Source organism: Mucilaginibacter rubeus (genome assembly GCF_003286415.2).
Lineage (GTDB): Bacteria > Bacteroidota > Bacteroidia > Sphingobacteriales > Sphingobacteriaceae > Mucilaginibacter > Mucilaginibacter rubeus_A.
The window spans coordinates 576716-692058 of the sequence record NZ_CP043450.1 but is presented as its reverse complement, the minus strand read 5'-3'; the positions used below and the strand labels follow the sequence as shown (position 1 = coordinate 692058).

The following is a 115343-nucleotide window of genomic DNA, read 5'->3' as shown; positions in this document are numbered from 1 at the left end:
AAATCCTGATCATCCTCGCCTAAACCATAATGGGCACGGCGATAGGTCATGTGATGCTGTGTAACCCTCCATTGCGGATGATTACCGGGGTTGATACGCACACTGTTGGCTATGGAGCAGTATTTGCCTATTTCGGAATAGATGATCTGTACGTTACCGGCGGTATAACTGTAATCGCCAAAGATTGATTCAACCAGCCAAGTACCTGCGCCAAGGGCAGTCCACGGACCAAGGCTGCTGTCTTTCACAATACAACTGGAATGGATATAGGGCTCCTCCCCCAACTGGTGTCCCTGCTTTTGTTCGGTAACCGGCGGGTAGTTTTCAAAATATTTCATCACCAAAAAATTTGATTAAAATTGATGAACAGGGTAATTATCCTTCTTCATAAAATCGGCCAGGTGATGGTACCTCCTGAGTCCGGTAATCGCGATATTGAAGTAATTATCCTCAACAGCCAGGCTTTCGTTGATCTCGCTGATCACTCCGGCCAAATGTTCTTTTTGATTTTTGTTGAGGTTTTGTTCGATGTAGGTTAACGTGATATGACCGATGAAAGGGCGGGTCATTTTAACATCCAACTTTGCCAGTTGTTCATCGGCATAAAAAGCCGACCGGAAGTTTACGATCTGGTTGTAGTCTTCTTCATCTTCAAAAACGCCCAAAATACCTATCGCGGTACCAAAAATGCTCAGTCCGGCCATTTTCATACGAATAAGCGCTTCACCTTCGGTAGATGGTATGGCATTTAAGGCTTTGCCTACTATCGACGGATAAGTTTGTTCCAAGCCGGCATACAAGATATGTTGTTTAAACCTGTCGGCAGATAAAGTATTGGCTACAGTTTGATGAAAGCTTTGAGGAGGGAGCTGATAAAAAGCAGCGCGTGGCGAAAGGTTTAAGCTAAGCTCTTTCTGAATGGCGGTTAGCCGGGCGGTAAGCGGTTCGTTGCCGGGGTTTTCATCCAGCATGGATACTATGGCGAACCCTTCGTACTCCAGCGGTTGCCAGCCATCGTTTTTATAAATAAAATTACCCGCGGGCCGGGCTTCCAACGCCCGTTCCTTGTTCCGCTCTGCCGAAATTTCGTAGACCTGCCTTTTGTTGTAATCATCAAATGCCAGGTCCATGGTGCTTGCTGTTGCCTGCTTATAGCTCATTGGTTAATGATAAATTATTATCCGGTTGATAGTCCTTATTATAATTTATTTTATTGCTGGCCTGCGCCACAATGTGCCCCCTTACAATGGTATGTGTAACCATAGGGATGCCGTCAAGTAGCTTCACGATGACCAGATCGGCATCTTTGCCGGTTTCGATACTGCCAGTATGATTGTTGATCCCTACCGCTTTAGCCGGGTTCAGGGTTGCCATTTTCACCGCTTCGGGCAACGGCATACCCTCTTCATTATATAACTTAAATATAGCATGAATAATAGCCGGCGGGTAGTAGTCGGAACATAACGAATCAACCGCACCTTGTAACACCGCGTCCTTCATGTTCAGGTTACCGGAAAGCGAACCGCCTCTCAATATGTTTGAAGCGCCGCCAACCACATGCATGCCTAATTGGGCAGCATGCTTTGCGGTCTCCATAGTGATAGGAAATTCGCAGATATCTATGCCTAAACCGCGCATATAATCAACTTTTTCTACGCTGTCGTCATCATGTGACGCTACAGGAATGTGTAACTGCTGTGCATGCTTGATCATGGCTTCCAGCTCTTTTCCGGCGATGACCGGCATCGCCAGTTTTTCAATAAAAGCCTGCTCAGCCTCTTCGGCCGATTTACCCATTTTCATGGCGAAGGCTATAAAATATTCCTTGCTAATCTGCCCCTGCCCCGGGGTATGGTCCATTACGGATAACAGCTGTACATAACCTTTATCCATCAGTTCAAAGCAGCTTTCGTAAGCCTTTACACCCGATAGTTCAAACCGTAAGTGGATCTTGTTATTTAAAAGCGTGCTGCCTTTTGAAGCACGATGCACGGTTTCAAAAACCTCATCGCGGGTATATTTACTGCGCGAATGCAATTCGGCCATATCATAGCCGAGGTGCATAGAATGGTAAACGGTAGTAAAGCCGCAACCACTCATTTTGCGTTCCAGCTCACGGAAAGCCACATTGATAGGAATATCGGCACCCGAACGAGGAACGATCTCGGCATCCATAGCATCGGTATGGATATCGATAATGCCCGGCATCAGGATAGCGCCATCAGCATCAATGCTGAAAACGGCAATTTGTTCATCAATTTCAGGAGCGATATGTGTAATAATGCCATGCTCAACCAATACCGAGGTATTTTGAAGCACTTCAGATGGCGTTACCACCGTGGCATTACTGATAATGAATGATCTCATTTTAACGTGTCTTTTTCTTTTTTTAATTCCCTCCCTTGGGAGGGGTGTGTTGGGTTGCGTGATGGCAGGGAGGGGTTTATACGCCTTGCTTCATTGATACGCATATCGATGAAACCCCTCCCTACACCCTCCCAGGGGAGGGAATCGCACATTCCCGCGCTTTTATTTCTTTCAATATACCACTCACTCTACAACCTCTACCTCATTGATCCTGCCAAACTGCAGATCAATCCGCCTGTCGCAAAGCCTTTCCAAAGTATATTCATCATGCGAGATGCACAGCACCGAGGTGCCGTTTTGCTTCAAACCTAATATCATATCAATTACCACATCTTTGGTACGGGCATCAAGCGAAGCCGTTGGTTCATCAATTAGCAAAAACCTTGGTGAAGCGATTATGGCGCGGGCCACATTGATACGCTGTTGCTCGCCACCGCTGAAGGTTACCGGGAAGGCATCAAACAATTCTCCCGGCAGGGCCAGTTCCTCCAGCATTTGCTTTGCCTTATCGCGGGCAACCTGCTTATCTTTTTCTATCCTGAACAGGTTTTCGCAGACCACGTCAACAGCGGTTACACGGGGTATCACGCTCAAAAACTGCGAGCAATAGTTGATCTCGGTTTTGCGCAACTCTATAACGCGATGGTCATCGGCCTTAACCAGGTCAAGACTGCCATCTTTTGAAGTATAAATGATCTGTCCTGATGATGCCAGGTAGGTGCGGTAAATGCACTTCATCAAACTTGATTTACCCGAACCCGATTTACCGGTAAGCCCGATGATCTCCCCCTCCTGCATCGTAAAATTGATATCGCTTAAGGCCTCAATTTTTTTGTTATTGAGGATGTGCAGGTTGAACACCTTGCTCAGGTCATTAACTTCTAATATATTCATCACTAATTAAACAGATGATCTAAAAATTTCATTTACAACAGCGAGCTAACCAGTAGCTGCGAATATTCATGTTGCGGGTCCTGCAAGATCTGGTCGGTTAAGCCGCTTTCTACAATCCGACCGTTTTTCATTACCATTACCCTATCGGTAAGCATCCGGATAACCGAAAGGTCATGCGATACCACGATCATGGCTATGCCCAGATCGGTTTGTAGCTCCCGGATCAGGTCGAGCACCTTAGCTTGTACCGATACATCTAAACCGGTAGTCACCTCATCCAAAAACAAGAGCGGCGGATTATTGGCTATAGCTTTAGAAATCTGCACCCTTTGCTGCATCCCTCCGCTAAAAGTACCCGGGCGGTTATCCATTCGCTGTACAGGAACCTCGGTTTTATTGAGCAGATCTGAAGCCCTTTCACGAATATTGGCTACGTTCATTTGCCCCGCCATGATCAGCTTTTCGGCAATATTACCTCCTGATGAAAAGCCAAAGTTTAACCCATCGCGCGGGTTCTGGTATACCATGCCCATCAGGGTATTGCGGATATAGCGTTTACGCTGGTTTGACTCTTCAAGAATATCCAGCAAACCGTCATTATATGGTTTAAGCCATGCTGAACCGTAAGTTTTTTCCAGATCAAAATACAGCATTTTAACAACCGTACTCTTGCCCGATCCGCTTTCGCCTACAATGCCCAACACTTCGCCGGGATAAAGGTCGAAGCTGATATCGGCACAGGCTACAATACTTTCTGTTTCGGGACAGATGTTTGAACCAAACTCCGGACCAGTTAAATCCAGCGTACGGTCGTTTGGTTCACCGTATATTTTGGTAATGTTGCGCACACGCAGCAACCAGTTATCCTCGTTAAAGGCCATATTCTTGCAGTTGGTCTATGTATTTATTGCTGTATTGATGGGTTTCCTGCTTTTCGCTCTTTTTATCCAGGAAGTTGCTGTCGCTGATCACAAATTTACGCTCGCCCTCGTCCGAGTAGATCTCATCAAGGAAAGCCTTTTTGTAACCTGTTTTATAGCACTCACTTTTGCTGAAATCTTCAATTTCAAAATTCACATCCTCAAACTCCAGCGGTTCAACATCAGTGAAGGGAGGCACAGCATAAAGGCGCTTCTCACGACCGGCACCAAATAAAAACAGCGTTTGAGCCTGATTCAGGTTTGGTGTATCCCAGCGTGGTATTGGTGATGGCGACATGATGTACCTGCCGTTAACCATAACCGGGTAGCCCGCACCCTGCATGATAGCCCCGTGGCGTACATATGATTCATAAAGCGATACATACATTTTGGCATAATCGGCCTCGGCATGCATTTGTAACGTCTTATACTCGTAACGCTCAACCATGCGCAAAGGTTCGGGCAAGGGTACCTGGAAAACGATGATCTGTTTATAGGTAAGCTCTTCTTCGGTGATGCGATGACGGGTTTGAATCAACGTTGCCTCAGCTGTATCAAAGGTTGTTTTGCAACCCGTCATCCCGTTTACAAACTCGCGCAGGTTACAGGCATTTACGCTGGCATCGCTACCCTGATCAATGATCTTGAACACATCCTCCTTGCCGATAACAGCCAGGGTAATGTGCAGGCCTCCCGTACCCCACCCGCGTGAAATAGGCATTTCGGGCGATGAATACGGCACCTGGTGACCGGGGATTGCCACAGCTTTCAAGAGCTTACGGCGGATCTCCTTTTTGGTAGCCTCGTCAATAAAGGCAAAATTGTATTTGTTGGTATACTTGGTATTTTCAATCATGACGTAACGCTTTTAAACCGATTGCATCTGGATCATCTGCTGTTCAACCTCTTTGTTAGTTTTGTTGTTGCGCTCCACCGCAGCGCGGGTATTGCTCAGGCTTGACTGGAAGGTAACATAATGCGGCAGTTTGAGGTGATTGGTAAAGCCCATGGCTTCAACACCTTCGGTATGGTATAAAACAAATTCCTGGTCATTAGCCGGGGCACCCATTTCGGGGCGGCGCATAGCGGTATCCAGCGTGCTCATGCAAATCACTTTGGTTTCGTTATGGCCGAAGCATAAGCCATAGCCAATGGTAAAATATGGCGGGGTGCCCTTTTTAGCGGGTTTGCTGCCCGTGATCATTTCGTTTTCGGTAACCTCAATTTTGCCGATGTAGCGGTTGCGGCCACCAGCGTCTTTTACACGTACAGGCACGGTGCCATAACGAAGCTCACCAACGGTTGGGTGTACCGCACCAAAACCGCGCTGGCTGCTGTAACCCAAAGCCATTAAACCACCGGTTTCGGCACGGGCCATCATTTGCAGCCTGGCCGACCGTGGGGCCGGAAATTTGATAGCTTCGCGGGTAATGTCAACAAGGCTGCGGTCTTCAGTTGGGTCAACCGGGGCCAGCAGGCCTTCCTGCTGTAACAGGTCAATCACTTTACCAAAAGTGCTGATGCCTTCCAGCTTTTCAGGGTCGATCTTAGCATCAAAGCCATCCAAAAATGTTTTTATATCGATAGCCGTTTCGGTAGCCTTGGCGGTATCAAGCGTACGTTGGGTATAGTCCCTCGTAGGCCCGAGGATCTGCCCGCCCGGAATTTCACGGAACGATGCCGAAATCTTGCGTTTAACAAACATCTCGCGGGTATTAATCACTTGCGAATAGTAGTTGCGCTGCAAAGTAGTACGAAAAGCCCTCAATATAAAAGCGGCTTCGTATACATCACCTTCAGCTTGTTTTAAAGCTATGGCTGCATATTCAGGAGCATAAATGCCGCCCTCGCCCATCACCTTATCAATAGCCAGGCGCATTTGCGCCCGGATCTGTTTTATATCAATAGGGGTTGTATCACCTTTTACACGGTAAAACTCGGCCAGTTCACTCGCGTTGTGGATGGCTTCGGTGCCTCCCTTTACTGCTACGTATCCCATGGTTTAGTTTGTTTTAATATAAGTGAAAGCATTGCTGCGGGGAATGCACAGCAGGTTATTTTGCCTGTCGGTAACAATCAGGTCGATGCCTAAAGGATATTCAACATTTTGCTCTTTCAAATAATCAAGCAAAGCCGGGTTGATACCGCTTACGAAAATCTGTGCCTCACCGTTAACACCGGGACCTTTCAGGGTAATGCCCAAACTATTTTCAATAGCATGTTCGCTGATCAACTCCGCTTCGGCTATCAATGTAGCGCTATCTTCAGGATACACCGGCGTGCCAACACGGGCTTTTTCCAAACCTCTGCCGTCATGGTTTTCGGGCAGAAAGATGTATTCGGCAATATCGATACCTGCCTGTTGCGAGGCTGTGTTTACCAGTAAATATTGTGCTATATCGGCACCATTATAACCGGCTATGTGATAGGAAGTATCGGCGTTAAGCAAAGCAAAACCAGTAAGCGCCGATGCCTGGTTTAAACCAACCGGCGGCATAATCTCCATGGCAGGAAAAGTATTGATCTTACCCGGACGGGCCATACTATCAAGCAACAGCCTGAAATGCTGCTGCGCGTCAAAAACGGTATCATAATGTAGTTCTGTTTGCATCTTATTCTTGTTCCATCAGTTTAAAATCAACCCTGGTACGCATGATCTGGTTATATTCCAGTTGTTCGGCTTGTTTGATCAGTTGATATTGCTGGGTTAAAAAAGCCTCAACATCTTTCAGGTCGGCACCCGGTAGTTGGGTTAAGGCATCAATAAATGCTATGCAATAACCGCGAACAGGCTCGTCGCCAAGGCAAATGCCATAACCGCGTTGGCCATTCACAACCAACTCGCATTCGGTAGTCAGGGCCTCGCCCAAATAAAAATCCTGGAACTCGACCGAATCTTCGGCCTGGATCATGGTCATGCAGGTTGAGGGGGCTTTGGCAATTATTACTTCAAAATTACCTTCAACGGAGGCTACGAAATCCCTGAGCGGTTCCAGTTCGCACTCGCATAATATAAAATCCTGTTCTTCCATCGGGCTTAATGATTTAAATCAAAATTAGGCCGCAATTATTTGCGAATAATTAGGGAAGGGATATTGTTTTGTTAGGGGATTGTTAGCCCCCGGCCTCCTAAAGGGCGAGTTTGAATGTCTGAACTCGAATTAAACGAATTATTTGAATTTGTCGAATTTGCCTGACATTCTGTTAATTCCTAAATTCGTTTAATTCGAGTTCAGACAAATGCGAGCATGCGGCCGTGAGGACACGGCCGCCGGGGGGAATAGTTCATGATAATCTTCAAATTCTAAAAATCAAGGTTCAGGCTCACACAAACCGCTCGTTAAACCTATACCCTACCGACCTTACCGTTTCCACAGCATCCTTATACTCTCCCAATTTCTTACGCAGGCCGGCTATCTGCACATCTATTGAGCGCTCGGTGGCAAAGTATTGCGAGCCGTTGATGCGTTCGATGATCTGGTTGCGGGAAAAAACCTTGCCGGGTTGCTTGGCCAGTAGCTCGAGCAGTTTAAATTCGCCTATGGTGAGTTCCAACAATTCATTGTTAATATAAACCTTGTAACTCACCAGGTTCATCCGCAGCACGCCGCATTCAATAGTTTCTTTTATTTCCTTACGGGAGCTTACGACATCATCGGTACTTTTGCGGCGAAGGATCTTTTTTATACGGCTCATCAGTTCGCGCATGCGGATAGGTTTCGTTACGTAATCTTCGGCACCTACTTCAAGGGCGGTAACAGCATCTATCTCATCGTTCTTACCGGTAAGCATCACCAATGGAATATCACGGGTGGCGGGGCTCATTTTAAGGTTACGGCAAAGCTCCAGGCCATCCATTTCGGGCAGCATCCAGTCGGTAACCAGCAGGTCGGTATTATCGGCGTTGATATATTTGAGGGCATCAACCGCGTTGAAAAACATTTTCACCTCGTACCCTTCCTGCACCATATTATATTTCAGGATTTCGAGGATATCATAATGATCGTCAATAATTACCAGCCTGTGTTTCTTCATACCGCCGTTTTACCATACGATATTACTCAACACAGGTGAAGAAAAGATTAGCGCATTGTTAAATCCTAATAACAAAACGTGAATTTACTGTTAAATTAACCCACACAAAACACAAAACAAACCATACACTAACCATTCACTAATATTTCAAAGATCAACTATCATTTTTTGCACGAACCTACTACTACAATTGAGGCCAAACAGCAACTTTAATTAAAAACTAATCATCAGCTAATAATTAACGAATGTTGATTGTACAATTTAGATTGCTGATATTGCTGATGTGGAAAATGTTAAAATTATCACCATAAATACTTGGAAATGTGATGGTGAATACCGGGTGCGCATGGGCATACTTGCCAAACAACTTAAACAATTAAAACCCCATGTTATAGCCTGCCAGGAATGCTTTTACAGCGAAGAAGCTAATGCCGATACCCTGAAGTTTTTGGCTAACGAATTAAATATGAACTACAGTTTTTTACCCGGAAGATCCAAAAAACGCCTGTTTGAGGGCAGGATGGTTAACAGCACATCCGGACTGGGTATATTATCTGTTTATCCGCTTACCGCAACCGAAGGCTTTGATTTGCCCGTAGTACCCGAGGATAACGACCGCAAGGCTTTCCAGGTAACTGCAAATCTGCCATCTGGAAAAAACGTTACCATTACCACAACCCATCTTACGCATTTAGGCAACAATAAAGGTTTAAGAAAAGCGCAGGCCGAAGCGCTTGCCGGTTTTGTCAATGCCAACGCAGCCCATCCGTATCATATTATTTGCGGTGATTTTAATGCTACACCCGATTCTGAGGCGGTTATGGCTTTCAGAGCATTATCAGCTGCCGCCGATTGTTTTACCGAAGGCAATGGCACCGAGCCGAGATACAGTCTTACCGAGGCCTACTATAAAGCCAACAAGCAGGTATGTGTAGATCTTATTTTTACCCTTCCACTACCCGGAAGCGATAAATATCCACAGTTTATCGATTCGGCAGTTGTATTAAATGTACCTGATGAAGAAACCGGCCTGTACCCGAGCGATCATTTTGGCATCACTACCACACTTGTAATACCCTGATTGTGAAAACACCGCATGTATTAGCTATCAGTAGTTTCGCGGTGCATGGCACAGCCAGCTTAAAAACGTTTACTACTATTTTAGGTGAACGGATTTTACCGGTGCCAAGTCTGATGTTAAACGGCCTTACAAATATGGCGCTTGTTAAAAAGCTTGATGTACCATTCACAGAATTGCTTCAAAGCTCATTTGAACTGGCCGCAAACCGCGAGCTCGAGTTGATCCTCTATATAGGCTACCTGGGCAAAGCCGAACAGGTGGATGTGATCATGGCGATGATAAACACCTACCGGCATATCATAAAAACAATTATTGTTGATCCGGTTTGCGGCGATCATGGGCGAGCCTACGTGCCTGCGGATGTAATAGCCCGCTGGCCTGTACTTATCAATCTTGCCCATCTGGTATTCCCTAACCTCACCGAAATCAAGATCCTGACCGGTCATGAGCCCGATGACAATCAACCCAATACATTTTATATCGAAGCATTCCGGAAACAATATCCTAATGCGCAACTGGTTATTACCAGCATTAAAACCGGTGATGATAAAACAGGCATACAATATTATAAGGGTGATGAATGTTATAATTATTGGCACAATGTATTGCCCAAAAACTATGGTGGCACGGGCGACGCATTTTTAGCAACATTTATATTGAACCATTTTTATAATGCCGTAAACTTAGATGAGGCGCTGAAAGCAGCTGCTGATCAAACGTACCAGCTGATCAAAAACTCCATCAACAGTAATTCAAACGACCTGGTACTTTCAACCATAAAACCATTATATCCCCAATCATGAGCAAGTTATTTTATGTTATTGGCGCATCCGGAGCAGGCAAAGACACCCTGATAAATTATGCCCGCAAACAGATCAACGGATCTGAAAATGTGGTGTTTGCACACCGATACATCACCCGTCCGCCGTTTTCGGGCAACGAGAACCATGTTAGTTTAACCAATGAGGAATTCGCGTTAAGGAGCAAAGCCGGCATGTTTGCCTTAAACTGGGGCAGCCATGACAAGTACTATGGTATTGGACAGGAAATAAACAGCTGGCTTAATAAAGGTTTTAACGTGGTTGTTAACGGTTCACGCGAATACCTGCCGGTTGCGCAGCGCCTTTATCCTGATTTAAAAGTAGTATTGATAACGGCCAGTCCTGAAATTATTGCAAGCCGTTTGGCTGTGCGCGGGCGTGAAGATGCAGAGGAAATTGCCAAACGAATAGCCCGCACTGCCGAGCTCAACACCAATCTTGAAAACTGCATCGAGATACAAAATAATGGGGCTGTTGAAATAGCAGGGACAGAGTTGGTAAACCTGATATCAGTAACAGAAAAGCAACTGGCTTAAACCTGCTTTACAAACCCCGAAGACCGGATAGCATAACCCATTTTTTGGTAAAAGGCATGGGCAACCTTCCGGTCATCACGGTTACCGCTATTGATGATTACGGTATTCAGGCCTTTTTCAACGGCATAATCTTCACAGGCTTTAATTAATATTTTACCGATACCGAGGTTACGTGCGGTTTGCTTCACTACAAAAGCCAGCACACGGAGGTATTTGCCATTCTTTTCGTAATAATTCCCTTTTACCAAACCAGCCATGCCAACTATCTCACCGTTATAAACTGCCAGGATTGTTTTATAATCTGGATGGACAAAGATAGATTCCATGCGCACCTGCATTTCAGCCGCCGTAGTCGGATAGCTCAGATCGGTCATCAGGTCGGCTATAATTTCTACGTCGCCCTCATGGGCATCTCTTAGTGTTACCTCGTTCAACATTATATAGTGGAAAAAGCTATATCACTAACAAAATTCTGTTTTAATTATTAGCCTATTATTAGCAAGCTGTAAGAAATAAACAGGATTACAACGACAAAATATACCTACAAAGGGGTATTTCAGGACGAGAATTTTAAATCTATTTTTATAACAGAATCACAAAGAAGTTTTTAAGGGTAAATATATAACCTAAACCCTATCACATAAATCAGCCATCTGTTTAAAAGCAAGTGGCTTTTTTATTTTCAAACATTGAAATTAAACGAATAACTCATTACCGTCGACTGTAGTCAACGGAATGATTGCGATGAGAAAAGGCTTTAGCCAAAATACAGCACATTTTGGGTTAAAGCCGGCCTCTCCCCTTTTTTAGCCGTTGACTAAAGTCAACAACAATAAAGGAAGAAACTCTTGATTATCTCAATGTAGCATAATTATAAAACTGCAACCTGCCTGTACCTTGTACTTTAATGGTTTTAGTTTCTGTAGCGCCCTGCGCGTTTTTGAGTGTAATGCGCACCTGGTTATCCCCTTTTTGTAAGGGAACACGGGTGTAGGAAATATAAGCAGGTAGGCTTTGCCAGTTGCGTGTATCTGCCTTTTCGGATAGTAAACTGTATAACTGTATACCGTAGCCAAGTCCTTCCAACAACCCATTGGTTTTGCCATCGCTTTTGGCCGCTGCACGTAATGAATATTCGGCTATTTTTTTCACCGCCAACCGCGACAGGATGCCGCTCATTTCTTTTAGTGCACGTTGCTGCAACGTTTTAAATGCCAGTTCATTGATATCCTCGGCTTTTACAAGCTGCGCATCCTGATTATTAACGGAGATACTCGCGCTTGAATAATAAGGTGTTTGGGCAACGTATTTTGGGAACGCGACACGAAGGCTTTCAACTGATTTGGTATTTACCCTGTTCCTGTCGCCGTCATAATTAAAGGGAACTACTATACCTCCGGCTGCGTCGGTAAAAAACAGATCACCATTGCTGTTGCGAATGAGGCTGAAAAATAAATCGACCTGTGTTTTTACCGGTGCAAGGCCGTTTTCCCAAAAAAAGATCAGCTCCCCGCCATCCGATGGCTTTACGGGTTCATATTTGATACCAAAGGTTGTTTCAAACTGGTCGGCCTCGGTTGTAAAACCATTCAGCTTTGCCGTGCGGATCACGTCCTCTTCCAACTCAACAGGCATTGTGGTACCGTAATAAGTTTTATCAGGACTTTTCAGATAAATTTCGGCCGCGTTCCTGTACGATATAAAGGCGTTGTTGACATCGTTATTGCTTTCGTACAACATGCCCTGCAGCGTTAGCGCGAAAGCATCATTTGAATAACGACTGTCTTTGTTGTTATACTTATCGCCTTGTTCCTGGGCCTGCAAAGTGATGCGGCGGGCCTCAACTATAGCGTCTTCTGTTTTATTGAGGTATAAATAATTAAGCGCTTTATAATAATGGATCATGAACTTCTCAAAATCCTCGCCTTTATATTTTTGCGATGCCGAGTTAAGCAAAACACCAACGGCAGCGTCTGAGGCGCTGGTTAAACCTTGGTCAAGCAATTGATCGGCCTGGTTAAAGTAGTTGTTGCTGTTTTCGTATTCGCCTTTTAAATGGCAAATCCTCCCCTTCTCCATCAGGTACAGGAGTTTATTGCGGGGTGTCTGGATCAGGCTGTTTTTATCAAGCTCTTTCTCGGCCTGGGGATAGTTACCGGCCGAAACATTTTTATAATAAGGCGCAACACTTTGATTATAGGTTGAACACGCCGATAAAAAAAGCATCAGCCCGATAAAAGAAAATACCCGGAGAATATGCGTACGTAAGTTGACCATTATTAAATGCAAACTGCCCCGAACACGGGCGTACCATGTTCAGGGCAATAATGTATACGGGCTTTAGTTTTTAACGTATTTGGCAATTTTCTTTTCGCCTATCCAAACTACTTCATTGGTCTGGATGTTGGTAAGCTCCAGGTTTACCTGGTAGTAAACAACTTTTTGGCGTTTGTGCGCATCAACGATAGAGTTGATTGAACCTTGTAGTATGTAATCGGCACCGTTTTCCAAACCAAATTTTTTCATGGTTGATACAGATGCGTTTGTTTGCTGATCTGCTTTTTCGGCGCGCAGCTCTTCACGTTTTTTACCGCCTTGTACCAAACGTACTTTTTGCGATTGAATAAATGAGCTTTCGATATCAGTTAAGAATGTTTCGGCATCGATATGTTCATGGCTTTTATTTTGCACAAAGCCAACTATAACTACCGGGCGTTTACCCTGGTGCTCGCTAACGTGCGTATCAATCCAGTTAGCACCTAAAATTTTGCCGGTGAGCTCATCGGCTGCCATGCGTGCATCACTGTTATTCCAGTTGCCGCTAACATCAATAGTTTGGTCGGTGCTAACGCGTGTAACCTGCCTTGAACATGAGGCTATAAAAATTCCTGAAACTGCTATTGCAGCAACTGTTAAGATCCTGTTGAATTTCATCTGTAGTATATATTATAAATTATGATATGTTAGATTGAATGCTTCCGTAATTGTTACCAGCCAAAGCCGATGCCAATGCTTGTACGGCCACCCCAGCGGCCACCCCAATTACCGCCCCAACGGTTGCCCCAACCATAGTTTAAATATGGCGAATAGGAGTAGCCACCATATAAACCCCAGGAAGGTGAATAATCATAGTATCCATTCATGCGTTCCTCATGCCTCCACTCGCGGTTTTGACGGCGGCGTTCCAGTTTGGCTTCGTACCAGTCGTACGCTTTATAAGTATTTTGGATAGTTGTACCGTGCAGGCTGTTCAGGGTATCGGCAACCCTGATATATTTTGCCTGGCTTTCCATATAACGCGGGTTTTGATCGGCTATTAACGATGCTGTTTGCTGGGCTTTTACCGTGCCGCTGAACAAACCTACTGTAAGCATCAAGGCTATAATGAAGATATTCTTTTTCATCGCGCTTTATTTAATAAGTAAAGTTACGTAAAATGGTGTCCAAATATTACACCAGTGCTAAGCATAAACCGTTAAAATATGTTAATCGGGAGCTTTTTGACTTAATTATGAATTGCGGCGGTGGTTCAAACCATTATCAGCTATAAAAACAGCTGATAATACTGTCACAATACGTCAATACGGCACGTCATAACAGTATATTTGATTACAATGAATATTATGAAAAAATCGACCTATATCCTATTTACTACAGGCATTGTTATGTTGCTATTGGCAGCTAATACCAATGCACAAACCACAGCTTTTAAACCAAAAGATCAGCAATTATTCAACACTATTGCACATATGGACAGCGTTATGTTCAACGCGTTTAATAACCGCAACCTGGATGTGATGAAAACGCTGTTTACCCCCGATGTTGAGTTTTATAATGATGGCAAGGGCGTAACAGGCTACGATGCAACCATGGCGGGCTTCAAAGGTATCTTTGAAAACAAACAGGCGGCAGACCTACGTCGTGATCTGCTTAAGGAAACGCTTGAAGTTTATCCTATGCCTGGTTTTGGTGCAATTGAAATGGGTACACATAAGTTTACCCATACCGAAAATGGAAAGCAAATTGTTGGTGTAATGAAGTTTGTACACGTTTGGCAATACCAGGATGGGCAATGGAAAGTGAAGCGGGTGGTGAGTGTGGGGCATTGAGTAGCTTCTGCTCAACTCAAAAAATGTTGTTGAGAAATAAGGAATACAAGGTAAAAAAATGTCATTGCGAGGAAGAACGACGAAGCAACCGCATGCTATACAGGCGGATTTGCTTCCATGCGGTTGCCACGCTGCGCTCGCAATGACATGGTTTATTGATTTTTACTCTTACTCCACACTTTCCTTCAACGCCGCTTCCCATCCAATAATGGCATTTTTACGGCTGCTGCCCCAGTGGTATTGGCCAATTTCGCCGGTTGATTTAATTACGCGGTGACATGGGATCAGAAAGGCTACCGGGTTGCTACCTACGGCTGTTCCAACAGCCCGGTAAGCATTTTCACTGCCTGCTTTTTTGGCGAGCGAGGCGTAGGTAGTTAACCCTCCTGCCGGGACCTTCAACAGTGTTTCCCAAACTTTGATCTGGAAATCGGTACCTTTTAAATGCAGTTTGATCTCGTCCAAACGGCTCCAATCCTGTGTAAAAATAAACAGGGCATTCTGCTGGATCCTATCAACTAACTGGTTATACACCGCATTCGGGAAATTTGTTTTTATTTGCTCCAGTGCTTTCTCTTCGCCCTCATCAACAAAAGCCATGTGGCAAATACCCTTAGATGTTGATGCTACGATCACCTTGCCAAAAGGTGTATCAGCGAAAGAATAATTAATCTGCAGCATAGCGCCTCCGTTGCGGTATTCGCCGGGTGTCATACCTTCTACCTTAATAAACAAGTCGTGCAAGCGGCCGCCTCCCGAAAGACCGGTTTCCAATGCGGTATTGAATACGTTGGCATCCTCCTGTTTTAATATTTCCTTGGCATGTTCCACACTTAAATATTGCAGAAACTGTTTTGGGGTTACCCCTGCCCAATCCTTAAACATACGCTGGAAATGGAAAGGACTTAAATTAACGTGTTCTGCCACTTCATCTAATTTTGGTTGAGCCTTAAAGTTTTCTTTAAAAAAGCCTATTGCATCCGCTATACGGGTATAATCTATTTCTTGCTGAGTTTTCATGATGTGTTATTATTAAATAAATTTAATCGAGCTCTTATTTTTATAACACAAAATTACCGGCCTCAACAGCCCTGAACAATCCGATTCTTGCTGAGTTTTCAAACGACACGATCATCAATTATATTTTTCAATACCACCGCATTATTCAAATTCAGCTCCTTTGACGAAAACACCAATGTCACTGTTTTATGCGCTTTGATATAATCCACTATTTCGTCCAATGCCATTGTTCCATCTATTTCTGCATGATACTTCTTATTGAAAGCCTCAAACTTTTCAGGATCATGATTATACCATTTCCTTAAATCGTTAGATGGTGCAATCTCCTTAAACCATTTATCGATATGTGCATCTTCCTTTTTTATTCCGCGCGGCCAGAGGCGGTCTACCAAAATCCTTACTCCATCGGTTTTATCGTAAGGCTCATAAACCCGTTTTACTTTAATATCCATGGTATAAACTCCTTATAATTTATAATTAATAAAATAAGCATTTGGAAGATTCTTTCATTCCCTCCCCCGGGAGGGGTGCGCCGGGATGTGCAATAGCAGGGAGGGGTTTCTACGTATTTAAAAATTTGGATACTGATGAAACCCCTCCCTCCCCCCTCCCAGGGGAGGGAATCGCACAATCCCGCACTTTTTTCATTTCTTCCGAACACTTATAATCGATTGATTGAAAGCAAAACACCGCAAGAATCGGATTGCCCGCGCAACGCCCTCACGATAGCTTTGACATTATTCAAAATAACAAAAATGAAATTGGAACAAACACTTAAAGATCGGATCAAAAATCTTGATTGGGATCAGATCAATCATACGTTACATGATAAAGGCTTTGTAATTGTTAAACAGGTATTGGATGAAAAAAGCTGCGATATATTAATTGGTGACTATGAGGCTGATGCTTACCGTAAAACTGTTAACATGGAACGTTATAGGTTTGGCTACGGCGAATACAAATATTATAAATACCCCTTGCCCGCTGTGATAACCGATTTGCGGGGAAGCGTTTACCCTCACATTGTTCCTGTTGCAAATGCATGGATGCGAGAACTTGGGATAGATAGGCAATTTCCGGAAACGCACGAAGAAATGAAGCAATTAAGCCATGAAGCAGGGCAAACTAAACCAACCGCCCTGATATTACAATATACCGAAGGCGGCTTCAATACCCTCCACCAGGACCTGTATGGCGAAGTTTACTTCCCGATCCAGATGGTGTTTATGCTCGATCAGCATAACAGCGATTATACCGGCGGCGAATTTGTACTCACAGAACAGATTCCGCGTGCGCAATCAAAAGCCAATGTGCTTACTCCCGATATGGGCGATATGGTTTTATTTACCACCAACTTCCGACCGGTAAAAGGAAGCAAGGGCTACTACCGGGTGAACATGAAGCATGGCGTAAGTCCGGTTCATAGCGGTAAGCGTCATAGCCTGGGCATTATATTTCACGATGCGCTTTCTTAAACATAATCATGTAGCTTTAAGCGTTATCATCAGAGATTAAAACAATGCTGCAAAACCGCGTAAACCCATTTGGACAACTCATTAAAACACCCGAACGCGGTGCATGGCTTGGCAACCGGGGGGTAATACATAATGAGCATAAAGAAATTGTGCGTGCCTTTAAAATTAAGGCCTGGATAACTTGTGTTCTGGAGTTTAGGGGCCGTCATCGTGAAATTATGCAGCCTGACCGATGGACAGAACTTTTCTTTTTGGATGAAGCTACTGCTTTTTCGGCCGGTCACCGCCCCTGTTTTCAATGCCGGTATCAGGATCATCAAAGGTTTAAAGAGTTTTGGCTGAAAGGAAACCCACAATATGGATTTGATATGAAAACGCCGGTATCTAAAATAGATGAAATCTTACAAACCGAGCGGATTGCCGCCGATAAATCAAAGGTCACCTACCAGGAAAATATAAAAGCACTTCCTAACGGTACTTTTGTGATTTATAACGATCAATCCTATTTGTTAAAAGACGATCACCTATACTTATGGAGCCCCGCCGGATATGAAAAAGGGATAGCACTGCCTGATGCAAACAAACTACAGGTATTAACTCCACGGTCGTTTGTTAATATGTTTAAAGCAGGGTTTATACCGCAAATGAGTGTATAGTTGCAGGTGGTATTAAAACCGATATCACGGGTTAAATAACTTCCAATGCCCTTCAGTAATTACCTCAATGCCCACGTCAGTAACTTTAATCGCTGTTTGATCATCAATTGCATACGAAGGAACCGGTATGGTAGCCGCCAGTTTTTCGATACTGGCCAGGGAATTATCCGGAAACCATTCATGATCTAAATGCGGATGGATTGCGAAATCAACAAATCCCAGCGACTTATTGCTGTCCGCCGGCAACGTATGGTGTCCGTAGCTTGTTCCAAAGCGGGTCATGATCATGCTGCCGGCACTTAGGCCCACATATACCATTCTGTGCAATAACGATGGTAACAACTCCGCCAGTCCGGACTGTTGCATCCAATAGGTTAGGTATTGGCAATCGCCGCCACCTACAAGTAAAGCATCGGTCTCCTGAAGCATATCAACCCATAACTTTCTCTTGATACTGGGCAAAGCGGTAAGTTCCAGTAAGCCCAGCGATTTCCAACCTAATTCGCAAAAAGGGTCACCTAATGTGCCATTGATCACCCTCCGTACAATATCGCCACCATTCGGGATGCCATATATGGCGGTTGGTACAAAAAGGGCGCTTGCTTCAGCAACTGGTTTGCCCAGCAACTCAATCAAAGCATTTCGGATACTTGCGTTACTGATTCCCGCGGATGTTAAGAGAAGCTTCATTATCTTTTGGTATTTTATTAATGTCCTGGCGGGGCTATTTTAGGCTTAATTAATAGCAAAGCTAAATTTAAAATTGTGAATTATATTTACCCAACGCATTAACCATGACCAATAACGAACTTGCCAATATCAAGGCATCAGGCAGATGGCCAGTAAAGTTTTCTGACTTTTACCGCCATTATTTTTTTGCAACTATTCCGTTAGGATGCATATTTGTGGCTATTACAATGCTTTATAACGCCTTTGAATTCCATAACAATGAGTTGAAAATGCCAGGAACCATCGGGTTATCTATTTTCATTCTGTTTTTTATTTTTGTTATAAAACGTTTGTATCAAAACCAGGTGTTTGAAAAATATCAGGTGACGGATGAGGTATTAAACAATCTTAAAAAAGTACTAAAATCACTTCATTTTCATAATGTGAGATATTATGAGCGCGGCTATTTCAAATGTACCTCTGGCGTGTCATGGTTTTCCTGGGGCGAAGAGATAACGATAATTATTGACGACAACTACCTTTTAATCAACAGTAGGCCCAATCAACCCATTGCCCTGTACGAAGACAGAAAAAACGTCAAGTCAATCATAAAATCCTTACAATCAATATATAACAACGCAAACATCTAAAATCGTAAAAACTCCATCCACCCCTTCTTGAATACGCCAGCACGCTATCTCCGGCTAATGCGGTTTTACATTTCATTATCTTTTGCTCTATACAAAAACACCCGCTAAACTTACTCCGTCCATTCAATCGCTTTATTCGTCGGTACAAAATTTCATGTTACGACATCGCGGCTAATTTTACAACATCAAATAATAATTTGATCAGTGATAAGGTTTAGGTTAGAGCTTCCAAGCAGCGAGTGCAAGGAAGCTTTTTTTATTTACACCCGTGTCTGTTATTCCTGGTAAAATAGCCCCTCGCCCGGTTCATCTATACAATTTCCCGGTTTACCGACACATGATTGTTAAAACAATGTCCCATCTGCACCTTTGATTTATAATTCAGGAGCAGGGACACTGAATTATAGGTTTTTTTCATAAAGATGAAGCACCTGTGCAGTAGTACAGGTGCTTTTTTATTTTAAATCCATGCTATTAATGCGAACCGGTCATGCTAAACCGGCGCAGACAAGTAAAAGAATCCAAAATCAAATGATCCGCTCAAAAGCAACTACTTTTTTTATTCATGCTGCAGGCTGGCTCGTATTTTTAGGGTTCCCGCTCTTGTTTATGAACCGTACGCAGCAAAGCAGCGCAGGTTCTTTTACGGTACTGTTTTCGCCATATTACTGGCTGTTTTGTCTCACCTATATCTTCATGTTTTACCTGAATGCCTGGTACCTGGTACCAAAGTTTGTATTCAGCAAAAAATATATCTGGTATGGCTTTATTGTATTGGTGCTTTCAGGCTGCGTTTACTTTTTACAGCCTTTTGATAACCTGCTGCTGCATAACCTTATTAAAGGCAACAAACCAGCAACGGCAGCCGTTCCTAACCCGCAACCTATAGGTCCGCAAATTACGCCTACAGGTATCGATACCTCGGCGCCCGATCAGCAAAATATGCCATTCGGCCCATTGCCGCATGAGGACCTGCGGATGCAGGACCCGAGCCTTAAACCCACTAACAAGGTTATTTTCATCCATCAGTCGGGCAACATTGATATGGTCGGGCTGTTTATTTTCATTATTGTAATGGGCTTGAGCGTGGCCATAGCCACAGTTCAGAAATGGCAGCTTACCGAGCAAATGGTTACGCGTGCCGAAGCCGAAAAAGCCCATGCCGAGCTTTCTTTTCTAAAAGCGCAGATCAATCCGCATTTCCTGTTCAATACTCTGAATAATATTTATGCCCTGTCGGTCACCAATAGCGAACATACATCCGAAAGCATCATGAAGCTCTCGAATATTATGCGTTATGTAACCGATGAGGTAACCGAAGATTTTGTGTTGCTGCAAAATGAAATTGATTGTATTAACGATTATATCGATCTGCAACGCCTGCGTCTCGGCAAAAAAACAACTTTAAATTTTGAGGTATCAGGCGAGATCACGTATCAAAAAATCCCGCCTCTTGTTTTGATGACCTTTATTGAAAATGTGTTCAAGTACGGGGTAAGCAAGCATCAGCCATCAGTTATCAATATTTGCCTGAGGGTGAGCGGCAATCAAATGCTGTTTATCTGCAAGAACACCATTTTTGAAAAACGTCCCGACACTGAGCGCAAGGGCATAGGCATTGCCAATAACCGCCAGCGCCTGCAGCATATTTATCCTAACAAACACCGGCTCGACATTAACTCGGTAGATGGCAATTTCATTGTCGAACTGGAGATTAACGCTTAAAACTATTTATTATGCAACTGAAATGTGTAGCTATTGATGATGAGCCATTGGCCCTTCAGATCATTGAAAAATATGTAGCCGAATACCCGGCGTTAACACTGGTTAATACTTTTGAAGATGCCATATCGGGCGGCGAATACCTGAAACGCAACAAAGTAGATGTGCTGTTCATAGACATCAACATGCCCGATATTACCGGTATCGACCTGGTAAAATCACTGGAAGATAAGCCTATGATCATTTTCACTACGGCTTATAAAAACTATGCGTACGAAGGTTACGAACTGGAAGCGGTTGATTACCTGCTGAAGCCAATCAACAACATGCGTTTTGGCGCGGCTGTTCAAAAAGCTATAGGCTATTACCAGTACAAGCATACCGATACTTCAGGCGAGGATGATTTCCTATATGTACATTCAGAATACAGGCTCATCAAAATCAATATTAAAGATATTGAATACATTGAAAGCATGCAGGATTACATCAAGATCCATACGCTGGGCGCATCCAAACCTATACTTACCCTTATGCCCTTGAAAAACGCTATTGAAAAGCTGCCCTCGGCAAAGTTTATCCGCATTCACCGCAGCTTTGTGGTAGCGCGCGACCAGATCAGATCTATCCATAACCGCAAGGTTAAACTAACTGAGGTTGAACTACCTGTGGGTACAAACTATACCGATTTTATTAAAGACTGGCACAAATAATCAATTCATCGGCACATTGAAGGCATTGAGCGACACATTATTTAAAAGCCTCATAAATAGCCTCAACTTTATATTAATTAATTGACACTAATCCTTATAGTCATGAAAACGGCAGGCAACAAAAAAACCATTTTAGTACTTGATAAAAACAGCAGGATGTTATCGGTAATTGATGACATTATGTATTATGGTGATTTTAATGTGCACTTAACTTATGATCCTAATGCTATATATGACAAGGCTAAGGTGATTAACCCCGACCTGATCATCCTGGATTATTTGCTGCTGGATACCGACTGTGAGCTGGTGTGCCAGGATTTTAAAGACGATGAAAAACTGTGCAATGTGCCTATCATCATTGTTACCGCCTTTAAAACAAAAAAAGCACAGGCCGATTCCTATAAATGCGATGCCTTGTTTGTAAAGCCGCTGGATATGGAAGTACTTGCCTCAAGGATAGAATACCTGATGGCATCATAAGGACCCTTTTGTAAAACTCATATAAACCTGCTAAGTTTAGCCTTTATTACTTAACCAACCTGCAACTGTAAATGAAACTCAAAAGCAATATTGCCACCAGCGAGAATGGGTTTATTTTTAACCCGGCCACCGGCGATTCGTTTTCCGGAAACGGAATGGCGGCTCAATTGCTTGCGGCCATGAAAAATGGCAAAACCAACGCTGAGATCAAACAGGATATCCTTAACAGGTACGATGTGAGCGAAAACCAGCTGGATAGGGATTGGGACGATTGGATGCTGCAGCTAAAAGAAGCAAACCTGCTGGAAATTTAAGGACGATGGCAAACAAGTACACTAATTTATGTATTGCCGTTACCGGGCTTAATGCCAATGATAATCCGGGTCCGGGGATGGCGGTTATTCGTTCTTTAAAAGAATGTTTCGGGGATGATTTGCGCATAATAGGCTTGTCATATGAATCGCTGGAACCGGGGATTTATTTGAAGGAACTGGTAAATAAAACCTACCAGATCCCCTATCCAACCGAAGGTACGGCTGCCCTCATTGAACGGCTAACCTATATCAACCAGCAGGAGAACCTTGATCTCGTGATCCCCAACTTTGATTCGGAGCTGTTCAATTTTATAAAGATAGCGCCACAGTTAAAGCAAATGGGCATAGCAAGCTATCTCCCTACACAGCAGCAGCTGGCATTGAGGGATAAGGTACACTTGAAAGACTTTGGTACAAGGCACAGCTTTTATGTACCTGCAGATCATAAGCTGTACACTGCCGACGATCTGCAAAAAGCCGCCGCTGAGTTTAGTTTCCCCATGGTGATAAAAGGGAAGTTTTACGAAGCCTATATAGTTTACACCATGGACCAGGCTTTAAAGGCCTTTCATCAGCTTAATGCCACCTGGGGCACACCGGTGATAGCGCAACAGCATATCAGGGGCAACGAGATCAATATCGCGGCGCTGGGCGATGGACAGGGGAACAACGTGAGCATTGTTGCCATGCGTAAGCTCTATATCACTGATAAAGGAAAGGCCTGGGCGGGCGTTACCATTAAAGATGATAACCTAACCCAACTGGCCAACAGTTTTGCCCTTGCCACCAACTGGAAAGGCGGTTACGAAATGGAGATCATGAGCACCGCCGAGGGGCATTTATATATACTGGAAATTAACCCGCGGTTTCCGGCATGGGTTTATTTAACGGCTGCTGCCGGGCAAAATCAGCCTGCTGCTCTTGCCAAAATGGCTTTGGGCGAGGCTATTGAGCCTTATACCGATTACCAGGCCGGCAAGCTATTTGTCCGGTACTCGTGGGACCATATTGCCGATATCGCCGATTTTCAACAGATTTCGGCATTTGGCGAATTATAATTTATAACAATGGAAAAGCTGCCATACCAAAAACCATATATAAAAAAACTACATGCCGGTGCCATGAACAAATTTGGTACCCGCACCGGTGTGCAGCCCGTTAAAAGCATCGACGGCGTTTCGGTTAAAAGTTTAATTGAAAACTATGGCTCGCCGGTGTTTGTACTATCCGAAAAACAGATCCGCAGAAATTACCGTGCAGCTTACCGCGCTTTCAGCACGCGCTACCCTAAGGTACAATTTGCATGGAGCTATAAAACCAATTACCTCAATGCTGTTTGCCAGATTTTTCACCAGGAAGGCAGCTGGGCCGAGGTAGTTTCGGGCTTTGAATATCGTAAGGCATTAGACAACGGCGTACCCGGTAACAAGATCATCTTTAACGGCCCCGGCAAATCGTCAGATGACCTGCAACTGGCTATCGAGCACGATTCCATGATCCACATTGATCATTTTGACGAGCTTACCCAGTTGCTAAACCTCAGCAAAAACCTCAGCAATAAACCACGTGTAGCCATCCGCGTAAATATGGATACCGGTGTTTACCCGCTTTGGGACCGCTTTGGCTTTAACTACGAAAACGGAGAGGCCTGGTCGGCAATTAACAAGATCATTACTTCCGGGAGTCTACAACTGGTAGGATTACATTGCCATATAGGCACCTATATGCTCTCCACTGATGCTTACGGAATTGCCGCCAATAAACTGGCCGAACTTGCAGTAAGCTGTCAAACCCAGTTAAATCAAAAAATAGAATATCTTGACCTGGGTGGCGGCTTTCCATCAACCAATACCCTGAAAGGTGCGTACCTGCCGGGAAATGATACCGTACCAACGGTTGATGATTTTGCGGAAGTAATCACCTCTGCCCTGCTCAATTTTGGTTTTGCCAATGATGATTTGCCCTTGCTGATACTGGAAAGCGGCCGCGTATTGATAGATGATGCCGGTTACCTGCTGGGCACAGTTATAGCCAATAAACGTTTGGCTAACGGTAAGGCCGCTACAATTGTTGATTTTGGGGTAAATATATTGTTTACATCCTTCTGGTATGAACACCAGGTAAGCCCTGCTCAGGATTTTGTGGCGCATAACGAAAACATGGTGATATACGGACCGCTTTGCATGAATATCGATGTGATCAGGGAAAGTATCAATCTCCCTGCGCTCAATCCCGGCGATCAGCTGGTGGTTCACAAAGTAGGTGCTTACAACATGACCCAATGGATGCAGTTTATCACTTTACGGCCCGCGGTTGTGTTGATAGATGAAAAATTGCGCACCCATCTCATCCGCAAAAACGAAACACTTGAATATACTGCCGAACCGGAATTAGTGCCCGCTCATTTAAACAACAACAAGTGAAGCAAATTTCAGCATTTATAAAACCGGTCCTCAATTCCTATTCGGTACTGTTTTTTTCGCAGAACCGGGTATTGGGGATCATTTTATTGCTGGTTTCTTTCTTTAACCCGGTATCCGGTTTCGCCGGGCTGGGCTGTGTTTTACTTTCCTTATTAATCACAAAACTATTAAAACTCACAGGCGAAGATCACCGCACGGGGATCTACAGCTTCAATAGTTTGCTGTTGGGCATAGCGTTCGGGGCATTTTTCCAGGTTAACCTGATGTTTGTGATCTGGACTGTTGTTGCCTGCTGCATGGTGGTTATTGCATCCATCATCATATCGCAACGCTTGAGTAAACAGAACTTGCCGATGCTTTCTTTACCTTTTATCCTGGTATTCTGGCTGGTTTTACTCACATCTAACAGTATTTTTAATACCGGCCTGTTGCAAAAGAGCAGTTCTTTACTCCAGGAAATTTATACTGGTCCGGGTAACCTTGCCGGGGCCGAAGGGTACCTTGCAGCAGCATTGCCCAGGTTGTTGAGCCTCTTCTTCCGCTCATTGAGCGCGGTGCTGTTTCAGCACCATATCATAGCCGGGATGCTTATCGCCATTGGGATACTGGTTCATTCGCGCATTGCTTTTAGTTTACTGGTAATTAGTTTCTTAGCAGCCTGTGGCTTTAACAGCATCACCCATACTTACCCTGAGGGCATCAGCTATTACCATTTGGGTGCCAATTTAATGATGGCGTCAATGGCTATCGGGAGTTTTTTTACTATCCCCTCGATACGCTCTTACCTGTTGGCTGTAGTTTGCATTCCTTTTGGATTTGTGGTCATCAACGCGCTTACCACACTCATGGCCGTTCATGTGCTGCCTATTTTCTCCTTGCCGTTTTGCGTAATCAATATAAGCCTGCTTTATTTCGTAACGCTGATTGGTCATCGTTCAACGTTACTATTAACCAAGGTGCAGCACTACTCACCGGAGAGAAATCTTTATCATGTTTTAAACCTGCAAAACAGGCTAAACGATCTGAAATATATTAAACTCAGCCTGCCATTTATGGGTTACTGGACGGTATCCCAAGGCTATAATGGTGCTATTACCCACAAAGGCGAATGGGGCCAGGCGCTTGATTTTGTGATCACCGATGATGAGCAGAAAACGTATCAATTCCCGGGTACACTTCCCGAACATTTTTATTGTTTTAACAAACCAGTATTAGCTTGTGCCGATGGCGTTGTAGAACAAGTGGTAAACCATGTTGAGGATAATGATATTGGCGAGGAAAACCTGAAAGAAAACTGGGGAAATACGGTAGTAATTAACCATGCTCCAGGCCTTTACTCCAAATTATCGCACCTAAAAAAAAACTCCATAAAAGTTAAACCCGGTGATAGCGTAAAACAAGGCGATCTGCTGGGTTTTTGTGGCAATTCGGGCCGGTCGCCGGAACCGCATTTACATTTCCAGTTGCAGGCGACCCCATATATCGGTTCCAAAACATTGTCCTACCCGTTTGCATACTATTTCAACAAAAAGGGTCATCAAAACAGTCTTGAAAGCTATGCTATCCCTAATGAAAATGACGTGCTCTGCAACTTTGAAGTCAATGCATCGCTCAAAAAAGCATTCGACCTGCAACCGGGTTTTGTAGCTAAACTAAGTACCGAAACCGGCACTACCGAAGATTGGGAAGTTTTTAAGGACGCGGCAAACCAGTCATATATCTACAGCAAAACCACGGGGGCAGCGGCCTATTTCATCAATAATGGTACTATGTTTTACTTCACCAGTTTTTATGGCGATAAAACATCATTGCTTTATTACTTTTATCTGGCGGCTTATAAAGTTATTTTTAATGATGCCGGGTATATCCAGGCCAGCGATGAGCTGCCGGTGCCACTTACCAATAATAAAATATTGCTTTGGTTACAGGATTTTGCGGCACCCTTTTACAGGTTCATCAGCATAAAATATAAAAGTGGCATCCAGGTGAAAAAAACAGGGTTAAACGTTGTATCCAGGCAATACCAGGAAATTGCAGGCAAAACCATCCCGCTTAGCGAGGCAACGGTTTTTGTTGAGCATGGCAACTTGCAAGCCTTCATTATAAACATAAACAACCGGCATATTGAAGCACAATGGAGTACAGAAAATTAACCATCATTTTTGTCCTGCTATTCGCTGTTCTTGTTGCTCATGCGCAAGACATTGGCGTAGTTGTGCCCGATAGCACCGTCGATCAGCTATACAACGCCGGTAACTGGAAACAACTCATCAACTTTGTAAATAAAACAGTTACAAACAGCACAGACTCGCCGGCTTTGCATTTTAAGGTTGGATATGCCTACATGCTTACCGGCAACTACAAAGCGGCCATCAGCCAGTTTAACCGGGTTTTAGTTAAGGAACCGCAAAACACAACTGCCCGCCTGTACAACTATTATTGCAATACTTATATCAACAATAACAGCGCGGCATTCTATAGCGCCTCGCGTTTAGATCAGGAAACCTTACGAGGCATTAAGCTATCTCCCTACGGCTTAACCGACGCTACGCTTGAAAGCGGCATAAAACTCCCCGCCAATAACGAGCGGGATAATGGTTTTTTTGAGCGTGCGGGTATTGGGGCGAGGCTGTTCTGGCGTTTACAGCTGGATCAGTCGTTCATATTTTTTAAACAGAATATTTTTCGTTCGCGGTTTATTGATTATAAGAACCAGGTTGGCCGAACCGACAAACAAACCGAATATTATGTTAGGGCGAAGTATTCACTGGCGAAGAACATCAGCCTGATTGGGGCATATCATTACCTGCATACCAGCTACCGCAGCAATATCAATCAAAGTAATCTCGGTTTATTCGGTATAAAATATGATACCCGCTATATTGATTTGCAGGGCGATATTAACTGGGGAAAGCTGATTGATAAAACCTTAAAGCAATATGATGCCAAAGTGGATTTTTATCCATTAGGGAACCTCAATTTATACACCATGAGCAGGGCGTCAATATTGAATTTAAGCGGGGTTCATACTTTTATTTATAGCCAGTCGGTTGGGTTTAAGATACTGGATAAAACCTGGCTGGAATCGGCTGCTACGTTTGGCAACCAGGATGATTACCTTGATGCCGATGGTTTGTATGTTTACAATTCTATCGACCCTACAAAATTTAAATGCGGGGAAAGCGTTTTTTACCAGATAGGTAACCATGCCTTACTGAATTTAAATTACTTTTACGAAAAGAAAACAGACATTTACCGCGCTGTTAAGTACAACCAAAACTCTGTCACGTTAGGCATAACATGGAAATTTTAAAGAAAACGTTTACAGCCATACTTTTACTTGCTTTTGCAGCACAACTGCAGGCGCAAACAAATGCGGTGCTGCAAAAGGCTTTCCACAACAGTTATGCTAACGAATTAAACAAGAACTACGTAGCCGCCATTGCCGATATCTATCCATACTATTCGGAAAATAACTATGAAATAACCATCAGGCTGGGCTGGCTCAACTACCTTAGTAAAAACTACACGGCTTCGCAAAACTATTACCAAAAGGCCATAACCCTGAAACCCAACTCGGTTGAGGCTAAATTTGGCTATGTAAAACCCCTTTCCTTTTTGCAAAGCTGGGATAAGGTACTGGAGCAATATCTTGCCATATTAAAAATAGACCCGCAAAATACCCAGGCCAATTATTGGGGCGGCGTAATTTATTACAACCGCAAACAATACGAACCGGCAATTAAACTTTTCAGAACTGTGGTAACGCTTTATCCCTTTGATTATGACGGCAACCACATGCTGGGCTGGTCTATGCTTATGGCCGGCAAAAAAGCCGAAGCAAAGCCTTTTTTTGAAAAAGCCCTGATCATTAAACCCGCCGATGCTTCAAGTACCGATGGTCTAGCCCGGTGTAATTAAAACCAAGCAAGACATTTTTTTAACGTAGAGATGCATCACATGCGTCTCCCGCAGGGATAGGCTACACTTCACCGTGGTTAATTTATGATCGTATTGCAACCTTTTGCCGGCGGTGTAAATGTATAAAGGTTAATATCAGTACAACTGCTACCAGCAATATTACCCAGGTATCAAGCGGACAATTGTTCGGATCATAGTCTTCATCATCAGGGTCACCGGCACAAGGTATTTCTTGTGCAAATGCAGTAGCAATACTAAAAAGAAAAATGGCGGTTAACACTATAACCTTATACGCTTTGTTTATCACACTTTTCATTGTTTGATGAATTTGGCCGAAGCGATAGTCTGTTTAGTATTATTATCGATAAGCAGAATGCTATAAAAACCTGTCATTAAAGATGATACATCCAGCTGCCCTGTATTGGAATTGAAAGTGGCACTTTTCAAAAGTGCCCCCATACTGCTGTAAACATCTACCCCAAAAGTTGTTTTAACAGGTTGGTTTGTGCTGAAATGCAAATAATTTGATGTGGGATTAGGATACACCGTAAAAACATCCAATCCATTACTATCCACAGAAATGATCACAACATTTGAATATTTTACAATCCCGTCCAGATCTGTTTGCTTCAAACGGTAGTACCCGGTTTTAGCAGTAGCATCAGCAAAACTGTAAGAACCGGAACCAGTCGATTGCACGGTGCTTATAGTCTTAAAATCTTTATCATCTACACTATATTGTATTTCAAAAGTGATATAGGTAAATTCATTTACTGTGTTCCATTTTATAATATTTGAATTGATGTTGCGCTGCCCTGTAAAAGCAGTCAAGGCATACGGTGGTAAAGGCTTCTTATTGATAACTATTTCAAAGCGGCTATTTCCATAAGTAGCCGGAACCTTTTTGTCGAGCCGGAACCCGTAGCCATCGTTATTTCGAAAGTTCAGCGAATCGTTTTGAAAATGATCAAGGAGCCATACGTCATAATAATCGGGAATGGCTGATATATCCGTTTTCTTTATTTGATAATCACCGCTTTTAATGTCGTTAACACTTAAAAAAACAGACGTGCGTTGTTTGTTAAGCGGCTGCGAAGCAATAGATACCTGATGGCCATCGGCAGTCATGGCTCCAAATAACACAGTTTGCCCGTTCCCGTTCAGATCATCGGCGTCTTCGGTTTCTTTGTAGTTCTTGTTATAAGTGTCAGAGAACCGGAGCTGCGTGATATCATAATTGGCAGAATCCTGTATCATTTTTAGCGTTATTGCAGGCCTTGGCACCTCGGCTTTAAATGCAATAGTTCCGGGGGCATTAGTTTTTAAGCTTTCTGTAAATGCGATGGAACTGGAACTGCTGTTAGATTTAAGGTAGAACCCCTGCCCGGTTTGTATCGTTACTCCTGCAGATACATCTTGTGCAATTATGCTGTTACCGCCAGGTGCAAAAGTGTAAACAAAGGGGGTAGTACCTGTTAAAGCTGAGGCCGGTATTGTAATATTAGATGGATAAGGATTGCCGATTAAATTATAGCCTGCACCTGTATTAGCTAATGTATAAGTAAACGCCTGCTGGTTAAGCGTACCTGATTGCAAACCAACCACATTTTTTTCGGGTATGGCAAAAGTATTGGTAGCGGGCGACCTGATTAGTTTTTGGGTAATGTTATGGATATTATCGCCCCTGAAATAAAAATAAAAACCAGAACCAACATTCACAGCTGGAGCAGGAATCAATGTTGTTAATGGAGTAAACAAACCAGTGGCTATATTGTAAAATAATATGGTTGGTCCATTGGCCCCATAACTTGCAGGCTGATCAAAGCCATTAGCGTTGCCGCCTGCTCCGGTAATAAACAAATTGGTTTTTAAACTCGAAAAGTTATATGTAGCGGCAGTGGATACCGGAAGCGTATTATTGTTATTGACCGGCGAGCTCATCAGGCGCCATCCCCTATTGGCAATACTGCCGCCTGTAAAATAGCGTTGCACTACAAAAGTGCCGGTTAATTTAGTATTGCCGGGGATACTTCCAATTGAACCTGTTCCGTTGGCGTCAGAAAGCAAGGTAAAGGTTCCGGCTGCATTATTAAAAACAACTGGATTAGACGACCCGAATTGAATTGATGCGGTACTGGCCAGGGTTGAGAGACCGCCGTTTACCTTAAGGGTGCCAACAGCAGGTGTAGCAACGCTGCTGTTTAAAGTAAACACTGCTGCAGAATCGACACTTAAACCATTGTTCACCGTCATGGTTTTACCGTTGAGATCCAACAATACGGCACTTGCGGCCGAACTGGTTGAACCTAACCTGCCTATCTCGAGGTTGCCAATTGTAATATTGGAACCTGAACTGTTATTTATAGGATTGTTATTGTTGGTGTAACTTATATAACCTATCCGTACATTATCTTTACTACTGGTAATGCCGGGTGCGGTCGAGGTAGACACGCCATTTTTCAACCAATTTGTAACAACGGTCCAGCTACTGTTAGTGGCCCCGGTCCAATCATATATCGGCACACCGAGCGAGAACTGCTGGCCATCGGTATTTGATGTACCTATTGTAGCACCGGAATTAAGAGTAATAGATTTGTAAGTAAATTGAAAAGTTGTGGGGCTGCTAACAGGTGTAAGCCAGTCGGCCATTATGAAATAATAGGAGGTTTGGTTAAACGGAAGCGTTTCCGGCGGAGTAGTGGACGGCGTGGTCAGGTCCAACTTAAACACATTGGAGCTTAAAACTATCGTGCCGCCAACCAGGTTTGCCGGAACGGCCGTAGCACTTGTAAAAGTACCGGACGTTGATCTGTAAACCCGGAAATTACTAAAAGCCGCCGGGTTAATAGCAGTCATATTCAGTTGGATATTACTGATCGCTGTCTGACTACCTGTATTGGTCAATGAAAAGCCGTATAAAACAATGTTTGTTTGATTTAAAGTTAAAGTGGTACGTGAAATATCATTGCCATTGGAGCCTACAGTATTTTGCCCCGTGAACATAATTGTTGGTGTGGCAAACGCGATAGGATAACCATTAATAACCGACTGGGGCGGATTTACCGTTTGAGCAGTGATCGCTGAACCTCCTGAGATCTCTGTGTAAGCTACAGCATGTGGATTAAGCGAGAATGTTACTGCATTAGGGTAGCTTTTAAAATTGCTGTTAAAGTTAATGTATACAAAAAAATTCCTTGTAATGCTGCCCGTTGCCGATGGTGGCGTAAAGTCAAGCGGAGTATTAAAATTGAGGTTGATAGTTGAAGAATTGCTGCCTACAGCATTGGTGGTAGGCACAGGAGTGTTTGTGCCCGAATTAAAATCGGTCCCGTTGTTTTCAACAACATAAACATCTGAAGTGCTAAAAAATGGCGCGGCGGTTCCGGATAGCGCTGCAGACAATGCCACCTGAGTTACCAAAGCCTTGTTATTTGCAACCGTTATAGAAAAACCAAAAACACAAATGCCTTGTTGCGTATAATAAATATCATTCACCTCAATGCCATTATCCTTGGGAACGTTATTTCCGGTAACTGTTACAATAGCGGGATTAGCCCACGTGTAAGTCGGCCCAACAATTGTTGTTATCGCAGTACCATTAACTTGTGATAAATTAAAATTGAAACTGGCAGGTGAAGGAGTTGGGGCATTGCCTCCAACATCAAAAGTGACTACCAGAAAAAAGCTTGCCGGGGTGGAATTTATAGGCTGGCTAAAATTACTTATCGTCAATGTATTTGAACCCGAACCACTAACAACGAAGCTGGTAGAGGTGCCGGTCACGACAGTACCTGTACCTGCAGCATACGTTGCATTTATGCCATTTATCCGCACCAGGGAGATACTGCTGCTGGTTTTAGTGAAATAGATTAAGATATTCTGATTACAAACAAACGTCAATGATGTCAATGATGAACCTGTGGGGTCGGTCAGCGTGACACCCAATACCGCTATACGCTGTCCACCATATATACTGGTTGGAGAAGTTAAGCCATTGGGGTTTGGTGTTGCAATTATTGCCGCTTGCACTTTGGCAACGCTTATTAATATTGCAACAATTAGTAAATATTTTTGTAAAGATGTTTTCAAAAGCTTAGGGTTTTCCCTAAGATTTGCAAAGATGGTGCTAACAGCCAGGCTGTTAGTTATGACGCGTGTAGCGGTAAATTGCGCGAAAGGAAAAAGCGAGAAATAAAGATTTTCGTAATGGTTTAATTCGATTTAACAGATGCTTAATTTGTCGTGCAGCTTATTAAATGTTGTCTTAAACGGATACATTTCAAATAGTACGTGTTCATAAAAATGCAAAAGTGTAGCTGAAATTGTATAACAAACGAGTCATTAATATGATGAAGAAATAGGGCCTGTAGCTATGAAAATTTGGCAAGCCAAAATTTCAATTTAAGATGTGTATTTTTTTTCCCGATACCGGAAAGTAAATACACATGTCAAAGTTTTTCAAACGCTCTATTGGCTACACTACATAGATAATTTTATGCAATTAACCGCTTTGCTGACCATATAATAACTAATTAATAATTAGCTATTTACACCATTATTAAAACCACCTAATGTTCACAAATATTCAGAAAATAGCGAAATTAGTTTTCGTTCCAATAACATGGCACAGCAGCTATGCCCGCAACTTTTTTAATTTCCCTCAATTGTCAAAAATGTTTTATAAGCTCACTAATAACCCCGCGCATTTGCCTGTGCTGAATACTCGCGCCATTTGAGGATCGAAATAATCCCCAAATGACAAAACATCCAAAATGATCTGTCAATTCATAATTAGCTCCATCTATAAAACCAGGATCATTTGCCAATTACAAAGAACTGCAATCAAGCCGTTAACGCCCTTAAGCAACATTTCAAACGTCGATTTAAATCCCGCATTCATCGATACATCTCCCGACGAGCCAATTTTCCAATTTAATTTTAATTAAACCTGTCCACAAAAAGGCAGCGCTAATTATCAATTTAAATTAAATCAAGAAAATGAAATCCTTTTACGCTACACTAATGGTGTTGGGTACAGTTATCTGCCTGGCATCATGCAAAAAGGAGAACGCCTCAAAATCAGGTTCAACCGGCGTTTCTTCATCAGCCATCGGCTCAACGGGTGCTATTGCTATCAGCCTTGCATCCGGAAGTACCGATAGTGTTTATATGGTTGGCTGCTATGGCAGGCATAATCAAATAGATACCGTTGCTTCAAGTGCCTTACCAACCGCTATAGGCACCTACCTTACAGCCAATTACAGCGGCTACACTTTTAAAAAGGCATATGCCATTGATAGCGCAAGCACCGTTGTTAACTACGTTGTAGTAATCAAATACAACAGTGCCCTTGTTGGCCTTAAATTTACAGCTGCCGGCACCTTTGTAAACATCCTTGAACAACGCGAAGGCATGGACCTTAAAGGACAAGGCTGGCATATGGGTGGCCCTTTTGACAACCGCGACGGCAGACACCGCGACACTGTTGCAATTTCGGCATTGCCTGCTGCTGTGAGCAGTTACTTTTCGGCAACCTATCCAACAGATACCTTGCTGCATGCTTCTGTAGCCCCCGACAATGTTTATATCTTGATCAGCAAAAACGGCGTACTTTATTCAACCGCTGTAACTGCCGCAGGCAAACTGGTTAAACGTGTTCAAATTGAAAAACACGATTTAAGACATGCCGCTGTTACCGAAGCAAACCTTCCGGCAGCTATTGCTACATACCTAACCACTACCTATCCCGGTTATGTATTTGACAAAGCATTTTCTGAAACATCCAACGGTACCTTACAAGGTTATGTTGTGTTCATTACATCAAACAGTACCAGGTACGCGATAATTTTTAACGCTTCGGGTACATTTGTTAAAGCCCTGCCTATCCACTAAACAAAAGATCATAGCGCTGTTGGTAAGCCATGTTTTTAACTAAACATGGCTTACTTGCTTATATTCAGGAGCTAAAAGCCGAACGCCAACCGATCATCTAACCTCCATAAATTCGCACACAACAATCACAAATTTAGTAGCACAGCGTTTGGCGATTCAACCTTTTGCCTTTGACCTTTAGCCTTTAACCTTAAAACTAATTAGCCGTCAAAGCCACCGGGGCCAGTTGCCTTGGCGCTCCATCCGGGCCAACTGCTATAATGTTATCAAAAATTACGTGCGAACCCGGTTTGATACTACTGAGCGAAGCCTGCATTTCATTACTCAGGGCATTTCCAGAGGTAACCTGTACCGAGGCACTTTCACGCGGATTGGCAATGATCAAACTGAAACGGGTGATCTTAAACCGCGCATCAAAATCAAAATTATCCAATGTGGCATAAATGGCGTCCTGCGCTTTTAGCGCTACCGTTGGAACGCCCCCACCCGACCTGCCCGAAAATTTAGCGATAGGGTCCGGGACCCTTTTAGCCCTGAATTGTGTGCGGCTCAGTACCTCCGTTTTGCCGGGAAAAATCTCTGCCGATACTGTTACGGTTACCATGCCGGGAGTGTTTACCCTGGCTACATATTTACCCGAAGTACCGCTTAATGTACCTGCCGAAATACCTATCCTGATATTTTTTGAGGGGATACCCGGTACAGATACCGACACGGGATTATCTACACCGATATAAAAAACGTTCATCTTATCGGGCGATACCACTGCCGAGGGCCGGGCAACCATATACTGCTGCTCGGGCGTGGTATAGGTTTTTATGCTACCATCGGTTTGTTTCACCTTGATGGTACCTTTCCAGCTAAAAACACCTTCCTTGCTGGTTGAAGCATTATATACACCCCGGCCATCGGTAACGCTGATCGGACTGCCGCCAACCTCCATTTGTGGGGTCGACCGGGAATCATAGGCTGTTAAAAAAACCTGGGCCTTGTACGGCTGCCCCTGGATGAGGTATGAAGTTGGCGCTACGGCCACTGCCTCAAACTTATCCAGGTTAACAATGGCCCTGTCCATCTTGCCCAGGATCTTTTTCACCACTTCCGACTCGGCGTTTTTATTATCGGCCTGTATTTTTGAAAGTATAGTAAAATCTGCTGTCAGGGGTACGCCCTCGCCAAAATTCAGCTCCTCCCAGGTTTTGGCATTTCCGTTGTGCTTAACAGGATCATTGGCGCTCAGTGTAAACGATACTGCGCTGCTATCTTCCTTGCCCAGCAGCAGCTTAAGTTTTTCGCGGGTATCGTTAATCTTTTCTTTGAGTGCTTTTGCCCTTTTTTTGTTAATCATCACATTATAACCTATATCCAGGTTATCCCGCTCCTTTAAATCGCCGGTAAGTTCATCGTAGCCCGAACTTTGATTAACCAGCTCGTTCTTTATCTGGGTAATGAGATCATTTAACCCGGCGCTTACCTTTTGGGCCGCTTTCGCCTTTTGGTAGATGGGCGCTGCCCTTTCGGGCGATTCTTTAAGCCGGGTTTGTTCAAAAGCCGTAAACAATTGCTGTACCGAATTACCAACGTTAGCCGCCGAGGCGGTTAAGCTATCGTTAATGGTTTTAAAGGCATCTAAAATAGAGGAAGACACATTTAGCGCCAGCATTGCCAACAGCACCAGGTACATGATATTGATCATCTTTTGCCTGGTGGTTTCCTTTCCTGCAATAGCCATTTCTTTATCTGATTAAAATTTACACTAAACCGTTATTGCCAGTCCGCAATTACACGCGGGGCTGGTTCATAGCCGAAAGCATATTGGCATAAAAAACATTTAATGCCGATATATTTTTGGCCAGCTTGTTAACCTCATCCTTAAACTGCCTGCTGTCATCTGCCGATTCATTAAGGTTTTGCAGGGTCTTGCTTAATCCGTGGTAAAAGTTATTTACCTGTTTCAGGTTTTCATCGGCACCTTTCAGTTCCGACTCATACAGGGCATTAAGTTGTACCAGGTTGCCTGTAAGCTTTGCCACCTGGTGCTGATAAGCATTGGTATCGGCACGGCTATCGGCAATGGCCGAAAGTCCAGATGTCGCCCGCTCAAAAGCAATCCCAAACAAATCAAATTTGGATGCGGCCTGCTTCAGCTTTACCGAAAACTCATCGGTACCTAAGGACACATCAGCAATGGTATTGATGCGGTCAACCTTTTCGGCAAACACTTTCAGGCCTTCGCCAAGCCTGCTGATGCTCAGCTCGTTCAAATCAGCATCGGTTAAAAGCTTATCAAGCGCTGCTGTTTGGCCGCCTGCCACAGGCATCATTCGTGACTTATTTACCGGCCCTCCATCGTAATCAACAGCCAGTTCGGGGTATACCCTTTCCCATTCGGGTTCCTGCGCCGGTGGGAAAAATCCGAGGGTAAAAAACAGCATGGCCTCTACGGTAAGTCCCAAGCCTATCATGTAAGTACCCGCCTGGCCACCCCAATGATTAATTTTAAACATAGCACCAAGAATTACGATACTGGCACCCCATGATATGGCTACGTGAAGCCAGTTAATTTTGCTCTTTTTCATTTTCTTAATATTTAAAGGTTAATCAATTAAAATCGGTAGTAGAGAGTAAGCCCGGCGTTCATCCCCGGTAATAACCCACGCAAACCGCTGCTTACTTTTTCGGCTCTATCATCATAGGTTGATGTAGGTGAGCTTATAGGAATAAAAAAACCGAAATCTGTACGGAGCCCTATACTGTGGCTTAACGGCATGTTGCCCAACCCTGTGCCTATGTACGGCCGCAGTTTCGACATGTAGATGTAGTAATTGGGTACTGTGCCTATCCCCTCCCGGTACAGCGTATTGTTAAAATAATAGCTGATACCGGCCGATACATACCATTTGCGCGAAAGCCAATCGGCATTACCGTACAGCGGTTGCCAGTCAACAATACCATAAACAGATGTGCGGTTAAGGCCAAGGTCGCGGCCATTATATTGTACCGTAATATCGGGCACGGTATTGAAACCTATGCGGGCGTTAAACACCCTGCCAAAGGCGGATGATCCCTGCAGGCCTACACCCTGTGTGCCCAATTGCAGGCCTATCGAGTTTTTTGGGAAGGCACTGTATTCGGGTAATACCTGCGCGCTCGCCCTGCCACAATAGCCCAGGAAGCCCACAAAAAGCATCCACCACATAAAGTCTTTCAATAATCTGATTTGCGTTGTCATGGCTTTTCCTCCTTATTATTTTGAGTTTGATTAACCAGGTTTTTATCATTAATTCCCCGTGGATTTTTCCAGATATTTTTCTTCAGATCGGCTATCTTTTGTTGCAGCTTAAGCGCCTCGGGGCTACCCGGATCCAGCTGCCCACTTTCGGCATTACCGGGCGAAAATTGCCTGATGAGGTAGGCCGAAAACTTTTGCTGCATGAAAACATCATCAAGCGTTACGTCGAAGATCCCCTTATCAGGCTCGCTCACATCCTCCTGTACCAACGCGAAACGCAACTGCGGGAAGTAGAGCCAGAATGCCGGGGCCGATGCCATATTTCCCGGCAGATCGGCCGTGCCGGTGATGTTCATCATGGGTGCGAGGCCGATAATGCGGGTATCCACCTTACCCCGCTGCCTGTCGAAATAAACATCTTCCTCAATCCTGAAGCGGGTTATCCTGTCGGGATTAAAATCATTGAGCACCATTTTTGATGAGATCTGGTTGCCATCCTTATCAAACTTTGGCACCAGCACCGAGTCGGTAAAGCGCATGGAACCCTGTTTGGCGGTCAGCTTCTTTTTAAAATCATCTTTTTCATAGGGCGTAAGCTTTCCGGTAGTTAAGCCCTTCATAATGGCTTCCATTAATGAATGACCAGGGATGGCCAGTATAGCGTTCGAACTATCGGCCAGATCAATAACCCGCCAGATCCTGGCATACATCCTGATATTTGCCGGATTGGTTTTAGGATAAGGAAATGGCCTGGCCTGGCTCAGATCGGCCTTTTGCAGGTAGCTATCGAATGATGGCAGCGTATCGGTTACCGTACTATCCGGCGCCGACTGCGCGAAATTTTTATGAATGCAGGTTCCCATAAGCAGTAGGATTACTGCAGTTACTTTTTTCAGCATGTTCATGATTGTTACTTTTTAGTGTATTTCCTGGTTTTAACCTGTTCGCCGGTGAGTTCAAAGGCGGCCATCACACAGCGGAAACCGATATAGGAATGTGCGGCTTCCTGGTCATCAAAACTGCGGGTATCGGTGTTCAGCATTTCGCCATTATCTTTCCATGAGCCCCCGCGCACAACCTTACGCCGCATCAGCATGGCATCCTTACTTGTAGCATCGTACAGCAAAGCCGGGTTCAGGTCATTCACCAGTTGAGATGAGGAAGGGCTGTAAGCGTCAAGCGTCCATTCAGATACGTTGCCGGCCATGTTATAAATTCCGAAGGCGTTGGGCGTATATGAGGTTACAGGAAGTGTAAAGGTAGATCCATCACTGGCATAGCTGCCCTCGCCCTGTTTAAAGTTAAGCGAAAGCTGTTCTTTACCGGTAGCCTTATCAACCGTGGTTTTTACCGTATGATCGGTAGTATCGTTGGGACTAAGCTTTGCTTCGGCAGCAAATTGCCATTGTGCCTCGGTTGGTAAACTAAAGCTAAGTTTAAAGTTGCGCAGGTTAGGATTGTTCCTGATCATAAGCCTGAGCTGTGTACCGCGCCAATCGGCATAAGCCCGGGCCTGTTTCCAGGTTACCCCAACAACCGGGTTGTACTCGTAAATTTTGTTGGTAAAGTAATTGGCATCCATCACGGTCATCTGCGCATTAGGAAAATCTGCCGACCATACCGATTCATGCGGATAAACACTTACGGTATCCATCATGTACTCATTATTTTTTACGCCATCCATCCTGATGTAGTAAAACCGGTAAACAACAAGTTCCGGATTGGGCACCCGCACGCCGTTAATCATAGTCATCATCGGTGCCAGTTTCTCTTTAACTTCGGGCGGAGCCTTTTTCCAGAGGGGGGAAATCTTGTTAACCTTGCTCCAGTCTATCAGCCTTTGTTCTTTGCCTGCGCTACCAACGGTTGCGCCGGTTGCGGGCATAAAAAAGGAGTCGTCGTGGAGATAGTCGGTAATAGCTACAGAATCAGCAACCCAGTTTACAAAAGCCTGGTACTGCTTGTTGGTTACTTCGGTTTTGTCGATAAAAAAGGCGCTAACGCTTACCTTTCGCTGTTCGGCTTTGTCATCGTTCAGCATTTTGTACATGAACGTTCCTGACGGAATGTAAACCATTCCCTGCGGCGGAATAAGCCGTTTTACAGAAACAGCGCGTGTTTTGGGCGTATTATAAATACTTGGCTGGCAGGCGCTGAGCATCAGCAGCAGCAATCCTGTTATTGGAACAGACGATCTCATTCGACAATTAATTAAAAATTAGTTAAGTCAGAATGATTTCATATGTGCTTATTGATTGTGTGGTTAAACAATAATCAAATATGAATGAAGGTGCTGTTAAGAAGTGTTATGTGTCGATAAAGTATTTAATGTTATCGATGAACAGTCATTTTGTATGCTTTATTTCCTGCTGATAAGTTTAAAATTAGAGAATTTAACATACGAGCGATGCGGGCCGTAGGTACTGTGGTAAAGTCCGATCTGTAAATCGCTGCTGTTGAGGTCAGGCCTTGATACCGGGCTTCCGGGCAGCTCTGTCCAGTGTGTACCATCAGCGCTGCTCCTGATATAAAACACGTCCCCTGATTTTTGAATCTGTAAATAGTGGTTATACTTCCATCCGGTTTGCGTGTTGGTTTGCATACGATCGCCGCCTCTAAAATTGGTAAACATATTGCCGCAGTTCCAGGCCGGGAAAATACTGTTCTGGATGAGGTTTTCTGTACCTTCCGAACCGATCTGTTTAGCTTTCCGAACCATTAAGCCCATATCGCTATTACCAGCTACCTTTTTCTCTTTGAAACCGCTTACATCGGTTACCTCTACTTCGGCCACAAAATCGCCCGATACGTTGAGATATAGAAAGGGACCATAAGACAGGTTGCCGTCCCAGTTTGAGCCTTTTGATTCCAGCATCAGCACGCTGTCACCGCTTATTACTTTGCGCTCCAGTTTATCTTCGGCACCAATTAAGCCATTCCATACAGTACCGGTTGCGCCATCGGCAATAAAATCCTTTTTAACTATAAAACCATCTGTAACTACATTAAACAATGCCGAAGATGTGCTCACCGGTAAAGCCGCTGTTTTTGAACTTACGTTGCCATAATTATCTTTTACTTTAAATGAATAGCTGTAGTTTTTATCGGAGGTAAGCCCGTAGCTGATGTAATACGGATTAGCCTGCCATCCGCTTGATTTGCTGCTATCTACCTCGTTAATAAAATCATATTGAAGATTTGACTTTACCGAAGCATAACCTGGTGCCTGCATTTCAACCATACCCGGTGTGATGGATTTGGGAGCGATTTTAAACGCCAACGGCCCGGTTACAGGAGAATGATAGTTTTGCTTCCAGGCACTACTTAACTGCTTGATTTCTGTTGATGACAAACAGTGTTTATAAACCACAAGACTATTGACAGCACCCTTAAAATCATCCCCCAATAATAGCTCATCTTTAAGATTATTGGCTTTTGAAATAATTGAAACCAACGTGCCATCCACATATAGCTTACTGGTATTTCCGCTAACGGTTTTAATGATACAATGCCAGTTACCTCCGCTTAAATATTTTCCGGCATTGATTAAAGGTTCTGCGGAAGACCTTGATTTCAGTATTGAGCCGCTTTGGGCAGATGTACTTTGATAAACACTTAAAGCTATGCTGTAACCTTTCCCCGAAACACCAACACCATTGTTGAAAACCAATGCGTTTTTGCCCGTAAAATTAACCGCTATCTTCCCTGCAACATCGGCCACTTCAGCCCTGCTTCCATCTCCCGGTTGAAATGTTCCACCTGCTTCGCCGTTGTTCACCCATTTTTGAAGCAATCCGTAATTTAATTTAGAAGCATCAAGATAAACTGCGATATCTGACTTTGCAGGATGTAAAGCCCATTGTTTAATGACGCTATCGGCCATGGGCTTGTTGTAAATTTTAAGCGATGATATTGCGCCCGAAAAATAGCCCGAGCGGTTTGTTTTAGCGCCGATGATGAACTTATCTGCAAGCTGCAAAAACAGCATCTTGTTTTCTGTATTGTTCAGCTCGCCATCGACAAATAGTTTTTCAAATGACCCATCAAAAGTAACCACCACCTGGTGCCATTTCCCGGCGGTGGGCATGGTTTTGTATTGAAAGTCGGAAACGCCAAAATGCTGTACCGCGCCGGCTGTTTTATTGCTTCCGAAGCCAAAAGCAGCACCCCGGTGATCCGATTCGCCGCTTGTCCAGCTCAGTATCGGATTCTCATCCTTGATCTGATCGGTGTAAACCTCATATGCTACTGTATAACTGTTATTACCTGCAAGCGACTGCGGTACCGCCACCGTTGATTCAAGCGCCTGTGTGCCATTAAACACCAAAGCTTTTTTTCCGGCAATGATATCAACAACAGGGGGTTTACCTGACGCCATAAAACTACCGCTCAATACACCATTATTAACCCACTGAGACACAGCTTCGCCTGCCTGATTAGCCACATCAAGGTTTACCAACAAACCTTCTTTTTCTTTTGCAGATACTGTTTTTGCTATGTCTTTTTTATCAGCAAAAGCATCACCGGTTACCACTCGCTCACCGTAGACTTTTACATTCCATATCGCTTTGTATAAACCCGGATATTCTGTCCCTGTAATGGTTAAGCGTATAAAGCGGGCCTTAGCGTTCCCTGAATCCACCATTGGCGAGCCATGTTGCTTATTCTCTCTTCTATCAGCAAACAGCTTCCAGTTTTTTCCATCTGCTGATGATTCTATCAGGTATTGATAGTACCAGGTTGCATATTCAAACTGGGTTAATACCTGTTGTACTGTTTTTTCCGACCCCAGGTTAATAGTGATCCAGGCCGGGGCACGACCGTTATCAGCCGGTTTCCATAAGCTGCCATTATTGTTATCAACCGCGAAAGAGGGCTTATAATTTTCGTTATAGTAAGATGAAGCGGTTACCTTTTTCTGATAAGCCTCATCGGGAGTATTAATGGTACTTTTTCCTAATAACCCAACGCCAAGGTGCGTGGGAACAATCTTTTCAATATTACCATCTGCATCAAAAACTATCTTATCCGCGCAAACCTGCCGGTGATAGCCCCCGTTGGAGTGCGGATTGTTATGCCGGTGATACACCATATAAAAATCATCTCCCACCTGCACTACCGACTCGTGGCCCGGCCCATGAATAGAGCCATCACTATTGGTACTTAACACCGGGTTATTTTTGCCGAACTCAAACGGCCCCATAGGCCCGGTTTTACTGATAGCGTATTGCACCCGGTAGGTAGAATCTTCACAAAAACCAGACGAGTAAGTAAAATAATAAATACCCTTCCGTTTAAACATAAAAGGGGCCTCAAAAAAATCTTTAGCTATAGTATTAGGAATCTTTGCCGTTTTGGCAAATGTGTGCATATCCGGGTTCAACAAACCTACACCACAACCATGATCGGGATAGATACCCCAGGTACCCCAGAACATATAAATCTTGCCGTCGTCATCTTTAAAAGTTTGCCCATCCAGCGTAATCACTCCGGGGATAAAGTAATTGGGTATCATTGATTTGCCATCGGACAGCAAGGGTGTCCACGGTCCGGTAGGACTTATTGATGATGCCCCATAGATATCAACGGGCTGGCAATAGTACATGTAATACTTGCCATCGTTTCCGTCAATTACGTCGGGAGCCCAATAGTAATTAGAAGTTGGCCAGTTCATATCGTGCATGGTCCAGTTCACAAGATCTTTGGATGTCCACACCTGTGACGGGCCATGCCCGCCACCATTACCATCAGTGGTAGCATAAACGTAGTAGGTATCGCCAAACTTGCGTACGGTTGGGTCGGCAAAGTAACCGGGAATAATGGGGTTACCATTACCCGGTACTGTTGCTGATTGTTGCTGTGCGGAACTGTTTAAAACAGCCAGACACAAGGAAAGGAAAACTATTAACTGAACTTTTCGCATTGTGTTACCTATCCAGCAAAATTAATTATGCGCTAACTCATCGGTGTTTCTTGCCGGCGGCTCTGCATTAAGCAGGTGCTTTACAAAAAAGTCGCGTTTCTTTTTACGACCATAAGGGCCGCCATCGCTATGGCCCATACCCGGCACCACCAGCAAGTCAAACATTTTATTGCTCTTGATCAGCGCATCCGCAAAACGGAAGGTTGATTCGGGCGGAACATTGTTGTCAGCCTCTCCTACTATCAGCATCAGATCGCCCTGTAATTTACCGGCATTGGTAATATTTGACTGTTGCTCATAATGCGACCCGACAGGATAGCCCATCCACTGCTCGTTCCACCATTGTTTATCAATACGGTTATCATGGCAGCCACAGGCAGAAACCGCGGCTTTATAAAACTCGGGATGAAACAATAAAGCGCCTGCCGAATTTTGCCCACCTGCCGACGTTCCGTAAACACCTACGCGGCTGATATCAACCTGCGGATACTTGGCTGCAAGCGCCTGCATCCACAGTATCCGGTCGGCAAAACCTGCATCGGCAAGGTTATGCCAGCATACATCATGAAAGGCTTTTGAACGGTTTGCAGTACCCATACCATCCATTTGTACCACAATAAAACCTAACTGCGCTATACTCTGCATTTCGTTGACAGCCGAAAAACTTTTAGGCACAAACGAGTCCTGCGGACCGGCATAAATATTTTCAATTACAGGATAGCTTTTATTAGGATCCATATTGGCCGGGCGATAGACTACACCCCAGATATCGGTTTTGCCGTCCCTTGCTTTAGCAACAAAAACTTCAGGGAGTTTAATACCGGTAGCTAAAAGCGCGCTCAGATCGGCATGCTCCAATTCCATCACTGTTTTTAGGTCGGCAGTATTTTTAATTACAATCCGCGGAGCGATATTAACTTCCGAATAAGTATCGATGTAGTATTTTCTATCAGCCGAAAATGTTACGCTGTGATTGCCTTTTTCGGGCGTAAGGTCAACCAGGTTTTTACCATCAAAGCCAATACGGTAGTAATGCATAAAGTAAGGGTCTTCGCCTGTATTTTTACCGCTTCCCTTAAACCAGATCTGCCTTTTCTTCACATCAACACTGTCGATATCGCGCACTACCCAATCGCCTTTGGTTACCAGTTTTTCTTTTCCGCTCAGCTCGTCAACCAGGTAAATATGGCGCCAGCCGTCTTTCTCGGTGATCCACACTATCTCATGTGTTTTGGCGGCGTAGTAAGTATAAATTCGTTGTTCATAAATAAACGTATTTGTTTTTTCATCAATAATATCACGGGTTTTACCATTGGTAACATCTACCTCAATAACCCTGAAACGCTGGTGACCACGATCAGCCTTTTCATAGGTAAAATAGCGACTGTTAGCATCGCGCCAGTGCAACCGCGGCGCGCCAAAAAAGTCTATCTTTTCGGCATCGGTTTTTATCGCGCTTTTATCGGTGATGTTGAATATATACTGCTGATAAGATGTAAATTCATCGCCCGGCTGATCATATTCATGCGATTTCAAAACCGCACGCGTAGTGCCCGGCACCGAGCTTAGGAGATAATAAACCTCTTTTGTTTTTTTAGGATCAATGCGATAACCTACTATATGCTTGCTATCCGGAGCCCAGCTCAGTTCGCCATAAGGCTTGTCTAAATTGCCATCGGTAGTTAATTTGATCTCACTCGCGTTTTTTAGTGATTTAACAATGATGTTTCCCCCCTTTACAAAAGCCGCCCATTGTTTATCGGGCGATACAGAATCGGTAGTAGCATTCTCCCAACGATAGTGGCGTTCCTGCAGTGGCTTATCGTTATCATAACTTTGGTGTACGGTATCGGTAGTTTTGCTGCATTGCAGTGTGCTCAGATCGTATTTGAGCCAGGTATTATTTGTTTTAAAAGTAGCCTGTTTTTTATCGGCGCTAAAAAACATATCGTCAATTTTAAAGCTGCCTTCTTTTATGGCTTTGCCTGTTATTTTGCTTACTTCTGGACTTAGCTGGTTGCTTTCAAAAATGGTTTTCTTAGATCCTTTTTCAGGATCAACCAAAACATAAGCTGTTTGGTTGCCGGCTATCCTTTTGCTATACCAGAACTGGTTGCCATCCACCTGCCAGTTGGGTCTAACATTAGTAACATAAGGGATCTTTTTTAAAGCAGAATCAAGCGCATCGGCTGCTTTATAGTTTTGCAGCATTTCTGCATGCGTGGGATAATATGGAATAGCTTTAGTTTGAGCTTTGGCTGATTGGCCTGCAGCGGCTAAAAAAACGGTTAACAGTAAATATTGGTGGTACCTTGCCATAAGTTATAGTGTTGCGTAAAGTTACCTAACACCACAAGCTTATATTTACATAAATTAACACATCATAGCAGGCATTTAGCAAATCGGCCCGCGATCTTTTAGATGCGGGCCGATTTGCTTTATTAATTCATTTTGCTTTTGATTCCCCTCTTGAGAGGGGGTGCGATGGGATAAGTGGTAGCAGGGGTGTGTTTCTCCAACAAGTTTATCAAAGCAGAAACACACCCCTCCGCCCCTCTCAAGAGGGGAATCGCACTTAACCCCCGCCTTTATTTATTTTATCCTCTCAAAGCCTCAATTTCCTGCCTTGTTTTAGGCAGATATTTACCTAATAACTGGCTCCCGGCATCGGTTATTAAAAAATTATCCTCGATACGGATACCGCCGAAATCACGATAGGTGTTCAGCACGTCGTAGTTAATAAACTCTGTGAATTTCTTTTCAGCTTGCCAGCGATCTATCAACTCCGGAATGATATAAATGCCCGGCTCAACAGTAAGCACATATCCTGCTTCCAGCTCGCGGCCTAATCTTAATGATTTTAAGCCGAATACGGTTTCCTTTTTCAAGGTATCGGTATAGCCAACATATTGCTCGCCCAGGTCTTCCATATCATGCGTATCCATGCCCAGCATGTGGCCTAAGCCGCATTGAAAAAACATGGCATGTGCACCGGCGGCAACAGCCTCGGCTGGGTCACCTTTCATCAGGTTTACCGCTTTGAGGCCTTCGGCCAGTTTCTGACAAGCCTGTATATGCACGTCTTTGTAACGTACGCCCGGTTTTAACATGCTAATGGCATGATCCATCGAATTTAAAACCACATCGTATAGCTCCCGCTGGCGGGTGTTGAACTGCTTGCCTACCGGGAAGGTACGGGTAAGGTCACCTCCATAGTGCATGGCGTTTTCTGCACCGATATCACTTAATACCATATCGCCTTCTTCCAGGATGTTACCGTAATAATGCGTGTGCAGGGTTTGACCGTGTTTGGTGATGATAGCTGGGTAACCTAAACGGGAATCATTGGCGATGGCGACTTCATGCGCTTTGGCTACCAATTCATATTCCCTGATACCGGGACGGGCATATTTCATCACTGCCAGTTCCATGTCGACGCTGATAGATACAGCTTTCTCAATTTCGGCAACCTCCAGCGGAGTTTTGATCACCCTTTGGGCTATTACCGCTTTTACCAATTGCAATGAAACGCGACTTGCCACATCTTCCAGACTGGTATTTAGCCAATCGGCCAGCTTAATTTTATTTTCGGGACGATAAGGCGGCAGGATATGAACCGGGCGACTGCCGGTAACCGCCTTATGGATATAATGCTTTACATCCGCATATGGCCTGGTTTGCGAAACACCAACCTGCGCGGCCATTTCGCTAACAGATGGCAAAGTACCAGTCCAGATAATATCATCAATAGTAAGATCATTACCGAAGATCACTTCCTCGCCGGTATCAGTATCAATAATAGCCGCCAAACCCGCTACATCAAGTCCGAAGTAATATAAAAAGCTGCTATCCTGCCTAAACAGGTAGGTATTGTCTTTATAGTTCATGCTGCTGTCATCGTTTCCTAACAAAACGATGATGCCATTAGCGCCCATGCTTTGTTTTAAAACATTACGGCGTTGCTCATAAACCTGCTTATCAAAAAGTTGAAGTTTCATAATACAAAATTAAACATGCCGGCTCTGTTGAGGAACCGGCATGTGCAAGTATAATTTAAATTTGATTATCTGATGATGTTTAACATCGCACTATTTCTTCCACTCGCCATCAAACAAACGCCAGATGTTGGTTGGATTGGCCTGTTGCAAAGCCAATGGCAACAGCGCGTCCGGGCAGTTTTGGTAGCAAACCGGGCGTACCCAGCGTTTAGCAGCATTGATACCTACCGCGGTAAAACGGCTATCGGTAGTGGCCGGGAACGGGCCGCCATGCACCATACTGGCACAAACCTCAACACCGGTGGGTACGCCATTAAACAATACCCTGCCTGCTATTGACGGCAATAATTGTAACAGGCTTGAATGACCTGCAAAATCATCATCGGTACCCATTACTGTAGTAGTGAGCTGACCTGATACTGATTTTAATACTTTGATCAGTTCCTGCTCGTCTTTACAAGCTACCATTAATGAATATGGTCCGAATACCTCTTCGTGCAATAAGTGATTTTCAAGAAAAGTTTCGGCACTTACGAGGGCGATGGTTGGCTGAGCTTCGATATCGATGGCTTCTGTAGCCGACTTAACAACGCTGGTTACACCGCTCTGCTCCAAAGCAGCATGGCTCTTTTTCTCATAAGCCGAATGGATGCCTGCGTGCAGCATTTTGGCCGGTTTGATTTCTTCAATACCGTTACCTAACAACTTGTAGAAATTATCCAAACCTTCACCTTCGACAGCCAGCATTAAACCGGGATTGGTACAAAACTGACCAACACCTAAAGTAATGGAGCCTGCATACTGCGCAGCCAGATCGGCGGCGTTTTTGTTTAAAGTATCCGGCAAAAATATAACGGGATTTATACTGCCCATTTCTGAAAATACAGGAATAGGCTTTTTGCGTTCTGAAGAATACTGAAGCAATGCTAAGCCACCAACTGTTGAGCCCGTAAAGCCAACAGCAGCGGTATCATCCGCTTTAACCAATGCTTTACCACTTTCAAACGAAGTACCATGTACATGCTGAAAAACATGCTCAGGCATATTGCTGCTTACTATCGCTTTTTTGATAGCCTGGTAAACCATTTCAGAAGTTTCGGCATGAGCAGGATGTGCTTTTACTACTACCGAACAGCCTGCACCCAGCGCGCTTGCAGTATCACCACCTGCTGTTGAATAGGCAAACGGGAAGTTACTCGCGCCAAAAACTACTACAGGGCCAAGCGGAACAAGCATTTTGCGTAGATCCGGGCGTGGCAAGGGTTTTCTATCGGGCAAGGCGGTATCTATACTGGCTTCAACCCAGCTGCCTTCGCGCAGCATTCCTGCAAACATGCGCAGCTGACCAGTGGTACGGGCGCGCTCGCCGGTTAAACGGGGTAACGGAAGATTAGTTTCTTCAGATGCTTTTTGCAGCAAGGCATCGCCTATTGCTTCTATTTCATCAGCAATAGCCTCCAAAAACAGGGCCTTTTGTTCGGCGCTTGTTTTTTGATAAGCCTCAAACGCGCTTTGCGATTGCTGCATGATGATATTTATTTCTTCGATGCTTTCTTCTTTAAAGTTGTTAGCCATGGCAGATATTTTAGTAAAAAACGAGGGCTTGCGCCATTAATATGCGCGAGCAAATATATTTAACCTTTTATGATGCGCACTGAAGATTCCTAACCAGTTATAGCAGGATTTTATCTTATTTCTACAGCACAACTTCAAAACAGATTAAAAAACGGTCAAGCGATATAGTACTCAACAGGTAGGCAAGCGTCTTGTTTACATCAATTTATAAAACCTTACCCCATGCGGCGGGATATTACAGGATACGCCGGCAACATTTTTAGCGATATCTTTTTGCTGCCAGATATCCCTTACAACTTTAACCCTGCCCATATGGATGCTGTTAAAATCAAGCGTATACTTCGAGTACTTTTCGCCGAGATTAAAGATGCCGATAGCCTTACTGCCATCTGCCAGTTGTTTAACCCAAACCTGAATCTGTTTATCGTTAATCACCCGCCCGGCTTGCTTGCCTGCTACGTCCTGATCAATGGCTATAACCTCCCGATTTTTTAACAGGTTAAGGGTAAATTCATCAAGCTTATCCATATCACAGCCAATAAGCAGCGGTGCCGATAAAAGGCTCCATAAGCTCATGTGTGTATACTGCTCATAAGGCGTTAAATTAGTTTGGTGCAGATTTTCGCCCCAACCTACCCTGCCTAAAATAAGCATATCTGGGTCGTTCCAACCTCCCGGCCCGGCGTAGGCCGCGTTATTGGTCTGACTAAAACCTATACCGTACAAACTTTCCCAGGTATCAGTAATATCCTCGGTAGTGCGCCACAGGTTACCGTTCATTTGCGTGCCCCATTTCCAAACATCTTTTATACCGTACTGGCAAATGCTGTAAATAATATCCCGGGGCTGTTTTGCCAGTTCATCGCGCATTACCATGTATGGTTTTTGCTGCGCGAATAGCGTGGTATCACCGGCCGTTTGGTCGGAGTAGCTGCATAGGTCGTATTTCAAATAATCAACGCCCCAGTTAAAATATGTGCCAGCATCCTGACCCTCATGGCCTAACGAACCCAGGTAACCGCCACAGGTTTTTGCTCCCGGCGACGAGTAAATGCCAAACTTTAATCCCTGTTGATGCAGGTGCACGCCAAGGGCTTTCATATCTGGAAATTTCTCATTCGCGGCTATAGCTCCATCCTGTTGCCTTGCAGGTGCTTGCCAGCCATCATCTACGTTAATAGAGTTCCAGCCGTAATCGGTGAGGCCTTTATCAACCATTGCTTTAGCTGATAGCCGAACTTTTTCATCGCTCACATTTAGTCCCCAGCAATTCCAGCTGTTCCAACCCATGGGCGGGGTAAGGGCTAATAAATGCCCCGATTTGATAGTAAGGATTCGTGCGCTTCTTCCTAAATTGTTACTTACCGAAACAGATACTTTGTAATCTCCTGCTTTAGGTGCGGTTCCGGTTATGATGCCCGTTTTATTATCGAGTGATAAACCTTCCGGCAGATTTTTTGCTAAATAGTTTAAAGGCTTTTGCCCGCTTGCCGCTATTTTGTAAAGTACCGGTGAGCCGGGATGTATGCCTAAAACCGCAGCGCCATTAATCATTGGTGTTAATGGAACCCTGGGCGTAAGCAAATAAGGCGCTATCTCGGCAAAGGTCTTGGTCTTGCCTGATGCAGTTTCGGTAAACTCATAAAACAATTTAATGCCTTCGCGATGGGGAAAATTGAGCGTGTAAGTTTCCTTACCCAGGGGCTGGAGATTAGCATTTACCGTTTTCTCGGCAATTGTTTTTTCAGTAACCTCGTCTATGATCCGATAGTGAAACTTGCCCGTGATAATGGTTTTAAAGCTATTACTGATGGTTAATTTGCGTACCGATTGCGCATTGGGTAAAAAGCTGATATCTGTTTGGGTAAAAACGATGCCATCAAATTTTTCCAGCATATCAATATAAGGGCTTCCCATAAAAATGCCACCCGAGCCGCCGCCGTCATAAACTTTTATGGCGATGACATTTTCCGCATCCCATTTAATGGCCGGATCGTTTGCCGCGATGCAGTAATTGCGTACAGCAGGCCACTTGCTCACGTAGCCGCCCTTATCTTCAGGGAATGCACCGGTTTTACCAATCAGTTTGCCGTTAAAATAGGTTTCATCAACATCATTAACATGGGCAAGGAACACTCTCAAACTATCGGCCCAAACCGCCTGCTTTTTTAACGACGACGGAATAACCACATGAATCCGGTACCAGGCAAAACCATGATAATCCGGGTAACCCTGCTCCTGCCATACATCGCCTACTTTGATGTTTTTCCACTGCGCGTCGTTAAAGTCGGCATTTTGCCAGGCTTCATCATTTCCGGTAGAGAACTTTGCAATGCTTAACTTAATAAAATTCCCATTTTGGGCCCGGGCTGCTATGCTCATAGTTATAACACATAGCAGCGATAAGATCTTTTTCATGAATGGGTAGTCTATAAACTTTCAACCGGGAGTTCGGCGGCTTTACGTTTTTTGCTGCCACCTATCAGGTAATAAACAGGGATGCCTGTCAGGGTAATGATCAAGCCCGGATAAGTATATGCCGGTTTGTATTTGATGAGTAACAGGCAAAAAGCAATACCCATGATGATATAAATTATTGGCAATACCGGGTAGCCAAAAGCCTTGTAAGGCCGCTCGGCATTGGGCATTTTTTTGCGTAGGATAAAAATCCCGATGATGGTAAGCACATAAAAAACTACCACCACAAACGAGATCATGTCCAGCAGATCGCCGTATTTACCGCTCAGGCTCCAAAGGCAGGCAAACACGCACTGCAACCATAAACCAAAACCAGGTACCGAGTTTTTATTCAGCGTTCCTACTTTTTTAAAGAAAAGCCCATCCTTAGCCATCGAGTAATAAACCCTCGCGCCCGACATTATAAGCCCGTTATTGCAGCCAAAGGTTGATACCATGATGAGCAAAGCGATGATCACCGTACCCGAACTGCCAAAAATATGCTGTGAAGCAACCACACCTACCCTATCTTTATCAGCAACGGCAATATCATGCAATGAAAGTACACCAGTATACATGATATTGGTTAAAATGTAGATCACCGTTACGATCAGCGTACCCAGCGCCAAACTTAAACCGATGTTCCTTTTCGGGTTTTTGATCTCCCCGGCTATAAAAGTCACGTTGTTCCATGAATCACTGCTGAATATAGAGCCCACCATAGCCGATGCGATAGCGCCTAAAGCAGCAATGGTAGTATAGGAGGCAATAGAACCATCACCGTTGAGATGGTGCATATCCCATGCATTTTTCCAGTTATCGCTCCACACCGAAGCTTTTAAGGAAAACAGGCCAAACACAATCAGCCCTAACAAGCTCAGCAGCTTGGCCATGGTGAAAATGGTTTGTACAATTTTACCGCTGTTTACCCCACGGGTATTGATATAGGTTAAAAATACGATCACCAGGATGGAGAGCAGTTGTGCTGGTGATATGGTGATAAAACCCAGATCAACAGCAACCAGGTCTTCGCTCAGCTGTGGGATCAGATAGGCCGTAAATTTGGCGAAAGCAACCCCTACCGCGGCAATAGTAGCCGTTTGTATCACGGTAAAAAAACTCCATCCGTATAAAAAACCAACCAAGGGGCGATATGCCTCTTTCAGGTAAACGTACTGGCCACCCGCCCTGGGGAACATGGCACTCAGCTCGCCGTAGCTCAGGGCCGCGGTGAGTGTCATAAAACCGGTGATGAGCCATACAAATAGCAGCCAGCCCGCGCTGCCCACATTGCGGGTAATATCCGCGCTCACAATAAAAATACCGGAGCCAATCATACTGCCTGCCACCAGCATGGTGGCATCCATCAACCGCAACGAAGGCTTAAAAGAAGTACTGTTCTCCATAAAATGTTTTTTGAAAGCTAAAAGCTGAATGCATAAAGCTTAAAGCTTTACCATCGATGCTATTTAATTAATTATTTACCTCCGAAATCGTAAAATTTCCAGCTTGTTGTAAAATCTTTGCTTAAAGCCTGGTTGGTTAACGTAGCACGAAGCATCTCAACCGGGATCAGGTTTTCTTTGATAGCTGCATCATGGAATTGTTTAAAAGTCATTTTGCCACTATCAACCAACTCTTTCCTCAACTCGGTCAATTGCAAACCGCCCAACAAATAAGCCACCTGGTAAAGCGGACTATAGCCCCCTTCAAATGAGCGCCTTACTTCCCCTTCGGCATTGGCACGTTCATGACCTACACGGTCAACCAAAAAGTCGATACATTGCTGCGGTGTCCAGTTGCCTAAATGGTAGTTGAGCGAAAAGATTATCCTTGCACAACGGTGCATGCGCCAGAACAGCATACCAACACGCTCTTCAGGCGTTTTGGCAAATCCTTTATCGTACAACAACAATTCCCAGTATAAGGCCCAGCCCTCAACTGCGAACGGTGTCCCAAAATCCTGCCGGTAAGCTTTGTAACGGCTGTTCATAAAATATTGCAGGTTATGACCGGGGATTAGTTCATGCTGTACCGTTCCCCTTGAAAAATAAGGGTTATTGCCGCGCATGCTCATCAGCCTGTCATCATACTGCATGGTATTGGTTGGATACGAGATGCTGATCTCCTTGCCACCGGTGAAAAATGGGTTAACCAATTGCCTCTGCGGCGACATCATCACCATGCCCCAGGTTTCTTCGGCCAGTGGCGGTATCGTGATCAGGTCACGCTCTTTTATAAAGCTGATGGCATCGTTGTAGAGTTTAACAATTAGTTCGGGCTGATGGCCTACCGGTACATAACTGTTCTTTACTTTTTCAAGCGCTTTTTTCCAATCGCTGCCAAAACCCATTTCCTGCGATGCTTTCAACATCTCCTTATCGCACCAGGCAAACTCCTTGTTGGCAAGTTTGATAAGCTCTTCAGGCGTATAAGGGATCATCTCGGCCTGTAACTGGCTAATCAACTCTTCCCTGCCAATCGGCACGCCTTTGATACCGCTGCTATCGCTTTTTTGGCTGGTGTTCAGCTTTCCTTTGCTAATAGCTAACTCGCTGTATCTTTCCAGCGCATTGTCAACAGCCTTATAAGGCTCAGGCACCCACCATGTAAACGATGGATCGTACTTATTATAAAAGCCAAAAAAATCTTTTAAACGCCCTTTCAAACCAAGCAAAGCGGCTTTAGTTACTTTAGCTACCGGCATATCCACAGATGGAAGTTTACGATATGCTGTAGTATCTGCTTTGAGTTCTTTCAAGATCTTGTTCAAATCACCTGCAACCCTTTCGCCATCCACAAATGTTCCTCGACGGCGTTTTTGTTCAAGCGCGTAGATCTCATCGGCAAATGAAATATATTTAGCGGCCTGGCTGTACAGGCCTTCTTCTTTCTTCAGGTCTTTCAGATCAAAGTTGATACGTTTTTTCAGCAGGATATAATCAACCTTGCCGTATATACTCAGGGTGTTAAAGTCGGTTTGCTCCAGTTGTTTCAGATAGTCGTTATCAACCTCAATTAGTCTTTTACGTTGTTCGGGAGAGTTAATAACATCCTGTTTATACTGATCTTCGCCGCGCTCATTAACGTTGTAGGGCGAGTAAAAATCGCGGATTGCATTCATATCCTGCCCATACCTGATAATGGTACCGGCAATTTCGCTGGTTTGCTCGTATAAATTACCGGTTGGCTTTGTTTGCGCCTTTACAGTAAGCACGCCAAGGGTAAGGGCATAAAGGGTTAAACCTTTTATGGCTGTTTTAGTATTTATTAGCACGATAAATTAATGGTTTGAGGTAAAAAGAAAAAGCCGTATTAGCTGGCAGCCCTGTTAAGGCTGATAAGATTGTTGTTGTATGAGTCGAGATAGCCGCGCGGTGAATTACCGATTACACATTTAAATACGCGGTTAAAGTTGGTAATGCTTTTGAAGCCACATTTATAAGCCACTGTATTGATGCTTTCAAATTTATGGGCGATGAGTTTCTTGCAGGCCTCATTGATCCTGATCTCGTTCAGGAATGAAATAAACGTATGACCTGTATGCTTTTTGAAATATCTGCAAAACGACTCGGGGGTCATGTAGGCTACCTTAGCAACATCCTCAAGCGTGATAGGCTCACTGTAATGCTGCATAATATAGTTGTAGATATTACCTATCCTGATCCCCTCGTTTTCGGTTATACCCGGCAGGTTGCCATAGGTTGATAAAGGATCGAGCTTGGTTTTGATATTAGTAAGCCCTTTCAACAAATGGAAAAACTGAATGAGCTGATCGGGGCCGGATGCCTTTTGCAGGGCGATCATGATCTGCGATACTTTATCAACCACAGAATGTGGCACTTTAAACCCTTGCTGATGTTGTTGCATAAATATCAGGCTGGGCTTAAGCTCAGGTAGTGAGAACAGCGGAGCCAGTGCACCTTCAGGGTTAAAAAATATAGTAAGCGCCTCAATTTGCTTGTTGGAGTTAGGCACAAAGTATTCAGGGTTGCTTTTAAATACATGCGGCAGATTGGCGCCAATTAAAAACAGGTCGCCGGCCGAGTAATCATGCATGTTATTTCCTGCAATCAAAGTCCCCTCACCCTGCTGGATCCAGGTGAGCTGAATTTCCTTATGACGGTGCAGGTATGGGTAATGGTAAGGCAAACAGACCTTTTCTGCTATCACACTTTTATCGTGCGGAACCGGGATAGTAAATTGTAAAACTTTCATCTGCTACTTTGATTATACTTGTTGAATTTACAATTACTTAACTTAATTTGCTAATAAATGAAGTTAAAAGGATAAAATACGGGCAATATCTGGTAATTTATGGTTGATAGCGCTATCAAAATTGGCCTAAAAACCCATTTTTATCCAACAGATAAAAAGTAAATTAAATGTTATATAAACAATTAAAATCGAAATTATAGCTACTACAGCCATTATTTAACCGAATAAAATATTTTTAATTGTATAGAATACAACTAATGTACATTTTACACTAACCACCTTTTTTAGGCAGAAAAACCATTTTTTAACCTGTTTTCTATGATTCAGGTAATAAAACGTACTCCTGTTAAAGCAAAAAACCGCTCATCAGGGGTGGATGAACGGTTCCGTTTTCCGGCAAGCCGGAAGGGTAATCAATTGTTTAAATTAAGATCTTTCAGGAGCAAATTCTTTAATATCGATAGAGGTTGGTTTGCCCGAAATAATTTCGCTGGCCAGTAAACCGGTTGCCGCTCCAAGGCTCAAGCCCATCATACCATGCCCGGTAGCCACAGTAAGATTATTATACTGCTTGCTCCTGCCGATATAAGGTAATCCATCGGCAGATGAAGGGCGGAAACCAAACCAAATATCTTTTTGATCAGGAACAGCAGGTTTTAAACCAGGGAAATACTTCGGCACCGATTCAACTATACCTTTTACACGGTTCATGTTAATGCGGTCGTTGATTTTATCAAGTTCCATAGTACCACCATAGCGTAAGCCGCCGTTCATTGGTGTTATGGCAACCCTTGCTTCGGCCAGTAACGCAGGGATGTGCATAGTTTCGCTGTCGTCCTTCACATTAAATGAATAGCCTTTACCCGGCATCAGTAAAATTTTCAAGCCCAATAACCTGCCGATAGCCGGCGACCATGAGCCGCCCGCAATGACATACTCATCGGCGATAAATTCCTCATTCCCTGATAATACCCTGCTTACCTTACCACCTTTGCTTTCTATTTTGGTAACCTCTTTATTAGCCACCAATTTTACACCAACGGCTTTCAGGTGTTTGATTAAAGCAGCCATCAGTTTATTGGGCGACAGGTGAGCATCACAACGGTAGTGTACCGCACCCAACACATCAAGCTCAAGCTTGGGTTGCAGCTTTTTACAATCATCAACACTAAGCACGGCCATGTCCAAACCTAATTCCCTGCCTTTTTCGGCCATGTGCGCTTCTTCTTCGCCGGCCTTTTCGGTTTTATAAAACATCAGGATGCCCTTTTCAACCAAATCAAAATCGAAGCCCGGCTCTTTGCTCAGATCTTCATAAAGCTTTTTGCTGAGCAATGACAGTTCGGTTAAAGGCGTAGCCGACCTTTCAACGTGCTCCGTATTGGCTTTCTTTAAAAATTTCAATCCCCATGAAATCAATTCGGGGTTTAAAGATGGCTTCACGTAGAACGGGCTTTTGCTGTTAAACATCCATTTAATACCCTGCGAAACCATTCCCGGAGTTGCCAAAGGAATAAAGTGGCTTGGCACTATCATACCCGCGTTTCCGTATGAGCAACTGTCGGTCATATCACCCTTATCCAGCACAGTAACCTCATGCCCGGCCTTTTGTAAATAATAAGCCGAACTAAGTCCTACTATCCCACCTCCTATTATCAGCACCTTTGCCATTTTTTATTTTAAGCTGAAAGCTTAAGGCTGAACGCCGAAAGCTTTTATTTAGAAAATTATTAATTAGAACGTTAATGCAAACGTCATTGCGAGGCACGAAGCAATCGCAAACTATACAGGGCGGCCCTGCCAATCGGGGATTGCTTCGTTCCTCGCAATGACGTTTGGTGATATTTTATATCACCTGGAAACCGTGAGCATAAGGATCGTCATCATCTATTTTGATGGTATTGTAGCCATAAACTTTGGCCCAACCTTCAACACTTGGAATAATGGCGTCGATATCATTGATCTTAACCACGTCCTCAACCTTGCCAATAAATTTACTGCCGATGATACTTTCGTGAACAAAAGACTCACCTACTTTCAATTTACCTTTGGCAAACCATTGCGCCATACGGGCCGAAGTACCGGTTCCACAAGGAGAACGGTCGATGGCTTTATCCCCATAAAATACCGCGTTACGTGCAGTTGAATCTGCCGATAATGTAGCACCTGCCCAAAGGATATGGGTGCAGGTATTTATGGTAGGATCCTGCGGATGCACAAACTGATATTTTTCGTTGATGCGCTTACGCAGCACCTGGCTCCAGGCTATCAGCTGTCCGGCTGTATAATTCTCAATGCCCTTAAAGTTAGGCTGAGGATCAACAATGGCATAATAGTTACCGCCATACGAAACATCGATAGTGAGCGTACCAAGATCAGGGCATTCGACTTCCAGGTCGGTGGCGGCAAGATAAGCAGCCACATTTCTGAGTTTTACCGAAGTTACCTTTTTACCCTCCTGCTTGTACTCAATTAATACAAGGCCGGCAGGTGCTTCCATACGTACAATACCTGGAGTTTTAGGTTGGATCAATCCTTCCTCAATGGCTATGGTGATGGTGCCGATAGTTCCGTGACCGCACATCGGTAAACAACCGCTGGTTTCGATGAACAAAACCGCAACATCGTTTTCCGGATCATGAGGCGGATACAGGATACTTCCCGACATCATATCATGACCACGGGGTTCAAACATCAGGCCTGTCCTGATCCAGTCGTACTCCTTTAAAAAGTGCTGACGTTTCTGGCTCATGTTGTCGCCTTTTAGTGTGGGACCACCGCCGGCCACCAACCTTACGGGATTACCGCAGGTATGGGCATCAACACAAAAGAAAGTTTTACTTGCCATATATTATTATAAAGCTACCTCAGTTAATTTACCCCAGCTTCCAACAGGCAATTCCGGCCTTGCAGCAAGCGCGTCGTTGATAATTTTCTGAACTTTTTCGCGCTCGGCACCAATTAACGGCAAACGTGGCGCACGTACATTTTCGGTACCTATGCCCGTTGCAACCTCGGCCAGTTTAATGTATTGTACCAGTTTAGGGTGGATATCCAGTTCAAGCACCGGTAAAAACCAACGGTAAATAGCCAGGGCCTCATCATACCTTTTAGCTTTTACCAAACGGTAAATGGCAACAGTTTCTTTAGGGAAAGCGTCAACCAAACCGGCAACCCAGCCATCAGCACCCATTACAAGGCTTTCCATAGCCAGCGGATCAACACCGGTGAAGATCTTGAACCTGTCGCCAAACTTGTTAATCATACGGGTAACGTTTGATACATCGCGGGTTGATTCTTTTACCGCCTGGATATTATCATAAGCTGCAAGTTCTGCAAACATATCTAAAGTAACCTCAATCTTATAATCAACAGGGTTATTGTAGATCATGATTGGCAGTTCGGTACTTTTAGCGATAGAGGTTAAATAAGCGACAGTTTCACGTGCTTCACTGTTGTAACGCATTGGCGGCAACAGCATCAAACCGTCTGCACCCTTATCAAATGCTTTTTGTGCATAAGCAACAGCCGCTTTGGTAGTTTGCTCAGCAATATTTAATATAACAGGTACTTTACCTTGAACAAACTCAACAGTGTGAGCAAGCAGCGCGAATTTTTCATCATCGCTTAAAACACTTGCTTCGCCCAATGAGCCGCCTAATATAAAACCATCAACACCAGCCTCAAGCTGCGCATTCAGGTTTATATCAAAAGCTTCAAAATCAAGTTCGTCGTTATCTGTAAATTTAGTAGTTACTGCAGGGAGTACGCCTTTCCAATCAAAAGTTATCATTGTATATTATTTTTCACAAAATTAAAATAGTACTTATTACGAATATTTAACAATTTAGCAGACATTGACCGTATTTTAACATACAATGCCATATACAGACAAGTTGCCTGCTAAATAATGCCTATTGCACATCCCACCAAAGCCTGTCAGTAAGCTTGGCGCTTTGCTGCGGCTGCGGGTTCGAGGTCATTTCCGACTGTGGATATAATACCCTCCGCGGAATATCCGACAAAGCATTTTTCACCTTGGTTAAGGCCGGATAGCCTGTACGTCTCCAATCAACATAATTCTCCATCGACAGGAAGTTGGCCACAACCTTTTCCTCAATAATCAGCTGCATGGCATTAGCACTGGTTAATGTACCTCTTGAAGCCAGGTAAGTATTTACATCAGCATCGGCAATGCCCAGTTTTGACATATGCGATTTAACCGCCAGCAAATAAACCGGTTGCGCCGCCGTGGCACCAGATAATACAAATGTAGCTTCGGCTTTTAAGAATAATGCTTCCGAGTAAGTAACAATGTAGTTATTTGAACTTGTACTTGCATAAAAAGAGCCGCCCAACGAGTATGATTCCAAACTACCGATATCTTCCAAACCTATCTGACGGCCGGTATATAAACCTGTTTCAATTGCCGGAGCAACCATTTTTGACAAACGTGGATCTTTCCTGGTTTTAAAACCATCAACAAAAGTTGAAGCCAACACCAATGTTGAACCCGGCAAAAAGTTCTGTTGCCAAGGGTTTTCAGCACCTGCGGCACCGCTGAAAGGCATTTTCATATCATCATCATTGCTTACCATGCCATTTTCAAGAGCGGTAAGCGCCAGCTGTGCCTGTGCAGCCGCGGTGTGTCCGGGAGCCTTGGTAAGGTGCATGTAATAACGCGCTTTCAGCGTGTAAGCAGCCTTTTTCCATTTGGTCATATCGCCGGTGTAGTAATAATCATCTCCAGACGGCGCCGTAGTGCTGTTTTTGGCAATATCGGCAATGGCATTATCAAGCAGGGTTTGTACCTGCGTATAAACGGCTTCCTGGCTATCATAAGTTGGGGTAAGGTTATCTGTACCGCCAAAACCTTTTGAGTATGGTACATCGCCCCAGGCATCAGTTGCCGAACCAAGGGTATAGGCAAGCAAAATCTTTGAAATGGCTGCATAATTGGCATTGCCATCGGCCTCTGCTTTTTTATCGAGCAATACAAGGTTGTTCATAACCTGTACATAAAAATTGTACCAGTCGCCATCCATATCCTGGTGATACATGAGGTAAGTGCCAAAGTTTGGCGGTACCTGGTTTAGGGCTATTACCTGCAGGTATTGTTGCAATACTATAGCAAGGTTACCTCCGCCGGCGGCAGTAATATTTTGTGATATGGCAGCTTCAACCGGGGCCAGGATCAATGACTCCTTAACATCGATAGGCCTGTTGGGGTCCTGGTTTACATCAATATATTTTTTACAGCCCGTAAAGCTTACCAACGCGCATGTTACTAACGTGATATATTTATTTTTCATGACAATTTCTCTGATTAATGATTTAAATTATAGGGTAACTTTCAAGCTAAAATCAACTGATTTTGAAGTTGGGGTTGAGAATGAATAAATACCCTGCGAACCGTTTGATGAGCCAAATGAACTAACTTCCGGGTCGCCGCCGGTAAAGTGCGGCGCATGGATCCAAAGGTTACGGCCGGTTACGCTAAATGTTGCCGATTTGAAAGGGCTTTTGCTTAACCACGATGGTTTTAAAGTATAGCCTAAACTAACATTACGCAGTTTAACGTAGCTGCCATCCTGAATTACAGACTCAAGCACACTGTTTGCACGTTGGTAGTAAGCCTGACCATTAACCGCTATGGTATTTGGTTGACCGGTAGTGGCATTTACACCATCAACTACCCGCGGACCACGGTTTTCGGTAACTTTTGGAGTACCATAAAAATAGCCGTAACCATCAACGTTGTTTTGGATGTCGCCGCCGCGTTTAATATCAAAGAAGAAACTGAAGTTGAATTGTTTATACCTGAAGTTGTTGTTGATACCGCCAAGCCAGTTAGGATTAATATTACCTACTATACCCTGGTTATCATCGGCATATGGAAGGCCCGAATCATCAATCAACAATTTACCTGCCGCGTTACGGGCATAACGGGTGCCATAAATAACACCGTAAGGCTGTCCAACAATGATATTGGTAAAGCCGTTACCCAATTGCTGCTGATCTTTATAAATAGATAATACCTTGTTACGGTTGCGGGTAAAGTTTAAAGTAAGGTCCCAGCTAAAGTCGCGGCTTTTTACAGGCGACGCGTTTAACAACACCTCGATACCCCTGTTGCGCATCACAGCAGAGTTTACGCTTGTTGCCGCATAACCTGTTGACGGAGCGATAGACACTGACGGGATAATACCATCAATTGTTTTTTTGCTGTAAAACGAGGCTTCCAGGCTGATTCGGTTGTTGAAGAAACCAGCTTCAAAGCCTGCTTCAAACTCGTTAATACGCTCGCTTTTCAGGTTGGCGTTACCCAATACATCGGATATTAAAAAGCCCGACTGGCCAGCGTAAGGGAATGTAAGGTTACGGATAGTTGCGCTGTTATAGGCTGTTAACAAGCTGTAAGGGCTTATGCTGCCATCGTTACCTACCGTACCATATGATACCCTCAACTTACCCAGGTTCATAACCTTTGAAAACTCGGGGCTAAAAAACTCTGAAAATATAAAGCTGGTTGCAGCCGATCCGTAAGGATAAAAATTATGATCGGTTGACAGCACCGAGTTGCCATCGTACCTGCCTGTTAATGATAACACCAGGAAGCGTTTATACTCGATATTTGATTGCAGGTAAAAACCAACCTTACGCTGTAGGTATGAAGCCTCTTTGTAAGTAACTGTTGACGCCGAAGCCATGTTATACAAGCCAGGTACTGTTAAGCCAACACCATTAGCGTATGTATTTTCTGAATAGCTGGAGAAAATGTTGTTACCTAATAAAACATCAAGGTTAAAGTCGCCAAACTGCTTGTTTGCACTCACCATGAAATCGTTATTGTACTGGCGGAAGGTAGTGTTGTTATCAACCAAACGACCATTAGGGTTTGAAACCGATTGGGTTGATTCATGATACCTGTCCATCTCAGTATAAACATCTGCACCAAAACGCTCGGTAACGGTCAACCATGACAAAGGCTTGTAATCGGCAGTAAAAGTTGGTAAAAACCTGTTAACACCCGAATGATTTTTGATATTATCTAACACCCAGTACGGGTTATTACGCGAGAAACGATACAAACGCTGGGTACCATCGGCATTTAAGTAAGGCTGCAGATTGTACGAAACCGGAGCTGTAAAAATTGTCCATACCGGGCTTTCCAAAGCATAACCTTCAGGCAACCTGTCGTTTTGCGAATTGGTATAGTTTAACTGAAACGTAGTATTCAGGTTTTTCAATACCTGTGCGCTGTATTTAGCAAAGAATGTATTACGTAAAAATTTAGTTGTCGGAACTGTACCCTGCTGATTGAGGTTTGAGTAAGAAACAAGGTAAGTAGAGGCTGTGCCACCACCACCTATGTTAATGGTGTTATTGTAAGTATGCCCGGTTTTAAAAAACAAGTCGGACTGGTTATAAACTTTGGCAGGCTGTCCGTTAATTTTAAGGGTATCCATGCGGGCACCCCATGATGTACTGGTTTTTTGCGTTACACCATCATAGTAATTACCATTGGTACCCAATGAATACTTATTTTGGATTTGTGGCAATAAAGGTTTTTCGGCAGAAAAATCTGATGAAAAGGTGATTAGTGGCTTTTTATTTAAAGCGCCATTTTTTGTGGTGATAATAATAACACCGTTTGCACCTTTTGAACCGTAAAGCGCGGTAGCCGCCGCACCTTTGAGCACGTTGATATTTGAAATGATAGATGGATCGATATCGGCAATACGGTTAGTACCCGGCCCAGAGTTAAGGTTACCTGTTTCAGAGTTATCAACCGGCACACCGTCAACTACCATTAACGCCTGGTTATCACCAAAAAATGATGAACCGCCACGGACTACGATACGCGATGAACTACCTGGCGTACCTGATGAGCTGGTTACCTGTACGCCTGCGGCTTTACCGGCAATGGCATTTACAAGGTTTGGCTCTTTTGATTGCGTAAGCGATTCGCCCTTAATTTCCTGGGTACTATAGGTCAGGATCTTCTTATCGCGTTTTATACCAAGGGCGGTAACAACCACTTCATTAAGGACTTTGTTGTCATCGGCCAAGGTCACGTTAACCTGCGCCTGCCCTGTTAACTTAACTTCGTGCGCGGCAAAACCAATGGCAGTTACAATTAATGTACCCTGCCCATTATAATTAAGGCTGAACAAACCGCCGGTGTTGGTAACAGAACCAGCGTTTGTACCTTTTATTTTAACGGAAGCGCCGGCTATGGGCTCGCCCTTCTCGTCGGTTACCTTTCCTTTTAGTGTTACTGTTTGCGCGTATGTGCTGTAACAAAACACAAACACACTTAGTAAAGGCAAAATGAACCTCTTTAGTAATTGTTTAAACTTCATAAATTAAATTTTGGGGTTAATGACTATGTATTACACGCTGTATTTCAGACACGTAAAACTATCGGCGCACCGCCCCTTATTTTATTATGAATTTTGCCAATACTGCCCATATATTAACATTCCTGTTACAATAGCATTAATTTGTTATTATTTTTATATAAAACTTTTAAATACGTTAATATTTTGCCATTAGGCTGTGAAAAGCACTAAGAAACTTACTATAAACAGCCAATGCGTTAAAAAAACGGGTAAAATCCTGCTATCAACTGCAAAATACCAATGAAAATAATTGTTAAAAGCACAATAATTTAGAGGATAATTATTATTACAATTACAAAAACGGATCATGCTTATAAAAAAGTGGTTTAAATTGAACTTATGCCTCGCTGCCTGCTTAGCGGGGGCACAAACAATACATGCGCAATCATATGTGCCTGAGTGGAACGATACCCGGGTAAAAGTAAAACCGGTGGTTCCGGTTAAGGCCTATTCATTTAACTTAAAGGATGTTCAATTATTAGAGAGCCCTTTTAAAAAAGCGATGGATGCTGATGTTAAATATTTGCTATCCATAGAGCCCGACAGGTTGCTCTCGGCCTTCCGCTCACATTCGGGCCTTAAACCTAAGGATAAAATGTATGAAGGCTGGGAATCATCAGGTTTGGCAGGGCATACACTTGGCCACTACCTATCGGCGATATCCATGCATTATGCATCAACCCGCGATCCTGAGTTTTTAAAACGTGTAAACTATATAGTTAAAGAGCTTGACGAATGCCAGGTAGCCCGTAAAACCGGTTACGTAGGCGCTATTCCTAAAGAAGATACTATTTGGGCCGAGGTTGCGAAAGGCGATATCCGTTCACGCGGCTTCGACCTGAATGGCGGCTGGTCGCCATGGTATACAGTACACAAGATCATGGGCGGTTTACTTGATGCCTATTTATATTGTAATAATGCCGAAGCACTGAAAGTATGTAAAGGCATGGCCGACTGGACAGGCGAAACCATCAAAAACCTTGATGACGAAAAACTGCAAAAAATGCTCCTATGCGAATATGGCGGCATGGCCGAAACGCTTGCTAACCTGTACGCTATCAACGGTGATAAAAAGTACCTTGAACTATCATACAAGTTTTACGATAAAAAGATCCTTGATCCGCTATCCCAACAGCAGGATATTTTGCCGGGTAAACACTCCAACACCCAGATCCCTAAGATCATAGCCAGCGCACGCAGGTATGAGATCACCGGCGATAAAAAGGATAAAGCCATTGCCGATTTCTTCTGGACAACCATTGTTAACCACCACTCATACGCTACGGGTGGCAACAGCAATTATGAATATCTGAGTGATGCAGATAAACTAAACGATAAGCTTACCGAAAACACAACCGAAACCTGCAACACTTATAATATGCTAAAACTAACCCGGCATTTATTCGCGGTTGAGCCTTCGGCCATGCTGATGGATTATTATGAAAAGGCATTGTATAACCACATCCTTGCATCTCAAAATCACTCGGATGGCATGATGTGCTATTTTGTACCCTTGCGCATGGGTGGTACTAAACATTACAGCACCCCGTTTGATGATTTTACCTGTTGCGTTGGCTCTGGTATGGAAAACCACGTTAAGTACAACGAAAGCATTTACTTCAGAGGGGCCGATGGCAGCTTATACGTAAACCTGTTCATCCCCTCGGTACTAAACTGGGCATCAAAAGGTTTATCAGTAAAACAGGAAAGTAGTTTCCCTAATGACGATCATATCGCATTTACGGTGAACACCAAAAAGCCGCTTACTATGGCTATCCGCATCCGCAAACCAAAATGGAGCAGCGATGCTACCATCAGCATTAACGGTAAGACGCAAACCGCTACTACTGATGACCAGGGATATATCGTTTTAAACCGCAAATGGAGCAACAACGATAAAATTGAGTTTACTACTCCTGAAAAGCTTTACACCGAAGCCATGCCGGATAATGCAAACAGACGCGCTGTATTTTATGGCCCGGTGTTACTTGCAGGTAATTTGGGTAATACCGAACCTGATCCGCTGAAAGGTGTACCGGTTTTTGTAACCAGCGAAACCGATCCTAACCAATGGTTGCAACTGGTTGATAAAAAACAACTAAGCTTCCGCACGGTGAACATTTCAAAGCCTGAGGAAGTTACATTGATCCCATTCAATCAAACCAAAAATGAATACTATTCGGTTTATTGGGATGTATTTACACCGCAAACCTGGGCTGTACAGCAAAAGGCTTACGAAGAGCAACGCAAAAAGCAACAGGAACTGGAAGCCCGCACCATGGATATTGTACGCTTAGGCGAGATGCAGCCCGAGCGCGACCACAACTTCACCAGCGAAAACGCCACTACCGGCGAAGATCACCAAAAGAAATGGCGGTCGACAGAAAATGGCGGCTACCTGCAATATGAAATGAAGGTGGATGCCAACGCTCAAAATACCCTCATCAATACTTATTGGGGCATGGATAACCGCGGTCGCCGATTTGATATTTTGATTGACGGCGTTAAACTGGCTTCTGAAGATCTGAACCAATACAAGGAAAGCCGTTTTTACGATATCAGCTACACCCTGCCCATCGAATTAACTAAAGGCAAACAAAAGGTAACTGTAAAACTGCTGCCACAAAAAGAAAACAGCGCAGGGCCGGTTTATGGCACCCGCATGGTTAAAAACTAATTTTAAATTAAACGAACTTTAATATCATGATCAATAAACAAAAAGTCGCCGGTGTACTTGCTGTGTCTTTAACGGCACTTGTAAGTCCGCTTTTGGCGCAGCAAAAGGATTATCCTATCCAGCCGGTTGCCTTTACCAGCGTGCATGTCAATGACAACTTCTGGCAGCCAAAAATGGAGGTAAACGCTAAGGTTACTATTCCGTATGTATTGGCGCAATGTAAAGCCAATGGCCGTGTAGACAATTTTTTACGCGCCGCAAAAAAACTGGACGGCGATAAGCTAAGTGAATTCCCATTTGATGATACTGACGTGTACAAAGCCATAGAGGGCGCCTCTTATTCCATGCAGAATAAAAGAAACCCGGAGCTTGATAAATCAATTGATAGCCTTATCTCTATCATCGGTGCGGCCCAGGAGCCGGATGGCTATTTGTACACTTTCAGAACGGTTAATGCCAAAAAACCGCACGAATGGATTGGCGACAAACGCTGGGTGAATGAAGAAATATTGAGCCATGAGCTGTACAACGCAGGCCATCTTTACGAGGCTGCCGTTGCGCATTACCAGGCTACAGGCAAGCGCACGCTACTCAACATCGCAATAAAAAATGCCGATTTGTTGGTAAAAACTTTTGGGCCTGGCAAAATAGAGGAATATCCGGGCCACCAGATCGTAGAAATCGGCCTTTCAAAAATGTACCGTGTTACCGGCAACAAGCAATATCTTGACCTGGCTAAGTTTTTCTTAGATGTTCGCGGACCTAAAGGCGATGCTTATAACCAGGCCGATAAAAAGGTAGTTGATCAGCACGAGGCCGAAGGTCACGCCGTAAGGGCAGCTTACATGTACACCGGCATGGCCGATATCGCGGCCTTAACAGGCAATACAAGCTATTTGACGGCCATAGATGATATCTGGAGCGATGTGGTAACCAAAAAGCTTTATATAACAGGCGGCATCGGTGCAACCGGGGCTGGCGAGGCTTTCGGTGATGCATACCAATTGCCAAACATGTCAGCTTATGCTGAAACCTGTGCTGCTATTGGTAATGTTTACTGGAATAACAGGATGTTCCTGCTCCATGGCGATTCAAAATACATCGACGTACTTGAACGTACGCTGTATAACGGCCTGCTGTCGGGCGTATCGTTGAGTGGTAACAGGTTCTTCTATCCTAACCCGCTGGCTTCTATGTTCCAGCACCAGCGCAGCGCATGGATCAGCTGTGCCTGCTGTATCAGCAACATGACCCGCTTTTTACCATCATTACCGGGTTATGTTTACGCTAAAAACAAAAACGACCTTTACGTTAACCTGTTCATGAGCAACTCAAGCAATATCAAGCTTACTGAGGGCAACGTGAATATTGTGCAGCAAACAGATTACCCCTGGAAAGGTCGGGTTGATATTACTGTTAACCCCGATAAAGCAGGCGAGTTCACTTTAAGGGTGCGCATACCAGGCTGGGCAAAACAACAACCTGTACCGGGCGACCTGTACACCTTTATGGATAAAAAATCCTTCCCGCTTACGCTGATGATTAACGGGCAGGCAAAATCATTTGAAACAGAAAAAGGTTACGCCGTATTAAAACGCACCTGGAAAAAAGGCGACAAGGTTTCGCTTTTATTACCGATGGAAACCGAAAAGGTACTGGCCAATAACCAGGTTAAGGATGACAGGGGCAGATTTGCCTTTGAGCGCGGTCCTATTGTTTATTGCCTTGAAGGCCCGGACAATAAAGACAGCCTGGTGCAAAATATATTGATCAATAAAAACGCTATCGCCAACGCCAACTATCAGGCCGATCTGTTAAACGGTGTTGACGTAATTACTGCAGAGGGAAAAAGCGCTAAACGCCAGCTAAAAACCGACAGCCTTTTACAAACCGATCAGATGGTGAAGGCTATCCCCTACTACGCCTGGGCTAACCGCGGACCAAGCGAAATGACCGTTTGGATCCCTTATGAAGCTTCGGCAGTGCGGCCAAAACCGGCTCCAACTATCGCAAGTACAAGTAAGGTAAGCGCTTCGTTAAAAAATACGAGAATGTTTGCGGCCATCAAAGACCAGTATGAGCCTGCCGACTCAAAAGACACCAATTACCCATACCTGCACTGGTGGCCCGCTAAAAACACCAGCGAGTTTGTGCAGTATGATTTTGATGCCGAGCATACTGTAAGCGAATCAAAAGTATATTGGTATGATGATGGCCCGTGGGGCGGTTGCCGTATCCCGGCGTCATACAAAATCCTGTATAAGAAAGACGGTCAATGGGTTCCGGTTAAAAACACTACGCCTTACACCGTAAGTAAAGACGGCTTTAACGTGGTTACTTTTGAACCGGTGGCTACTACGGCCCTACGTATGGAAATCCAATTACCGGTTGATAATTCAAGCGGCATCCATGAATGGGCAGTTAAATAAGCTGTTGTTAAGTTGGAGATCAGAAGCCGTTTTTTCTTTTTTCTCTGCTTAGAACTTATAACTTTGGACTAAACACTAACCTCAATTTGTAGAAGAGACCGTATTACACTATTGCCTATACAGTTATATTCTATACATTTGCGGCCTTAAAAAATAAAAAAATGGTAAATTTTGAAAAAGTGAAAGAAGTTATCGCAGCGGCAGAAGCTGACGCGGCAAGCTTTTATGAAAAAGGTAACAAAGCAGCTGGTACAAGGTTGCGTAATGCTATGCAACAATTAAAAGTATTAGCTACGGATATCCGTAAAGAAGTTACTGAACTTAAAAACACTGAAAAATAACAGTTAAAAATCTTTTGAATAAAGCGGGTCTGGTTTTCCATGTACCCGCTTTTTCTGTTTTAAAGATCCTGTCAACACGTGCTTATCGCCTCCTCTCCCCGCCTCAATTTTTTCTCAATAGTTATACTAATTATCAAAACCATAAGTACTTAATAGTGTTCATGATTGGTAACCATAGGTCAAAACACTATTTTTGACTATCACAGATTGAGTTGTTAATTCATGTATCGCGGAAATATCTTTTCAAATATATCCATCCGTTGGTATGCGCTTTTATGGTGCATAGCGCTTTTGTGTGCTGTTAAAAGTACCTACGCCCAGGATACCTCCGTGATACGCTCCCGCAATTTTGGGGTACAAAACGAAATATACTTTAACGATTCGCTTTGGTATTTTCATGCAGGCGATTTAACCAGGGCTCAACAAAGTGAAGCCAGTACAACGGGCTGGGATACCCTGCATTACACAGCATTTGGAAAAGAAAATGCGCCGCGCGGCTGGCGGGGTGTTGGCTGGTTCGGCTCATGGATCAGGGTTGATACCGATCTGGTCAATAAAAAACTGTCGCTCCGTATCAATCATGATGGTGCTTCGGAGATCTTTTTGGATGGTAAACCTATTGGTGGTTACGGTAAGGTTGGCAATTCGGCCCGGGAAATGGTAGCCATGAGCGCCAGACGGGAACTGATCCCGATTTGGCTCCCCGATACCCGCCCGCACCTGATCACTATCCATTATTCCAATTTCTTTGAGGTTTACGCTAATTTTTACGGTTTTCAAACCTGGATAGGCGACTACAATCAGCTTGCACCTAAGATACAAACCGCCAATCAGCGCTTTAATTATATGCTGATGTGTGCCGCGGCGCAGCTCATTTTAGGGCTTTTACACCTCTTGTTATTCCTCTTTTACCCCAGGCAAAAACTTAATTTGTATTACGCGCTTTTTGTACTGCTCGTTGGCATTAATGGCATTGGGATATACTTGTTTTACCGTACTAACACACCTGTAGTACAATATTTTTCACAATCGTTAATTGATGAAGGCAAAGTTGTCATGATGTGGGCTGCTGTAATGCTGCTTTATATACTTGATTACCGCAAGCCTCCTCTTTGGCGAAGAATAGCCTTAACTACCGTATGCGCGCTATATTTCATAGCCTATATCTATAAGTTTTTAAATCATATTGAATACTGGGTAGATTACTTCGCCCTGGTTTTTCTTATCTGTATGATGGATGGTTTTTGGTCGGTATTTCATCTCATCAAAAAAAAGCAAAAGGGCGCATGGTTAATAAGCGCGGGGGTAGTAGTAGTTATATTACTGTATTATTTTACCTGGGACGATGTGTTTCACCTGTGGCCATACCAGCTTAACTCCATGCGTTTATTGGTAATGGCTGTTGGCGAATTGATGTTACCCCTTTGTTTATCGCTTTACCTGGCACTCAACTTTGCCCGGACTAACGAAAACCTCACCGCAAAACTATTTGAGGTAGAAACGCTATCGGCCCTGGCACTTGCCCAGGAAACCGAAAAACGGGAATTAATAGCCGGCGAGGCCAGGCGCCTTGAGGAACTGGTACGGCAACGTACCGCCGAGCTCAGGGAACAAGCCGATAAACTGCGCGAGATGGACCTGGTAAAATCGCGCTTTTTCACCAATATCACCCACGAGTTTAAAACACCATTAACACTCATCATCAACCCGGCAAAAGAGCTAATAACCGAAACTGACGATGAGCATGTTCAACGATATAGCCGCCTTATCCTTAACAACGCATCGCGCCTGCTGCAACTCATTAACCAATTGCTGGATCTGAGCCGGCTTGAAAATGGATCGATGGAAGTGAACCGTGCTCCACTTGACCTGGTAGCGCTCATCAGGATGCATATCCTTTCGTACGAGTCGTTGGTAAAACAAAAGGAGATTTCCTTACATTTCACCTCACATTGGAATAAGCTTTGGATACTTGGCGACCGGGACAAGCTTGACGCCATTGTGATCAACCTAATATCAAATGCATTAAAGTTTACGGATAAAGGTAAGGTAGAAATTGTTTTGCAACAGGACGATGACCTACCGGGAGCGAGCTTCTCATTTACCATAAAGGATACAGGGCAAGGCATACCTGCAGAAAAACTACCTTATGTTTTTGACCGCTTTTACCAGGCCGATCCTTCAGATACCCGCTCTGCCGAAGGAACAGGTATAGGCCTTGCGGTCACAAAAGAACTGGTGGCATTGATGGGTGGGCTAATCCGGATAGAAAGCGAGGCAGGCCTGTTTACAGCAGTGCTTATCAGCATGCCTTACCAGGTTGCAAATGCAGCATCAGAACCTATACTGGAGATCCTGCCTGCTGGAGTTAGCCCATCTGTTACCGTTCTTGAACCAATAACAAATATTGACGGCGATAAACCACTCGTATTACTCATAGAAGATCACCAGGAACTCCGGGATTTTATCCAACAATCCTTAAAAGATAATTACCGGATATTAACCGCCACGGATGGTAAGGAAGGGATAACTTTTGCCATGGAGCATATCCCAAACCTCATTATTACCGACCTGATGATGCCACATGTTGATGGTTACGAAGTTAGCTCAACACTCAAAAAGGATGTAAAAACCAGTCATATTCCTATCATCATCCTTACGGCAAAGGCTGATACAGACAGCAGGATCCAGGGGATTGAAACAGGTGCGGATGCATACCTGGCCAAACCCTTTGAAAAACGGGAGCTATTTGCCCTGATGGAAAACCTGATCAGCGTACGAAACCAATTACGGGAACACTACAGCAAGCAGGACCTCTGGTTCAGCAACGCGCTTTCCATGCCATCGATAGAACGGGATTTTATAACCCGTGTGCGCAGCGCCGTTGAAAGCCATTTGAACGAAGAAGGTTACAGTGCAGATCAGCTTGCCCGGGATATGGGATTAAGCCGCACCCAGCTGCATCGTAAATTAAAAGATCTCATCAATCAGTCGCCCGGCGAATTGATTCGGATAATAAGGCTGCAATATGCCCATGACTTGCTCCAGCGCCGTGTTGCTACAGTGGCTGAAGTGGCTTATATGGTTGGTTTCAGCAGCCCTGCAAGCTTCTCGGCAAGCTTTTCCCGTCATTTTGGCTTCGCACCAAAAACTGTTAGTGCGATATAATTTCAATTAATAATTGAAATTATATCATACGCCCAATCCAATGTTACTACTCAAAGTTAAAAATGCAACAAACTCGAAAGCATTTGCAACAAACTCAAAAGTGATTACCGGCTGTCAGGCGTTTATTTGCGATTGCATTTCCCCTTGGTGCACAGTTATCCGGTCATTTTAAATATGATCGGTAAAATCGTAAATAAATAACAAACCGATAGCCTATATGAAACAAATCAAACCAGGAATTTATTTCCTCGCGGCATGTGCCGTATTCATCTTCAGCAATTGCCGTAAACCGAAAGATATCAAAACACCTACTGTAGATCCCAATATCATTAATGCGATGTACCCTGTCAAGGTATCTTTCTACGATGGCGGTCAATCCGCTTATCCGCGGGTTTACACGTATACTTACGATAAAGACAATCACCTTACCAGGTACGGAAAAGATAGTCTCGTAGTATGGGATATTAACGCCCACCAGGTTAGCTCAACTGTTTTTGATTACCCTAACAGTATATCAGCCTTTACCTATTCTTACGGACTTGTAGCCATAGACAAAACTCCTGGCGCTGTAGATATTTATACTGGCTTACCTACACAAGTATCAATAGATTTTTTTTACAAAGATCTGCATTTCGGTACTACGCGCAGTAATGCATCAGGTTTGTGGCAATTTGAGCTCGCCGGTGGCCATATCATGAAAGCGCTTACATCAGATGGAGGAGGTAGGAATTATAACTATTCATATGATAAGGATGGCAACCTGTCGGGTATGACATTTGTATCGCTCACAGGGCCGCGTGCCGGCGCGGAGTATTACAGGTTTACAGTTAAATCACTCGACGATAAATCATCACCATTTTCATCAGTAAAGGGCTATGGTACAATCTCCTATCCGCAATCCTATTTTATTGATTATGCACAAGCATTCTGCAAAAAAAATCCGATACAAATTGTAGGCGAACGCTATGATGAAACTAAAAATGCCTTTGTAATTGATGAACAGGATGATTTCACTTATCAATACAATGATAAGGGCTACCCTACACAAATTGTTGTAAGTATGACTTATTTTGAAGCCACCACAACACATTATACCCGCACTTACAACTATACTTATAAATAACAATTTCGACAAAGAATAAAGAACATAAAATATTGACCTATATAGATTTATGCATCAAAATCCATATATAGAAAACTCAAAAACATCATGAAATATTTACTCAATATCTGCTTAGTACTATTGATAACATTTCTGGGCACCACATCTTTTGCGCAGGCCAAAAATGACATGGCCGAGCTTTCAAAAACCAATGCCAACCATCAAATATTGGCACAGGTTAAAGGCGAATGGGCATTCACCGGAAAACACACCTTTGCAGGAGGTAAACACAAGCCGATAGAGTTTGCAGGAAGCATGACTGGCAAAGATTTATGGGACGGAAGATATTTTACAACCGAAGTAACCGGACAGGATATCCCAATGCCCTGGTCGGATGGAAAGCTTGTCACCCTGCATGAAACGATGCTGCTGGGCTATGATAACGTTAAAAAGAAGTTTGTAGCCTCCTATATCAACAATGAATTTGAAACAGGGATCATACCCTTAGAAGGCTCTTATGATTCGGCTACAAAAGTTATTACTTATGACGGAGAAACATTATCGCCGCCTCAACCCAACCTGCCATCGGGGGCAATGCGAAAGTTTCACGCGCTCCTTAAATTTATTGATAATGATCACTACATACTCGAATGGCACGAAGGTATTGGCGGGAAAGAGCTTTTTGATACTGTACTGAATTTTACCAGGAAATAATAAATATAGACTATCTCATATGAAACGAGGTTCTTTTGTACACACTTTAATAGGTGCAACAGCACTTTTGGCTATGCCCTTTGAAGGAATTGCCAAAGGTCTCTCTAAAATTAGGGAAAAGAAAGGGTATAAAATTGATTCAGGTGCCGACCGGGTTCAAAAACCGATGCACTTGTTTGAAGGAGATACTTTTTACACCAAGATATCAACGGCAGATACTGACGGCGACTTGTATGTTTATGAATCAACCAGGGTAAAAAAAGGCGGCCCAAACCTGCACCTGCATCATGAGCAGGATGAATGGTGGTATATTTTGGATGGTGAATTTCAAATTAAAGTAGGCGACCAACTTTTTCATGCCAAACCTGGCGATAGTGTATTTGGGCCTCGGGGTGTGCCGCATACGTTTACCAAAATAGGCGACGATAGTCCCGCAAAAATGCTGATCACGTTTCAACCTGCCGGTAAAATGGAGGCTTGCTTCCAGGCGCTCAGCGACGGGCTGATGAAGGGTAAAACAGAAACCGAACTTGATGATTTCAGGAAACAACACGGCTTTGAACGGGTTGGCCCTCCGCTTGACTATTATAAAAAGTTTTGATCAAGCTAAACTTGTCGCAAAGAAACTTTCACTAAATCAATTTATTTATAGTCAATGCTAACAACAAAACCTTTAGAAGATATAAATCCACTCGCTTTTAAACAAAAGCTCGGACTGCTTTACCTGTACCTCGTACCTTTAATTGTTGTTGCCATCGGTTTTGGGGTAGGCCACGTGAGCTATAAAATTTATTTGCCGGTTTGGATTTTTAACGCCTGTTTAATGATAACAACAGCTTGGAACCTTGGCGGCCACCAATTTAAAAGCAGTAACCGGGGCATAAAACAACAGGCTGCAGCGGCTTTGTTATTGTTTATACCATGGCTGCTATTTTCCATTTTCGCGGGTATGGGGCCACCGCCGGCTACATTGCGGGGCTGGGTTAATACGGCTGCCGAGCAGCAGATACGGTTTACTATACTGATTGTTGGTGGTATATCATTGGTGCTTGGCTCTGCTTTGTTAAAAGTAAAATTACAGGCCGCGGGCGAAAACCTGTATTCGGTAATGGCCGCGGCAGCTATCAACCTTGCAGTGCCGCTTTTTATCATCAACATGGCTTTTTGGGGGTATTTCCTGACAGACGCATTCAGGGTTTTTGTACAATTAAATGTTTCAAAACGCCCCGACTTATATGAGCCTATAAAAAGTTTATTTTACGTTATCAGTATAGCAGAAGTGTTATTGCTATACCTCGGCACGGTATTTTTTGCTGTTTCGCTCAAAATTACCGGGCTTTTTAATCCGGTGGCGTGCCGGTATTATGTTTTTTTCGGTTTAGCCGGCATTGTGCTGGTTGTATTACCTCCCAACTGGCCCGAGCCATTCGGCACCGCCGGGTATCTTGTTGCTATACCGGCTATTTCTTTCATCATGCCTTACCTTATTGGAGTAAATTTATTGAAAAAGATAAAAAATTAGCCTACATATTTTATTTACGCAATCGATTGCTAAAATGTCATATATTGTTTATTTTTAGATCGAAAACAACGGGCAACCCTATGCAGGTTCTTTTCTTTCAACCAATTACAATTTAAACTTAATATATGGGCAATAAACTAATCTTGCTGTACCGCGTACTACTGCTACCCGGTGTTCTTTTGGCTACAACATCTTCTGTACTCGCCCAAAACGGCGAATGGGTTTCAACCACAAGCACATCAAACTGGAACGTAAAGCATCAAATACCCGCCGCACAAAACGGTAAAACCGCGGATGCTGAAGTATTCACAGATAAAGCACTGCAAAAAATTGAGGGTTTTGGAGGCTGTTTTAACGAGCTTGGCTACACATCGTTGCAACTGTTGAGTAAAAAAGACAGGCAAACGATCATGAAGGAATTGTTTGCCCCCGGTTTTGGCGCAAACTTTACCATTTGCCGCATGCCTGTTGGCGCCAACGACTTTTCACTCGATTGGTATTCATATGACGAAACCGATGGCGATTTCGACCTGAAAAACTTTAGTATTGATCATGACCTTAAAACACTGATCCCGTTTATAAAGGAAGCGCAAAAGTACAATCCCAAGCTTGCTTTATGGGCATCACCATGGAGCCCGCCGCAATGGCTTAAGCTAAATAAACATTATGCAGCGGCCATGGTACCATCAAAAGAGGTAATCAAAAAATATGAAGCCAGCGGCCACAAACTTACCGGTATGGATTTTAGCAACGTAACCAACGGACTTGAACCCAACCAGGTGGGCAAAGAAGGTACCGATATGTTTGTACAGGATGATAAATATTTCACCACCTATGCCAATTACTTCGGCAAGTTTATTGACGCGTATAAAAAGCGGGGAATCAGCATTGGCATGGTAATGCCTCAAAATGAATTTAACTCAGCCCAGATCTTCCCAAGCTGCACCTGGACTGCTCACGGCCTGGCGAAGTTTGTAAGCTATCTTGGTCTGCAAATGCAGCAAAGGGGCGTAAAAGTATTTTTCGGCACCGATGAACGCCCTAATGAAAAACTGGCCGATACCGTATTAACCAATCCGGAAAGCAGCAAATTTGTAACGGGTATGGGCTTTCAATGGGCAGGTAAAGGCGCTATTGCAGGCATTCACAATCGCTACCCTAATCTTACCCTATATCAAAGCGAACAGGAATGTGGTGACGGACAAAACGACTGGAAATACTGCCGCTACACCTGGGACCTCATGAAGCACTATTTTAACAGCGGTGCAAACGCCTATATGTACTGGAATATTTCGCTGAACGAAGGCGGTATCAGTCACTGGGGATGGCACCAAAATTCATTGGTTAGCGTTGATACAACAGCCCGCACTTATAAATTTAATCACGAGTACTACCTGTTTAAACACCTGAGCCATTACGTAAAACCCGGCGCGGCCATGTTAAATACAAGTGGCGCATTCAACAATATGCTTGCTTTTAAAAACCCGGATAACAGTATTATACTGGTTGTGCAGAATGAAACAGAGACCGAAAAACAAGTTACTATCAAAGTAGGGAATAAAACCATCAGCCCGGTTTTAGAAGCTGATTCGTTCAATACATTTGTTGTAAATTAAACATCTGTCGCAGGTTTAGCAACAGTGTAACCTGTGACCCGGCATAACTGAAGCTTTCAGCTTCAGTCTTCAATCAAAATAAAAAAGGATGTCGCTCTCTGAAACGACATCCTTTTTTATTGGCTTAATAAATATTCACAAACCTATTTCGCTAAAACATCCAAAATAGGATGATCAATAGCATTTAACGTATTTTCTGATGGTTTGATCAGTTCGAGTACAGTAATTTCATTGTCGCCTTTCTTTAACCACTCAACGGGTACATAAACGGTTTGCTGCGGACCGTAATACCAGTAGCGACCTAAATTGTGCCCATTGATCCAAACAATACCTTTACCCCACTTACTCATATCAAGATAGGTATCCGCTAATTTATCAACCTTGAAAACAGCTTTTTTCAACTGAGGTGCGCTATTGGCCGTAACCTTTTTGACGGCCGGACTTGTATTCACTTTATTGATGTCATCAAACGGCAGCGAATACATTTTCCAGTTTTTAACTTCTGTTCCTGCAAAAAGTACTTTCTCTGTAATACCTTTTTTGTTTTTAAGCAGATAAGGGCCAAAATTGATACGACCAAGGTTTTCAACCAAAATATCCAGCGTTACTTTTCCTTTAGGCAGGGTAACCATCAGGCTATCCTGATATTTGCGCCTGTCAACAATACCTACACGTTTGCCATTTACATAAACGATACCATAATCGCGCAGGTCTTTCAATTTAAGCAGGCCCGATTTGCCGCCGCTAAGGGTTGTGCGGTACAATACAAAACCATAAGCCTGGTTCAGGTCTTCGAAAGTAAGCGGAGTACTGTTGATCTTTGCAGCCGGTAATATATCAAACAAACTGGTTGATTTAGTAAAGTTAATTGCAGGAAGGCTCATGGCCAGTTTAGCCGCCGGAACTTCGGGCAGGGTTACTCCTGCGGGCAGGTGTTTACTGATCACCGCCCTGAATTTCATAAATTTATCAGTAGCATTACCCGCCTCATCAAGCGGCGCATCATAGTCATAGCTGCTGATCTGCGGCTCATACGGGTTCTGATCGTTATAGTTTGCACCGTTCATGAAAGCACGTGTAGTACCGCCATGAAACATATACATGTTGATAGAAATACCGGCTGCCAATACCGAATCAAGTTTCGGAACGTATTTATCAGCCGGGATGGTATGGTGTGCGGTTCCCCACCAGTCAAACCAGGCCGGGTACCATTCGGCGATAAAGTAAGGGCCTTTGCCATTATAATTCTCGCTAATCAGCCTTTTAACTTTTGCCACATCATCAACTCCATTAATGGCAGGCAACAGGCCCGGTAAATGTCCATCTTTAATAGCGGGCTCAGGGTCACAGGTATAAAGCTGGCAATCAAAACCGGCATCAATGAACATTTTGCGGTTAAGCGCCAGATAATCTTTATCACTACCGTATGAGCCGTACTCGTTCTCTATCTGTACCATCAAAATATTGCCGCCATGGTTCACCAATAACGGAGATAATTGCTTACCAACTTCTGTAAGGTATTTTTTATAAGCCTCCAGATACTTCGGTTCCTTGCTGCGTACTACCAAGCCTTGCTCTTTCTCGAGCCAGTAAGGATAGCCGCCAAACTCCCATTCGGCACATACATAAGGGCTGGGACGTAATATTACCCAAAGGCCTTCTTCTTTGGCTATCTTCACAAACTCGGCTATATCATGGTTGCCCGTAAAATCATAGTGCCCTTTTTGTGGTTCGTGAACATTCCAGAATACATAGGTGCCAATGGTATTTAACCCCATAGCCTTAGCCATTTTCATCCGCTGACGCCAGGCCTCGCGCGGAACACGGGTATAATGCATTTCGCCCGAAATGATTTGCAAAGGCTTACCATCAAGCAAAAATGTAGTATCGCCCAGGGCAAAAGTGTGTTTAGTAGTTTGCGCATGCAATCTTGAGGATGCAAACAGGATAACAAAGAGGAACAATAATTTTATAAGCTTCATATATTGAAAAAATGCAGGAATTTTAATTCTTATCGATGATTTTGGGTGATTACTTTATGGTTAATGTTACGGTTGATAACTTAAGGCTACCCGCCCTTACTTGTACCTGCACCTTACCCGGCTTACCGGTAGTTTGCACATAGGCCAACAAGCGACCGTGTAATGCTTTACGTTGGTTAGACTGATAGTTTTCATGACTGCTGGTGCTACCGCTTTCTAATCCGAGCAACTTAGCGGGCCCGGTTACGGATACGGTTACCTCATCAGTGGCATTAAACACGGGATTGCCATCCTTATCGGTAATGTAAACCTCAATCTGGCTCAGGCCTTTTGTATTGGCCTTAAATGAGGCATTATCGGCTATGGTTTTAAGCTGCCAGGCATCACCTGCGGTTTTGATACTGTTGGTTGATACTTCAATACCGTTGTTGTAACCTTTCACAACCAATTCGCCGGGTTCATAATCAACCTGCCATGATGGTACCTGTCCCTTTGCAGCGCTACGGGATTGTTTCCCAAGCGATTTACCATTCAGGAACAACTCGGCTTCCTGGCAATTAGTAAAGCAATCAACCTTTATTTTGCCGCCCGGCTGCCAGTTCCAAACCGGTTCGGCAGTGCGATGGCTCCAGATGCCTTTATCCTCGGTACTGGTTATGGCACGCGCACCTACGTAAACCATTGGCTTGGCCGACCATAAACTTTGCCTGAAGAAATATTCCGGCTTTTTAAAGCCAGCCAAATCAACCAAACCGGCACCATTACTGCGCTGCGGCCATTTGCCGGCCTCGCCCAGGTAGTCGATACCAGTCCACAGGTACTGGGCCGAGATATATTCATTACTGTCAACGGCATTCCAGGCCTGTTGAGCCATACCGTTTTCGCTGCCATAAATAATTCGGTTGGGATATTTTTTGTGATCTTCTGGATAGCGGTATTCCTGGTAATTGTAGCCCACAACGTCAAGCGCTTCGGGATACCCTACCTCATTTGACATTACTACACCGGCCAACGCGGCTGTTACGGGACGTGTAGTGTCAACAGCTTTTACAGCTTTAACCAGCTGCTTAGCTATTGGTGTTAAGCCGCTTGCCGAAGGATGATCGGGCAGGTAACCTTTACCGTAGATCTGCGGGTTACGGCCGGTATTCAACACCTCATGGGTATAAGGATCATTAGGATAATCAATCTCATTACCGATACTCCACATAATGATTGAAGGATGGTTACGCGAACGTAATACCATGTCTGCAACGTCGCGATCTGCCCATGCCTTGAAATATTCGTGGTAGCCATTTTTTGATGGAGTACCTACATTCCAGCCGGCTACCCATTTATTTTTGCCTACTTCCCATTCGTCAAAGGCTTCGTCCATTACCAAAAAACCCATCTTATCGCATAAATCGTACAGATAATCTGCGTGGGGGTTGTGGCTTAACCTGAGCGAGTTTACCCCGGCATCTTTCAATATTTTAAGCCTGCGTACCCAAACTTCTTCAGGAACGGCTACACCCAGCGCCCCGGCATCGTCGTGGATACAAACGCCTTTAAGTTTGGTGCTTTTTTCATTTAAAAAGAAGCCTTTATCCTTATCAAAACGGATACTGCGGATCCCTACAGCTTGCGTTATTTCATCAAATGATTTGCCATTGCGGTTAAGTGATACCTGAAGTTTATAAAGGTTAGCTTTTTCGGTATCCCATAATTGGGGCGATGAAAGCTGCTGCTCAAACTCAACATCATGAACACCGGGTTTTACTTTTATCTGTTTCTGCAGAGCAGCAGCCGATTTTCCTTTTCCGTCGAACAGGTTTACCTTTACCAGCACAGCGGCATCTGTAGCGTTGCTATTGGTTACACTCACCTTAACTTTTACAGTAGCTTTATCTGCCGAAACATCGGGCGTAGTAAAAGCCACATCCCAGGGAGCAATGTGTACCGGATCTTTAACAATCAGGTATACATTACGATAAATACCCGAACCTGTGTACCACCTTGAATCGGCAAATTCGCTATGATCTACCCTTACAGCTATCGTATTCTTTCCACTTAAATTTAAATATTTGCTTAACTCGTATTGGAACGAGATAAAACCATTCGGGCGTTTGCCCAATGAATGCCCATTGATCCATACCTCGCTGTTTTTGTATACCCCATCAAAATAAACATAAACCTGCTTCCCTTTCCAGGCGGCATTACCGTTGAAGGTTTTTTTATACCAGCCAATTCCGCCTGGCAAATAACCGGTAGCACTTGCCCATTCATCGCTGAAAGGACCTTCAATGCTCCAGTCATGCGGCAGGTCTACGGTTTTCCATTGCGTTTCGGCAGCAGCGCCGCTGATACCCGTACCGATATCGCCTTTATGGAAACTCCAGGCCGAATTAAACAAAGCCGGTTTGCCATTACCCTGCGCCTTTACCAGGCCGGGAAGCAATAACATGCCGATTAAAAGAAGAAGCAGATAATTTATATTTTTCATGTTATGATAGGAATAAGATGCTACTTGATGACACCTGTAAGCGTGACAACGGAACGGGCTGGTATCACATTTTTATCACCGGTTATTTTACCGGGTTTAAGCTCATCTATCTGCGATGTCAGATACGATGTTGTAAGCTGAACTTTGCCACCATTGGTGTTAATTGCAGCGGTTACATCAGTAGTGCCAGGATTGATCACAACTACTGTTACATTTTTGCCGTTTTTAAATGCCGATACCAATAATGATTTGTCCTCTGCAGATGTTGAAACAGCAGCATCAACCCGCACAGCGCCGGGATTAACAAACCTGCTGTAGTTACCCATGGCCCAAAGCATTTTGCTGGTATAAAAATTACCGTCTGTTTTATTTTTATCTATGTAGATAAGACCATCTTTATAATCATAGGCAGAGATGGATGTCCACCATTGCCAGGCCGAAGCGTTAGCTACAGCAAGATCGGTATGGATCACCGATGCTAAATATAAGGCCGAGTTGATACCAAGATCGCGCTTGTTGCCATCAATTTCGCCGGCATTATCGCCCAAAATACAATATTCCGATTGCCAGAAATTAAGTCCGTTAACAGCCGCCACACTATCTGCAAGCGCAGTACGGGCTTTTACCGATGATGCCATTGGCGAAGTAGAAAAATAGCTATGTGCCGAAATAGTTTTGGCCACCGACGGCAAGTCGCCTATATAATTAGCCGATCCCGGTTTGAAAAAATCAGAGATCTGGCTGCCCTTACCCGGCTTATCGCCTTTGGTAAATAAATAGTTGATGCTTCCGGCTTCACCAACCAAAATCTTTGAACCTATCTTATTTTTAGTAAATTCTTTATCGATAGCCTTTATTACACCCGCTATCTCGGTGTTATTATATGGCGCACCTTCTTGTCCGCCATCGCTCCAATCCCACTGCGGCTCGTTTATCGGGCTTATATAATCAAATTTTACTTTGCTTACCTGCTCAACACCTTTAATTACTTTAGCTAAAAAAGTTGCATAGGCATCATATTTATCAGGAGCTATATTTACTTTACCGCCATTGGCGTATGATTTACCGTTGATGGTAAATTGTACCGGCGGACTATTATTAAAACCTAAAAACTGTTTAACCCCGCGTTGTTTGGCGGCTTTCAAAAACCAAACCTGCGCAGCCTGGTTTTGCCAGTTGTAACTTCCATCATTATTTAAAAATGATTCGGCCCGACGCCACTCGTCTTTGATACCGCTCCCTTCGCCCTGCTGGGTACTGCCTGCACCAATATTAAACCGCCAAAGCGATAAACCAATCCCTTTTGGCGAACCATCTGTATTGTTCTCCCTGCTAAAAAGCAAGTCGGCTATTTTGTTGCGCTTATCATCCGGCCAGTTGCCCACAAACTGGCATGACCAGGCATCAGAAGCGCCAAAATTGCTAATGGTTTGATACGTTTTTGAAAGGTTGATATCAATGGTAACCTCTTTTGTCTGACTGCTTGCCAAAGGGATATTAAGCCCTAAAACAGAAGCTGCCAACAGTACTTTTTTTATGGTAGTTTTTATTGTCATCTCATTTAAATCAACAAATAAAACAGCACTAAACCGTGCTGTTTTATTGCAATATTATTGTTGCACTATTTGCCATTGCTGGTTAGTAGCGCCGCTATATGGCCACTGAATGATGCCTGCACCATTTGTGGTTGAAGCCCCGTTAACATCAAGCGCAAGGCTGCTATTACGGTTAATTACTTTATAAATGCCATCGCTGGTAGCTGTAAGCTGCCATTGCTGGTTGTTGCCACCATTCCATGGCCATTGTATAATGCCCGCGCCGTTGGCTGTTGAGCTCATGTTAACATCAAGAGCTTGTGTACTGTTACGGTTAGTTATCTTGTAGTAGCCTCCACCGTTATTTGCAATAACCCATTGCTGGTTATTGCCCCCGTTTTGAGGCCATTGAATAATGCCCGCACCATTGGTTGTTGAGGCACCGTTAACATCAAGCGCCTGACCGCTGTTCACATTTAAGAACCTGTAATAGGCACCGGTATAAAATGTATCGGTACCGCCTGCCCCTACACCCCATGCATATTTAATGCGGCTTAAGCCCGACGCATTTGTTGTTGAAACGGTAAGGCTGGTACCTGTTCCGTTTAATTGCTGAATAGCATAGCTATCGCCGGTACGTACGCCAGGCCAGTAAACCGCCCCCATTCCGTAAGCACGTGCCTGGTTGGTTAAACCTTGCAGATAGGCTATTTCCTGGTCACCGCCAATAGCTCCGGTGTAGTTTTTACCGCCCGTCATCGGGATACCAAACTCGGTAAGCACCGCGCGGCTGCTGTAAGCTCCTATATTGCCTTTCAGGCGGTTTTCCCATTGTAGCGCCGTTGTAAGTGTGCCATTGCTGAAAAAGGTATAATCATGTATAGATAAAAGACAGCCCGAGAAACGGCTATCTGCTCCCACACCCGTAATATCCTGCGAATAAGAGGTACCGCTAATCAGGATCCTGCCTTGCGGAACCGATGGATAACTACTTAACCACTGGGCACAAATGGTTGTCCAGTCGGTTAATGAATAACCGTGCGGTTCATTAAAAATTTCAAAGTACACATGAGCATTGCTGCCGTATTTGGTAACTATGGTTTGCCACATCGACCAAAACTCGGTGGTGTTGTCAATCTTACCGTCTTCAGATGATTTGGCTTCCCAGTAACCCAGTATCACGTTCATGCCTTTGCTCAGGGCTTTATCAATAACACCGGTGTATGAATTCCACCAGGTTTGTGATACGGTTGAATAATTTACAGGCAGCCTTACCGTATTGGCCCCTGTATTGGTTTGTATGCCCGATAAAACGGCGTCAGCTTTAGCCGACACCGTGGCATAACTATCGGCAGACGTTAAACCGCTTAATACCAGTATCCCATCGCTAAAATTATCGCCGTCGGCTGCCCAGTTAACGCCTTTGAGCGCACTTGCCGGGGTTGAATCTGTGGTGACAATCTTATCTCCTGTTTTTATTTCATCCGGAGTTGATGATTGCTTTACAGCTACGATATCCTTTTTACACCCGGCCACCAAACAACACATCGCTAATAATAAAATACCTGCGTTCTTCATAATTTGCTATAGAGGTTATAATTGGGGAGAAAAAAGGGGGAAGAAAGAAGATCTTCCCCCGGAAATATTGGTTGTTAGTAACCTGGGTTTTGTTGTAATTGATTACCCGATGCCTGAATTTCGGCCCTTGGTATAGGTAACCAATAGTGCTTAGTCGCAAACATGCGACCATCCAAAGCCACCTTAGGGGTATAAACAAAACTACCGTTAGCGTTTTTGGTAATAATCACGCCACCAGCCGGTTTATTTTCGGTAACATCGGCAATTTTCCAGCGGCGTACATCGTAAAAGCGATGCTCTTCAAAAGCAAGTTCCACACGGCGTTCGTAACGTACGGCATCACGCATTTGTGATTGTGACATACCTACAGCCAAATCCGGCATGTTAACGCTTGGACGAGATCTGATCAGATTAATAGCCGTGCGAGCAGATAAGCTTGAGCCTGAAGGGATCACATCCGGCCCGTAAGCCTCGTTAGCCGCCTCAGCAAAGTTCAGCAGGATCTCAGCATAGCGGAAATAGATCCACGGCTGGAAACCGGCGTTGCCCCATGGATTTTGCAACGGATATGCGTCGTTCATGAATTTTTTAAGATAATAACCAGTTTTGGTAGTGTTCCAGTTATCAGGTCCGTCTTTACTGTCCTTACCACCCGGGATATATGAATCAACGGTTTGCCCACGATAAAGCGCGCCATTGTATAATACGGTAGCGGCAAACCTTGGATCGCGGTGGTCATACGGATGTGTTGGATCGTAGCCTGATGCTGGATCGGTAATGGCTTTACCATTGTCCATTTCATAATCATCAACCAGGTTTTGAAGCGGCGAATTACCGGCCCAGCCACCATAGCCGTTTGGTCCGTTGGCTATTTCAAGATGGGTGTGGTTAGCGTTTTTAGTATATAAACGTTCAAAAATGGCTTCATTGGTTTCGTTGGTCAAAAACAGGTTGCCGTAGCCTCCTGTATAGATACCATACTTGTTTAAACTGATAACAGCCTGCGCAGCGGTAACAGCATCAGCCCAGGTGCCGGCGGCATACAGCGGACTTGCCGCATAAAGCGTCAATCTCGATTTTAAAGCCAAAGCAGCACCTTTGGTGGCACGGCCTAAAAGCCAGCCGCCATCATTATTTAATGGCAACTTTGAAGCGGCATCATCAAGCTGAGCAACGGCGTAGTCAATACTCTCTTTTATTGAGGCACGTTTAAACAACGATGGGTCCTGTAAATTATCGGTAAGCTCTGATACCTTATCGCCTACTAAAACAACGCCGCCATAGTTACGGATCAGATCCTGGTAACGGAAAGCCCTGATAAATTTAAGCTCACCTTCCAAACGTGTTTTGCGTGGAGCACTAATTGTTATTTTTGGCAAAATACCCAAAGCATAATTACACTCCCTTATGCTACGGTAACTGCGTGCCCAAAGTACGCCAGCACCACCTAAGTTTTCGGGAGCTAATTGCCCTCTTTGAATAAGCCAGGTAGCATCATCGTTATTATAAATAGATTCGTCGGTTAAAGAGCTCCACATGCTGTATTCAAAACCGCGGCCAAAACCGGGGTTTGATCCATCGCCTTCTTTGTCCTGTAACCTTGCACCTATGTAACGGTTTGTTATAAATGCCTCAAATACAGCTGTATCTGTTTCTACGGCAACTGTAGAGATCCTGTCGGTGGCCTGCACGTTCAACAGATCTTTTTTACATGCTGTGATACTTAGCATAGCGCCGCATATCATCACATATAATGGGGTTTTATATTGTAGTTTCATTGTTATTTTCTAATTAAAATTTCACGTTAACACCCAGGTTAATAATTCTTTGCTGCGGGTAAAACTGGCCGCTGCCACTGGTTCCTTCCGGATCATAATCTTTCACCTTAGTGATGGTGAAGAGGTTAAACGCGCTTGCATAAACCCTTAAGCCGCCAAGCTTAATTTTTGAAAGGAATGGTGCGTTGAAATTGTAACCTAACTGCACATTCTTTAACCTCAGGAACGACGCGTCATTAAGCCAGAAAGTGTTATTATACAAACCACCGCTGATAGCGTTTGAAGCACGGTCGGTTACACGTGGATAGGTACCATTAGTGTTTGAAGCGCTAAACCGGTTATCTGCCCAGCTGCTGTAAAAGTTACCTACACTACCTGCTTCGGGTAATACATATTGGCTAACCTGAGCCTGGCCTGCAAACAGAACCGATAGGTCAAACCCTTTGTATGCGGCATTTACGCTAAAACCGTAAGTGATTTGCGGTATGTTACCATATTTGGTACGGGTTTGATCGTCGGCAGTTATTTGTCCGTCTTTATTGTAATCAAGATATTTCAGATCGCCTACTTTTGCTCCGGTTACGTGTGGATATGCGTCAAGTTCGGCCTGGGTACGGAAGATACCGATAGCATCATAAAGCAATGATGTACCCAATGGCAAACCTGTTTGACGCTGATAGCTCAAAGTACCGCTGGCTTCATCAATAAAGATGATCTTGCTTTTTGCGTAGGTTATGTTACCACTTACGCCCCAGCTAAACTCACGGCCTGTATGATTGTAACCTAAAGTTGCTTCAAAACCCTTGCTGTCTACTTTACCAATATTTTCAGAAGGTACTAACGGCGTATAAGTTGAAGAACCATCATTATATGGGTTCACGATACCTGAAGATCCCGGAAGAGAAGCGCTTCTGTTTGTAAGGATATCAGACCTTTTTTGCTGGAAATAAATAGCCTCAACAGTAAAATTGTGCAGGAAAGTGGCGTTGATACCAATATCCAGCTTTTTGGCAACCTCCCAGGTGATATTAGGATTGGCAAGTTTTACCAGGTTAACGTTAGGTTGCGCGGTGTTTGAACCACTTCCCGGGTCGGTTGCTACAAAACCATTGTTAACCAAAACGTAATTGTCAAAATATTGGAAACCATTTACGTTATCGTTACCTAATGAACCGTAAGAAGCCCTGATTTTCAGGTCATCAAAAAAGTTAACGCTGTTTTTAAACCAGTCTTCTTTTGAGATTCTCCAACCTACTGATGCAGAAGGGAAGTAACCCCATTGTTTACCCGGAGGGAAAATTGAGCTACCATCTGCACGGAACTGGCCTTCAAATAAATATTTCTCGTCATAAGCATATGCCACACGGCTGATTACGCTTCGGCGGTTATAGTTTGAGCTATAACCTGAGTTAAGGTAATCAGTAGCAGCACCTCCACCCTGTGAAAGTTCAGGTAATTGTGATGATAGGTAGTTAAAGCGTGTTGCATCAAAATACTCCAAATGGTTTTTGCTTTGCTCATAACCAACAAACGCGTTGATATCATGCAAACCGAACTTGCGTACAAAATTCAATTTAATGTTTGAAGTGATAAGCGACTGGTTATTCTGCGATTCGAACAGCGTTGCCTTGTTATTATTACCGCCAACAATTACAGGTGAATAAATCTGCGTAACTGCGCTGTAACTGTAAAGGTTATATGGTTTGCTGAAGTTTTTATCAAAAGCATTAGACTTATCTACCGAGAAGAAACCATCTAATGAAAGACCTTCAATACCCGGAATGGAGTAACTGCCTCTCAAAATACCGTTGAAAACTTGTGTAGGATTATTGTTGGTACCGCCCAGATCAGTTACCTGTACAGCAGGGTTGTTGTTTTCGATACCTGTTGTTGGCAAGCCATTAGGGTAATATGCAGCAACGATAGGTTTTGCGCGATAAACAGAACGGAAAAGATCGCCTGCACCGGTTACAGGGAACTGCCTGTCTTCCTGGCGACCAGATAATGATAATCCTATTTTTAAGCGTTTAGTAACATTTGCATCAATGTTTGAGCGGAAATTGTATTGATGATATTTAGTAACACCGCTTTTGTAAATACCATCCTGATACAATGTACCCAGCGAAACGAAGTATTTTACATCTTCAGAACCGCCGTTTACTGATAAGCTATGCTGATTTTGCAGCGCAGTGCCTTTAAGCGTTTGCTTTTCCCAATCAGTATTTGGGTAGTTCAACGGATCCGATCCGTCTTTGAATTTTTGGATCTGATCGGCAGTGTATGCCTGGTTGGGGCCGCCGTTCGGGTTCGAATCGAGATTGATCTCGTTCATGATCTGGGCATAAGTTGCTGCATCAGCCATTTTTGGCAGGCGGGTTGGCGAAGCAAAGCCCTGGTTAAAGCTGTAATTGATCGTTGGCTTACCTGTTTTACCACGTTTGGTGGTGATCAGGATAACACCGTTTGCTGCACGGTTACCGTAAATAGCTGCCGACGCATCCTTCAATACCGACATGCTTTCGATATCGTTAGGGTCGAGCCTTTCCAAACCACCTATCTGGCCTGGGATACCATCAACTACGATAAGCACGTTATTGCTGCCCGTTGTAGCCAAACCACGCACAGTGATGTTTGAACCATCATAACCAGGCTCACCGCTACGGTTGTTAACAATAACACCCGAAAAACGACCGGCGATTGAGTTAGATAAATTGGGCTGAGGACTTTTTACCAGTTCTGCACCTTTTACCTGCGATATTGAACCTGTTAAGGTTGCTTTTTTCTGGGTGCCGTAACCTACAACTACCACCTCATTCAATGATTTTGAATCGGCTGTTAATTGTACGTTAATAGTGGTTTGTCCGTTAAGAACTACCTCCTGAGATGTGTAGCCAATATAGCTAAACACCAGCGTGCCCGATGATGCATTTGGTACGTTAAGGTTGAATTTACCATTAATGTCGGTAACTACACCTGTTGATGTACCTTTAAGTGCCACGCTTACACCTGGTAATGTTTCGCCTTTTTCATCGGTAACTTTACCGGTAATCCTGGCATCGGGAAGGCGCTGTTCATTAACAGTACCCGCAAAGGCCATTACAGGCATTTGTACCGTAGCGAAACAAGCTACAGCCATGCTGGCCGCAACGACGAAAAAGCGGGGTGATCTTTTCCAATGAGGAGAATCCTTTTCGAGTAAATTTGGTTTCATATGGTTTTAAAAAATTGGTTTTTTAATCGGTAAAAACCTTGCTGCTGCGAAGCGCATAAAACTGGAAAACAGATTGGGTATTGATTAACTACCGCCTCCTTTTTCCTGGTAACTTTCATGCACAGTACAAAAGTTTGGTTTAAACCTTGGTTATTGGTAGGGCTAAATTGCGTTTTAAAGCCAAAAAGAGTGAGGGGTAAATTCTGATTATGACAGGGGGTATTTCATCAAAAAGCCCAAAAAAACAGTGATTTTGAGGCTTTTTGGACAGGGGGTAAATCAATACAACAAGGGGGACAAAAATATAACACCGTATTTACCCCCCTGACTTCGCTTTGTTTCCCCCCTTCCTTCCACCTGGCGGAAACAAGGGATTTTAGGAAAAAGCGTATTAGTCTTTTACGCTATTATAGAAAAGCCAAAAACAGCTCATGCAGCAAAGCGCAGACCGGGAGAGTAAACAATTACATAGCCTCTGATTAGCTTTCCCTGATCACATCCCGGTTCACGTTATAATTGTTGTGAAAGGGTTTACGATATTTTTTAATATAGTCTGAAGGGTTTATGCCAAACAGCTTATTGAATTGCTCCCTGAAGTATTTCAAATCATTTAGGCCAACCTTGTATGCAGTTTCATAAACCGTACTATCGGTGGTAAGCAAAATCTCCGCGGCTTTACGTAAGCGGATAAAGCGAATAAAACTGTTTGCCGATTGCCCCGAGATTGATTTGATTCGTTTGTATAAATTGGAGTGGCTCATGCCTATTTCGGCAGCAAGGGTTTTGATGCTGAAATCAGGATCAGTTAAATGCTGCTCAACTATCTGCAAGCATTTTTCCAGAAACTCTTTATATTCCTGCGAAATCTTAAGGTCGTTCGATTTATTAAGTGTTATCTCATTATAGAAATACTTCTGAAGGTTGTTCCGGCTTTTCAGGATACCATTCACCCTCGCTACCAGGATCTCCTTTTCAAACGGCTTGCTGATGTAATCATCGGCACCGCCCTCAATACCTTTGAGCTTTATCTCTGGTGAAGAACTGGCGGTAAGCAATATCACCGGAATGTGGTTCAAAACAGCATCTTCCTTAATGCGGCTGCACACCTCAATACCGCTTAATCCCTGCATCATTACATCGCTTATCACGATATCAGGCACCAGGTGATACACCAGCTCCAGGCCATCGGTGCCATTGTCGGCCTCAAAAATTTCAAATTCGCCGCTAAAGATCTGTTTAAGATAAGTCCGGATCTGCTGGTTATCATCAATCAACAGCATAGTTTTGGTGTCCGAACTTAAAGCTTCGGAGTTTTTTGCTGCTACTGCTGTGTTTTCAGCCTCAACCGTAACCAATTCGCCTTTATTTTCCATTAGCTCATCCAGGAACACCGAAGTTTCGGCAACGTCCTCAAAAATAAACTGCTGACCAAAGTGTTCCTTTCCTTTTAATAATGACACGTGGAATGTTGTGCCCTGATCCTGTTTGCTGGTATAAGTAATGGTTCCTTTATGATGCTCAATAAAGGCCTTAACCAGGTAAAGCCCAATGCCAAAACCACCGGCCAAAGGCGCCGAATTTTGCAGCTGATAAAATTTACCGAACAACTCATCGCCTGTTCCTTCGGCAATGCCACAGCCGCTATCTTTAATGTTGATAGTAATACCATTACCGGTATCATTTATGGTACAAGTTACCAGGCCAAAATCAGGCGTAAATTTCAAGGCATTCGAGATCAGGTTAAACAATGCTATCTCCATCTTCTCCCTATCTGCGTAAATCTCTATCGTATCCTTTTCGCTTATAAAGTCAAACTGGATATGTTTGGTGCGCGCCTGGTGGTTAAAACATAAAAACACCTCATGGCACAGCGATACGATGTTAAGCCGCACAATTTTAAGCTTATCGGTATCACTTTCGGCCTTTCTGAACAGCAACAATTGATCAACCAGGCTCAGCAAGCGACGTGCGTTTTTGTAAATGATGTGCAGGTTACCTGCATCATCAGTAGCCTCGCTTTTGCCAAACAGCATATCCTTTACCGGATTAATGATAAGCGTTAAAGGCGTGCGGAACTCATGCGATATATTAGTAAAGAACGAAAGCTTACGCTCATTAAGTTCCTTATCCTTCTCGGCCGAAAGCTGGGCTACCTTAACCTCATATTTAAGTCTGGTTTGGCGGCTTTTGTATAAAATGTAGTAATAAGTAACAAGGCCTGCGGCAGCTATATAAATTAAATAAGCCCACCATGTTTTATACCATGGCGGCAAAATTTTAACCTGCAAGGTTGCACAATTATCAAACCATAAGCCGTCCTGGTTAGATGCTTTTACCCTAAATGTATAAACGCCAGGCTCAAGATAACGATAGGTAGCCAGGCGCTGATCGCCAACGTAGTTCCAGGTTTTATCCAAACCATCCAGTTTATATGCAAAACCGCCCTTATCCGGATAAGTATAATTCAGTGAAGCATACTGAATGGAAAATACCGACTGATCCGGCCCCAGCGTGATCTGCTGGGTTTCGTTAATGGCCTGGGTTAACACGGTGCGGTTTTTATCCTGCTCACCAACCTCAACCTGTTTACCAAAGATCTGGAGCCCTGTTATGATCACTTTGGGCTGATAATTGCTTTTGTTCACTTTGGCGGGGTCAAAAAAGTTAAGCCCTTCAGTTCCGCCAAAATAAACGAGGCTGTTATCTGCATCAAACAAAACAGAGCCGGCGTTAAACTGGCCGGCCTGTAAACCATCGGACTGGTCGTAATTTAGGATTTTCCCGGTTGCCGGGTTTAAATTTGACAAGCCTTTGTTGGTGCTCATCCACAAGGTACCATCAGCCACTTCTTTAAACGCAGAAACCGTATTATTGGCAAGGCCGTTTGTTTCATTAAACTTCTTGAATACACGCTTTTTCAGATCGTAAGCTATCAGCCCATCACCTTCGGTAGCTATCCACAGGCGGCGATATTTATCTACGTAAAGCGAAAATATCACCTGTCCCGGCAGGTTATTCCTTTCATCAATTGGTGTAAAATACCTGCTGAACTTTTTTTGCCGGATGTCATAAAAATCCAGCCCACCGCCGTAAGTACCTATCCACAGGTTGCCTTGTTCATCTTCGGTAATGGCCCGCACATCATAGGCTGTGAGCCCACTGTTTGCCGGGGTAAAATTGCTGAAGGTTTTACTAACCGGATCAAATAAGCTTAAACCGCCGCCATTGGTGCCAATCCAGATATTTTTACGGCTATCCTGATAAATTACTCTTACATCGTTACCTCCAAGACTTTTGCTGTCGCTTGCGTTATGGGCGTATGAGGTAAACGAATCTGTTTTTTTGTTATAAAGCAGTAAGCCTTTAGCATAAGTGCCAAACCAAACATTTCCGTTGCTATCGGTATAACCATATAAAATGGCATTATCTGTAATGCTGCCTGCCCGTCCATCGGCTTTGTATTGTTTGATAAGCGTGCCGTTTCTACTGGTTTTAAAAAGACCTTCACCGTCGGTTCCGAGCCATAAAAAGCCATCGCGGTCCTGGCACATGCCATAAAACCTTATCGGGCTTTCGCCGCTGGTTTCGTATTTCTTTTTAGTGATCAGCGAAAACTTTTCTTTAATGCTACTGATCATGTAGATGCCATCGCCGTAGGTACCTACCCAAACGTTCTTATCCTTATCAATAAAAAGCGTTTGTACCGAGCGTTGGGTAAGATAAAAACCATCATCGCCGGTTACGGGCTGCAAAAAGTAATTGGCAGTGTTAAAGTTTGGATTTGAACCTATATTGAGTTTAAAAAGTCCCCCATCCTGCAGGCCAACAAGCAGTTGGTTATCATTATCTTCATTAACTGAGATATATCTTTTACTTTTAATACCAGGCTGATTGGCTTGCAGCAAGGTAAACTTGTTAGTCTGGCGATTATAATAAATAAGTCCGCTGCCGGTAGCTATCCAGATGTTATGAAAATGGTCTTCAAAAATATCATTGATCCGGGTAGTGGGCAGATTAGCAATTTGAGGCGTTAAACCATCGGCTTTGCTAATCAGGCCGCCTTTATGCCTGAATATGTTAATGTTACCTTCCTGTGTTCCCACCCATAACAAACCTTTAGAATCTTCAAACAAACAAATTACACGGTTACTTGCTAAGCGGGGTAGGTTGATCTGGGTGTAGTTAATGAAGCTGGCGGTTTTGATATCAAAGTAAGAGAAGCCCAGGTTGTAAGATGTGATCCACAGGTTACCGTCATGACTTTGGGTGATATTGCCGATATCACTCTTTACCGCTCTGCTAAGCTTCAATTTATAGTGCACAAACTTTTCGGTACGGGTATCCAGTTTGCTTAAGCCGTTGCGTGATGACGCCCAGATATTACCATGCACATCGCACAAAACTTTTTGCACATAATTACTGGCCAGGGCGGTTGAATCGCCGGCGCGCGATTTAAAAACCTTAAAGGTAGTGCCATCAAAACGGTTAAGCCCATCATTGGTGGCAAACCACATAAAGCCCTTATCATCCTGGGTAATGCTGTTTACAATGCCAAAAGAAAGACCATTTTTTAAAGAATAGTTGAGGATCTTGTTTTTGATGGGCGACTGGGCATGAGCCAAAGAAATGATCAAAAAAAGAACAATACAAAATAAGGATCCCTTTTTCATGAACGCGTTGCAGGCTGTAATTACACAATAATTGGTATTTTAAAGCTACTTAATTAATTGTTGAAAGTACAATAATATTATCAACATGTAAAATACCCGTTACAAAAAAAGATCAATTCGTCCTGATTATAAGAAAATTGGCGTGTTGATTAAAGCCTGCTGCTCAGGGTAGCACCTACGGCGCAAAAGACTGCTACTATGCTTTTTCTACAAATAGGTAGCGCCTACGGCGCATATCTTCAAAATGTGTGTATGGTGGTTTAGGGGTTGGATTATTTCTCCTCGGATACCGCTAACTGCTTATAATGTGTCATCACCTCATCAAAGCAAATTGCCAGCCAGCGGGTATAATCACCGGGATTATTTTCCAATTCGGTTGCCAGCTGGGGCATGGTTATGTATTTAAATGATGATACCTCATCGGGATTAGGTACAGGCAATTCATCAGTAATACCAAAGAAAACATGATCATACTCGTTTTCAATAATATCATCCTGAATGGTGGTGCAGTATATAAAAGAGAAAACAAAGCTGAGCTCACTTGTCATTCCCATCTCTTCCTGTAACCTTCTGTGTGCCGCATCAATGTTGGTTTCGCCGGGCTTTGGGTGACTGCAGCAGGTATTTGTCCATTTGCCGCCTGAGTGATATTTATTGTCAGCACGCTTTTGTAATAACAGCTCGCCTTTTTTATTGAATATAAAAACAGAAAACGCACGGTGCAGCTTGCCCTGAATATGCGCCTCCATTTTTTCCATAGTACCTGTTTCCTGATCATCGCGATCAACCAAAATCACAGTTTCTTCTATTTTCACTCGCTATTATTTGATGTTGCCTTATTTATGAGAAACGCTCATCTCCGGCTTTTTGTTATTTTATTTTTGTTAGATGGCTTTAGTCGATGATTCTTTGTTCAACTTCCCTATTATCCGGTAGTGGTTTCCCGGCTATTTCAAGCAATGTGGTTTCTATCATCCGGCACATGGCATTTAAGGCAAGGTCGTTAGCCTCCGTTCCGAAAGGTTCTTCAATTTCATCGGCAATTGCCTCAAAGGCTACAAAGGTATAGGCTATAAACACCACAATCAGCGGTGTAAGCCAGCCCAGGCTATCAACCAAACCAAAGGGCAGCATAAAACAGTAAAGATAAACCGTACGGTGCAGCAATACCCGGTAACTATACGGAATAGGCGTTGAAGCTATCCGTTCGCAACCGCCAACAATGTCTGACAGCTTATTGAAACTTTCCTCAAATGAAACCTGTATAATGGAGTCGATTTTCCCTTGCGCCTTGACCATACGTACCCAGCTCCCCATTTCGCTCAATAGCATAATGGGTTTATATTTAGCGTTGCCTATTCGTAAAGCTAAATCGGCGGGTAACATCTGTTCAAGATCAGCTTTGGTATCAGTGCCTCGTAATTGATGCTTAAGGCTGTATGTTAAAGCAATGAGCAGTTTAACAAAGGCCTGCGGTTCCTGGTCGGCTGTTTGATAGCCCGTGGTGGAGAAAGCCTGCCTCGCAAGTGATCGGGTGTCATTTAACAAGGCTCCCCATAATTTTCGACCTTCCCAAAACCTGTCATAACTGGCATTGTTCCGGAAACCTAAAAACAGGGCAAGTGCTAAACCAAATAAGGTAAACGGTGCCGGGTTTAAAGGTACCTTGAACGAAAACAGGGAACCGTGCAGGTATACTATAATTACCGATAATACTAACAATAAACCCAGGCGGGGCAACAATCGGGGCAGTACAGAACCATGCCAGATAAACAGCATCCTGAACCAATGCTCTTTCTTCCTGATAATCATGCTGCAAATTTCAGCTTTATTTTCCATAAAAAAACGGATTTCCCGTTGGGGGAACCCGTTTTTAAGTTTATTTAATAAAACTATGTTTTGTTTAGTTCACATCAAACCAAAGCTTGGTGGTAAGCGCATCGGCTCCTTGAGCGGCAACTGCTGCCTGATAACTGGTTTTGTTCAGTGATTGCTCGGTTCCCGGATAGATAAACCTTACCGGTATTTTACCATTCAGTGTGCCTGCAACAGCGGGTTGCAATTGCGGATAATCAAGCCTGCGCCATTCGGTCCAGCCTTCCAGGCCCTGGCCAAACAGAGCTATCCATTTTTGCTCGCCAATTGATTTTTTATAGTTAGATGCATCGTATTTAACAGCCGCCTGTGATACATAAGTGGCAATATCCGCAGAAGCAATACTGTATTGCGACAATGCCGCTGTAACCGCCTGATTATATAAAGATGCAGCATCTTCGGTAGTAAAACCACGGGCGGCTGCCTCTGCCCTGTCAAACAAACTTTCGGCATAACTTAAAATAACAGCCGGGGCATGCGGAGCGCGGAAATAAGTGCCCGGTTTTGAAGTTTTGGTAAAGCCATAGTTGCTGGCATCCCCCACTAATAAACCATTTGGCAAGCCAACATAGGTTTGCGGTGTAGCATCCTGCGTTGGAGCAGCATAAATAGGTAAGCGCGGATCTTTGAGTGCAAACAGCTTGTCAACTATAGTTTTGCTGATACGGTAGTCATCGCGGGTATCAAACAGGTTGCTCACCGGGTTTTGGTTTGGCGAATCAAGGTAAACCAACTGCGCGGTCTCAGCATTTGAGCTGATATACGAGCCTCCTTCTGCTTTGATATCATCCAGTACCTGTTTAGCTTTGGCAGGTTCCCTATCGGCAATGCGTAAAGCAATACGAAGCCTTAAAGAGTTGGCGAACTTTTTCCATGATGTAATATTATTGCTGTAAATCACATCGCCTGCTATGGCTTTGCCTGAAGGATCAAGTGCAGCCTGAGCAGCTTTCAGGTCATCCAGCAAAGCAAAATAAACATCTTTCTGAGCATCATAAGCAGGGGTAAGATACTGATCGATATTGGCCGCCTGTTTATAAGGAATATTGCCGTAAGCCTCGGTTAATAAACTGAATGTCCACGAGCGTAATATCAAGGCAACACCTTTATAGTTGGTATTACCCTGGGCATCGGCAAGTTTGATGATTTGGTTAAGGTTTACAATACTTTTAGCATAACCTGTACTCCAGAGTTCTTCAAACGCGCTGCTGGCATAAATATACCTGTCGGGATCAGTGTATTGAATTTTTGACCAGTACTGCACAAAAAGCAAGCTGGCATCCATGTTATTGGCTACGCCCCAATAGGTATCGGCCGTTGCTTTGGTAGCGGCGGTCAACAGGTAATCGGGCTGTGCTATTTGCGAGCCGTTCGGGTTTTGGTTGATCTTTAACAGATCCTTTTTGCACGATGTTACCGATAATAAAACCGCGGCGGATAATATGCTGATATATTTAAGTTTCATGATGTTTTAGAATTTAAGGTTTACGTTAAAACCGATGTTACGCACAGTAGGTAGGGTAAGGTCTTCCAGTCCCTGGCCGTTGCCTGCGTTAAAGGCCGTTTCCGGATCAATATTCGGTGCGTTTTTGTGGATGATCCAAAGGTTACGGCCAACTACCGAAAATGTAGCACCCTGGAAACCAATTTTATTTACCCATTTAGCCGGTAAAGAATAACCCAGTTTTACTTCGCGAAGCTTGATATACGAGGCATCGTAAACAAACGCTTCATCGATATTAGTAAAGCCTTTATAGTAGGATTGTGCAGGGATGATAGTGGTGTTTGGCGAACCATCGGCTTTTACACCTTTAAATATCATACCATCGTTATAAACCGTTACACCTGCAGGAACCGCACCGGTAACCTGTACCGCCGCTGCCGAAGTGTTATTACCCGGATAGTAGTAGCTTAAACCACCGTTAGCAGCGCCACGGCCCGGCAAAGTTGAAGCCAATACGCCGGTATAAGTACCTGTACGGTTTGTGTTTGAGTAAATAGATCCGCCGAAACGCGCGTCAACCAAAAAGCTCAGGTTAATGCCTTTGTAGGTAAAGCTGTTATTGATGCTTCCTAACCAATTAGGGGTAAACTTACCTAAATAGCGTTTGGTAGTGTTAAATACAGGTGTGCCATTGGCATCAATTACGATATTGCCGGAAGCATCACGTGTGTAAGCAGTGCCATAGAGTGAGCCGTAAGGCTGACCAAGGGCAGCTAAAACCTGTACTGTACGATCTGTACCCAAAACTACGCTTTGCAGGCGGCCGTCAGCGTCAAGTGAAGCTACCTTACTGCGGTTTAGCGAGTAATTGGTGGTTATATCCCATGTAAAGGCTTTTGATTTAATTGGCGTAATACCCAATTGAACCTCAACTCCTTTGTTGTTGATGCGGCCACCGTTTATTACTTTTTGGCTATAACCCGTTGATGAACTTACCTGTACAGTAAGGATCTGGTTAGTACTGTTGGTGTTATATCCACTTACATCTAAATGTACACGATCATGGAAAAAGCCTAATTCAAAACCGGCCTCTGCCGATGTAGTGGTTTCAGGCTTAAGGTGATCATTCAGATCGATAGTTGGTGAGCTTTGCTGCGGGTTTGAGCCGAAAAGCGTTGAAGAAGTGAAAACATTAAGCAACTGATAAGGATCAGTAGCCTTACCCACTTTAGACCAGCCACCTCTTAGTTTGGCATAAGTCAACACATCGCTTTTAATATCCAGGGCTTCTGACAACACCAAACTTCCGTTTACCGATGGATAGAAGTAAGACAATGCATCTGAAGGTAAAGATGAAGACCAATCGTTACGGGCGGTAAAGTTTAAGAATGCATAATTCCTGAAACCAACCTGGGCCGAACCAAAATAGCTATAGGTTTTAAGCTTACCATAATAGTTTGTCGAAACCAATGGATCACGGGAATTGCTTAGTGTGTACAGGCCTGCAACTGCAAGTTTCGGAGCCAACTGATCATTATTCTCGGTTGTTCTCACAGCAATGTTGCCACCGCCAAACACATCAAGCGTGAAATCATTATTCAGCTTTTTAGTGTATTGTAACCTGGCTTCGGTATTATTTTCGTTCACGCTGTAAGCATCTTCCTCGTATGATCCAAACGGCGTTCCGTTGGTGCCGTAAGCTACTTTGATCTTGCGGCGGTCGTTATAATAATCTGTTCCGGTGCGGAAGTTTGCAGACAGGCCGTCAATGATCTTATAATTCAATTCGATGCTACCTATCAGGTGGTTTTTATGCTGACCAACCGTGTTTTCATAAGCCAGCCAGTATGGGTTGCTATAGTAACTGTTGTTCCAGTTAAAGGTATTGCCATTAGCATCTTTATAATTTTTAAGTCTGTTGATATCAACCTGCCGACCGAACCACGTAAACTGTAGCATAGTGCTGGTTGCGCGTTTTCCGTAAGCGCCCGGAAGGTTATCCGCGTCATCTTTGCTATAATCAACAATAGTATTTACTGTTAATTTATTATTGATCCGATAGCTTGAGTTTAAAGCGAAAGAATTACGGCCTTGTGAAGTATTAGGTACAATACCGGTTTGGTGCAGGTTGTTGTATGATAACCTGAAATCACTTTTATCGCTGCTGCTTGCTATCGCGACGCCATTATTCAATGTAACACCGGTTTTAAAAAAGTCTTTTACGTTATCAGGATGGGCAACAAAAGGCACAGCCTGCCCATTTGAGTAAAACTGCGGAATCAGCGAGCCATCTAATGCAGGGCCCCAGCTTTCGTCAACACCATCGTTAACGCCGCCGCCCTTACCATCTACATAGCTGAATTTGCCATTTGAACCCTGCCCGTATTGGTTCTGATAATCAGGCAGGATCTGCACGTTTGAAAAACTGGTGTTCGAGTTTATGGTAACACCTAAGCCTTTTGCGCCCTTACCGGTTTTAGTCCTGATGAGGATAACGCCTGCTGCCGCGCGTGAACCGTAAAGCGCTGCCGCATTAGGGCCTTTCAGCACGCTTACCGATTCGATATCTTCAGAGTTAAGATCAGAAATAGCATTGGCAAAATCCCTTGAACCATTATTTCCTAAAAACTGGCTGTTGTCAACTATAACACCGTCAACCACAAATAAGGGCTGGTTATTACCCGAGATAGAAGTTTCTCCACGGATAACGATACGGGACGAACCCATATCACCCTGGCTGTTGGTAACCTGTACACCGGCAATTTTACCCGCCAGCGCGTTTACAAAGTTTGTTTCCTTGGCTTCTGAGATATCTTTCGATTTTAAACCCTGCACTGCATAACCCAATGATTTTTTATCTTTTGAGATATTGAGGGCCGTTATAACTACCTCATTAAGCGAGTTTGGCGCTTCAACCAAAACTATATTCAAGGTTGATGAACCTGTAACCGTAACGTCCTGGCTGGTAAAGCCTATATAGCTAACCCGCAGTACATCGTTTACTTTGGCGTTAATGGTAAACTTACCGTCAACATTGGTTTGTGCGCCCGTTGTAGTGCCTTTAACTGATATGCTTACACCGGGCAACGGCAGCCCATCGGACTTGGCGGTTACCACACCGCTTATTTTAACGGATTGCCCCGCAACCGTCTGGACGAGAATGAAAGGCAATAAAATTGCCAGAAATAGCTTGTAAATTTTTAACATGATTTAATAATTGAGAATTAATTTTTTGATGTCTTTACCGGTACAAAAAGCATGGCTATCGCGTTAGCAGGCATAAATTGCCCAACTCATAACCTGTTATAACAGTAAAGAATTGATTAGGGGATGGTATTATTAAGCTACGGCAAGCTGCAGCAAGTCCGTATTTAAATACCATGCATGCTGTAAAGAATTAGCAGCAACAACGCATGCTTTGCATATATGGATAGATGGATTTGCAGGCCGATTGGCTTACCGGGACGAAGGTGTTTTTGTGTAAGGGGTTAGTTTTTGTTTTCATAAAAACGGGTATTAAATAAGTACGGATAGATTCTTTCTTTATCGATAGCCAGCAGGGTGGCCGTCATTCATTTAGTTGATAGATGCTGTTTTGTTGTTCACCAAAGCGTCGACAGCTTTTAGCATGGATGCAAATTCCTGTTTATCGTACAAGCGGGTGAGGTAAACAATTTTCCCATCGCGGTCAATAACTACATTACGCGTGACGCCACTTTTTTTGTTAGCAAACCGTCCGAAGATATCTGCACCGGGATCAAGGGCCAGCGGGTAGCTGATGTTCATGACCTGGTGAAAACCTTTCACTTTTTCAAGCGGTTCATCGCGGTCAACACCTATTAAAACCAGGCCTTTATCTTTATAAGCCTGCCAGATCTCTTTTTCAAGATGAGGCATTTCTTCGCGGCATACGCTGCACCAGCTTGCAGTAAATTGCAGGATAACCACTTTACCGCGTAATTGCTTTAATGATGTTTTAGTGCCATCGGTAAGCACAAGCTCAAAATCAGCCGGGGCGATATCGCCTGTTTTCACGATGTAACCACGATCTGTGTTCGGATCAGCAGCCGCGTTTGTTTGCGCTGAGGCAAATAGCGCTGTTATGGAAAACAGGCAGGTAATAAGTAAAAGTTTAATCTTCATTGCTAAACACTTTAAATTGTGATATCAACTCAGTAATATTTTTTAGCAAGAAAAGTGAAGGGAGAAAAAGAATTGTACTTATAGCCTGAAAATACAAGGCAATAGCTTATTACATTATCTTTTCCACCCCTATTTGGGCAGACAGGAATTAGCACCTTTATAACAGTGGGCTTACAGGTTGCTAAGACATCACAGGGCCTTTCCCTCAGTCTTTCTTGATAATAAAATACTCAAAGAACCGATTTGATGGTGCAAATATATACATATTCTACTAAAACCATAGACTTTATATAATTATTGCAATAAAATGAATTAAACCGGGTAAAAATTGCAGCGCCAATATGCTTCGATAATACCATCTTTAAAGCAAAAAGCGCCTCCATTTTATGGAAACGCATTTTTTATATCGATTGATCAATTCTTTATAAATAAAAAGTCCCTAACGCTCGCCGCAGGGACTTTTAACCTAAACTTATTTGCAGATTAAATCTACATCCACAATAACCCTATGCCTTGCAAAAAGTTTGTTAACTCCTTACAACGTATGGTTGGAATTTGGAGACCTTAATTAAACAGGCTCGCGAAGCTATTTTCGGCGACTATCTTTTCAACTTTGTTTTCCAGCTCCTGGTAAATAATGCTGTTTAAAAAATTACCTGAACTGATCCGTTTTACACCGGCGCTCTGCAGCGCTTTAAAATCAGGCAGGTTAGGCATACACATTACGCTAACGGGGAGGTTGGATAAGGCGGTTATTTTTTCGATATCACTTATTTGTGTGATGCAAGGAAAAAACAAACCATGTACGCCTGTATCCTGGTAAAGTTTAGTGCGGGTGAGGGCACCTTCAAGCGCGTTGGGCAAACCAAGCAAAAATGAATCGCCCCTTACATTTATAAATACCTCCACTCCTGCTTTCGCCAGTAAACCGGTAACCTGTTTAAGTTTTGCGGCAAATTCATTCGCATCAACAATGCTGCGCTGACCGTTGATTACTATCGAATCTTCGATGTTAATACCTGCCACACCAATACTATGCAGACGGATGATATTGTCACTGATCTCTTCAGGCGTGTTACCATAACCCGCTTCAAGATCAACTGATAAAATGGCCGATGCCGATGCTGCTATCCGTTTGATCACAAAAAGATAATCATCAAAACTCATTTCTTCACCATCGGCAAGACCTAATGTAGCTGCAACTGCCGCGCTTGATGTGCCTATGGCCTTAAAATTCAGTTTATCATAAACCTGTGCGCTTTGTACATTCCATACGTTACCAATTTGCAGAAGTTCTGTATTATGATGCAGGGCTAAAAATTCTTTAAATCTGTTTTTCATTTTCTTATTTTTTATTGATGCTCAAAATTAGCCCGCTTGCTTTTCTGAAAATTGTATAAAACGGAACAAATTGAGGTGAAAGGTGAAAGGTGAAAGAACAATGGCCGGATAAACCGGCCATTGTTCTTTCTTAATTTTAATCATGCTACAAGATTAGCTTCGGCTCCGAAAGCGTGATCGATGATAATTTTCCAGCTGCCATCGGGTTGTTGCTTCATAAGTTCGATGCCTTTTGCTGCAACCTGGGTTTTACCTTTGTCTGTAATGCTCCACTCCGATCGGCCTACGGCTACATCGCCCGATTGTAGACAGTAAACGGTTTTAATTTCCATTACGCCCGGAACAGCGCAAATGCTTTTTACTGCTTCTACAAACTGGGACTGCCCTGATACTTCTTTTCTGGGTTCAGGGAAAATGATGCCGTTGGCATCGTACACATTCATAATTACATCTAAGTTTTTGGTGTTAAAAGCTGCCGCCAGTACGGCGTGCACTTCCTGTGGTGTTTTTGCTGTTTTCATTTTGCTGTGTTTTTATTATCAGCAAAACTATATGGCTTTAACAACCCAAAATTGTATAAAACGGAAGCGTATTAACTGCCCGCCAAAATCTGGTTTATTGGCGATGCCTGCGCGGCAAAGGCATTAGGGGTAAGTCCTGTAAAAAGCTTAAACTCCTTTATAAAATGGGCCTGATCAAAATAGCCGGCGCTGTAAGCTACATTGGTCAGCTTTTCTTCGGCAGCGTTTACGAGGTTAAGGCTATGTTGAAAGCGATTTATTTTATAAAATAATTTGGGAGGTATGCCAGTATACTGCGAAAAAAGGGTATTTAAATGCCGTGAAGAAATATTATGCCGGTTGGAAATAGATAGGATATTATCATCGCTGTAGCTCTTTTTAAGATTGCCTATGATGTCACCTATGAATTTGATCTTCGAGTGCTTTTTTTCAGTTACAGATAAACGGCTCCAAAGGTAATCCTCAATCATGGCTACCTTCGCGTTCAGATCGGGAGTCTCCAATAACCTTGAATAAAGCGTTTGCAATTTAGGGCCGAATACCTGCCTGGCATCTACAATTTCATTATTGAACTCGGCTACATTTTCGTCAAAAAAATAAGCGGCCGAATGTGGGTAGAAACGGAAGCCCAGCATGATATTTCTTCCTACCGATTGTATGGCCAGCGGCTTGGTGATCTGCCCCCAAAGCTCAACTGGAGGCGTGGTATAAAATGTATCCCCTTTTTTTGACTTCCAGTTTCCGGCGCCAAGGTTAAAGATCACTTCCATGGTGCCGCTTGGGAACACGATATCATCATAGCTCCTGTCCGAATCAGATTCGTAAAAGTAGAAGCATTTGATGTACGGCTGCAGCCTTTGGCCCGGAAGAATCTCTTTAAAAACCATTATCACAAATATAAGATACAGGCCAATCATCCGAATTGTAAAAAACGGAACATTCTTAAGCTTAAAGTCATAAAAAAGCCGCGCGATCTACAATGATCGCACGGCTGATTTATGATAGCATTTAGATGGGGATAAATCAATAACCCGGATTTTGAGTCAGTTTGCTGTTGATCTGGATCTCCCGGAAAGGAATAGCGTAAATCAACCTGTTCTGATCAATCAGGAAAGTAGATGGCAATAAAAATCCGTACAATGCTTTCAAACGCACACCCTTGGCTGTGATAGCATCAATAGCCTGACCATTTCGGATCAGATCTGTCCACCGGTGATTTTCAAATGCCAGCTCATGGCGCATTTCATTAGACACGTTAAGCTTAGTGGCCTGAGCAAGGGCAGGTAAACCGGCTCTTAACCTTACCTGGTTTAAATATGGTAAAGCCTCACCATTTTTATTCTCGGCAACTAAACACTCTGCCAAAAGCAATAATGCGCCCGAGTAACGGTATATAGGCCAGTTATCATCAGTATTGTATTCAACCTGGTATGGCGGGTGCAGGTACTTTTTGATGAAATAGTAATAACCAAGACCAGCAGTTGGTTTATAATCAACAGGACTTTTAACGGCGGTTGTGGTCAACACCTCGTTATTTACCGTGCCTTCGGCCACAGCAATTGAGGCAGGTAACCTCAAATCACCTTTTTCGTATGAGTCAACCATTTCCTGTGTTGGTACATTCCATCCGCCGCTGGCAAGACTGCCACGGGCATTAGTACCATGTAGACCAAGTATAGCTTCGGTGTTGGTAGTTTTAGGAATAAATCGCCAGATAAAATCGCTTTGCTGCCCATCATTCCCTGCCTTGTACTGTACCTCAAAAATTGATTCGGAATTGTTCTTGTTGGTAGGATCGAAAACATTGGCATAGTTAGGCAAAAGCGAGTAACTCATTTTGGTTATATCCAATAACGCGGCTTCGGCCTTGGCATAATCAGGACTTGGTTTTGACATGTATGCATACCCTAACAGCATTTTAGCCGCTCCCTGCGTAGCACGACCCGATTGCGGGAATGCTTTAACAACAGGTAAAAGCGGTATGGCTTTGTTCAAGTCGGCTAATATCTGGGTATAAACCTCATCTACCGAATTACGCGGCAAAAAGGCTCCATTCACATCCGTTACTTCTTCTACCTGCAGCGGAACTCCGCCAAAATGCTGAACCAGATCATAGTAATAAAAGGCGCGTAAAAACAAGGCTTCCCCTCCAATCTTGTCTTTATCAGTTTGTGCAAGAGAAGATTTATCGAGCCTGGTCAAAATCGTGTTTAACTTAGCTATTCCTTCATAGTCATTTCCGTATCGGTTGCCCGGCGAGTTTGGCGCCTGGCTTGAGGTAGAATTATCTATAAACTCGGCATAAGCTTCAGCGCTGGTTGACGTTCCCCTATCGGCAGAATAGAAAGTGAAGAAGGTATTATCCGAACGCATTTCGTCCATGTAAATACCCATAAAGGCCACTCCCCTAAGGTTTGTATATGCACCGGTAAGTGCCTGGTTAAACTGGTCGGCATTTTTAAAAAATGAAGCCGAACTAAGCGCGGTTTGCGGTACAAGGTCAAGCGTTCCCTTTTTGCAGGAGGCCATGCAAACCATTGCTGTTAGTAATATATAGGTTATCTTTTTCATTGTGTGTCTTATTAATGTTTGCAATTAAAAACCCGCGTTTAAACCCACGGAAAGGATCCGCGGAATGGGATATCCTGTAAAATCACGTCCCTGGTTCAGGCCGTTCAAACCTGCAAGCCCCGCCTCTGGATTCATACCTGGATATTTGGTGAAAATGAAAGCATTTTGCGCACTCACGTAAGCACGCAGGTTTCTGAAATACTTGAGCTTTTTAACCGGAACAGTATACCCTAAGGTGATATTTTTTACGGCGAGGTAAGTAGCTTTAAAAACCTGACGGCTGGTGAAATTACGGAAGTCTTCGGTAGTACCGGTTCTTGTACGGGGGTAGATACCATCACCAGGATCTTCTGGTGATCTCCAGCGGTTTGCCACACCTTTACGCACGTTAAATACACCGTCGAGGTTTTCGGTAGATTGAAAAGCATCGTCCGCGATATCATTGCCAACCGAACCGGCCATAACAATGCTCAGATCAACGTTTTTATAACTAAAGCTGTTGGTGATACCATATGTAAATGTAGGGTTCGGGTTACCGATAAAAGTACGGTCGTAGCTGTCAATCTTCCCGTCCGGCTTACCATCCGGACCGCTTACATCTTTAAAACGGGCGGTACCAACCATGGCTGTGGCATCGTGCGGCTGGGTATCAAACTCCTGCTGTGTCATGTACACGCCTGTATTAATATAGCCATAAAACAAACCTATCGGGTGGCCAACAGCAGTCCGGTTATCGTCCCAGTATTCGCCATAGCCGCCAATCGGCGCGTCGTTAGTTCCTAACTTCTTCACCAAATTCCTGTCGAACGAGATGTTGAAGCCGGTATTCCATTTAAAATCGCCAACCAGGTTTTTTGAGTTAATGGTAAACTCATGTCCCCAGAAATCAAACCGGCCTATGTTTGATGTAATAGTTGAGAAGCCCGATTGTACTGGGATATCGATGCCATACAACAGACCGTCGGTCTTCTTCCAATAATAGTCATAAGTAAAGGCAATGCGGCTATTAAAAAGCTCCAAATCCAAACCGGCATCGTAACTAACGGTAGTTTCCCAGGTAAGGTTGTTGTTACCTATACCGTTCAGCGCTTTACCGGGTGTTACGCTGTTGCCAAAAACATAGTTATTGCTGTTTACATTGGCTAAATAGCTGTAATCGCCAATGTTATAGTTACCTGTTTTACCGGCACTCACCCTGAATTTAAGGAAACTGATAGGTTTAACCTTCTTTAAGAAATCCTCCTCCGAAGCAACCCAGCCAACTGAGCCTGAAGGGAAATTTCCGTATTTGGTGTTAGCGCCAAAGCGAGATGAACCGTCCCGCCTGAAGTTTAACGAGATCAGGTATTTACTGTCGAAGTTATAGTTCAATCTACCAAAAAGTGAAATCAATGCCGACTGGCTGGCATCCGCGTTACCAATACGGGTAGTAGCAGCGTTTATCCATTGAATGTTATCATCCGGAAACTGGCTGGCAGCAATAGAACTGTTTTCTGTAGAGTATTTTTGGTAACTGTAACCAGCCAGGAAATCAATATGATGTTTGTTAAATGCCTTCTGGTAGTTTAAGGTATTTTCGCTAAGCCAGGTTAAAAAATTGCTGGTATTGTAACTACCGCTTGCTGGTTGTGGTGGTGCGCTGCCTAAACCGCCCTGCGCTGTTGAAGGTGTAAACTGGCGGTTAACCGTATTATCGGTATTAACGTTGATGGTAGTTTTGAATTTAAGGCCATCTATCAATTTAACTTCAGCAAAACCATTAGCCAGTACCCTTGCAGCCTTTGTTTTATTGGTGATTTGCGTTAACACCAAATAATAGTTAGGATTTGGGAACATGCCCGGTTGAGAGAACGACACCGGGTAGCTGCCGTCGGCATTTTTGTATTTAACCGTTGGATCCATTAAAAAGGCATTTTCAATGATATTACGCCCGTTATCTAACCCCGGCACTACCTGGTTGTTACCATAAGATAACTCCAGATTGACGCCAAGCGTAAGCCTGTCCGATGCGTTGTAGATATTGTTTGATCTTGCCGTAAAGCGCTCATCATAGGAGTTGAGCATTACCCCCTCCTGCTTGTTATAGTTTAAGTTTACCGCGGTTTTCAAATCTTTGGTACCCGAACTGAAAGCGAGGTTATAATTTTGCGATACCGCATTGCGCAGCAACACATCAAACCAGTTGGTGCCCGCGTTTCCTGCATATTGTTCAGGGTTTTGATATACAGATGGCACGCCGCCGGTATAACCTTCATAGCGGGCTTTATCCTCATAAAACTCCTTTTTGAATTGAGCAAATTCCTGCGCGTTCATCAAATCAGGTTTACCACGATCTGGTACCGATTGTACGCCGGTGTAAGCGCTGAAATCAAGCGTTTTAATACCGGCTTTACCCTGCTTGGTTGTTACCAAAACAACGCCGTTAGCAGCACGTGAGCCATATAGCGACGAAGCGGAAGCATCTTTCAAAACGGAGATAGATTCGATCTCATCAGGGCTTAAAGTTTGCAAGCCGCTTTGCGACGGGAAACCGTCGATAACGATGAGCGGGTTATTACCGGCGTTAATGGATGCCGCCCCCCTGATCCTGAAGGTCATTTCAGCACCCGGCGTTCCGGAGTTTTGGTTAATCTGTACGCCGGCAAGCTTACCCTGCAGTTTCTGCCCGATATTGGCTACCGGCATATCCTTTACCTCTTTTGTATTGATCGAGCTAACAGCGCCGGTAATTTCGCGCCGGGCCTGGGTACCGTAGCTCACTACAACAACTTCCTTTAGTCCTTGCGAAATGGACGCCATGCGTACATCTAAAACAGCACCCGCCGGAACGGTTAATTGTTGCTCTTTGTAGCCGATATACCTAAATATCAATACGCCGCCAACCGGCGCGTTGATTCTGAATTTTCCGTTAACATCTGTCTGCGCACCGGTTGAAGTGCCTTTTAACATAACGGAAACACCAACTACCGGCTCGGAGCTAAGGGAATCTTTTACAGTACCGGTTACTGCTACCTGCGCACCGGCATTGAACGGAAGGTACATCAGCAGACCGATGATGACGGCCAGCATATGCTTCCAGGGGTCAAAAAGTAGAATTTTTCTTTTCATAAAATTTACATGGATTGGTTAATGATGGATGGAATAAGGCATAGCAAAGCCAGGCCAGTTTGAATTAGCTTTTTTTTCGCCTAAAGCAATTGTTATTTAATGCTTCAGGAGTTTTGAATTAAGAAAACGAATAATCGGCAGGCCGCTAAGGACTTTGCGATTGGGTGAAGACTTTGGGTATAAAACGTTTTACCAAACAGGCGAAATTTTGCTTGTCTGTAACAGTCTGTACCCGGTCAATAATGTTTACTTTCATAGAGCAGGGTGGTTAAAGATGATGGCAACCACTTACAGAATAGTTATCAAAATTCGTATCTGGCTGGTTGGCTTATAATTGTAACATCAAAAGTATTTCATAGATCAAAAATCGAAATACACATTCCGCACTTTAATTTGTACTTTTTGATATTTTTTACTGGTATTTTTTGGCAGACCGAAAAGTAAAAGCGATATATCAAAAAGTACAAAAAATAGGCGCTCTTGTGCTAACTGTCAAATTTTCATTTGAAATACTTTTGAAACCGTAAACCATAAAATACAAGACCTAAATGAAAAATGAGCTTTCGCAACAACAAGTTGCGCAATACCGCCATGACGGTTTCCTGGTGATTGAAGATTTTTTAAGTGCCGATGAACTCGCCTTTTGGCGGGAGGCATTGGATGCCGCCGTTGCCAAAAGAAACGGCAATAAAATGCCCGACAGAAAAGAAGTATATGGCAAAGGCGATGATGCCGATAAAGCCTATTATGATAATGTATTTGATCAGCTGATAAACCTGTGGCAGGATAACGAAGGCATAAAACAGATCATGCTTGATGAGCGTCTTGGTAAAATGGCCGCCCAACTGGCCGATGTTGATGGTATCAGGATCTGGCATGATCAGGCCCTGATCAAAAAGCCATGGGCCAACCCTACATCATGGCATTTGGATACCCCCTACTGGTCATTCAGCGACCGCCGGGCTTTATCTATTTGGGTGGCTTTGGATGATGCTACTTACGAAAACGGCTGCCTGTTCTTCATTCCGGGCTCTTATCATACAACTACATTTGAAAACCCGGGCATAGGCAAAAACATGGGCGCTATTTTCACCACCTACCCGGAGTTTAAAGGAAGTAAATCTGTAGCTGCGCCCATGAAAGCGGGTAGCTGCTCGTTTCATAACGGTCTTACCATACACGGCGCGCACGCTAATATGACACCCGGATACCGGCGCGCCATGACCTGCGCATACATGCCCGACGGCAATACCTACAACGGCATACAAAATATTATAAGCGACGCGGATGTTGCCAACATAAAAGTGGGTGACTTGTTAAATAACGACAGGCTCAACCCTTTGATATATAGCCGCACAAAGTAACTTAGCCAATTAAAGCCACATATCCAGTTTTTACCACATAAGCCACCTATGTCCACCAACAAATCCATCACCTCATTGCTACTAATGCTGCTTTTGCTTATCTCAGCTACAGGCAGTAAAGCCAATACCATTGCCGACGATAAAAGCATTTCCATAGGCACGCCTAAAATTGCCATAACGCTTGCTTATGGTGGTAAAGCGCAAATCACATCGCTGAGTGTAAACGAGCAAAAGGTGGTAAGCAATGCTGATGGTGTTTTTACATCCGTTAAGGTGGATGGAAAAGTTTATTCGAGCCTGCATTTAAACGCAAAGCCGGCGCTGCAGCAATCGGCAGGAAAGACAACGCTCAACGGCATCAGGTATGGTGATAAAGATTTAACCATTACCGAAAACTGGATTTTTACAAAAAAAGGCAGCGATATTACGTGGCAGGTAGAGCGGACTTTTTCCAAAGCAGCCAAAATTGAGGAGGCGGCTATGCCTGTTATAAACTTTGATAATATCAATACCTGGGAGGGTGCTTATCAGGGTTATGGCGGCCTGGCCTGGTTTTATTTGTTTAATGAAAAACTATGTACTTATGGCGTTCATACCCGCTCAACCAATTTCTGGAACAGCAAAACTGGCAATGGGCTAAACATTACTGTTAATGCTCCGGGTAAAGCGGTTGCCATGAAATATACCCGTACTAATGATGATAAACTTGCTTATTCCGTAACGGTTTCGGATAAACAGATGATCCCCAAATCAGACAGCGGCACCAATCGCCGGTTATTTCTCCGGAAACGAACCGATGTATGGGCACCATTTCAGGCACCGGCCCTTAAAAACAGCCAGAGCATAACCTTCAGCTATTTTGATTATAACGATAAGTATGGCCGTGGTAAACTGGCAGGATTAAATGGCGCGCAGGTTAACGCTGTTTTAGGTACCATTGCCCGCATTGGCGTTATTGATTCCCTGCACTTTGGTGGCAACAGCTGGGCTACGCCTTACGGGCCGATATGCCTGCATGAACAATATATCGGGCAGTTAGGACTGGGCATTAACGATCCGGCCTATCTGAAGGGCTATGAAAGCTGTCTGGATTTTTACCGCGATCATGCCATCCAACCCGATGGAAGGGTTTATTCGCGCTGGGCTTATACCAATGAGGATGCTGCTCCGGGCCAGTTTAATAAAGATGGCTTTTATGAAGCCCAATGGGGAATTTTGATGGACTCCAACCCGGACATTGTAACCAACGTAGCCGAGCTTTATAACATGACCGGAGATAAAGCATGGGTTAAAACGCATCAGGCATCCTGTGAAAAAGCCCTGGCCTGGATCATGAAGCGTGACGGCAACAACAATGGTTTGGTTGAAATGATGACCGATTCGCAAAATCAAAAGAAAAGCAGCGACTGGATAGACATCATCTGGGCATCGTATGAGAATGCTTTTGTGAACGCCAAACTATACCACGCGCTTGTGGAATGGGCAGTTGTGGAGCGCCAACTTAACAACCCAGAAAAAGCCACCTACTATGAAAACTTTGCTGCCAAACTTAAAGCGAGCTTTAATAAACCTACAAGCGAGGGCGGCTTATGGGACGAGGAAAAACAATGCTACGTGCACTGGCGCGACAAGGACAACAGCATCCACGGCCGCAATATGGTTACCCCGGTTAATTTCATGGCGATAGCTTACGGCATCTGCGGTGATAAAAACCGTACTAAATTGATTTTGGACAATATAGAAGCGCAGATGCAACGGGAAAAACTGTTTTTCTGGCCTTTAGCTATGACCTCGTATGAACCTGCCGAGGGAAAAGAATATCAGTTCCCCTTCCCTGAATACGAAAATGGCGACTTGTTTTTATCCTGGGGATCGGTGGCCGTTGCAGCTTATGCAAGTTATGATCCAACGCTGGCGGTTAAATATGTAAAAAACGTATTGGAGCAGTATAGTAAAGATGGCCTCGCGTACCAGCGCTACGGTCGCCAAAAACAGGATGGCCGGGGCGATGATATTTTATCGGGTAATAGTTTAAGCATAGTAGGTTTATACCAGGCCATTTACGGTATAAACCCGCTTTATAACCGCTTTTATCTTGATCCACATATTACACCCGAGCTGGCCGGCACCGAGCTTAAATATAATTACCAGGGACAGCGTTTAACCATCGGGCTTGATAATGATAGTTATACCGTATCAAACAATAAGTTTAAGGTGACAAGTCCTAAAAGTTTTGGTTTTAACGCCACAGCAAATCTGTTATCTTATTTTAATGGAAATGAAGACAAGGCGGCTCTAACGGTAACCTCAACCCAATCGCTAACAATTAAAATTAACAATTGGAGCGATGGCAAAATAGAATGGGTACAAAGCAAAGGTGCTGCTTCGACAACACCACTCACCTATCGCGTTAGCAAACTAAAATCCAACGAAAATTATACTGTGGCTATAGCTGGAAAGATCATAGGGAAGAAAAAAAGCGATGCCAAAGGAGAACTTTCTTTTAACCGCATCGCTTCAGCAGCTTCTGAAAACATCAGTATCAGCCATGCAAATTAAGATCCTCAGCCCCCTGTGGGGGCATGAACATTTGCCGCTGAAAACTTTTCTCGACAAGATCAGGATTGCGGGCTATGATGGCATTGACACCTGGATCCCGGCCGACAAGACCGATCAACGGGCATTGTATGATTATCTGCAACAGCACCAAATGGCTATTGTAACGCATCAGCACGAGGCCGAAGGCGGTACATTCAAAAAATTCAAGGAATCATTTATCAAAAACCTGTACCAATGCGCTGAGCCTGGCCCGATCCTGGTCAATTCGCATACAGGCCGTGATTATTTCTCTATCCGGGAAAACCTCGACCTGATCAACGCGGCACAGGAATTCACTGCTAAAACAGGCATCACTGTAGCACACGAAACTCATCGTGGCCGGTCGGGCTACTCACCACAAATGACAGCCGAGTTATTTAGCTTGCAGGATGAGTTTGCCATCACTGCCGATTTTTCGCATTGGGTATGCGTTACCGAAAGCATGCTGCAAAACTTTGGCGGGATAATGGATGAGGCTATAAAACGCAGCCGTCATATTCATTCAAGAGTGGGTTTTGAAGAAGGGCCACAGGTGCCTGATCCGGCAGCACCCGAATGGCAATACGCACTTGATCATTTCCTGCGTTGGTGGGACAAGATAATAGCGCACAATAAACTGATAGGTACGCCAATACTGCCTATAACAACCGAGTTTGGCCCACAACCCTACATGCCATCCATCCCATTCAGTAACAAACCGGTTGCCGATCAATTCGGCATTAATTGCTTTATGAAAGATCTGCTCCGAAAACGCTATTGTACTGCCTGAGCGTTTTTGCGGAATTCCGTTGGCGAAACGCCGTTCTTCTTTTTAAACAAGCGCGAAAAATAAAACACCGATTCAAAGCCGGTTTGGTCGGCTATTTCGCTGGTGTTTAATACAGTGGTTAACAGGAGGCTTTTTGCGCGTTCCAGCCTGATGTTAAGATGGTATTGGTTCGGAGAAACGCCTGTTATACGCCGGAAAGCTTTGCGAAATGAGGAATACCCCATAGGCAAGGCCTTTGCCAGTTCTTCCATATCCAACGTATCCTCAAACGATTCCTGTATGATGAACCTCGCCTTTGAAA

The 115343-nt window shown here is 43.9% G+C and carries 84 protein-coding genes and 1 riboswitch (2 of these 85 running past the window's edge); of the genes, 29 read left to right on the top strand and 55 right to left on the bottom strand.

Going from position 1 to position 115343, the window contains the following annotated elements; genetic code table 11:
• The 10 genes from DEO27_RS02765 to DEO27_RS02720 all read right to left on the bottom strand — a co-directional run.
• On the bottom strand, positions 1–338 hold the 5' portion of the coding sequence (locus tag DEO27_RS02765) for an acetyltransferase (protein WP_112569500.1). Its footprint begins 310 nt before the window's first position; 338 of the gene's 648 nt are visible here — the first part of the coding sequence; it begins with the start codon at positions 336–338; its stop codon lies beyond the left edge, outside the window.
• A 15-nt stretch (positions 339–353) separates the two neighbouring features.
• A complete protein-coding gene (locus tag DEO27_RS02760; protein WP_112569498.1) occupies positions 354–1160 on the bottom strand; it encodes a hypothetical protein in 807 nt (268 codons plus the stop codon).
• Positions 1150–2367 carry an alpha-D-ribose 1-methylphosphonate 5-triphosphate diphosphatase gene (locus DEO27_RS02755; protein WP_112569496.1) on the bottom strand — a complete coding sequence of 406 codons (1218 nt, stop codon included), beginning with the start codon at positions 2365–2367 and terminating at the stop codon, positions 1150–1152. The genes DEO27_RS02760 and DEO27_RS02755 overlap by 11 nt, the downstream gene beginning before the upstream one ends.
• 183 nt (positions 2368–2550) lie before the next feature.
• Entirely contained in the window at positions 2551–3261 is a 711-nt protein-coding gene (locus tag DEO27_RS02750; protein ID WP_223818148.1) for a phosphonate C-P lyase system protein PhnL, read from the bottom strand.
• A 32-nt stretch (positions 3262–3293) separates the two neighbouring features.
• A complete protein-coding gene (locus DEO27_RS02745; protein ID WP_112569492.1) occupies positions 3294–4142 on the bottom strand; it encodes an ATP-binding cassette domain-containing protein in 849 nt (282 codons plus the stop codon).
• Entirely contained in the window at positions 4132–5037 is a 906-nt protein-coding gene (locus DEO27_RS02740) for an alpha-D-ribose 1-methylphosphonate 5-phosphate C-P-lyase PhnJ (protein WP_112569490.1), read from the bottom strand. The genes DEO27_RS02745 and DEO27_RS02740 overlap by 11 nt, the downstream gene beginning before the upstream one ends.
• A 12-nt stretch (positions 5038–5049) precedes the next feature.
• Positions 5050–6180 (bottom strand): carbon-phosphorus lyase complex subunit PhnI, encoded by a 1131-nt coding sequence (locus DEO27_RS02735; protein ID WP_112569488.1) that lies wholly within the window; start codon positions 6178–6180, stop codon positions 5050–5052.
• Positions 6181–6183: 3 nt separating this feature from the next.
• Positions 6184–6792 carry a phosphonate C-P lyase system protein PhnH gene (gene phnH / locus DEO27_RS02730; protein ID WP_112569486.1) on the bottom strand — a complete coding sequence of 203 codons (609 nt, stop codon included), beginning with the start codon at positions 6790–6792 and terminating at the stop codon, positions 6184–6186.
• 1 nt (position 6793) lies between these two features.
• Positions 6794–7213 (bottom strand): phosphonate C-P lyase system protein PhnG, encoded by a 420-nt coding sequence (locus DEO27_RS02725; RefSeq protein ID WP_112569484.1) that lies wholly within the window; start codon positions 7211–7213, stop codon positions 6794–6796.
• 292 nt (positions 7214–7505) lie between these two features.
• Positions 7506–8216 (bottom strand): response regulator, encoded by a 711-nt coding sequence (locus DEO27_RS02720; RefSeq protein ID WP_112569482.1) that lies wholly within the window; start codon positions 8214–8216, stop codon positions 7506–7508.
• Between the two features lie 283 nt (positions 8217–8499).
• Between DEO27_RS02720 and DEO27_RS02715 the strand changes: the two genes are divergently transcribed.
• From DEO27_RS02715 to phnN, 3 genes are read left to right on the top strand one after another with little or no spacing between them, the layout of a single operon-like run.
• Positions 8500–9297 (top strand): endonuclease/exonuclease/phosphatase family protein, encoded by a 798-nt coding sequence (locus DEO27_RS02715; RefSeq protein ID WP_112569480.1) that lies wholly within the window; start codon positions 8500–8502, stop codon positions 9295–9297.
• A gap of 2 nt (positions 9298–9299) precedes the next feature.
• The gene (locus DEO27_RS02710) at positions 9300–10100 is read left to right on the top strand and encodes a bifunctional hydroxymethylpyrimidine kinase/phosphomethylpyrimidine kinase (protein ID WP_112569478.1); all 801 of its coding nucleotides are present in this window, start codon (positions 9300–9302) and stop codon (positions 10098–10100) included.
• Positions 10097–10654, top strand: a complete 558-nt coding sequence (gene phnN, locus DEO27_RS02705; RefSeq protein WP_112569476.1) for a phosphonate metabolism protein/1,5-bisphosphokinase (PRPP-forming) PhnN — start codon at positions 10097–10099, stop codon at positions 10652–10654. The genes DEO27_RS02710 and phnN overlap by 4 nt, the downstream gene beginning before the upstream one ends.
• On the opposite strand, the gene DEO27_RS02700 is transcribed toward phnN, so the two are convergent.
• From DEO27_RS02700 to DEO27_RS02685, 4 genes are all read right to left on the bottom strand, one after another.
• The gene (locus DEO27_RS02700) at positions 10651–11091 is read right to left on the bottom strand and encodes a GNAT family N-acetyltransferase (RefSeq protein WP_112569474.1); all 441 of its coding nucleotides are present in this window, start codon (positions 11089–11091) and stop codon (positions 10651–10653) included. The genes phnN and DEO27_RS02700 overlap by 4 nt on opposite strands.
• Positions 11092–11506: 415 nt before the next feature.
• Positions 11507–12880, bottom strand: a complete 1374-nt coding sequence (locus tag DEO27_RS02695; protein WP_223818147.1) for a COG3014 family protein — start codon at positions 12878–12880, stop codon at positions 11507–11509.
• A 114-nt stretch (positions 12881–12994) separates the two neighbouring features.
• Positions 12995–13588: a penicillin-binding protein activator LpoB gene (locus DEO27_RS02690; protein ID WP_112569470.1), complete on the bottom strand. Its 594-nt coding sequence runs from the start codon at positions 13586–13588 to the stop codon at positions 12995–12997.
• Positions 13589–13641: 53 nt separating this feature from the next.
• A complete protein-coding gene (locus DEO27_RS02685; RefSeq protein WP_112569468.1) occupies positions 13642–14058 on the bottom strand; it encodes a hypothetical protein in 417 nt (138 codons plus the stop codon).
• 219 nt (positions 14059–14277) lie between these two features.
• Here DEO27_RS02685 and DEO27_RS02680 point away from each other — a divergent pair, with 219 nt between their 5' ends.
• Positions 14278–14763, top strand: a complete 486-nt coding sequence (locus tag DEO27_RS02680; protein ID WP_190295301.1) for a nuclear transport factor 2 family protein — start codon at positions 14278–14280, stop codon at positions 14761–14763.
• A gap of 168 nt (positions 14764–14931) precedes the next feature.
• Here the strand turns inward: DEO27_RS02680 and DEO27_RS02675 are convergent, their stop codons facing one another.
• Together DEO27_RS02675 and DEO27_RS02670 are read right to left on the bottom strand one after the other, a co-directional pair.
• Positions 14932–15783: a bifunctional helix-turn-helix domain-containing protein/methylated-DNA--[protein]-cysteine S-methyltransferase gene (locus DEO27_RS02675; RefSeq protein ID WP_112569464.1), complete on the bottom strand. Its 852-nt coding sequence runs from the start codon at positions 15781–15783 to the stop codon at positions 14932–14934.
• Between the two features lie 98 nt (positions 15784–15881).
• On the bottom strand, positions 15882–16235 hold the full coding sequence (locus tag DEO27_RS02670; protein ID WP_112569462.1) for a DUF488 domain-containing protein: 354 nt from the start codon (positions 16233–16235) through the stop codon (positions 15882–15884).
• Positions 16236–16538: 303 nt separating this feature from the next.
• On the opposite strand from DEO27_RS02670, the gene DEO27_RS02665 reads away from it, so the two are divergent.
• Entirely contained in the window at positions 16539–17258 is a 720-nt protein-coding gene (locus DEO27_RS02665) for a 2OG-Fe(II) oxygenase (RefSeq protein ID WP_112569461.1), read from the top strand.
• Between the two features lie 44 nt (positions 17259–17302).
• Positions 17303–17914, top strand: coding sequence for a hypothetical protein (locus DEO27_RS02660; protein WP_112569460.1), 612 nt, complete (start codon positions 17303–17305; stop codon positions 17912–17914).
• A 24-nt stretch (positions 17915–17938) separates the two neighbouring features.
• On the opposite strand, the gene DEO27_RS02655 is transcribed toward DEO27_RS02660, so the two are convergent.
• The gene (locus DEO27_RS02655) at positions 17939–18604 is read right to left on the bottom strand and encodes a Type 1 glutamine amidotransferase-like domain-containing protein (protein ID WP_112569458.1); all 666 of its coding nucleotides are present in this window, start codon (positions 18602–18604) and stop codon (positions 17939–17941) included.
• 104 nt (positions 18605–18708) lie between these two features.
• On the opposite strand from DEO27_RS02655, the gene DEO27_RS02650 reads away from it, so the two are divergent.
• From DEO27_RS02650 to DEO27_RS02605, 10 genes are all read left to right on the top strand, one after another.
• Positions 18709–19233, top strand: a complete 525-nt coding sequence (locus DEO27_RS02650) for a hypothetical protein (RefSeq protein WP_112569456.1) — start codon at positions 18709–18711, stop codon at positions 19231–19233.
• A gap of 531 nt (positions 19234–19764) precedes the next feature.
• Positions 19765–20958 (top strand): sensor histidine kinase, encoded by a 1194-nt coding sequence (locus DEO27_RS02645; RefSeq protein ID WP_190295300.1) that lies wholly within the window; start codon positions 19765–19767, stop codon positions 20956–20958.
• Between the two features lie 11 nt (positions 20959–20969).
• Entirely contained in the window at positions 20970–21665 is a 696-nt protein-coding gene (locus DEO27_RS02640; protein WP_112569452.1) for a LytR/AlgR family response regulator transcription factor, read from the top strand.
• A 102-nt stretch (positions 21666–21767) separates the two neighbouring features.
• Entirely contained in the window at positions 21768–22145 is a 378-nt protein-coding gene (locus tag DEO27_RS02635) for a response regulator (RefSeq protein ID WP_112569450.1), read from the top strand.
• Between the two features lie 71 nt (positions 22146–22216).
• Complete coding sequence (locus DEO27_RS02630; protein WP_112569447.1) at positions 22217–22459, top strand: PqqD family protein; 243 nt, start codon at positions 22217–22219, stop codon at positions 22457–22459.
• A 5-nt stretch (positions 22460–22464) separates the two neighbouring features.
• The gene (locus tag DEO27_RS02625; RefSeq protein WP_112569445.1) at positions 22465–23517 is read left to right on the top strand and encodes an ATP-grasp domain-containing protein; all 1053 of its coding nucleotides are present in this window, start codon (positions 22465–22467) and stop codon (positions 23515–23517) included.
• A gap of 9 nt (positions 23518–23526) precedes the next feature.
• Complete coding sequence (locus DEO27_RS02620; protein ID WP_112569443.1) at positions 23527–24882, top strand: alanine racemase; 1356 nt, start codon at positions 23527–23529, stop codon at positions 24880–24882.
• A complete protein-coding gene (locus DEO27_RS02615; RefSeq protein ID WP_112569441.1) occupies positions 24879–27035 on the top strand; it encodes an urea transporter in 2157 nt (718 codons plus the stop codon). The genes DEO27_RS02620 and DEO27_RS02615 overlap by 4 nt, the downstream gene beginning before the upstream one ends.
• Positions 27017–28195, top strand: a complete 1179-nt coding sequence (locus DEO27_RS02610) for a tetratricopeptide repeat protein (RefSeq protein WP_112569439.1) — start codon at positions 27017–27019, stop codon at positions 28193–28195. The genes DEO27_RS02615 and DEO27_RS02610 overlap by 19 nt, the downstream gene beginning before the upstream one ends.
• The gene (locus DEO27_RS02605; protein ID WP_112569437.1) at positions 28183–28803 is read left to right on the top strand and encodes a tetratricopeptide repeat protein; all 621 of its coding nucleotides are present in this window, start codon (positions 28183–28185) and stop codon (positions 28801–28803) included. The genes DEO27_RS02610 and DEO27_RS02605 overlap by 13 nt, the downstream gene beginning before the upstream one ends.
• Positions 28804–28885: 82 nt before the next feature.
• Here DEO27_RS02605 and DEO27_RS02600 read toward each other — a convergent pair whose 3' ends face one another.
• Positions 28886–29119 carry a hypothetical protein gene (locus DEO27_RS02600; RefSeq protein WP_112569436.1) on the bottom strand — a complete coding sequence of 78 codons (234 nt, stop codon included), beginning with the start codon at positions 29117–29119 and terminating at the stop codon, positions 28886–28888.
• Entirely contained in the window at positions 29116–32892 is a 3777-nt protein-coding gene (locus DEO27_RS02595; protein WP_112569434.1) for a T9SS type A sorting domain-containing protein, read from the bottom strand. Before DEO27_RS02595 ends, DEO27_RS02600 begins: the two co-directional genes overlap by 4 nt.
• A 909-nt stretch (positions 32893–33801) precedes the next feature.
• On the opposite strand from DEO27_RS02595, the gene DEO27_RS02590 reads away from it, so the two are divergent.
• The gene (locus tag DEO27_RS02590) at positions 33802–34695 is read left to right on the top strand and encodes a PepSY-like domain-containing protein (protein ID WP_112569432.1); all 894 of its coding nucleotides are present in this window, start codon (positions 33802–33804) and stop codon (positions 34693–34695) included.
• A 196-nt stretch (positions 34696–34891) separates the two neighbouring features.
• On the opposite strand, the gene gldM is transcribed toward DEO27_RS02590, so the two are convergent.
• From gldM to DEO27_RS02500, 18 genes are all read right to left on the bottom strand, one after another.
• The gene (gene gldM / locus DEO27_RS02585) at positions 34892–36427 is read right to left on the bottom strand and encodes a gliding motility protein GldM (protein ID WP_190295299.1); all 1536 of its coding nucleotides are present in this window, start codon (positions 36425–36427) and stop codon (positions 34892–34894) included.
• 49 nt (positions 36428–36476) lie between these two features.
• Complete coding sequence (gldL, locus tag DEO27_RS02580) at positions 36477–37274, bottom strand: gliding motility protein GldL (protein ID WP_112569431.1); 798 nt, start codon at positions 37272–37274, stop codon at positions 36477–36479.
• A gap of 26 nt (positions 37275–37300) precedes the next feature.
• Complete coding sequence (locus DEO27_RS02575; protein ID WP_146749998.1) at positions 37301–37927, bottom strand: hypothetical protein; 627 nt, start codon at positions 37925–37927, stop codon at positions 37301–37303.
• On the bottom strand, positions 37924–38832 hold the full coding sequence (gene gldN, locus DEO27_RS02570; RefSeq protein WP_112569427.1) for a gliding motility protein GldN: 909 nt from the start codon (positions 38830–38832) through the stop codon (positions 37924–37926). Before gldN ends, DEO27_RS02575 begins: the two co-directional genes overlap by 4 nt.
• 5 nt (positions 38833–38837) lie before the next feature.
• Positions 38838–40127 (bottom strand): SUMF1/EgtB/PvdO family nonheme iron enzyme, encoded by a 1290-nt coding sequence (locus DEO27_RS02565; protein WP_112569425.1) that lies wholly within the window; start codon positions 40125–40127, stop codon positions 38838–38840.
• A 159-nt stretch (positions 40128–40286) separates the two neighbouring features.
• The gene (locus DEO27_RS02560) at positions 40287–43850 is read right to left on the bottom strand and encodes a family 43 glycosylhydrolase (protein ID WP_112569423.1); all 3564 of its coding nucleotides are present in this window, start codon (positions 43848–43850) and stop codon (positions 40287–40289) included.
• A 21-nt stretch (positions 43851–43871) separates the two neighbouring features.
• Complete coding sequence (locus tag DEO27_RS02555; RefSeq protein WP_112569421.1) at positions 43872–46169, bottom strand: S9 family peptidase; 2298 nt, start codon at positions 46167–46169, stop codon at positions 43872–43874.
• 278 nt (positions 46170–46447) lie between these two features.
• Positions 46448–47848: an aminopeptidase P family protein gene (locus tag DEO27_RS02550; protein ID WP_112569419.1), complete on the bottom strand. Its 1401-nt coding sequence runs from the start codon at positions 47846–47848 to the stop codon at positions 46448–46450.
• 90 nt (positions 47849–47938) lie between these two features.
• A complete protein-coding gene (locus tag DEO27_RS02545) occupies positions 47939–49423 on the bottom strand; it encodes an aldehyde dehydrogenase (NADP(+)) (RefSeq protein ID WP_112569417.1) in 1485 nt (494 codons plus the stop codon).
• 195 nt (positions 49424–49618) lie between these two features.
• Complete coding sequence (locus DEO27_RS02540) at positions 49619–51841, bottom strand: putative Ig domain-containing protein (RefSeq protein WP_112569414.1); 2223 nt, start codon at positions 51839–51841, stop codon at positions 49619–49621.
• 11 nt (positions 51842–51852) lie between these two features.
• Entirely contained in the window at positions 51853–53286 is a 1434-nt protein-coding gene (locus tag DEO27_RS02535) for an APC family permease (protein WP_112569412.1), read from the bottom strand.
• Between the two features lie 71 nt (positions 53287–53357).
• The gene (locus tag DEO27_RS02530) at positions 53358–55157 is read right to left on the bottom strand and encodes a DUF885 family protein (protein ID WP_223818146.1); all 1800 of its coding nucleotides are present in this window, start codon (positions 55155–55157) and stop codon (positions 53358–53360) included.
• A gap of 38 nt (positions 55158–55195) precedes the next feature.
• Positions 55196–56098: an AraC family transcriptional regulator gene (locus tag DEO27_RS02525; RefSeq protein ID WP_112569410.1), complete on the bottom strand. Its 903-nt coding sequence runs from the start codon at positions 56096–56098 to the stop codon at positions 55196–55198.
• A gap of 426 nt (positions 56099–56524) precedes the next feature.
• Positions 56525–57769, bottom strand: a complete 1245-nt coding sequence (locus DEO27_RS02520; protein WP_112569408.1) for an NAD(P)/FAD-dependent oxidoreductase — start codon at positions 57767–57769, stop codon at positions 56525–56527.
• 175 nt (positions 57770–57944) lie between these two features.
• A complete protein-coding gene (locus tag DEO27_RS02515) occupies positions 57945–58946 on the bottom strand; it encodes a 4-hydroxyproline epimerase (RefSeq protein ID WP_112569406.1) in 1002 nt (333 codons plus the stop codon).
• A 6-nt stretch (positions 58947–58952) separates the two neighbouring features.
• The gene (locus DEO27_RS02510; RefSeq protein ID WP_112569404.1) at positions 58953–59891 is read right to left on the bottom strand and encodes a dihydrodipicolinate synthase family protein; all 939 of its coding nucleotides are present in this window, start codon (positions 59889–59891) and stop codon (positions 58953–58955) included.
• Positions 59892–60012: 121 nt separating this feature from the next.
• Entirely contained in the window at positions 60013–61410 is a 1398-nt protein-coding gene (locus DEO27_RS02505; protein WP_112569402.1) for a SusD/RagB family nutrient-binding outer membrane lipoprotein, read from the bottom strand.
• 27 nt (positions 61411–61437) lie between these two features.
• A complete protein-coding gene (locus tag DEO27_RS02500; protein ID WP_112569400.1) occupies positions 61438–64464 on the bottom strand; it encodes a SusC/RagA family TonB-linked outer membrane protein in 3027 nt (1008 codons plus the stop codon).
• Between the two features lie 346 nt (positions 64465–64810).
• Between DEO27_RS02500 and DEO27_RS02495 the strand changes: the two genes are divergently transcribed.
• From DEO27_RS02495 to DEO27_RS02455, 9 genes are all read left to right on the top strand, one after another.
• Entirely contained in the window at positions 64811–67180 is a 2370-nt protein-coding gene (locus tag DEO27_RS02495) for a glycoside hydrolase family 127 protein (protein WP_190295298.1), read from the top strand.
• 26 nt (positions 67181–67206) lie between these two features.
• Positions 67207–69609: a beta-L-arabinofuranosidase domain-containing protein gene (locus DEO27_RS02490; RefSeq protein WP_162996968.1), complete on the top strand. Its 2403-nt coding sequence runs from the start codon at positions 67207–67209 to the stop codon at positions 69607–69609.
• Between the two features lie 161 nt (positions 69610–69770).
• Positions 69771–69950, top strand: coding sequence for a histone H1 (locus DEO27_RS02485; protein WP_112569396.1), 180 nt, complete (start codon positions 69771–69773; stop codon positions 69948–69950).
• 222 nt (positions 69951–70172) lie between these two features.
• Positions 70173–73118, top strand: coding sequence for a response regulator (locus DEO27_RS02480; protein ID WP_112569394.1), 2946 nt, complete (start codon positions 70173–70175; stop codon positions 73116–73118).
• Between the two features lie 217 nt (positions 73119–73335).
• Positions 73336–74241 (top strand): hypothetical protein, encoded by a 906-nt coding sequence (locus tag DEO27_RS02475; protein ID WP_112569392.1) that lies wholly within the window; start codon positions 73336–73338, stop codon positions 74239–74241.
• An 87-nt stretch (positions 74242–74328) separates the two neighbouring features.
• Positions 74329–74934, top strand: coding sequence for a DUF1579 family protein (locus tag DEO27_RS02470; protein ID WP_112569390.1), 606 nt, complete (start codon positions 74329–74331; stop codon positions 74932–74934).
• 19 nt (positions 74935–74953) lie between these two features.
• On the top strand, positions 74954–75535 hold the full coding sequence (locus tag DEO27_RS02465) for a cupin domain-containing protein (protein ID WP_112569388.1): 582 nt from the start codon (positions 74954–74956) through the stop codon (positions 75533–75535).
• A 222-nt stretch (positions 75536–75757) separates the two neighbouring features.
• A complete protein-coding gene (locus DEO27_RS02460) occupies positions 75758–76456 on the top strand; it encodes a hypothetical protein (RefSeq protein WP_146749997.1) in 699 nt (232 codons plus the stop codon).
• A gap of 125 nt (positions 76457–76581) precedes the next feature.
• Complete coding sequence (locus DEO27_RS02455; RefSeq protein ID WP_112569384.1) at positions 76582–78072, top strand: glycoside hydrolase family 30 protein; 1491 nt, start codon at positions 76582–76584, stop codon at positions 78070–78072.
• Between the two features lie 143 nt (positions 78073–78215).
• Here the strand turns inward: DEO27_RS02455 and DEO27_RS02450 are convergent, their stop codons facing one another.
• The 17 genes from DEO27_RS02450 to DEO27_RS02370 all read right to left on the bottom strand — a co-directional run bounded on the left by DEO27_RS02450 (position 78216) and on the right by DEO27_RS02370 (position 110311).
• On the bottom strand, positions 78216–80054 hold the full coding sequence (locus tag DEO27_RS02450; RefSeq protein ID WP_112569382.1) for a glycoside hydrolase family 35 protein: 1839 nt from the start codon (positions 80052–80054) through the stop codon (positions 78216–78218).
• A gap of 49 nt (positions 80055–80103) precedes the next feature.
• Complete coding sequence (locus tag DEO27_RS02445; protein ID WP_112569380.1) at positions 80104–82536, bottom strand: glycoside hydrolase family 2 TIM barrel-domain containing protein; 2433 nt, start codon at positions 82534–82536, stop codon at positions 80104–80106.
• Positions 82537–82556: 20 nt separating this feature from the next.
• Complete coding sequence (locus tag DEO27_RS02440; protein ID WP_112569378.1) at positions 82557–84092, bottom strand: glycoside hydrolase; 1536 nt, start codon at positions 84090–84092, stop codon at positions 82557–82559.
• A gap of 54 nt (positions 84093–84146) precedes the next feature.
• Complete coding sequence (locus tag DEO27_RS02435; RefSeq protein WP_112569376.1) at positions 84147–85649, bottom strand: RICIN domain-containing protein; 1503 nt, start codon at positions 85647–85649, stop codon at positions 84147–84149.
• 74 nt (positions 85650–85723) lie between these two features.
• Positions 85724–87427, bottom strand: a complete 1704-nt coding sequence (locus DEO27_RS02430; protein WP_112569374.1) for a RagB/SusD family nutrient uptake outer membrane protein — start codon at positions 87425–87427, stop codon at positions 85724–85726.
• A gap of 13 nt (positions 87428–87440) precedes the next feature.
• Positions 87441–90638: a SusC/RagA family TonB-linked outer membrane protein gene (locus DEO27_RS02425; protein WP_223818145.1), complete on the bottom strand. Its 3198-nt coding sequence runs from the start codon at positions 90636–90638 to the stop codon at positions 87441–87443.
• A gap of 479 nt (positions 90639–91117) precedes the next feature.
• Entirely contained in the window at positions 91118–95308 is a 4191-nt protein-coding gene (locus tag DEO27_RS02420) for a two-component regulator propeller domain-containing protein (protein ID WP_112569372.1), read from the bottom strand.
• 272 nt (positions 95309–95580) lie between these two features.
• Entirely contained in the window at positions 95581–96123 is a 543-nt protein-coding gene (gene idi / locus DEO27_RS02415) for an isopentenyl-diphosphate Delta-isomerase (RefSeq protein WP_223818144.1), read from the bottom strand.
• A 79-nt stretch (positions 96124–96202) separates the two neighbouring features.
• Complete coding sequence (locus tag DEO27_RS02410) at positions 96203–97147, bottom strand: bestrophin family protein (RefSeq protein ID WP_223818143.1); 945 nt, start codon at positions 97145–97147, stop codon at positions 96203–96205.
• A gap of 64 nt (positions 97148–97211) precedes the next feature.
• The gene (locus DEO27_RS02405) at positions 97212–98648 is read right to left on the bottom strand and encodes a SusD/RagB family nutrient-binding outer membrane lipoprotein (RefSeq protein WP_112569370.1); all 1437 of its coding nucleotides are present in this window, start codon (positions 98646–98648) and stop codon (positions 97212–97214) included.
• Positions 98649–98654: 6 nt separating this feature from the next.
• Positions 98655–101834: a SusC/RagA family TonB-linked outer membrane protein gene (locus DEO27_RS02400; RefSeq protein WP_112569368.1), complete on the bottom strand. Its 3180-nt coding sequence runs from the start codon at positions 101832–101834 to the stop codon at positions 98655–98657.
• A 369-nt stretch (positions 101835–102203) separates the two neighbouring features.
• Entirely contained in the window at positions 102204–102770 is a 567-nt protein-coding gene (locus DEO27_RS02395; RefSeq protein WP_112569366.1) for a TlpA family protein disulfide reductase, read from the bottom strand.
• Between the two features lie 111 nt (positions 102771–102881).
• Positions 102882–102995, bottom strand: a riboswitch (SAM riboswitch).
• A 339-nt stretch (positions 102996–103334) separates the two neighbouring features.
• Positions 103335–104111: an isocitrate lyase/phosphoenolpyruvate mutase family protein gene (locus tag DEO27_RS02390; protein ID WP_112569364.1), complete on the bottom strand. Its 777-nt coding sequence runs from the start codon at positions 104109–104111 to the stop codon at positions 103335–103337.
• A 140-nt stretch (positions 104112–104251) separates the two neighbouring features.
• Positions 104252–104632 (bottom strand): YybH family protein, encoded by a 381-nt coding sequence (locus DEO27_RS02385; protein WP_112569362.1) that lies wholly within the window; start codon positions 104630–104632, stop codon positions 104252–104254.
• A 71-nt stretch (positions 104633–104703) separates the two neighbouring features.
• The gene (locus DEO27_RS02380) at positions 104704–105519 is read right to left on the bottom strand and encodes a helix-turn-helix domain-containing protein (protein WP_190295297.1); all 816 of its coding nucleotides are present in this window, start codon (positions 105517–105519) and stop codon (positions 104704–104706) included.
• A 136-nt stretch (positions 105520–105655) separates the two neighbouring features.
• Complete coding sequence (locus DEO27_RS02375) at positions 105656–107203, bottom strand: RagB/SusD family nutrient uptake outer membrane protein (RefSeq protein WP_112569358.1); 1548 nt, start codon at positions 107201–107203, stop codon at positions 105656–105658.
• Between the two features lie 24 nt (positions 107204–107227).
• Positions 107228–110311: a SusC/RagA family TonB-linked outer membrane protein gene (locus DEO27_RS02370; protein WP_223818142.1), complete on the bottom strand. Its 3084-nt coding sequence runs from the start codon at positions 110309–110311 to the stop codon at positions 107228–107230.
• A 548-nt stretch (positions 110312–110859) separates the two neighbouring features.
• Here DEO27_RS02370 and DEO27_RS02365 point away from each other — a divergent pair.
• The 3 genes from DEO27_RS02365 to DEO27_RS02355 are packed head-to-tail and all read left to right on the top strand — an operon-like array spanning position 110860 to position 115042.
• A complete protein-coding gene (locus DEO27_RS02365) occupies positions 110860–111675 on the top strand; it encodes a phytanoyl-CoA dioxygenase family protein (RefSeq protein WP_112569355.1) in 816 nt (271 codons plus the stop codon).
• Between the two features lie 48 nt (positions 111676–111723).
• Positions 111724–114234 (top strand): hypothetical protein, encoded by a 2511-nt coding sequence (locus DEO27_RS02360; RefSeq protein ID WP_112569353.1) that lies wholly within the window; start codon positions 111724–111726, stop codon positions 114232–114234.
• Positions 114224–115042, top strand: coding sequence for a sugar phosphate isomerase/epimerase family protein (locus DEO27_RS02355; protein ID WP_112569351.1), 819 nt, complete (start codon positions 114224–114226; stop codon positions 115040–115042). Before DEO27_RS02360 ends, DEO27_RS02355 begins: the two co-directional genes overlap by 11 nt.
• Here the strand turns inward: DEO27_RS02355 and DEO27_RS02350 are convergent.
• On the bottom strand, positions 115027–115343 hold the 3' portion of the coding sequence (locus tag DEO27_RS02350) for a helix-turn-helix domain-containing protein (protein WP_112569349.1). The gene runs 571 nt beyond the window's last position; the window shows 317 of its 888 coding nt (coding positions 572–888); its start codon lies beyond the right edge, outside the window; it ends in the stop codon at positions 115027–115029. The genes DEO27_RS02355 and DEO27_RS02350 overlap by 16 nt on opposite strands.

Excerpts from the sequence above, each read along its gene's own strand:
- DEO27_RS02750 (WP_223818148.1), bottom strand. The coding sequence starts at position 3,261 with ATGAATATATTAGAAGTTAATGACCTGAGCAAGGTGTTCAACCTGCAC.
- DEO27_RS02405 (WP_112569370.1), bottom strand. The coding sequence starts at position 98,648 with ATGAAACTTAAATATATCAGCATATTATCCGCCGCGGTTTTATTATCG.
- DEO27_RS02720 (WP_112569482.1), bottom strand. The coding sequence starts at position 8,216 with ATGAAGAAACACAGGCTGGTAATTATTGACGATCATTATGATATCCTC.
- DEO27_RS02660 (WP_112569460.1), top strand. The coding sequence starts at position 17,303 with ATGCTGCAAAACCGCGTAAACCCATTTGGACAACTCATTAAAACACCC.
- DEO27_RS02520 (WP_112569408.1), bottom strand. The coding sequence starts at position 57,769 with ATGGCAAAGGTGCTGATAATAGGAGGTGGGATAGTAGGACTTAGTTCG.
- DEO27_RS02360 (WP_112569353.1), top strand. The coding sequence starts at position 111,724 with ATGTCCACCAACAAATCCATCACCTCATTGCTACTAATGCTGCTTTTG.
- DEO27_RS02550 (WP_112569419.1), bottom strand. The coding sequence starts at position 47,848 with ATGAAACTTCAACTTTTTGATAAGCAGGTTTATGAGCAACGCCGTAAT.
- DEO27_RS02535 (WP_112569412.1), bottom strand. The coding sequence starts at position 53,286 with ATGGAGAACAGTACTTCTTTTAAGCCTTCGTTGCGGTTGATGGATGCC.
- DEO27_RS02665 (WP_112569461.1), top strand. The coding sequence starts at position 16,539 with ATGAAATTGGAACAAACACTTAAAGATCGGATCAAAAATCTTGATTGG.
- DEO27_RS02510 (WP_112569404.1), bottom strand. The coding sequence starts at position 59,891 with ATGATAACTTTTGATTGGAAAGGCGTACTCCCTGCAGTAACTACTAAA.
- DEO27_RS02690 (WP_112569470.1), bottom strand. The coding sequence starts at position 13,588 with ATGAAATTCAACAGGATCTTAACAGTTGCTGCAATAGCAGTTTCAGGA.
- DEO27_RS02410 (WP_223818143.1), bottom strand. The coding sequence starts at position 97,147 with ATGGAAAATAAAGCTGAAATTTGCAGCATGATTATCAGGAAGAAAGAG.
- DEO27_RS02755 (WP_112569496.1), bottom strand. The coding sequence starts at position 2,367 with ATGAGATCATTCATTATCAGTAATGCCACGGTGGTAACGCCATCTGAA.
- DEO27_RS02610 (WP_112569439.1), top strand. The coding sequence starts at position 27,017 with ATGGAGTACAGAAAATTAACCATCATTTTTGTCCTGCTATTCGCTGTT.
- DEO27_RS02670 (WP_112569462.1), bottom strand. The coding sequence starts at position 16,235 with ATGGATATTAAAGTAAAACGGGTTTATGAGCCTTACGATAAAACCGAT.
- DEO27_RS02525 (WP_112569410.1), bottom strand. The coding sequence starts at position 56,098 with ATGAAAGTTTTACAATTTACTATCCCGGTTCCGCACGATAAAAGTGTG.
- DEO27_RS02390 (WP_112569364.1), bottom strand. The coding sequence starts at position 104,111 with ATGAAAAACAGATTTAAAGAATTTTTAGCCCTGCATCATAATACAGAA.
- DEO27_RS02600 (WP_112569436.1), bottom strand. The coding sequence starts at position 29,119 with ATGAAAAGTGTGATAAACAAAGCGTATAAGGTTATAGTGTTAACCGCC.
- DEO27_RS02560 (WP_112569423.1), bottom strand. The coding sequence starts at position 43,850 with ATGCGAAAAGTTCAGTTAATAGTTTTCCTTTCCTTGTGTCTGGCTGTT.
- DEO27_RS02375 (WP_112569358.1), bottom strand. The coding sequence starts at position 107,203 with ATGAAAAAGATAACCTATATATTACTAACAGCAATGGTTTGCATGGCC.
- DEO27_RS02445 (WP_112569380.1), bottom strand. The coding sequence starts at position 82,536 with ATGAAAAATATAAATTATCTGCTTCTTCTTTTAATCGGCATGTTATTG.
- DEO27_RS02605 (WP_112569437.1), top strand. The coding sequence starts at position 28,183 with ATGGAAATTTTAAAGAAAACGTTTACAGCCATACTTTTACTTGCTTTT.
- DEO27_RS02455 (WP_112569384.1), top strand. The coding sequence starts at position 76,582 with ATGGGCAATAAACTAATCTTGCTGTACCGCGTACTACTGCTACCCGGT.
- DEO27_RS02490 (WP_162996968.1), top strand. The coding sequence starts at position 67,207 with ATGATCAATAAACAAAAAGTCGCCGGTGTACTTGCTGTGTCTTTAACG.
- DEO27_RS02700 (WP_112569474.1), bottom strand. The coding sequence starts at position 11,091 with ATGTTGAACGAGGTAACACTAAGAGATGCCCATGAGGGCGACGTAGAA.
- DEO27_RS02395 (WP_112569366.1), bottom strand. The coding sequence starts at position 102,770 with ATGAAGATTAAACTTTTACTTATTACCTGCCTGTTTTCCATAACAGCG.
- DEO27_RS02685 (WP_112569468.1), bottom strand. The coding sequence starts at position 14,058 with ATGAAAAAGAATATCTTCATTATAGCCTTGATGCTTACAGTAGGTTTG.
- DEO27_RS02620 (WP_112569443.1), top strand. The coding sequence starts at position 23,527 with ATGGAAAAGCTGCCATACCAAAAACCATATATAAAAAAACTACATGCC.
- DEO27_RS02760 (WP_112569498.1), bottom strand. The coding sequence starts at position 1,160 with ATGAGCTATAAGCAGGCAACAGCAAGCACCATGGACCTGGCATTTGAT.
- gldM (WP_190295299.1), bottom strand. The coding sequence starts at position 36,427 with ATGGCTATTGCAGGAAAGGAAACCACCAGGCAAAAGATGATCAATATC.
- DEO27_RS02640 (WP_112569452.1), top strand. The coding sequence starts at position 20,970 with ATGCAACTGAAATGTGTAGCTATTGATGATGAGCCATTGGCCCTTCAG.
- DEO27_RS02495 (WP_190295298.1), top strand. The coding sequence starts at position 64,811 with ATGCTTATAAAAAAGTGGTTTAAATTGAACTTATGCCTCGCTGCCTGC.
- DEO27_RS02565 (WP_112569425.1), bottom strand. The coding sequence starts at position 40,127 with ATGAGATCGTCTGTTCCAATAACAGGATTGCTGCTGCTGATGCTCAGC.
- DEO27_RS02385 (WP_112569362.1), bottom strand. The coding sequence starts at position 104,632 with ATGAAAACAGCAAAAACACCACAGGAAGTGCACGCCGTACTGGCGGCA.
- DEO27_RS02655 (WP_112569458.1), bottom strand. The coding sequence starts at position 18,604 with ATGAAGCTTCTCTTAACATCCGCGGGAATCAGTAACGCAAGTATCCGA.
- DEO27_RS02680 (WP_190295301.1), top strand. The coding sequence starts at position 14,278 with ATGAAAAAATCGACCTATATCCTATTTACTACAGGCATTGTTATGTTG.
- DEO27_RS02470 (WP_112569390.1), top strand. The coding sequence starts at position 74,329 with ATGAAATATTTACTCAATATCTGCTTAGTACTATTGATAACATTTCTG.
- DEO27_RS02440 (WP_112569378.1), bottom strand. The coding sequence starts at position 84,092 with ATGACAATAAAAACTACCATAAAAAAAGTACTGTTGGCAGCTTCTGTT.
- DEO27_RS02575 (WP_146749998.1), bottom strand. The coding sequence starts at position 37,927 with ATGACAACGCAAATCAGATTATTGAAAGACTTTATGTGGTGGATGCTT.
- DEO27_RS02555 (WP_112569421.1), bottom strand. The coding sequence starts at position 46,169 with ATGGCAAGGTACCACCAATATTTACTGTTAACCGTTTTTTTAGCCGCT.
- gldN (WP_112569427.1), bottom strand. The coding sequence starts at position 38,832 with ATGAACATGCTGAAAAAAGTAACTGCAGTAATCCTACTGCTTATGGGA.
- DEO27_RS02370 (WP_223818142.1), bottom strand. The coding sequence starts at position 110,311 with ATGAAAAGAAAAATTCTACTTTTTGACCCCTGGAAGCATATGCTGGCC.
- gldL (WP_112569431.1), bottom strand. The coding sequence starts at position 37,274 with ATGAAAAAGAGCAAAATTAACTGGCTTCACGTAGCCATATCATGGGGT.
- DEO27_RS02430 (WP_112569374.1), bottom strand. The coding sequence starts at position 87,427 with ATGAAACTACAATATAAAACCCCATTATATGTGATGATATGCGGCGCT.
- DEO27_RS02590 (WP_112569432.1), top strand. The coding sequence starts at position 33,802 with ATGAAATCCTTTTACGCTACACTAATGGTGTTGGGTACAGTTATCTGC.
- DEO27_RS02505 (WP_112569402.1), bottom strand. The coding sequence starts at position 61,410 with ATGAAAAATAAATATATCACGTTAGTAACATGCGCGTTGGTAAGCTTT.
- DEO27_RS02480 (WP_112569394.1), top strand. The coding sequence starts at position 70,173 with ATGTATCGCGGAAATATCTTTTCAAATATATCCATCCGTTGGTATGCG.
- DEO27_RS02500 (WP_112569400.1), bottom strand. The coding sequence starts at position 64,464 with ATGAAGTTTAAACAATTACTAAAGAGGTTCATTTTGCCTTTACTAAGT.
- DEO27_RS02420 (WP_112569372.1), bottom strand. The coding sequence starts at position 95,308 with ATGAAAAAGGGATCCTTATTTTGTATTGTTCTTTTTTTGATCATTTCT.
- DEO27_RS02745 (WP_112569492.1), bottom strand. The coding sequence starts at position 4,142 with ATGGCCTTTAACGAGGATAACTGGTTGCTGCGTGTGCGCAACATTACC.
- DEO27_RS02650 (WP_112569456.1), top strand. The coding sequence starts at position 18,709 with ATGACCAATAACGAACTTGCCAATATCAAGGCATCAGGCAGATGGCCA.
- DEO27_RS02435 (WP_112569376.1), bottom strand. The coding sequence starts at position 85,649 with ATGAAGAACGCAGGTATTTTATTATTAGCGATGTGTTGTTTGGTGGCC.
- DEO27_RS02625 (WP_112569445.1), top strand. The coding sequence starts at position 22,465 with ATGGCAAACAAGTACACTAATTTATGTATTGCCGTTACCGGGCTTAAT.
- DEO27_RS02515 (WP_112569406.1), bottom strand. The coding sequence starts at position 58,946 with ATGGCAAGTAAAACTTTCTTTTGTGTTGATGCCCATACCTGCGGTAAT.
- DEO27_RS02675 (WP_112569464.1), bottom strand. The coding sequence starts at position 15,783 with ATGAAAACTCAGCAAGAAATAGATTATACCCGTATAGCGGATGCAATA.
- phnN (WP_112569476.1), top strand. The coding sequence starts at position 10,097 with ATGAGCAAGTTATTTTATGTTATTGGCGCATCCGGAGCAGGCAAAGAC.
- DEO27_RS02645 (WP_190295300.1), top strand. The coding sequence starts at position 19,765 with ATGATCCGCTCAAAAGCAACTACTTTTTTTATTCATGCTGCAGGCTGG.
- DEO27_RS02450 (WP_112569382.1), bottom strand. The coding sequence starts at position 80,054 with ATGAAGCTTATAAAATTATTGTTCCTCTTTGTTATCCTGTTTGCATCC.
- DEO27_RS02460 (WP_146749997.1), top strand. The coding sequence starts at position 75,758 with ATGATAACAACAGCTTGGAACCTTGGCGGCCACCAATTTAAAAGCAGT.
- DEO27_RS02485 (WP_112569396.1), top strand. The coding sequence starts at position 69,771 with ATGGTAAATTTTGAAAAAGTGAAAGAAGTTATCGCAGCGGCAGAAGCT.
- DEO27_RS02380 (WP_190295297.1), bottom strand. The coding sequence starts at position 105,519 with ATGGTTTTTAAAGAGATTCTTCCGGGCCAAAGGCTGCAGCCGTACATC.
- DEO27_RS02475 (WP_112569392.1), top strand. The coding sequence starts at position 73,336 with ATGAAACAAATCAAACCAGGAATTTATTTCCTCGCGGCATGTGCCGTA.
- DEO27_RS02365 (WP_112569355.1), top strand. The coding sequence starts at position 110,860 with ATGAAAAATGAGCTTTCGCAACAACAAGTTGCGCAATACCGCCATGAC.
- DEO27_RS02630 (WP_112569447.1), top strand. The coding sequence starts at position 22,217 with ATGAAACTCAAAAGCAATATTGCCACCAGCGAGAATGGGTTTATTTTT.
- phnH (WP_112569486.1), bottom strand. The coding sequence starts at position 6,792 with ATGCAAACAGAACTACATTATGATACCGTTTTTGACGCGCAGCAGCAT.
- DEO27_RS02355 (WP_112569351.1), top strand. The coding sequence starts at position 114,224 with ATGCAAATTAAGATCCTCAGCCCCCTGTGGGGGCATGAACATTTGCCG.
- DEO27_RS02465 (WP_112569388.1), top strand. The coding sequence starts at position 74,954 with ATGAAACGAGGTTCTTTTGTACACACTTTAATAGGTGCAACAGCACTT.
- DEO27_RS02425 (WP_223818145.1), bottom strand. The coding sequence starts at position 90,638 with ATGAAACCAAATTTACTCGAAAAGGATTCTCCTCATTGGAAAAGATCA.
- DEO27_RS02540 (WP_112569414.1), bottom strand. The coding sequence starts at position 51,841 with ATGAAAAAGATCTTATCGCTGCTATGTGTTATAACTATGAGCATAGCA.
- DEO27_RS02725 (WP_112569484.1), bottom strand. The coding sequence starts at position 7,213 with ATGGAAGAACAGGATTTTATATTATGCGAGTGCGAACTGGAACCGCTC.
- DEO27_RS02740 (WP_112569490.1), bottom strand. The coding sequence starts at position 5,037 with ATGATTGAAAATACCAAGTATACCAACAAATACAATTTTGCCTTTATT.
- DEO27_RS02635 (WP_112569450.1), top strand. The coding sequence starts at position 21,768 with ATGAAAACGGCAGGCAACAAAAAAACCATTTTAGTACTTGATAAAAAC.
- DEO27_RS02695 (WP_223818147.1), bottom strand. The coding sequence starts at position 12,880 with ATGCTTTTTTTATCGGCGTGTTCAACCTATAATCAAAGTGTTGCGCCT.
- DEO27_RS02735 (WP_112569488.1), bottom strand. The coding sequence starts at position 6,180 with ATGGGATACGTAGCAGTAAAGGGAGGCACCGAAGCCATCCACAACGCG.
- DEO27_RS02400 (WP_112569368.1), bottom strand. The coding sequence starts at position 101,834 with ATGTTAAAAATTTACAAGCTATTTCTGGCAATTTTATTGCCTTTCATT.
- DEO27_RS02545 (WP_112569417.1), bottom strand. The coding sequence starts at position 49,423 with ATGGCTAACAACTTTAAAGAAGAAAGCATCGAAGAAATAAATATCATC.